This is a genomic window from Pseudomonas sp. JV414 (genome assembly GCF_032424305.1).
Taxonomy (GTDB): Bacteria; Pseudomonadota; Gammaproteobacteria; order Pseudomonadales; family Pseudomonadaceae; genus Aquipseudomonas; species Aquipseudomonas lini.
This window is the reverse complement of record NZ_VYKC01000009.1, coordinates 344445-457312: the sequence shown is the minus strand read 5'-3', so window position 1 is coordinate 457312 and position 112868 is coordinate 344445. Positions and strand designations below refer to the sequence as shown.

Annotated in this window: 109 protein-coding genes, 2 tRNA genes and 2 pseudogenes (1 of these 113 only partly in view); 59 read left to right on the top strand and 54 right to left on the bottom strand. The window is 58.9% G+C overall.

Features of this window, described 5'->3' with window-relative positions:
* The 9 genes from aguA to F6R97_RS12965 form a co-directional block, all read left to right on the top strand.
* A protein-coding gene (gene aguA, locus F6R97_RS13005; protein WP_315866642.1) for an agmatine deiminase crosses the window boundary here: on the top strand, positions 1 to 676 show its 3' portion. 431 nt of this gene lie to the left of the window's left edge; the window shows 676 of its 1107 coding nt (coding positions 432-1107); its start codon lies off the left edge, out of view; it ends in the stop codon at positions 674 to 676.
* A gap of 245 nt (positions 677 to 921) precedes the next feature.
* Positions 922 to 1134, top strand: coding sequence for a hypothetical protein (locus F6R97_RS13000; RefSeq protein ID WP_007895252.1), 213 nt, complete (start codon positions 922 to 924; stop codon positions 1132 to 1134).
* Positions 1135 to 1447: 313 nt separating this feature from the next.
* The gene (locus F6R97_RS12995; RefSeq protein ID WP_038978523.1) at positions 1448 to 2119 is read left to right on the top strand and encodes a DsbA family protein; all 672 of its coding nucleotides are present in this window, start codon (positions 1448 to 1450) and stop codon (positions 2117 to 2119) included.
* A gap of 17 nt (positions 2120 to 2136) precedes the next feature.
* A complete protein-coding gene (locus tag F6R97_RS12990; protein ID WP_038978524.1) occupies positions 2137 to 2532 on the top strand; it encodes a nuclear transport factor 2 family protein in 396 nt (131 codons plus the stop codon).
* 236 nt (positions 2533 to 2768) lie between these two features.
* Positions 2769 to 4055: an OprD family porin gene (locus tag F6R97_RS12985; protein ID WP_038978525.1), complete on the top strand. Its 1287-nt coding sequence runs from the start codon at positions 2769 to 2771 to the stop codon at positions 4053 to 4055.
* Between the two features lie 228 nt (positions 4056 to 4283).
* Complete coding sequence (locus F6R97_RS12980) at positions 4284 to 5030, top strand: 2OG-Fe dioxygenase family protein (protein ID WP_008005252.1); 747 nt, start codon at positions 4284 to 4286, stop codon at positions 5028 to 5030.
* A gap of 43 nt (positions 5031 to 5073) precedes the next feature.
* On the top strand, positions 5074 to 5487 hold the full coding sequence (locus F6R97_RS12975; protein WP_173667532.1) for a GNAT family N-acetyltransferase: 414 nt from the start codon (positions 5074 to 5076) through the stop codon (positions 5485 to 5487).
* Positions 5484 to 6200, top strand: coding sequence for an AzlC family ABC transporter permease (locus F6R97_RS12970; protein WP_008068738.1), 717 nt, complete (start codon positions 5484 to 5486; stop codon positions 6198 to 6200). The genes F6R97_RS12975 and F6R97_RS12970 overlap by 4 nt, the downstream gene beginning before the upstream one ends.
* On the top strand, positions 6179 to 6496 hold the full coding sequence (locus F6R97_RS12965) for an AzlD domain-containing protein (RefSeq protein WP_048396038.1): 318 nt from the start codon (positions 6179 to 6181) through the stop codon (positions 6494 to 6496). Before F6R97_RS12970 ends, F6R97_RS12965 begins: the two co-directional genes overlap by 22 nt.
* Here F6R97_RS12965 and F6R97_RS12960 read toward each other — a convergent pair.
* Positions 6413 to 7339: a LysR family transcriptional regulator gene (locus F6R97_RS12960; protein WP_315866641.1), complete on the bottom strand. Its 927-nt coding sequence runs from the start codon at positions 7337 to 7339 to the stop codon at positions 6413 to 6415. The two genes, F6R97_RS12965 and F6R97_RS12960, sit on opposite strands and share 84 nt — an antisense overlap.
* A gap of 613 nt (positions 7340 to 7952) precedes the next feature.
* On the opposite strand from F6R97_RS12960, the gene F6R97_RS12955 reads away from it, so the two are divergent.
* From F6R97_RS12955 to F6R97_RS12945, 3 genes are all read left to right on the top strand, one after another.
* The gene (locus F6R97_RS12955) at positions 7953 to 8363 is read left to right on the top strand and encodes an MbcA/ParS/Xre antitoxin family protein (RefSeq protein WP_038978528.1); all 411 of its coding nucleotides are present in this window, start codon (positions 7953 to 7955) and stop codon (positions 8361 to 8363) included.
* On the top strand, positions 8363 to 9040 hold the full coding sequence (locus tag F6R97_RS12950) for an RES family NAD+ phosphorylase (protein ID WP_048396039.1): 678 nt from the start codon (positions 8363 to 8365) through the stop codon (positions 9038 to 9040). The genes F6R97_RS12955 and F6R97_RS12950 overlap by 1 nt, the downstream gene beginning before the upstream one ends.
* Before the next feature lie 226 nt (positions 9041 to 9266).
* Complete coding sequence (locus F6R97_RS12945; RefSeq protein WP_038980193.1) at positions 9267 to 9614, top strand: type II toxin-antitoxin system RelE/ParE family toxin; 348 nt, start codon at positions 9267 to 9269, stop codon at positions 9612 to 9614.
* Here F6R97_RS12945 and F6R97_RS12940 read toward each other — a convergent pair.
* Entirely contained in the window at positions 9611 to 9934 is a 324-nt protein-coding gene (locus tag F6R97_RS12940) for a helix-turn-helix domain-containing protein (protein WP_038978530.1), read from the bottom strand. The two genes, F6R97_RS12945 and F6R97_RS12940, sit on opposite strands and share 4 nt — an antisense overlap.
* A 373-nt stretch (positions 9935 to 10307) precedes the next feature.
* On the opposite strand from F6R97_RS12940, the gene F6R97_RS12935 reads away from it, so the two are divergent.
* From F6R97_RS12935 to F6R97_RS12920, 4 genes are all read left to right on the top strand, one after another.
* A complete protein-coding gene (locus F6R97_RS12935; RefSeq protein ID WP_048396040.1) occupies positions 10308 to 10529 on the top strand; it encodes a tautomerase family protein in 222 nt (73 codons plus the stop codon).
* The gene (locus F6R97_RS12930; RefSeq protein ID WP_315866640.1) at positions 10526 to 11182 is read left to right on the top strand and encodes a DsbA family oxidoreductase; all 657 of its coding nucleotides are present in this window, start codon (positions 10526 to 10528) and stop codon (positions 11180 to 11182) included. Before F6R97_RS12935 ends, F6R97_RS12930 begins: the two co-directional genes overlap by 4 nt.
* A 42-nt stretch (positions 11183 to 11224) precedes the next feature.
* Positions 11225 to 11935, top strand: a complete 711-nt coding sequence (locus F6R97_RS12925) for an SDR family NAD(P)-dependent oxidoreductase (RefSeq protein ID WP_038978533.1) — start codon at positions 11225 to 11227, stop codon at positions 11933 to 11935.
* 205 nt (positions 11936 to 12140) lie between these two features.
* The gene (locus F6R97_RS12920) at positions 12141 to 12890 is read left to right on the top strand and encodes a hydroxypyruvate isomerase family protein (protein ID WP_315866639.1); all 750 of its coding nucleotides are present in this window, start codon (positions 12141 to 12143) and stop codon (positions 12888 to 12890) included.
* Between the two features lie 100 nt (positions 12891 to 12990).
* Here the strand turns inward: F6R97_RS12920 and F6R97_RS12915 are convergent, their stop codons facing one another.
* The 7 genes from F6R97_RS12915 to F6R97_RS12885 all read right to left on the bottom strand — a co-directional run bounded on the left by F6R97_RS12915 (position 12991) and on the right by F6R97_RS12885 (position 19040).
* Positions 12991 to 13980 carry an Abi family protein gene (locus F6R97_RS12915; RefSeq protein WP_315866638.1) on the bottom strand — a complete coding sequence of 330 codons (990 nt, stop codon included), beginning with the start codon at positions 13978 to 13980 and terminating at the stop codon, positions 12991 to 12993.
* 283 nt (positions 13981 to 14263) lie between these two features.
* Positions 14264 to 14339: transfer RNA gene (locus tag F6R97_RS12910), tRNA-Thr, on the bottom strand.
* Positions 14340 to 14836: 497 nt separating this feature from the next.
* The gene (locus F6R97_RS12905) at positions 14837 to 16066 is read right to left on the bottom strand and encodes a methyltransferase (protein WP_315866637.1); all 1230 of its coding nucleotides are present in this window, start codon (positions 16064 to 16066) and stop codon (positions 14837 to 14839) included.
* Positions 16047 to 16736, bottom strand: a complete 690-nt coding sequence (locus F6R97_RS12900; RefSeq protein WP_123498398.1) for an ABC transporter permease — start codon at positions 16734 to 16736, stop codon at positions 16047 to 16049. Before F6R97_RS12900 ends, F6R97_RS12905 begins: the two co-directional genes overlap by 20 nt.
* Entirely contained in the window at positions 16733 to 17428 is a 696-nt protein-coding gene (locus F6R97_RS12895) for an ABC transporter permease (protein WP_008068748.1), read from the bottom strand. The genes F6R97_RS12900 and F6R97_RS12895 overlap by 4 nt, the downstream gene beginning before the upstream one ends.
* Positions 17429 to 17506: 78 nt before the next feature.
* Positions 17507 to 18253, bottom strand: coding sequence for an ABC transporter substrate-binding protein (locus F6R97_RS12890; protein WP_038978539.1), 747 nt, complete (start codon positions 18251 to 18253; stop codon positions 17507 to 17509).
* A 13-nt stretch (positions 18254 to 18266) separates the two neighbouring features.
* Complete coding sequence (locus F6R97_RS12885) at positions 18267 to 19040, bottom strand: ABC transporter ATP-binding protein (RefSeq protein ID WP_315866636.1); 774 nt, start codon at positions 19038 to 19040, stop codon at positions 18267 to 18269.
* A 553-nt stretch (positions 19041 to 19593) separates the two neighbouring features.
* Between F6R97_RS12885 and gabP the strand changes: the two genes are divergently transcribed.
* Positions 19594 to 20988 carry a GABA permease gene (gene gabP / locus F6R97_RS12880; protein ID WP_048396044.1) on the top strand — a complete coding sequence of 465 codons (1395 nt, stop codon included), beginning with the start codon at positions 19594 to 19596 and terminating at the stop codon, positions 20986 to 20988.
* 76 nt (positions 20989 to 21064) lie between these two features.
* Here gabP and vapC read toward each other — a convergent pair whose 3' ends face one another.
* The 6 genes from vapC to F6R97_RS12850 form a co-directional block, all read right to left on the bottom strand.
* Positions 21065 to 21472 (bottom strand): type II toxin-antitoxin system tRNA(fMet)-specific endonuclease VapC, encoded by a 408-nt coding sequence (gene vapC / locus F6R97_RS12875; protein ID WP_030129300.1) that lies wholly within the window; start codon positions 21470 to 21472, stop codon positions 21065 to 21067.
* Positions 21472 to 21702 (bottom strand): type II toxin-antitoxin system VapB family antitoxin, encoded by a 231-nt coding sequence (gene vapB, locus F6R97_RS12870; RefSeq protein WP_038978541.1) that lies wholly within the window; start codon positions 21700 to 21702, stop codon positions 21472 to 21474. The genes vapC and vapB overlap by 1 nt, the downstream gene beginning before the upstream one ends.
* A gap of 180 nt (positions 21703 to 21882) precedes the next feature.
* Complete coding sequence (locus tag F6R97_RS12865; RefSeq protein WP_048396045.1) at positions 21883 to 22335, bottom strand: hypothetical protein; 453 nt, start codon at positions 22333 to 22335, stop codon at positions 21883 to 21885.
* 6 nt (positions 22336 to 22341) lie between these two features.
* Entirely contained in the window at positions 22342 to 22758 is a 417-nt protein-coding gene (locus F6R97_RS12860) for a hypothetical protein (protein WP_038978543.1), read from the bottom strand.
* Between the two features lie 37 nt (positions 22759 to 22795).
* On the bottom strand, positions 22796 to 23770 hold the full coding sequence (locus F6R97_RS12855) for an alpha/beta fold hydrolase (RefSeq protein ID WP_315866635.1): 975 nt from the start codon (positions 23768 to 23770) through the stop codon (positions 22796 to 22798).
* A gap of 69 nt (positions 23771 to 23839) precedes the next feature.
* The gene (locus tag F6R97_RS12850) at positions 23840 to 24898 is read right to left on the bottom strand and encodes a YhcG family protein (protein ID WP_038978545.1); all 1059 of its coding nucleotides are present in this window, start codon (positions 24896 to 24898) and stop codon (positions 23840 to 23842) included.
* A gap of 261 nt (positions 24899 to 25159) precedes the next feature.
* On the opposite strand from F6R97_RS12850, the gene F6R97_RS12845 reads away from it, so the two are divergent.
* A complete protein-coding gene (locus F6R97_RS12845) occupies positions 25160 to 25609 on the top strand; it encodes a hypothetical protein (RefSeq protein ID WP_038978546.1) in 450 nt (149 codons plus the stop codon).
* 84 nt (positions 25610 to 25693) lie between these two features.
* On the opposite strand, the gene F6R97_RS12840 is transcribed toward F6R97_RS12845, so the two are convergent.
* The 5 genes from F6R97_RS12840 to F6R97_RS12820 form a co-directional block, all read right to left on the bottom strand.
* A tRNA-Phe gene (locus tag F6R97_RS12840) sits at positions 25694 to 25769 on the bottom strand.
* 103 nt (positions 25770 to 25872) lie between these two features.
* Positions 25873 to 26145, bottom strand: coding sequence for an oxidative damage protection protein (locus F6R97_RS12835; RefSeq protein WP_007897448.1), 273 nt, complete (start codon positions 26143 to 26145; stop codon positions 25873 to 25875).
* Entirely contained in the window at positions 26142 to 27209 is a 1068-nt protein-coding gene (gene mutY, locus F6R97_RS12830; protein ID WP_038978547.1) for an A/G-specific adenine glycosylase, read from the bottom strand. Before mutY ends, F6R97_RS12835 begins: the two co-directional genes overlap by 4 nt.
* On the bottom strand, positions 27206 to 29440 hold the full coding sequence (locus tag F6R97_RS12825) for an AsmA family protein (RefSeq protein ID WP_038978548.1): 2235 nt from the start codon (positions 29438 to 29440) through the stop codon (positions 27206 to 27208). The genes mutY and F6R97_RS12825 overlap by 4 nt, the downstream gene beginning before the upstream one ends.
* A gap of 77 nt (positions 29441 to 29517) precedes the next feature.
* On the bottom strand, positions 29518 to 29922 hold the full coding sequence (locus F6R97_RS12820) for an acetyl-CoA sensor PanZ family protein (protein WP_038978549.1): 405 nt from the start codon (positions 29920 to 29922) through the stop codon (positions 29518 to 29520).
* A gap of 347 nt (positions 29923 to 30269) precedes the next feature.
* Between F6R97_RS12820 and F6R97_RS12815 the strand changes: the two genes are divergently transcribed.
* The 7 genes from F6R97_RS12815 to F6R97_RS12785 all read left to right on the top strand — a co-directional run bounded on the left by F6R97_RS12815 (position 30270) and on the right by F6R97_RS12785 (position 36094).
* The gene (locus F6R97_RS12815) at positions 30270 to 31931 is read left to right on the top strand and encodes an OFA family MFS transporter (protein ID WP_052962820.1); all 1662 of its coding nucleotides are present in this window, start codon (positions 30270 to 30272) and stop codon (positions 31929 to 31931) included.
* Positions 31932 to 32215: 284 nt separating this feature from the next.
* The gene (hisB, locus tag F6R97_RS12810; RefSeq protein ID WP_007897437.1) at positions 32216 to 32809 is read left to right on the top strand and encodes an imidazoleglycerol-phosphate dehydratase HisB; all 594 of its coding nucleotides are present in this window, start codon (positions 32216 to 32218) and stop codon (positions 32807 to 32809) included.
* Complete coding sequence (gene hisH, locus F6R97_RS12805; RefSeq protein ID WP_038978551.1) at positions 32809 to 33447, top strand: imidazole glycerol phosphate synthase subunit HisH; 639 nt, start codon at positions 32809 to 32811, stop codon at positions 33445 to 33447. The genes hisB and hisH overlap by 1 nt, the downstream gene beginning before the upstream one ends.
* Entirely contained in the window at positions 33448 to 33705 is a 258-nt protein-coding gene (locus tag F6R97_RS12800; protein WP_048396050.1) for a DUF2164 domain-containing protein, read from the top strand.
* 42 nt (positions 33706 to 33747) lie between these two features.
* The gene (hisA, locus tag F6R97_RS12795; RefSeq protein WP_007897434.1) at positions 33748 to 34485 is read left to right on the top strand and encodes a 1-(5-phosphoribosyl)-5-[(5-phosphoribosylamino)methylideneamino]imidazole-4-carboxamide isomerase; all 738 of its coding nucleotides are present in this window, start codon (positions 33748 to 33750) and stop codon (positions 34483 to 34485) included.
* A 9-nt stretch (positions 34486 to 34494) separates the two neighbouring features.
* Positions 34495 to 35265, top strand: coding sequence for an imidazole glycerol phosphate synthase subunit HisF (gene hisF, locus F6R97_RS12790; RefSeq protein ID WP_007897430.1), 771 nt, complete (start codon positions 34495 to 34497; stop codon positions 35263 to 35265).
* A 73-nt stretch (positions 35266 to 35338) separates the two neighbouring features.
* Complete coding sequence (locus F6R97_RS12785) at positions 35339 to 36094, top strand: substrate-binding periplasmic protein (RefSeq protein ID WP_038978552.1); 756 nt, start codon at positions 35339 to 35341, stop codon at positions 36092 to 36094.
* 3 nt (positions 36095 to 36097) lie between these two features.
* On the opposite strand, the gene F6R97_RS12780 is transcribed toward F6R97_RS12785, so the two are convergent.
* The 5 genes from F6R97_RS12780 to gpmI form a co-directional block, all read right to left on the bottom strand.
* Entirely contained in the window at positions 36098 to 37342 is a 1245-nt protein-coding gene (locus tag F6R97_RS12780) for a trypsin-like serine peptidase (RefSeq protein WP_315866634.1), read from the bottom strand.
* A gap of 98 nt (positions 37343 to 37440) precedes the next feature.
* Positions 37441 to 38238, bottom strand: a complete 798-nt coding sequence (locus tag F6R97_RS12775) for a divergent polysaccharide deacetylase family protein (RefSeq protein ID WP_315866633.1) — start codon at positions 38236 to 38238, stop codon at positions 37441 to 37443.
* Between the two features lies 1 nt (position 38239).
* Positions 38240 to 39559, bottom strand: a complete 1320-nt coding sequence (locus F6R97_RS12770; RefSeq protein ID WP_038978555.1) for a S41 family peptidase — start codon at positions 39557 to 39559, stop codon at positions 38240 to 38242.
* Positions 39560 to 39590: 31 nt separating this feature from the next.
* Positions 39591 to 40883, bottom strand: coding sequence for a murein hydrolase activator EnvC (locus F6R97_RS12765; protein ID WP_315866632.1), 1293 nt, complete (start codon positions 40881 to 40883; stop codon positions 39591 to 39593).
* A gap of 240 nt (positions 40884 to 41123) precedes the next feature.
* Positions 41124 to 42653: a 2,3-bisphosphoglycerate-independent phosphoglycerate mutase gene (gene gpmI / locus F6R97_RS12760; RefSeq protein WP_315866631.1), complete on the bottom strand. Its 1530-nt coding sequence runs from the start codon at positions 42651 to 42653 to the stop codon at positions 41124 to 41126.
* 417 nt (positions 42654 to 43070) lie between these two features.
* On the opposite strand from gpmI, the gene F6R97_RS12755 reads away from it, so the two are divergent.
* The 3 genes from F6R97_RS12755 to secB are packed head-to-tail and all read left to right on the top strand — an operon-like array spanning position 43071 to position 44281.
* The gene (locus F6R97_RS12755; protein WP_038978558.1) at positions 43071 to 43484 is read left to right on the top strand and encodes a rhodanese-like domain-containing protein; all 414 of its coding nucleotides are present in this window, start codon (positions 43071 to 43073) and stop codon (positions 43482 to 43484) included.
* A gap of 1 nt (position 43485) precedes the next feature.
* Positions 43486 to 43740, top strand: coding sequence for a glutaredoxin 3 (gene grxC / locus F6R97_RS12750; RefSeq protein ID WP_018929204.1), 255 nt, complete (start codon positions 43486 to 43488; stop codon positions 43738 to 43740).
* 55 nt (positions 43741 to 43795) lie between these two features.
* Positions 43796 to 44281, top strand: coding sequence for a protein-export chaperone SecB (gene secB, locus F6R97_RS12745; protein ID WP_007897410.1), 486 nt, complete (start codon positions 43796 to 43798; stop codon positions 44279 to 44281).
* A 164-nt stretch (positions 44282 to 44445) separates the two neighbouring features.
* Here the strand turns inward: secB and F6R97_RS12740 are convergent, their stop codons facing one another.
* A complete protein-coding gene (locus F6R97_RS12740) occupies positions 44446 to 44901 on the bottom strand; it encodes a tRNA (cytidine(34)-2'-O)-methyltransferase (RefSeq protein ID WP_007949025.1) in 456 nt (151 codons plus the stop codon).
* Here F6R97_RS12740 and F6R97_RS12735 point away from each other — a divergent pair.
* Positions 44900 to 45340: a hypothetical protein gene (locus F6R97_RS12735; protein WP_038978559.1), complete on the top strand. Its 441-nt coding sequence runs from the start codon at positions 44900 to 44902 to the stop codon at positions 45338 to 45340. The genes F6R97_RS12740 and F6R97_RS12735 overlap by 2 nt on opposite strands.
* Before the next feature lie 630 nt (positions 45341 to 45970).
* On the opposite strand, the gene ntrC is transcribed toward F6R97_RS12735, so the two are convergent.
* From ntrC to glnA, 6 genes are all read right to left on the bottom strand, one after another.
* Positions 45971 to 47407 (bottom strand): nitrogen regulation protein NR(I), encoded by a 1437-nt coding sequence (gene ntrC / locus F6R97_RS12730; RefSeq protein WP_038978560.1) that lies wholly within the window; start codon positions 47405 to 47407, stop codon positions 45971 to 45973.
* The gene (gene glnL, locus F6R97_RS12725) at positions 47404 to 48489 is read right to left on the bottom strand and encodes a nitrogen regulation protein NR(II) (RefSeq protein ID WP_038978561.1); all 1086 of its coding nucleotides are present in this window, start codon (positions 48487 to 48489) and stop codon (positions 47404 to 47406) included. The genes ntrC and glnL overlap by 4 nt, the downstream gene beginning before the upstream one ends.
* 423 nt (positions 48490 to 48912) lie before the next feature.
* Positions 48913 to 49521 (bottom strand): DUF4124 domain-containing protein, encoded by a 609-nt coding sequence (locus F6R97_RS12720; RefSeq protein ID WP_315866630.1) that lies wholly within the window; start codon positions 49519 to 49521, stop codon positions 48913 to 48915.
* Complete coding sequence (locus F6R97_RS12715; RefSeq protein WP_048396055.1) at positions 49518 to 50033, bottom strand: DUF4124 domain-containing protein; 516 nt, start codon at positions 50031 to 50033, stop codon at positions 49518 to 49520. Before F6R97_RS12715 ends, F6R97_RS12720 begins: the two co-directional genes overlap by 4 nt.
* Before the next feature lie 101 nt (positions 50034 to 50134).
* Positions 50135 to 50683: a chorismate mutase gene (locus tag F6R97_RS12710; protein ID WP_048396056.1), complete on the bottom strand. Its 549-nt coding sequence runs from the start codon at positions 50681 to 50683 to the stop codon at positions 50135 to 50137.
* Positions 50684 to 50817: 134 nt separating this feature from the next.
* Positions 50818 to 52224, bottom strand: a complete 1407-nt coding sequence (gene glnA / locus F6R97_RS12705; protein WP_007907861.1) for a glutamate--ammonia ligase — start codon at positions 52222 to 52224, stop codon at positions 50818 to 50820.
* 330 nt (positions 52225 to 52554) lie between these two features.
* Between glnA and thiI the strand changes: the two genes are divergently transcribed.
* Both thiI and typA read left to right on the top strand, forming a co-directional pair.
* Positions 52555 to 54009: a tRNA uracil 4-sulfurtransferase ThiI gene (thiI, locus tag F6R97_RS12700; protein ID WP_008005335.1), complete on the top strand. Its 1455-nt coding sequence runs from the start codon at positions 52555 to 52557 to the stop codon at positions 54007 to 54009.
* 139 nt (positions 54010 to 54148) lie between these two features.
* Entirely contained in the window at positions 54149 to 55969 is a 1821-nt protein-coding gene (gene typA / locus F6R97_RS12695; protein WP_038978565.1) for a translational GTPase TypA, read from the top strand.
* 217 nt (positions 55970 to 56186) lie between these two features.
* On the opposite strand, the gene F6R97_RS12690 is transcribed toward typA, so the two are convergent.
* Positions 56187 to 56624 carry a YkgJ family cysteine cluster protein gene (locus F6R97_RS12690; RefSeq protein WP_030129267.1) on the bottom strand — a complete coding sequence of 146 codons (438 nt, stop codon included), beginning with the start codon at positions 56622 to 56624 and terminating at the stop codon, positions 56187 to 56189.
* A 256-nt stretch (positions 56625 to 56880) separates the two neighbouring features.
* On the opposite strand from F6R97_RS12690, the gene F6R97_RS12685 reads away from it, so the two are divergent.
* From F6R97_RS12685 to F6R97_RS12665, 5 genes are all read left to right on the top strand, one after another.
* Positions 56881 to 59331 (top strand): glycogen/starch/alpha-glucan phosphorylase, encoded by a 2451-nt coding sequence (locus F6R97_RS12685; RefSeq protein WP_038978566.1) that lies wholly within the window; start codon positions 56881 to 56883, stop codon positions 59329 to 59331.
* 186 nt (positions 59332 to 59517) lie between these two features.
* The gene (locus F6R97_RS12680; RefSeq protein ID WP_315866629.1) at positions 59518 to 63090 is read left to right on the top strand and encodes a DUF2339 domain-containing protein; all 3573 of its coding nucleotides are present in this window, start codon (positions 59518 to 59520) and stop codon (positions 63088 to 63090) included.
* Positions 63087 to 64454 (top strand): DUF3999 domain-containing protein, encoded by a 1368-nt coding sequence (locus F6R97_RS12675; RefSeq protein ID WP_315866628.1) that lies wholly within the window; start codon positions 63087 to 63089, stop codon positions 64452 to 64454. Before F6R97_RS12680 ends, F6R97_RS12675 begins: the two co-directional genes overlap by 4 nt.
* A 302-nt stretch (positions 64455 to 64756) precedes the next feature.
* Entirely contained in the window at positions 64757 to 65767 is a 1011-nt protein-coding gene (locus tag F6R97_RS12670) for a class 1 fructose-bisphosphatase (protein ID WP_038978569.1), read from the top strand.
* Positions 65768 to 65770: 3 nt separating this feature from the next.
* Entirely contained in the window at positions 65771 to 66373 is a 603-nt protein-coding gene (locus tag F6R97_RS12665; protein ID WP_315866627.1) for a DUF924 family protein, read from the top strand.
* 133 nt (positions 66374 to 66506) lie between these two features.
* Here the strand turns inward: F6R97_RS12665 and F6R97_RS29630 are convergent, their stop codons facing one another.
* Both F6R97_RS29630 and F6R97_RS29625 read right to left on the bottom strand, forming a co-directional pair.
* The gene (locus F6R97_RS29630; RefSeq protein WP_370694726.1) at positions 66507 to 67271 is read right to left on the bottom strand and encodes a methyl-accepting chemotaxis protein; all 765 of its coding nucleotides are present in this window, start codon (positions 67269 to 67271) and stop codon (positions 66507 to 66509) included.
* A gap of 93 nt (positions 67272 to 67364) precedes the next feature.
* A pseudogene (locus F6R97_RS29625) lies at positions 67365 to 68387 on the bottom strand (cache and HAMP domain-containing protein); the annotation flags it as partial.
* 294 nt (positions 68388 to 68681) lie between these two features.
* Between F6R97_RS29625 and F6R97_RS12655 the strand changes: the two are divergent.
* Together F6R97_RS12655 and F6R97_RS12650 are read left to right on the top strand one after the other, a co-directional pair.
* On the top strand, positions 68682 to 68936 hold the full coding sequence (locus tag F6R97_RS12655; RefSeq protein ID WP_008068804.1) for a hypothetical protein: 255 nt from the start codon (positions 68682 to 68684) through the stop codon (positions 68934 to 68936).
* A 33-nt stretch (positions 68937 to 68969) separates the two neighbouring features.
* Entirely contained in the window at positions 68970 to 69539 is a 570-nt protein-coding gene (locus F6R97_RS12650) for a lipocalin family protein (protein WP_038978572.1), read from the top strand.
* Positions 69540 to 69662: 123 nt separating this feature from the next.
* On the opposite strand, the gene F6R97_RS12645 is transcribed toward F6R97_RS12650, so the two are convergent.
* A complete protein-coding gene (locus F6R97_RS12645; RefSeq protein ID WP_315866625.1) occupies positions 69663 to 71027 on the bottom strand; it encodes a formimidoylglutamate deiminase in 1365 nt (454 codons plus the stop codon).
* 200 nt (positions 71028 to 71227) lie between these two features.
* On the opposite strand from F6R97_RS12645, the gene hutC reads away from it, so the two are divergent.
* The 18 genes from hutC (at position 71228) to mdoH (ending at position 94475) form a co-directional block, all read left to right on the top strand.
* Complete coding sequence (hutC, locus tag F6R97_RS12640; protein WP_231669701.1) at positions 71228 to 71896, top strand: histidine utilization repressor; 669 nt, start codon at positions 71228 to 71230, stop codon at positions 71894 to 71896.
* A gap of 13 nt (positions 71897 to 71909) precedes the next feature.
* Positions 71910 to 72479, top strand: coding sequence for a HutD family protein (locus F6R97_RS12635; protein ID WP_315866624.1), 570 nt, complete (start codon positions 71910 to 71912; stop codon positions 72477 to 72479).
* 469 nt (positions 72480 to 72948) lie between these two features.
* The gene (gene hutU, locus F6R97_RS12630) at positions 72949 to 74637 is read left to right on the top strand and encodes a urocanate hydratase (protein WP_038978575.1); all 1689 of its coding nucleotides are present in this window, start codon (positions 72949 to 72951) and stop codon (positions 74635 to 74637) included.
* A 128-nt stretch (positions 74638 to 74765) separates the two neighbouring features.
* The gene (locus F6R97_RS12625) at positions 74766 to 76238 is read left to right on the top strand and encodes a purine-cytosine permease family protein (protein ID WP_050681950.1); all 1473 of its coding nucleotides are present in this window, start codon (positions 74766 to 74768) and stop codon (positions 76236 to 76238) included.
* A 68-nt stretch (positions 76239 to 76306) separates the two neighbouring features.
* Positions 76307 to 77275 carry an ABC transporter substrate-binding protein gene (locus F6R97_RS12620; RefSeq protein ID WP_038978577.1) on the top strand — a complete coding sequence of 323 codons (969 nt, stop codon included), beginning with the start codon at positions 76307 to 76309 and terminating at the stop codon, positions 77273 to 77275.
* Between the two features lie 71 nt (positions 77276 to 77346).
* Entirely contained in the window at positions 77347 to 78198 is an 852-nt protein-coding gene (locus tag F6R97_RS12615; protein WP_030129253.1) for an ABC transporter permease, read from the top strand.
* Positions 78195 to 79025, top strand: a complete 831-nt coding sequence (locus F6R97_RS12610; protein ID WP_050681951.1) for a glycine betaine/L-proline ABC transporter ATP-binding protein — start codon at positions 78195 to 78197, stop codon at positions 79023 to 79025. Before F6R97_RS12615 ends, F6R97_RS12610 begins: the two co-directional genes overlap by 4 nt.
* 169 nt (positions 79026 to 79194) lie before the next feature.
* The gene (hutH, locus tag F6R97_RS12605) at positions 79195 to 80718 is read left to right on the top strand and encodes a histidine ammonia-lyase (protein WP_038978578.1); all 1524 of its coding nucleotides are present in this window, start codon (positions 79195 to 79197) and stop codon (positions 80716 to 80718) included.
* Positions 80719 to 80833: 115 nt separating this feature from the next.
* The gene (gene hutH / locus F6R97_RS12600; RefSeq protein WP_038978579.1) at positions 80834 to 82366 is read left to right on the top strand and encodes a histidine ammonia-lyase; all 1533 of its coding nucleotides are present in this window, start codon (positions 80834 to 80836) and stop codon (positions 82364 to 82366) included.
* Between the two features lie 149 nt (positions 82367 to 82515).
* Positions 82516 to 83925: an amino acid permease gene (locus F6R97_RS12595; protein WP_038978580.1), complete on the top strand. Its 1410-nt coding sequence runs from the start codon at positions 82516 to 82518 to the stop codon at positions 83923 to 83925.
* Positions 83926 to 83942: 17 nt separating this feature from the next.
* Positions 83943 to 85148, top strand: a complete 1206-nt coding sequence (gene hutI, locus F6R97_RS12590) for an imidazolonepropionase (RefSeq protein WP_038978581.1) — start codon at positions 83943 to 83945, stop codon at positions 85146 to 85148.
* A 10-nt stretch (positions 85149 to 85158) separates the two neighbouring features.
* Positions 85159 to 85959 (top strand): N-formylglutamate deformylase, encoded by an 801-nt coding sequence (hutG, locus tag F6R97_RS12585; protein WP_038978582.1) that lies wholly within the window; start codon positions 85159 to 85161, stop codon positions 85957 to 85959.
* A 251-nt stretch (positions 85960 to 86210) separates the two neighbouring features.
* Positions 86211 to 87158 (top strand): choline ABC transporter substrate-binding protein, encoded by a 948-nt coding sequence (locus F6R97_RS12580; RefSeq protein WP_038978583.1) that lies wholly within the window; start codon positions 86211 to 86213, stop codon positions 87156 to 87158.
* Between the two features lie 185 nt (positions 87159 to 87343).
* Positions 87344 to 88264: an alpha/beta hydrolase gene (locus F6R97_RS12575; RefSeq protein WP_315866623.1), complete on the top strand. Its 921-nt coding sequence runs from the start codon at positions 87344 to 87346 to the stop codon at positions 88262 to 88264.
* 115 nt (positions 88265 to 88379) lie between these two features.
* Positions 88380 to 89351: a prolyl aminopeptidase gene (pip, locus tag F6R97_RS12570; protein ID WP_048396065.1), complete on the top strand. Its 972-nt coding sequence runs from the start codon at positions 88380 to 88382 to the stop codon at positions 89349 to 89351.
* Entirely contained in the window at positions 89348 to 89785 is a 438-nt protein-coding gene (dtd, locus tag F6R97_RS12565; protein WP_038978586.1) for a D-aminoacyl-tRNA deacylase, read from the top strand. Before pip ends, dtd begins: the two co-directional genes overlap by 4 nt.
* Before the next feature lie 321 nt (positions 89786 to 90106).
* A complete protein-coding gene (locus F6R97_RS12560; protein ID WP_038978587.1) occupies positions 90107 to 91912 on the top strand; it encodes a glucan biosynthesis protein G in 1806 nt (601 codons plus the stop codon).
* Complete coding sequence (gene mdoH, locus F6R97_RS12555; RefSeq protein WP_038978588.1) at positions 91905 to 94475, top strand: glucans biosynthesis glucosyltransferase MdoH; 2571 nt, start codon at positions 91905 to 91907, stop codon at positions 94473 to 94475. Before F6R97_RS12560 ends, mdoH begins: the two co-directional genes overlap by 8 nt.
* A 144-nt stretch (positions 94476 to 94619) precedes the next feature.
* Here mdoH and F6R97_RS29620 read toward each other — a convergent pair whose 3' ends face one another.
* From F6R97_RS29620 to ubiE, 11 genes and pseudogenes are all read right to left on the bottom strand, one after another.
* On the bottom strand, positions 94620 to 95333 hold the full coding sequence (locus F6R97_RS29620; protein WP_409999800.1) for a methyl-accepting chemotaxis protein: 714 nt from the start codon (positions 95331 to 95333) through the stop codon (positions 94620 to 94622).
* A gap of 144 nt (positions 95334 to 95477) precedes the next feature.
* Positions 95478 to 96536, bottom strand: a pseudogene (locus F6R97_RS29615) (methyl-accepting chemotaxis protein); the annotation flags it as partial.
* Positions 96537 to 96788: 252 nt separating this feature from the next.
* On the bottom strand, positions 96789 to 97496 hold the full coding sequence (locus F6R97_RS12545) for a 16S rRNA (uracil(1498)-N(3))-methyltransferase (protein ID WP_050683115.1): 708 nt from the start codon (positions 97494 to 97496) through the stop codon (positions 96789 to 96791).
* Positions 97493 to 98287, bottom strand: a complete 795-nt coding sequence (tatC, locus tag F6R97_RS12540; protein ID WP_038978591.1) for a twin-arginine translocase subunit TatC — start codon at positions 98285 to 98287, stop codon at positions 97493 to 97495. The genes F6R97_RS12545 and tatC overlap by 4 nt, the downstream gene beginning before the upstream one ends.
* Positions 98284 to 98709 carry a Sec-independent protein translocase protein TatB gene (gene tatB, locus F6R97_RS12535; protein WP_038978592.1) on the bottom strand — a complete coding sequence of 142 codons (426 nt, stop codon included), beginning with the start codon at positions 98707 to 98709 and terminating at the stop codon, positions 98284 to 98286. The genes tatC and tatB overlap by 4 nt, the downstream gene beginning before the upstream one ends.
* A gap of 10 nt (positions 98710 to 98719) precedes the next feature.
* Positions 98720 to 98998 carry a twin-arginine translocase TatA/TatE family subunit gene (locus F6R97_RS12530; protein WP_038978593.1) on the bottom strand — a complete coding sequence of 93 codons (279 nt, stop codon included), beginning with the start codon at positions 98996 to 98998 and terminating at the stop codon, positions 98720 to 98722.
* 24 nt (positions 98999 to 99022) lie between these two features.
* Positions 99023 to 99355, bottom strand: a complete 333-nt coding sequence (locus F6R97_RS12525) for a phosphoribosyl-ATP diphosphatase (RefSeq protein WP_007899279.1) — start codon at positions 99353 to 99355, stop codon at positions 99023 to 99025.
* On the bottom strand, positions 99348 to 99749 hold the full coding sequence (gene hisI, locus F6R97_RS12520; RefSeq protein ID WP_007899278.1) for a phosphoribosyl-AMP cyclohydrolase: 402 nt from the start codon (positions 99747 to 99749) through the stop codon (positions 99348 to 99350). The genes F6R97_RS12525 and hisI overlap by 8 nt, the downstream gene beginning before the upstream one ends.
* A 91-nt stretch (positions 99750 to 99840) precedes the next feature.
* The gene (ubiB, locus tag F6R97_RS12515) at positions 99841 to 101445 is read right to left on the bottom strand and encodes a ubiquinone biosynthesis regulatory protein kinase UbiB (protein ID WP_315866622.1); all 1605 of its coding nucleotides are present in this window, start codon (positions 101443 to 101445) and stop codon (positions 99841 to 99843) included.
* On the bottom strand, positions 101442 to 102065 hold the full coding sequence (locus F6R97_RS12510; RefSeq protein ID WP_038978595.1) for an SCP2 domain-containing protein: 624 nt from the start codon (positions 102063 to 102065) through the stop codon (positions 101442 to 101444). Before F6R97_RS12510 ends, ubiB begins: the two co-directional genes overlap by 4 nt.
* The gene (gene ubiE, locus F6R97_RS12505; protein WP_008005057.1) at positions 102065 to 102835 is read right to left on the bottom strand and encodes a bifunctional demethylmenaquinone methyltransferase/2-methoxy-6-polyprenyl-1,4-benzoquinol methylase UbiE; all 771 of its coding nucleotides are present in this window, start codon (positions 102833 to 102835) and stop codon (positions 102065 to 102067) included. Before ubiE ends, F6R97_RS12510 begins: the two co-directional genes overlap by 1 nt.
* A gap of 153 nt (positions 102836 to 102988) precedes the next feature.
* Here ubiE and F6R97_RS12500 point away from each other — a divergent pair, with 153 nt between their 5' ends.
* The 3 genes from F6R97_RS12500 to F6R97_RS12485 all read left to right on the top strand — a co-directional run bounded on the left by F6R97_RS12500 (position 102989) and on the right by F6R97_RS12485 (position 104750).
* Positions 102989 to 103264, top strand: a complete 276-nt coding sequence (locus tag F6R97_RS12500) for a polyhydroxyalkanoic acid system family protein (RefSeq protein WP_007899268.1) — start codon at positions 102989 to 102991, stop codon at positions 103262 to 103264.
* A gap of 243 nt (positions 103265 to 103507) precedes the next feature.
* Positions 103508 to 103930 carry a phasin family protein gene (locus tag F6R97_RS12490; protein ID WP_007899266.1) on the top strand — a complete coding sequence of 141 codons (423 nt, stop codon included), beginning with the start codon at positions 103508 to 103510 and terminating at the stop codon, positions 103928 to 103930.
* Positions 103931 to 103940: 10 nt separating this feature from the next.
* The gene (locus tag F6R97_RS12485) at positions 103941 to 104750 is read left to right on the top strand and encodes a phasin family protein (RefSeq protein WP_315866621.1); all 810 of its coding nucleotides are present in this window, start codon (positions 103941 to 103943) and stop codon (positions 104748 to 104750) included.
* Between the two features lie 256 nt (positions 104751 to 105006).
* Here the strand turns inward: F6R97_RS12485 and F6R97_RS12480 are convergent, their stop codons facing one another.
* The 7 genes from F6R97_RS12480 to hslV all read right to left on the bottom strand — a co-directional run bounded on the left by F6R97_RS12480 (position 105007) and on the right by hslV (position 112863).
* Positions 105007 to 105624: a TetR/AcrR family transcriptional regulator gene (locus tag F6R97_RS12480; protein ID WP_048396070.1), complete on the bottom strand. Its 618-nt coding sequence runs from the start codon at positions 105622 to 105624 to the stop codon at positions 105007 to 105009.
* Between the two features lie 59 nt (positions 105625 to 105683).
* Positions 105684 to 107366 carry a class II poly(R)-hydroxyalkanoic acid synthase gene (gene phaC, locus F6R97_RS12475; protein ID WP_038978598.1) on the bottom strand — a complete coding sequence of 561 codons (1683 nt, stop codon included), beginning with the start codon at positions 107364 to 107366 and terminating at the stop codon, positions 105684 to 105686.
* 129 nt (positions 107367 to 107495) lie between these two features.
* Positions 107496 to 108350: a poly(3-hydroxyalkanoate) depolymerase gene (phaZ, locus tag F6R97_RS12470; RefSeq protein WP_030129227.1), complete on the bottom strand. Its 855-nt coding sequence runs from the start codon at positions 108348 to 108350 to the stop codon at positions 107496 to 107498.
* Between the two features lie 134 nt (positions 108351 to 108484).
* Positions 108485 to 110164 (bottom strand): class II poly(R)-hydroxyalkanoic acid synthase, encoded by a 1680-nt coding sequence (phaC, locus tag F6R97_RS12465; RefSeq protein WP_038978599.1) that lies wholly within the window; start codon positions 110162 to 110164, stop codon positions 108485 to 108487.
* 256 nt (positions 110165 to 110420) lie between these two features.
* Positions 110421 to 110798: a gamma-butyrobetaine hydroxylase-like domain-containing protein gene (locus F6R97_RS12460; RefSeq protein WP_038978600.1), complete on the bottom strand. Its 378-nt coding sequence runs from the start codon at positions 110796 to 110798 to the stop codon at positions 110421 to 110423.
* A 139-nt stretch (positions 110799 to 110937) separates the two neighbouring features.
* Positions 110938 to 112278 (bottom strand): ATP-dependent protease ATPase subunit HslU, encoded by a 1341-nt coding sequence (gene hslU / locus F6R97_RS12455; RefSeq protein ID WP_038978601.1) that lies wholly within the window; start codon positions 112276 to 112278, stop codon positions 110938 to 110940.
* A 54-nt stretch (positions 112279 to 112332) separates the two neighbouring features.
* Positions 112333 to 112863, bottom strand: a complete 531-nt coding sequence (hslV, locus tag F6R97_RS12450) for an ATP-dependent protease subunit HslV (protein ID WP_007899242.1) — start codon at positions 112861 to 112863, stop codon at positions 112333 to 112335.
* Between the last annotated feature and the right edge of the window lie 5 nt (positions 112864 to 112868).

Below are 112868 nucleotides of genomic sequence, written 5' to 3'. Positions count from 1 at the left end.
CAGCCCGCGCTACCGCGCCGAAGGTTTTGTGCTCGAAGGCGGCTCGATCCATGTCGATGGCGAAGGCACCCTGATCACCACCGAAGAGTGCCTGCTCAACCGCAATCGCAATCCACACATGGACCGTGCACAAATCGAAGCGGTGCTCAGCGCCAATCTGGCTGTGGATAAGATCATTTGGCTGCCGGACGGTTTGTTCAACGACGAAACCGACGGCCATGTGGATAACTTCTGCTGCTACGTGCGTCCGGGCGAAGTACTGCTGGCCTGGACCGACGACCCGCAGGACCCGAACTACCCGCGCTGTCAGGCGGCAATGAACGTGCTGCAAAACAGCACCGATGCCAAGGGGCGCCCATTCACGGTGCACAAGATGCCGATTCCGGGGCCGCTGTATGCCACCGAAGACGAGTGCGCAGGTGTCGATCCGGTGGATGGCACTCAGGAACGCAATCCAACCGTTCGTCTGGCCGGCTCTTATGTGAACTTCCTGATCGTCAACGGCGGCATCATCGCGCCGAGCTTCGACGACCCGTTGGACGGTCCGGCCAAAGAGATTTTGCAGGCTTTGTTTCCGCAGCACGAAGTGGTCATGGTGCCGGGTCGCGAACTGTTACTGGGGGGCGGTAACATCCACTGCCTTACCCAACAACAGCCCGCGCCGCACAAGGAGTGAGTGAGGTCGTAACAGCCTGAGTTGATTGAAGAATCGATTGAGCAACGATTTAACCTCGTTATTTCACGGAAAGCCCGCAGCCCATCAGGACCGCGGGCTTTTTTGTATCCACTTGTCGACACTTCGAAAACATTGGCACAGCTCTTGTATCTTCGATGGGGTAACACGGGGAGGGAGAGAACTTCGATGTTCTGTCATAAACCTTGGATAAGTTAGCCGCTCACAAACCAGGAGAGAGCGCTGAGATGAACGCCGAAATGAACGTCGTGAGCGAGCACGCAATGCATCCCCTGGCAGTTAACAGCGAATCGCTCCAGGTCTTGGCGCAGTGGTTGAAGTCCAATGGAACGCGTCAGATCAGGGAACCTGATCCGCGCCGGATGATGATCGAGCGCTACCCCGCTGGTTTATTCAGCGAGGCGGAACTGGAAGCACTGTGGGATGTGATGGAAGGATAAGAAGAAAAACAACGGATTGATAAAAGCGCTGCCGGGAAGGCGGCGCTTTTTTTTGTCTGTTGGAAATGTTGGCGCTTGTTATGACGCCAGGATCAAAAGATCGCAGCCTGCGGCAGCTCCTACATAGATCGGCGTAGGAGCTGCCGCAGGCTGCGATCTCTTGATCTTGCTAACGGCCATAACCCGGCGGAAAACGAAAAGCATTCGACCGATTCATGAAACAGACTGAAAGCCATTCCAGCGTTTTTCCGAAACTGTCTGGGGATTAATCTGCCGGCATTGAGTTTTCCTACTTTGTTGCCGGAGTCTTCCCATGATCCTTCACTACATTTACGACCCATTGTGCGGCTGGTGTTACGGCGCCAAACCGCTGGTGCAGGCCGCCCAAAGCGTGTTGCCGGTGATCGCCCATGGTGGTGGCATGATGACCGGCGCCAACCGCCAGACCGTTTCGCCACAACTGCGCAATTACGTCATGCCCCATGACCGACGCATCGCCGAGTACACCGGCCAGCCGTTTGGCGAGGCGTATTTTGAGGGTCTGCTGCGCGATGAGACGGCAGTGTTCGATTCCGCGCCGCCGATTGCCGCTGTGCTGGCAGCCGAGCAGATCGCTGGCCGCGGGCTAGCGTTGCTGGGGCGTTTGCAGACGGCTCATTACGTGGAAGGTCAACGCATCGCTGACGAAGCGGTTCTGCTGGAACTCGCCACACAGACCGGCCTTGAACCTGAGGCGTTCCAACAAGCATTTGATGAAGCCGACATCGAGCACCATATCAAGGACAGTCGCGCACTTTTGGCCAAGGTCGGTGGACAGGGTTTCCCGACTTTTGCGCTGGAACAGGATGGCCAGTTCACCCTGGTCGACATCGGCCCGTGGCTCGGCAAGCCGCAAGCTTTCGCCCAATGGCTGGGTCAGTCGTTTGCGGCGAAAGAGTCTTCATCCGCGTTTCAAACCTGTGGCCTCGACGGCTGCGCCCATTGAATTCAGCTGGAGTCACCATGGATAACCTTAGCCTGATCAAAAGCACGTACGAAGGCGCCAACTCCCAGGAGAACGCTCGCAATACCGCCGCGGCGCTGGCCGATGACGCCCGCTGGACAGAAGCGGCGGGTTTCCCCTACGCCGGGACCTACGTCGGTTTCGACGCTATCGTCGAAAATGTCTTCAAGCGCCTGGCCACCGAGTGGGAAGATTTTCAGTTCAAGGTCGAGAACTACGTCGCACAGGGCGACAAGGTGTTTGCCTACGGCAATTACAGCGGAATCTACAAAACCACCGGTCGCCCGATGAATGCTCGAGTCGCTCACTTGTGGACCCTGGCCGATGGCAAAGTCACGCATTTCGAACAATTCGTCGACAGCCACACCGTGCAATTGGCTATCGCTGACAAGTGATTTCTTAGACGATTTTCGCCTATTCACAGACGATTCCTGAAATTGACACCTTATTAAGGGCGCGGATAGGATGCGCCCCACGCCTGTGGCTAACCGCCATGACTCACAAAACAATAAAAGGCCCGCCCGCGAATTTTCGTGGGCGGGCCTTTTTGTTTTTGAGTGAAAAAAGAGCGCGATAGCGCCATTTCAGTTGTTCGACACAGCGCGTATCAACCCGTAATAAGGAAAATAACATGTTGAACAAGCGAATCAGCCTGATCGCATTGGGGATGTTGAGCGCCACTCAGGCCATGGCTAACGACCAGGCCGAGTCCAAGGGTTTTGTTGAAGACAGCAGCCTCAAAGTGCTGCTGCGCAACGCCTATATCAATCGTGACTATAAAGACGGCAACCAGGACAAAGCCGAATGGGGCCAAGCGGCCATCGGTACTTTCTCGTCCGGTTTCACCCAAGGCACCGTCGGTGTGGGTGTGGACGCCTTCGGTCTGTACGCACTGCGTCTAGATGGTGGCAAGGGGCGCAGCGGCGCCGGTGGTATCGACTTCTTCAAGCAGGGCGATAGCGGCAACGCAGCTGACGACCTGTCGAAGGGTGGCGCGGCAGTCAAGTTCCGCCTCTCCAGCACCACGCTGACCTATGGCGACCAGATGCCGGCCCTGCCGGTGCTGAACTATGACAACTCGCGCCTGCTGCCAGAAAGCTACACCGGCACCCTGATCACCTCCAGGGAGATCAAAGGCCTGGAGCTGAACGCAGGTCGCTTCACCGCCGAATCGCGCAAAAGTGCTGAAGGCCGTGACAGCGGTGGCTTGAAGTCGATCAACGTGTTGGGCGGTAGCTACCAGTTCACCGAACAGTTCAAGGCTGCGCTGTACGCGTCCGACGTCGAAGACGTGCTGAAGAAACAGTACGTGAACGCCAACTACGTGTTCCCGATCGACAAGGATCAGTCCCTGACCCTGGACTTCAATGGCTACCGCACCAAGCTGGACGATTCCTACGTCCGCGAAAGCGGTGCTACCGGCGACGACAACAAGATCTGGAGCCTGGCAGCGACCTTCGCCACCGGCCCGCACTCGTTCACTCTCGCTCACCAACGCAGCACCGGCGACAGCAACCTGGGTTACGCCTACGGCGGCTACCAGAAGGATCAAGGTCGCGTCGGCGACGGCGGCAACACTATCTACCTGGCGAACTCCTACTGGTCCGACTTCAACGCCGAAGACGAACGCAGCTGGCAGTTGGGCTACGGTCTGGACTTCAGCGCCTTCGGTGTTCCTGGCCTGAGCTACAACTTTGCCTACGTGCGCGGTGACAACATCACCACCTCCACCAGCGAAGGCGGCACCGAGCGTGAGATCTTCAACCAGTTCAAGTACGTCGTGCAAAGTGGCCCGGCCAAAGACCTGAGCGTGAAGGTACGCAGCTCGATCCTGCGCGTGTCGCAGAAATCCAGCGAGTACAACGTCAGCGGCAACGAACTGCGCGTATTTGTGGATTACCCGATCAACATCTTCTGATGATCGGCTGAGTTCGAACTCGATAAAGACCCCGACTGGCTCGGGGTTTTTTTCGCCTCATGACCGTAAGAAAATACGAAAAATGGCTGTTTTCGATCGTAAAAAGTCGAATTGAAGCAACTTCATACCGCGTTTCAATCAACGCTTGATATGCCTGAAATTCTTTCTCATGGGCTGCAAATCCCGCACCTACTAGATTAAGCCGCTAAATGCAGTGGAGACCTAGTAATGATCGTTTTGAACAGAGAAGTTGGCGAATCGCTACGGCGCGACAAATATGTCAACGTCCAGGGAGCCGACTTCAATCTCTTCGGTCATTTTTCCGACTTCGTCAGATTGACCAAAAGTTGGGAAAGCATGGAGCCGGACAGTTATTACGGCCAGGCCGATGCGGGCATGCGTTTCCGTCGTTACAGCGACTTTGAATACAACCCGGTCACCCGTGACTTGACGCAGCTGGAACACCGCGCCTACGTGCAATCGAAGGCCAACAATAGCTACGTCGGCGGACTGGAGCGGCACTTCCAGGACTTCTCCAATGAAGTCATCAATTCGCCGGTGATGCGTAGCCTCATCGATGCGGATTTCGAGGTGTACAAAAACGTATTGCCGCCAGAGTTGCACGACGAAATCTGGCAATGCCAGATCCATCAGATCCGCATCGAAATCAAGCCAGGCAAGCAACTGGAAATTACCCCTGAAGGTATTCACTGCGACGGTTATCCGTTCAGCGGTGTGCATTTCTGGGGCCGCAACAACGTGGATGGGGCGGAGAGTCGTTTGTATTCGGCCCAAGAGGAACAACTGGCGGCGACGACCTATCTGGAAATCCTCGACACCACCTACTTCCTCGATCGCGATATGCGTCACTACGTGACACCGGCACGCAACACCCACGCTCACGAAATGGCCTATCGGCAGATTCTTGCCATTTCCTTCTCGCGGCCCGGGACCGCTTTCGACATTGTTCGCTGAACAGCTAGACCCCATGCACATCGCCGAGTGCCCTGCACCGGTGATGCTGCAGCGCGCGACGGCCAAGGATGCCCAGCGCCTGGAGCGCTTCTTTCGGCAATTCGAAGAAGTGTCGTTCTGTGAATGGCAGGACGCCAAATGCCTGCGCGGTGTGTTGGTGCAGAAAACCACCACCGCGTTCCTCGCGCTCGATGTCTGTGGCGAAGTGGTCGGCGCGGTATTGGGCGGCATGCTCGGCAGCCGTGGCACCATCAATCACCTGGCGGTGAGCCCGGTTTATCGCAGCCAGGGTGTTGGTCAACGTCTGGTTGAAGCGGCGTCGGCAGACATGAAACGGGTCGGTGTGCTGCGGATGTTCCTGTTCGTTGACGATGCTAACCTTGCCGGCAAACGTTTTTGGAGTGCCCAGGGCTTTTGCGAGCCATGCGGCGAAACTACCTTTGAGAGGGACCTATGAATGAGACGTCCAGCAGCCAGCCGCTGATGGTCGAGCCCCAGCCCTCGCGCACGTTCGCTGAAGCCAGCCCGGTGATTGCGGGCTACTTCACAGTGTCGTTTGTGTTCGGGTTGATGGCCGTCAATGCCGGATTGCCCGTATGGCTGCCGGTTGCGATGTGCCTGTTCGTCTACGCCGGTGCCTCGCAGTTCGCCGCCCTGGCGCTGATCTCCAGCGGCGCGTCGCTGACCACCATCATCCTCACCACGTTTTTGATCAATGCACGGCACATGCTGATGTCGGTCTACATGGCCAAGGCCTTGCAGGCGATGGGGCTCAGTCGTCTCGAGCGCTGGTGTTATGCCGGCGGGCTGACCGATGAATCGTTTGCCTTCCACAGCGTCAAGCTGGGCAAGGGCACGCCGGTCAATGTGCGTTACCTGATCGGCTTCAATCTGTATTGCCACACGTCGTGGGTGCTGGGCGGTTTGCTGGGCGCGATCTGCGCGCAGTACGCGGCGCACCTGATCAAATATCAGCTCGACTATGCGCTGACCGCGATGATGCTCTACGTGCTGGTATCGCTGTGCAACACTCGCAACAAACTGATCGCCGCATTGGCCGCGGTCGCCTGCATGGGTGTCCTGAGCCTGATCGGCAGCTCACCCTTCAACGTGTTCATCGCCACATTTGTGGGCTGCGGGGTGGGTGTATGCCTGACCAAACGTTCCTGATCCTGGTCGTCGTGCTGATGATGGTCGTGACGTTCCTGCCGCGCGCGTTGCCGCTGCAGGTGAGCACTGACCATTGGCCACCCCTGGTCGCCCGGGCGCTGGAATACCTGCCGGTGGCGATCGTCGCTGCAATCAGCCTTACGCCGCTGTTGATCAAGGATCAACAGGTGCAGCTCGATCGCCCGGAATTCTATGCAGCGATTCCGACGTTGTTATGTGCGTATTTCAGCAAAAACCTCTTTCTCAGTGTGGCGGTTGGGACGGCTGCGTACATTGCGCTCGGATCGTTCATGTAGCGACAGAGCGACCACGTCGTTCAGGGCCTGGCCCGACAACTCGGGGTTATTGACCGCCAGCCGTACTTCGAGAGAATCTTCGAAACCCGGGAAAATGGTCAGGCCGTTACGCAGGGCCGCCTCACGGGAAACCATGCCGAGGCCGTCCATTTGCGTGATTAACGACAGGGTCAGGGTCTCGCTGCAGGAATAGATCATCCGCTTGCCTGACTCGTAATTACCAAGGCCGGCGTCGAGAAAACGCAAGAAGCTGTGGGAATACGGACAATCGTCGGCAGGCCGAACCTGAAACTTATTGCTGAGCAGCATCAGCGGATCGTTTTCCTGACCGCAATGGGCACCGACCACCTGCACCTGTACATGGGGCAGGGCAATACTGGGTAACCCCGGCTGCTGCGGCCCGATCAGCACGGCCAGGTCGAAGTCCTCATTCTTCAGCTTGCTGAGGTTTTCCATCGACTCGGCGTAGCTGAATTCCAGCTGATAATCAGGAAACACCTCAATAAGGCGTCCGATCATGCGCCGGTTGAAGTCGGCCGAGAGCGTGGTATTAAGCGCAACCTTGAGCGTGCGCTGCCCAGGCACCTTGAGCGCGGCGACTTTCTCTTCCAGTTGCCGCGTAGCGACCAACACTTTGTCCATGTAGGGCGTGAGCTCCGTGCCCTGCGTTGTCAGAGTCAGCCCCTTGTTGGAGCGACGAAACAACCGAAAACCGAACTGCTCTTCGACCTTGTTCAACTGCGCGGCCAATGCCTGCACGGTCAAACAGGAATGCTCTGCCGCCGCCGACAATGAGCCGGTCTGCACAATGCGCATGAGGTTACGTAAGGTTCTGCTATCCATTTGGGTAATGCCCTCTAAAGTGGGCTGGCTATTGTTGTGTACCTGATCGCCCCGGTGGGCGTCGGTCGCGTGCTGGCTATGATCCTGCACCTGAGCATGCTTGTCCCGAGTTTAGTAGCGAAATGATTCTGCGTCCGATGGTTGGAGGCTTACACAGGATCGGGTTTTTTGGTGGGGGGTAGGTGATCGGGGTCAAAAATTGGCCTGAATGGGGATGTGTGGACATTTTCTGGATATCAGCGAAACCTTTTTCCAACGCAAAAAAAAGCAGCCTGATCAGGCTGCTTTCATGAATAGGTGCTTGATATTGTGCTCCCTCAAGCAGGGGAGGAGAGGTTTACCCGAGCGCTGATTTTCAGGTCATCAACGGGGCTCCTACATCGACTATCGCCACCTGATGGCAGTCGGTTTCGCGCTCTCGATTAAATTGTCTGCCCGTAATAGGCGGGTGTCAACGGGTGTATTGGGACCGTGTGTCGGCGTCTTCAGGGGGCGGAAAATCTGCGAGAAGTCTCTTTTCGAGATTAATACGTTTGCGAATTAAAATTTTATATTTGTTCGCATATGTACTAACCTGAAATCAACACATCGCATATCCAAGGAGGCCTCCACCATGCCCGCCTCAACCATCGTCCTCAGCCCACAGCAACAACTCGAGACTCCCGAAGCCGGTCGAGTCGCGCTCAAATTTTTCTTCAATCTAATGGAACGCTGGGGCTGCACCGCCGAGCAACAACGCACCCTTTTGGGTAAAGTCGGCAACACCACTTTCTACAAGTACAAACACCTGCCGCCCAACGTGCGCCTGCCCCACGACACCCTGGAACGCATCTCGTATTTGATGGGTATCCACAAAGCGTTGAGCATTATCTTCAGCAACAGCCGCGAGCGAGCCTACACCTGGGTCAGCAGCCCCAACACCGCCGCGCCGTTCAATGGCCAGTCGGCGCTGTCCTACATGCTGGCCGGCCGCGTAGTCGACATCGCTGACGTGCGCCGCTACCTCGACGGAGTGCGCGGTTGATGGCGCCGGAGCTGGCCGACCCGCAGTGGCCGCGGGCCTATCGGATCGTCAACAGCTGCTTCCCGCCGATCTCATTGTTCGAAGACGTGCTCGACCCCGAAGACCTGACCACCGCCTACGCGCTGGAAGCCCTGACCAACGATCGGCTGATGGAAGAAGCCGGCGTGCTCTCCCGCGTGCGCCCCGAAGACCGCATCTCCGGCCCCGGCTCCACGCCCGTCATGGCCGCGTTCACCCACATCGGCAAAACCAGCCGCTTCACCGACGGCACCTTCGGCGTCTACTACGCCGCCAGCAGCCAGGCCGCTGCCATCGCCGAGACGAGCTATCACCAGGAACGCTTCCTCGCCGCGACCAACGAACCGGACCTCGAGTTGACCATGCGCACCTACGTCAACCGGGTCGTCAAACCGCTGCATGACATCCGGCAAAACTATCCTCACCTTCATGACCCGGACCCAACCGCGTACGGCCCAGCCCAGGCCTTCGCCCGCCAATTGCGCGAAACCCTGTCCTGGGGATTGCTTTACAACAGCGTTCGTTTGCCGGGCCATGAATGTGTAGCGGCGTTTCGACCGCCCGCTGTGTCCATTCCGAAGCAAGGGAAGCACATTCGGTATGTTTGGAGTGCGAGCAGTCGGAAGATCTCGTTTGTGTTTGAAGTCAGCGAGATGTGAAGCCCAACGAAGCGCAAAAAGCCCCGATGCGTTCGGGGTCTTCTGTGTCGCTGGACGAATACGCGTCGCATAAATGGAAAAACTGCGCACGTATCTAAATGGACTACATCAAAAGTGGCTAAGTCCTACTGCGGAAATAGCCTGCGATGACTACTAAACAGCACCCTTTAAATCGTCTACTGAGATGTTCGGAGGGCATCCACTGTTCCAGGTAGGAATCCATCATTTGAAGAGATTTGCATTTGTAAGTGAGGCGGCAACACGTGAGTACAAGGATTTGCCGGAGTGGGTACAGGATGAGTTCGGGAAAGATCTGATGCGTGTGCAGTACAGCGGTGATCCAGAGCTGGCAATAAAGCAACTGAGTTCAGTAGGTGCGGGGGCTGTTGAGTTGATTATCAATGGCAGCCCGGCATACCGATGCATCTACATTGCGAAGTATGCGGACACCATTTTCGTCCTTCATTCATTCGTGAAGACGACGAATGGAACCGATCGTCACGCAATGGCTGTTGCGCAAGACCGGTTGAAGGAACTGAAAAGGGAGCTTCGAAAGATGGGTTACAACGTCTAGCAGGCGTGAGATTGTGAAATGACGATCTGAGGTAAGGCCCCGGCATCGTTGGACGGCAACGTAAAAGTAGTGCGAAATCCGAGTCTATCCAGCATGTCCATCATTGCATCGATCGTAAATTTCTCGATCTTGCCAGTGGTTAGCTCGGAAACGCGTGATTGGGTCACATTTAACCTGGATGCAGCCTCACTCTGTTTGAGGCCCAGTTTTTTGATGCAATCAGTGATGAATATCGATAGCTCCATTTTCAACGCCATTTTGCTGGCGACTTCCTCGTCATGCGTGACATGGAACGGGCTATCAAAGAATTGAAGTGCCATGAGCATTTATCCCATTTTTAGGCGGTATCTAAAATTTACGATAAATGGAGATTAGCCGATTGATCATTTTTGATGCAAACGTTTTTTGTGTTTGTCGATCACCGGCAAAATTAGCGGCCACTTGCTGCGGTGCATTTTTCTTCGAAAATACGATGAGGTTTATCAGCATGGATTGAAGCCCGTTTTGACCGCTGGCGAGCCTTACGGTTAGGCCATATTTTCCGTTGGCGTCTCCAATCGATATCGATGTAGTCATTACACCAAGTAACTAATGAAGTTCCCGCCCCCACCTTTATCCCCCTGACCCAACCTCATACATTCCTCTCCAACGCCTCCTCATCATTCCGATGAGAAGACCACTGGAGATTTCCCCATGCCTTTCGTAAGCGTACGCATCACCCGCGATGGCGTTACCCCAGAGCAGAAAGCTCAGGTGATCGCTGAAATCACTGAAACCCTGGAGCGCGTCCTCAACAAACGCCCGGACCTGACCCACATCGTGATCGAAGAGGTCGACACCGATAACTGGGGCTATGCCGGGATCACCACTACCCAGTACCGCAAGCAACTGGCTGAGGCGCAAGGGCAGTCATGACCGCGTCCGTCACCATCGATTTCGTCTCCGATGTGGTGTGCCCCTGGTGCGCCTTGGGCGCCACTGCGCTGGAGCAAGCGATCGAGAACGTCGCCGGTGAAGTCTCCGTCGAGCTGACCTTCAAGCCCTTTGAGTTAAACCCGGACATGCCAGCGGAAGGCAAGAACGCGGTCGAGCATTTGATGCGCAAGTACCGGCGCACCGCCGATGAAGTCACCGCCGGCAAAGCGATGCAGATCGCTCGCGGTGAGGCCATCGGGTTCAAGTTCGATCTGGAGAAGCGCAGCCATTTCTACAACACCTTTGATGCTCACCGTTTGTTGTTCTGGGCGTCGCAGGAAGGGCGGCAGATCGCACTCAAGCGAGCGTTGCTACGCGCTTACTTCGCCGACGGCCAGAACCCGAGCGATCACCAGACGCTGGTGCGTTTGGCTGCTGAAGCGGGGCTGGATGCGGAGCGTGCAGGCGAGGTGTTGGCCTCCGGAGCATTCGCCAAAGAGGTGCGTGAACTTCAAGCGTTTTACCACGAGCGCGGCATCAATTCGGTACCGGCCATGGTGCTTAACGGTCGTCACCTGGTTTCCGGTTCGCAATCGGTCGAGTACTACGAACAGATGCTGAGGAAAATGGCGAAATCCCCTGCCGAAGCCTGATTGATCACTTTTCAAACCATCATTTATTAGTAGAGGTTCATCATGAGCAATTCTAAAAAAGTCATCGTTATCACTGGCGCCTCCCAAGGTCTCGGCGCAGGCATGGTCAAGGCCTTCCGTGATCTCGATTACCAAGTAGTCGCCACTTCGCGTTCAATCCAGCCATCCACCGACCCGGACATCTACACCGTTGCCGGCGACATCGGCGACCCGGCGATCGCCCAGCGAGTCATCCGTGAAACGATTGAACGTTTTGGCCGCATCGACACCCTGGTCAACAACGCCGGGATCTTCGTCGCCAAGCCGTTCACCGCCTACACCCACGAAGACTACGCAGCGGTGCTGTCGGTGAACCTGAATGGTTTCTTCTACATCACCCAACTCGCGATCACCGAGATGGAAAAACAGGGCCGCGGCCACGTCGTCAACATCACCACTAGCCTGGTGGACCATGCGATTGACGGTGTGCCGTCGGTATTGGCTTCGTTGACCAAGGGTGGCTTGAATGCGGCGACCAAATCCTTGGCCATTGAGTACGCCAAACGCGGGATTCGGGTGAATGCGGTTTCCCCGGGCATCATCAAGACGCCGATGCATGGTGAGGAAACCCACGAAGCCCTGGGGAATTTGCACCCGGTTGGGCACATGGGGGAGATCAGCGATATTGCTCAGGCTGTGGTGTATCTGGACAGCGCAAACTTTGTCACCGGCGAGATTTTGCATGTCGATGGTGGGCAGAGTGCGGGTCACTAAGACCAGATTTTCCAAACCCCAGAAACAACAAAGCCCTCGCATTTCTGCGAGGGCTTTGTTTTGTATGGTGCGGCACCAGGAGTCGATGGCTCCCGATGGAATCGGGAACACACCATTCGGGATCAGATAGGCGCTTTGAATGTGGGGTTCATGAAGCAGTTACAATGTATATAAAAGTCATAAATCACTACATGGATGTTTGCCAATGCTCAAGTTCAATGCTCATCTCGGTTTCCAATTCAATGAGTTGCCTTTTCTACAACGCATCGAAGCTGCCGCAGCAGCTGGTTTTCGGGCGGTGGAGTTCCCGTCACCCTATGAATTCGACGCAAGTCTTCTGGCCGACCACCTGGCTCAATACAGTCTGCCGCTGATTCAGTTCGCTGCACCGGCTGGCGTTACCAAAGGCATCGCTGCCTTGCAGGGCAAGGAAGAAGAGTTTCGCAACGGGTTGCTCCAGGCCGCCAGCTATGCAAAGGCGCTGGGGTGTTCGGATGTCCACATCATGTCTGGCGTTACGACGCAGGATGAGGCAGCGCTTATCTTCGAGGGCAACCTGGAATATGCAGTCAAGTATTTCGAAGATCAGGGGCTGCGGCCGCTCATCGAAGTGATCAGTTCGCAAGCGATGCCGGGCTATTACATGTCTGACTTCAGCAAGGCGCAACAGGTGCTGGAGACCTTCCCGAGTGTTGGGCTGATTCTCGATCTTTATCATGCCCAGCTTCTGACCGCAGATGCAGCAGATGTTCTGGCCCGTTTTTATGACAGAACAGTCCATGTGCAAATTGCCGACTGCCCGGGCCGTCACGAACCGGGAACGGGGAGCATCGACTTTGCTGCCTTGTTCGCGGCGCTGGAGCAGCGCGGCTACACAGGATGGATCGGCTGTGAATACCGTCCTTCCGGTTCTACCGTTGCGAGCCTTGACTGGATAAAGCAGCTAAGTGCGTAGTGCTTGCGATGCACGAACGGGTTCGATGGGAACAGACCACGATTTCTGGCTTGAGTGATCAAGCAGGAGATAAATTAATCGCAGTCTGTTTCTGGCGTACTTACTCCAGACACCATTGCTGCTGGCGTTTCCAATCATTTGGAAATCCCATGAGTCTCAAATAGCCCAGTTCCTGCTGATCCATGATTTCGGCCAAGCGAAACTTCCAATGGCTGTCTGGACTGATCAAGTCGGTTAGATAGGCCAGCATCGTCAATACGATGTATAGCCGCTGCTTGGGTTGAGGCCGGTCGGTAGGTGCATTTGGGATGACCCATTCTTTGGGTAAGGATGGTCGAATCGAGAGCTCTCGGTTCCATAGTCGTGAGTGGTGGGCGCAACAGTTTCGGATGAAGGTCAGGGTGTGGAGCCAGGAGGCCAATACTTCAAAGGGCAGATTTAATCTGCTAGCGATCGCTTTCTTGTCGGCGCTTTTGCCTATGGCATTGAAGAGGGTGGATACCGTTCCAAGGCTGAGCTCTTCCAGAACAGCCCAAGCGGGCGGCAACTCAGGATGGGCATAAGTCGACCCATAGAATCGGAAATAGTTATCGCGCATGCGATTTTCAATCCGTTGTTGCTGGACTCCATCAGCCTGACGGCTCTTTTTTATGCGATCAATCTCACGTCCAAGTTTTTTTCGTTCCTTGTCCAGCTGATTTTGCAGGGGGCGCAGTAGATCAGAATGCGAGTATGACGAGGAGAAGACTGAAACGTCAGCTATCCAGTCAGGCCCATACTTAGGGCACATGTGATTGCTGATAGCCGCTCGTATGGCAACTTCGACACGTTCGATTGCATCCATGGTTATGCGTCGCAACGAACCATCGAAGCGGTAGATATCGACGACAACCTTCAGTGTACTACCGGGCTTGAAGGTGTGTTCGGGACCCGCCTCCTGGAAGGGGCGCATGTAGGGGCTCAGGCGAAACAGCGTGACCACTTCGAGAAAGCGCATGGCCCGATCGTCGTTGGCGACGTGCAGGCCTCGTTGCTTTAGCAGTTCCAATTGCTGTTCTACGCTGAGGGCCGGTTTGTCGAAGGGCCTCATGTAGTTTTCTCCAGGCAAAAAAAACCCGCACGATTTGAGCTTGCTGACTGGGTCAACCTAGGCTTGGCGGGTGTGTTGGGGTGCATTATAGGTAGGTGTAAGAGCCCGTCAACGTTGCGCTGACGTGAAATTGTAACGGGTAGAGGCGCGCGGGCAATGTTTGGGCTGTCGATGGAGATAAGGCTTTGTTGGTCTTATCGCAGCAATTTGGCAGCTTCCGGGGGAGTTTCCAAACCCCAGAAACAACAAAGCCCTCGCATTTCTGCGAGGGCTTCGTTTTGTATGGTGCCGGCACCAGGAGTCGAACCCGGGACCTACTGATTACAAGTCAGTTGCTCTACCAACTGAGCTATACCGGCGTGTTAGGGCGACGATTATAGCGATTGGGTTGGTTCTGTAAACCCCTGAATTCAGACTATTTTTATGCAGGCGTTTGATCTGGCGCGAACCAGCACTTTTTTGAGTTTCTGAGGGGGCACCAGGCTCGGCTGTTTTGCATGGCTCGCAGTTGTGCTTCAGCTTGTTCGGCGCGTTGCGGGGCAGTGGCGAGGTGGTTTTCGAGGTGCCCTTGTATGCGTGTATAACAATGCCGTTGCAAGGCGCAATTTCCCGCTATGGGTGTCCGGTATTCGGCGGTTATGTCGTTTTGATGAAATGCTTATGCACAATGGACCAGGGGCGACTACCTGTTCATTACGATTTTGTAGACTCGTTCTCATTTGTCCGCAAATGCCTGTTTTGCGGGTTTTTTATTTGTGTGAACAAAAAATGACCAGCAGTGTTTTAGGCGTAAAACAGCGTGGATATTGGATCCACGATAATTCCATCAACAGAGTTATCCACAGGCTGTGGCTGTTTAAGGACGTTCTGCAAGGAGTAGGAAATTGCGCGGCGTGAGTGGCGTTTCACAGAAGGTGCCGAGACGAACGGTGTAACCCTGCTGAATGAGGAAAAGTGCCCGATCAAGTACCAGCCACAGTTCCAGCGGCCGTCGGAAAAGGCCTCGCAGCAGCTCCAGATTGCGGACTTCAGCCAATCGCTGCCAACCGGCGGCTTCCAGTCTAGTCCAATCTGGCGCACCGACTGTGGATAAGTCTTTGAGCGCGGCCAGATCGCGGCAGTAATCGGCGAAAGGTTTGTCCAGCCAGGCGCTGGGCAGAGAAGGGGTCGGCAGGTATTCGTCGACGCCGCGCAGTTGTCGTTGCAGCAGGTCGAACGCCAGGCGCCGGGCCATGGAGGTGTCGCGCTGGCGTCGGACGCGAGCGCCGGCGGTGACGGTTTCGCTCATCGGCAGCGCAAGATCATCGAGGGAAAGGTGTAGGTCGGAGCGCTCAGCCGCAGAGGAAAGCGGCTGATAGGTGTTCAGACTGATCCGGTTGTAGCAGCAGGGTGCGATGGCCAGTTGTTTGCAACCGGCGGCGCTGGCGAGCTGGATCAGTCGCACGTGCAGATCACCGCAAGCGTGCAGCGCGACCGGCGTGTGATCGGCGCTCAATAAAGGGGCTGCGCCAGGCGCGAGTACATCCTGCTCGATATGCAGCGCATGCAATTGATGACGTTGGCTGAGTGCCTGACCGCTGGCAACCAGCGTTGGGTCGTATTCCAGGCAGGTCAGTTGTTGCCCGGTTTGCAGCAGGCGTCGCCCTAAATGGCCCTTGCCGGAACACCAGTCCAGCCAATGCGTCGGTGCATGAGCAAACTGCAAACAACTGGTGAACGCTTCGATCTGCTGCCACTTGCGTCCAGGCACATCCACATTCAAGCGATGACCCGCTGCTTCAAGCGCACGACTCGGCAATTCATCCACCGTGCTCAGTTCAGCAGACATCGCCGCCAATGAAGCAAACGGCTCCGGCGCATCAAGCAAACAAGGTTGGTTATGACTGCTTTCCGCATCCTCCAGCGACCGCCCGCGTAGCCAAAACGCCAACTCCGGGTAGGACGCTTCCCAAGGCAGTTGCAAATGGGTAAACGGTCGAGGTTTCCACAGCGCCTGATGCTCGATCAGAAAAGCATCCAGCGCGGTGAAACGGGCGAGCAGGGCCTCGCCCGTCAGCGCGCAGGAATCAACGCCCTTGGCAGGCATCGACGCGCAACCAGCGCTCCAGCAGCTTGAAGCCACGAACCAGCACGTAAGCCATCAGCAGATAGAACATGCCTGCTGCGAAGAAGATCTCCACCGGCAGGTAGGTGCGGGCAATGATGGTGCGGGCCATGCCGGTCAGTTCCAGCAAGGTCACGGTGCTGGCCAGGGCGCTGGCTTTGAGCATCAGGATCACTTCGTTGCTGTAGGCCGGCAGGCCGATGCGCGCAGCACGCGGTAGCATAATGTAGAACAGCGCTTTGGCCCGGGACATGCCCAGCGCCCGCGCCGCTTCAATCTCGCCCGGCGGAATCGCCTGGATCGCGCCACGCAGGATCTCGGCGATATAGGCCGCGGTGTGTAGGGTCATGGTCGCGGTAGCGCACCAGAATGGACTGCGCAGATAGGGCCACATCGAACTGTTACGCACCGCGTCGAACTGCGCCAAGCCGTAATAGACCAGAAACAGCTGAACCAGCAACGGCGTACCACGGAAAAAGAAGATGTAGCCGTAGGGGAATGCCCGCACGTACCAGAGTCGCGACGAGCGAGCGATGCCCAGCGGAATCGCCAGCAGCAACCCGGCAATCACGGCGATAGCCACCAGTTCCAGAGTCAGTGTCGCGCCCTGAGCCAGTTTCGGCAGCCACTTGATGATGACTTCCCAGTTCATTGGGTGCTCCTCGCGAAGCCGCGAGCGGCGCGTCGTTCCATAAAGTGCATGCCGGTCATGGCCAGAATTGTCAGGCCCAGATACATGAAGGCGGCCACCATATAGAAGGTGAACGGTTGCTTGGATATGGTCACGCCGATTTGTGTGTGACGCATGATTTCTTCCAGGCCGATGACGGAGACCAGTGCGGTGTCTTTCATCAGGATCATGAACAGGTTGCCCAGGCCGGGAAGTGCGATGCGCCACATCTGCGGCATGATCAGCCGGGTAAAGATGCGGAATTTCGACAGGCCCAGGGCCACGCCGGCTTCACGGTGACCCTTTGGGATCGCCAGAATCGCACCGCGAAACACTTCCGTGGCGTAGGCGCCAAAGCACAGCCCCAGCGCAATCACGCCGGCGGCGAAGGCGTTGAGTTCGAGGTCGGGGTTGCCGAAGAACTCGCCCAGGGCACGCATCAGGTTGACCGTGCCGAAGTAGATCAACAGCACCCAAAGCAATTCCGGGATACCGCGAACCAGCGTCGAATAAGTGCCGCCAAGCCATTGCAGCGGCTTGTACGGGGAAGTCTTGGCCAAGGCGCCGAGCAGACCGAGCACCAGCCCCAGGCACAAGGCCGAGAGTGCCAGCTTCACAGTCATCAGCGCACCAGCGGCGAGCGCCGGGCCGAATCCGTAGAGGTCGATAATCATGGATTTCTTTTCAAATCGCGGCAGGCATTGCGAAGGACCGGCACCGTCAGAGAACGGCGCCGGTCATGCAGCTCAGAATCAATAGATGCTGAACGGGAAGTACTTGTCGTTGATCTTCTTGTAAGTGCCGTCTTCGACGATTTCTTTCAGGGCAAGGTTCAGCCTCGCGCGCAGGGTGTCGTCTTTACGCACGGCGATACCAATCTTGTCACTTTCTTCCACTGGGTCACCCTTGAATTCATACGAACGGCCGGCGTCGCTTTTCAGCCACTCGTAGTTGACGTACTTGTCCGCAAGGATGCCGTCCAGCCGACCCGAGGTCAGGTCCAGGTAAGCGTTTTCCTGGGTGTCGTAGAGTTTGACTTCAACGCCGGGCATGTTGTCTTCCAGCCAGGTGCCGGCCAGAGTCGCGCGTTGGGCGCCAATCACCTTGCTTTGCAACGAAGCCTTGTCGGTTTTGAAGTCGACGTTTTTCGGCGCGATGAACTGCAGTTTGTTGGAGTAGTACGGTTCGGTGAAGTCCACCGCTTGCTTGCGCTCGTCGGTGATCGACATCGAGGAGATCAGGAAGTCGAACTTCTTGGCGTTCAGGGCCGGGATGATGCCGTCCCAGTCGGAGGTAACCACGGTGCACTCGACTTTCATCTTGGCGCACAGGGCATCGCCGATGTCTTTATCGAAGCCGACGACATTGCCACTGGCATCTTTGTTGTTGAACGGCGGGTAGGCCGCTTCGATGCCCATCTTCAAGGTCTCGGCGGCGGCACCGGCGCTGAAGGCCAGGGTGACAGCAGCGGCCAGAAAGATTCTTTTGTAGTTCTGCATGCGGGTAGCTCCGTTAGCGGTTGCTGGACATGAATTGTTTGCAGCGTGCCGAAAGCGGGTTTTCGAACACCTGCTGCGGCGATCCTTGTTCTTCTACCAAGCCTTGGTGGAGGAACACCACTTCGCTGGAAACCTGACGGGCAAAGCCCATTTCATGGGTCACGAGCAGCATGGTGCGGCCTTCTTCGGCCAATGCGCGGATGACATTAAGTACTTCCTGGACCATTTCCGGGTCAAGGGCGGAGGTGGGTTCGTCAAACAGAATGACCTTGGGCTGCATCGCCAGGGTGCGGGCGATGGCCGCGCGTTGCTGCTGGCCGCCGGAGAGTTGCGCCGGGTAGGCGTGACGCTTGTCAGCGATGCCGACCTTGGCCAGCAAGGCTTCGGCGACGTCGATAGCCTCGGCTTTGCTTTGGCCGAGCACGCGGCGCGGGGCTTCGATGATGTTGTCGAGCACGCTCATGTGCGGCCAGAGATTAAAGTTTTGAAATACAAAACCAATCTCGCTGCGCAGGCGATTGATCTGCTTGCCGTCGGCAGCAACAAGTTCGCCGTTCTTGGCGGCTTTGAGCTTGAGTTCTTCACCGGCTACCAGGATCTGGCCCTGGTGCGGGTTTTCCAGCAGGTTGATGCAACGCAGGAACGTGGACTTGCCGGAACCGGAGGAACCCAGGATCGAGATCACGTCGCCGTCGCGGGCGGTCAGCGAGATGCCTTTGAGCACCTCAAGCTGTCCGTAGCGTTTGTGCAAGTTGCGGATTTCAAGCGCGGGCGTGGCCTCAGCCATGTGCGTTCCTCATAGTGTTTTGCGCTCCTGCTGTTGGTGGCCTTCCTGGCGAGGCGGCCAAGCTAGCATAGCGTTCGAATGGCAGCCAACAGCGCTACGGACGGTAAACGGGTGGCATGTGGCAGGTTGTCGCATCGGCACAGCAGACTGTCGCCCCATCAACAACCGAACAGCCGTTTGAACACGCTTGGGCGTGGCTATCGCGTAAAAAAAGGCGCGATGTTGCCAGCTTTGGCGGGGTGTTGGAAGCGCTAACCGGACAAACGTTCCTGATCTGAACTTTTATTGTGCGTGCCCGAATTTTTTGATGTGTTTCTGGTGCGCTGATTCGTTCCTTGAAGTGGGTGGCAGGGTAACGCTCTGGCGAAATGCCATTAATCTCAATGACTTGCGATGACTGCTCGATTCGCGTGAAGGCCCCGTGTCGCGGGCGTATGAAATATTTTGGCGCAATTATTGCGTGCAGAATAAGAAACGCCCTGTTGGATTCTTTTTACGAGAAGGAATGTCAGACCGGGCCGATGTCATCGCTTTACTTGCAAAGGTAGTCTTAATGAGTAGTAGCCAAAGCTCCTCCAATGGCCTCGAACAGGGGCTCAAACCGCGTCATGTGACCATGCTGTCGATCGCCGGGGTGATCGGTGCCGGGCTGTTTGTCGGCTCCGGTCATGCCATCGCAGCTGCCGGTCCAGCCGTACTGCTGGCCTATGCCGCCGCCGGTATGCTGGTGGTGCTGGTGATGCGCATGCTTGGCGAAATGGCCGTCGCCTCGCCGGACACTGGCTCCTTCTCCACATACGCCGACCGCGCAATCGGTCACTGGGCCGGTTTCACCATCGGCTGGCTCTACTGGTGGTTCTGGGTGCTTGTCATTCCGTTGGAGGCCAACGCCGCCGCGACCATCCTGCATGCCTGGTTCCCTGACGTGGCAATCTGGGCGTTCACGCTGGTCATCACCTTGCTGCTGACGGTGACCAACCTGTTCAGTGTGAAGAACTACGGAGAGTTCGAGTTCTGGTTCGCCCTGGTCAAAGTCGTAGCGATCATCGGCTTTATCGGTCTTGGCATTCTGGCGATCTTCGGCTTCCTGCCTACCAGCCAGGTCAGCGGCGTGTCGCACCTGTTTGACACTCAAGGCTTCCTGCCAAACGGCATGGGCGCGGTGCTGGGGGCCATTCTGACCACCATGTTTTCCTTCATGGGTACCGAGATCGTGACCATCGCGGCCGCGGAATCGAAGAACCCTGGCCAGCAAATTTCCAAGGCCACCAACTCGGTCATCTGGCGGATTGGTTTGTTCTATCTCGTGTCGATCTTCATCGTTGTGGCCTTGGTGCCATGGAACGACCCGATTCTGGCCAGCGTCGGTTCCTACCAGACCGTGCTGGAACGCATGGGTATCCCGAATGCCAAGCTGATCGTCGATATTGTGGTTCTGGTTGCGGTAACCAGCTGCCTGAACTCGGCGCTCTACACTGCTTCGCGCATGATGTTCTCGTTGGGCAAACGCGGCGATGCGCCGGCCGTTTCCCAGCGCACCAACAAGAGCGGCACGCCGTACTGGGCCGTCATGTTGTCCACCGGTGCAGCGTTCCTTACAGTGTTCGCCAACTACGTGGCCCCGGCCGCCGTGTTCGAATTCCTGCTGGCAAGCTCCGGCGCTATCGCGCTGCTGGTGTACCTGGTGATCGCGTTTTCACAACTGCGCATGCGTAAACAGCGTATGGCTCGCGGTGAAAAAATCGCCTTCAGCATGTGGCTGTTCCCGGGCCTGACCTACGCGGTGATCATATTCATCGTTGCGGCCCTGACCATCATGCTGTTCCAGGACGCCCATCGCGTGGAGATCCTCGCGACTGGTTTGCTGAGTGTGTCGGTGGTGGCTGCCGGGTTGTTCGTGGCTCGTCGTCGCAAGCTGCAGAAAGTGGGCGCGGTGGTGCTGAGCTGATTCGTACCGCGTAACGCAAAACGGCCGCTGTCAGTGATGACAAGCGGCCGTTTTTGTTTTGTCTGTTGTGCTCGATTCAAGCGGGGTGCACCCAGTCTTCAACTCGTAAACCGGATACACGCTCAAATTCCCGTAGATTATTCGTCACGATGGTGAACCCTCGTGAGCGTGCGTGGCCGGCAATCATGTGGTCATAAGGGCCTATTGGTGTCCCTGCTTTAGCCAATTCCGAGCGAATCATTCCGGTGTGTGCTGCTGCTTCATAGTCAAAAGGCAAGATCTCAAGACGGGCAACAAAGCCCTCGATGACAGCGAGGTTTTTTTCCGGTGCGGCAGATTTTTCTGCACCGTAAATCAACTCCATCAAGGTGACAGCGCTTATGCATAGCTGGCCGTGATGACGATTGAAGGCTTCGCGTACAACCTGTGGCTTGTTCTTGATGGTGAAGATGCAGATGTTGGTATCGAGCATGAATTTGATCATTAAAACGACTCACGCTCCTGATCGGTTGGTTGCTCACGGTCAGCCATAAAGTCTGCGCTCACGCCTTCGCCGTCGAACCAGCTATCCCAGGCTTCTCCTGCCGGGGTGATGAGGCGAGTCCTGCCGATAGCGATAACATCGACACGCTTCACATCACTGGGCATTGCGACAGCTTTGGGCAGGCGGACGGCCTGGCTTCGATTGCTCATAAAAAGGGTGGTTTGTTCCATGGCAGGCCTCCTGCGCTTTGCTAACGCTTGAAGTCAGAAGGATAGAATTTTGTTGGGATATGTCAATGGGATATACGCGATGACTGATGAAAGGTTGTGGTAGTCACGACAGTTTCAATGGTTACAAAAAACGGCTGCTGTCAGAGATGACAAGCAGCCGTTTTTACTTCCAGAGTGGCCTTACTCAGCCTTTTCCACCGGCAAGTCCAGCGACTGACGATAACTGTCCAGCGCATCGCCAAAGTCAGTGATGAATTGCGGATCGGTCAGCCAGGCCTGGGCGGCGTCGCGGTCCATGCCATCGGCCCACATGCGGTAGTCGATCAGCATGTCGGCGGCCAGGTGCGTGGCGGCCATGGCTTCGTTGTCGGCGTTTTCCATGTCCAGCAGTTCTGGATGGTCGCTGATGATTTCGGCGAGGTTCGACAGTAGGGTCAGCAGCATGTCGTTGCGGCTGGTGGCCTCGACGTCACGCATTTTGCTGAACATCGCCAAGGTGTATTCCGGGATCGGCTCGCCGAGTTCGCCCAGGTCATCATCCAGTTCGGCGGGTTTTCTGCCGTGAATATTGATTTGCTTGGCTTTGGCCTTTGCGCGCTTGGCGCGTTTCTGTTGCTTGTTCAGGGATGCCATGGGAACTCAGTTTGGTTTCTGTTGGGTTTGGGCCGCGATGACTTCGGACGCTGCCACGTAGTCAGCCTGGAAGGCCGGGGATTCGATCCACGCCAAGGCGCTGGCTTCGTCAGCTTCGGTGGACCATTGGCGATACTCGATCAGCGCAGCGATGATGAAGTCTGTCGCGGTTTCTTCGCCTTCCTGTTCCAGCACCAGCGCGAGCAGTGGGTGTTCAAGAAAGGCCGCGCACATCGCCTGTTGACTGATCTTTGCCGCATCGATCATTTCTTTGAACAGTTCGGTCAGGTCCACCGATTCGAAGTCGATGCGATCGTCGTTCGGGTCCAGCTCGACCGGCGCGGCAGCCCGCTGGGTGCGGTTCTGCTTGGCCTTGGCTTTGGCGCGGGAGGCGCGTTTGTTCTGCTTGTTGGCGGAGGCCATGGGCGTCGTTCCGTAATTCGTTGAGAGGGCGCATGCATCAACTGCGTGGCACTCGCCGCCCGGGTGTATCGGGGGCCAGCTCGCCGGTCTGCAGCCAGGACAATGCAATGGGCCATAGTGTGGCTTGGTATGCGCTGCGAAAAAAGGCGAAATGTCCGACTTCTTCTTCGCCGATATCTTCGGGGGCGATTCGCAGGTGGGTATTTGTGCTGCCAGTGAAGTAGCCGAGCAAGCGTTCGATCGCCGGAATCGTACCGTAGGGATCGTCGCTGAGGCTGATCGCCAGGGTCTGGGCTGTGACGTTGGCGAAGGGAAGCTGGCCGTTTTTGGCGTGGATGACACGACCGCTGGGGCGTTTCTCGTATCGGGCGGTGGGCTTGCTCCAGTCGCGAACTACACCGGCCGGGGTGTCTTCGAGCCAGCCGAGGCGTTTGCCGGGAAAGTAGCCGTACAGCATGGTCATCAATGGCATCACCACATGCCACTTGCCAAACATTCGCCAGCGATGAGCGGGAGCATAGTCGCGCCAGTAAGCGAACTGCGCACCTACCGTCACCAGGCGTCGGATCATATGCCCGGAGGTTCCCAGCCCGGCCGCACAACCACCGAAGCTGTGGCCGACGACATTGATGGGTTGTTGCGCAAACTCGCGTTGCGCCCTTTGCAGCATCGCCTCGAAATCCAGCGCGCCCCAATCAGACCATGAGGCCTCAAACCCTTTCAGCGACACGGGGCGCGACTCGCCGATGCCGCGGTAGTCATAGGTGATCACGTCGAAGCCGTTGGCGAACAGGTAATCGGCGAAGCGCGAGTAGTGTCGGCAACGGACTGAAGTAGCGGCGTTGATGATCACCACCGGACGGGTTGGGTCTTGATTCGCATGCCGCCAGGTGAAGCCGCCAAGGATGAAGCCGTCGGTGGCGGGTTCGTTGAAAGATTCACCGGGTGTGCCGGTGGGTAACGGCAATTCAAGTTGCGTCGGGGCCAGTGAAGGCATGTCCTGCAAATTCATCGGCGTTGAACCTTTGCGGTGAGCCAACCACCATAGTCTTCACGCCGTTTATGAACAATCCACCCGTGCTTATCGGGGCCTCTGCTTGAGTAACCGCTCCTCAAGCACCGCCCATTCCCGATCCAGTTCTTTGCGAAGTTCCTCCTCACTCGGCAGTACCAGTCTGTAGGTACTGGCGAACAGCTGTTCGTTGCCTTGCAGCACTGAATAGCGCACCACCGATTCATCTTTTTGCGCGCAGAGAATGAGACCGACGGTGGGGCTATCCTCCGGTCCGCGCTTGAGGTCGTCGTACATGCGCACGTACATGTCCATCTGGCCGACATCCTGGTGGGTCAGTACGCCGCGCTTGAGGTCGAAGATGACGAAGCACTTGAGCAGGTAGTTGTAGAACACCAGGTCGATATAGAAGTCTTTGCTCTCGGTACTGATGCGTTGCTGGCGAGCGATGAAGGCGAAGCCTTTGCCCAGTTCGAGCAGGAAGCCCTGGAGTTGATTGATCAATGCTTGTTCAAGTTCGCTTTCCTGGATCAAACCCGCATTGGGCAGGCCGAGAAACTCCAGTAGCACTGGGTCCCGGATGAAATCCCGAGGGCTGGCGTTCATTTGCTGGATATTGGTGGCGGCTTCCTGTTTGACGGCGGCCCGGTCGCGGCTCGCCAGCAGGCGTTCGTAATAGAGGGTATTGATCTGGCGCTCGAGGGCGCGACTTGACCAGTTCTGCAGAGCAGATTCGTTCATGTACCAGTGGCGAGCGTTGTCGTTGTCGACTCGTAGCAGTCTGCGGTAGTGGGTCCAGCTCAATTCGTGACGCAGTGCGTCACGAATTGGGAATGCTTGATAGAACAGGCGCATGTAGCGAAGGTTGGAAGCGTCGAAACCTTTCCCAAACTGCTCCGTCAGTACTTTCGCCAGCGTCGATAGCAACTGCTTGCCATACACCGCCCGTCGAGCACCTTCCTGCTCGAACTCCACAATATGCCGTCCGATCTGCCAACAGGTTTGCACCTGAACGGTATCGACCGCTCGCAGCACCTTCTGACGCGCTTCACGGATCAACTCGCCAAGATTGCCGAGCAGTGAAGTGATCTGTGGATCTTGAGTGTTACCGGGTTTTAGGGAGCTCATGACATTTTCCGCGGCTAAGGAAACAAGCGGAAGAGGATGGCAAGAGAGTGATAGTCCGCGATGCCGGGCGTTGCTGGTAAATCGGAAGGAAAGGCGAATTTGCTTTGCAGGACCGGGCCGACGGCAGCCCATGCATGAGGAGCACATCACGTAGTCCGATTCGCAGTGAGCCCAAGTGCTAATCGATCTAAAACTTGAACATTCGGTAACAAATCTAAAAAGAGTAACGATTGGGTTCTGCGTAACCCGGGAGTCGCCATCATGAAGAACGTCCATTCATTCATGCTGCCCATCGCCGCTGTCGGCGTACTGATGTTTCCAGTCGTGCTTAACGCAGCCAGTCTTGAACCGATCGACAGCACAGGCGTGCAAGTCCAGCAGCAACAGCAAAACGGGATTACTTACCTGTCCGGGGGGATCGGAGAGGATGAGGCTCGAGCCATTGAACAAGCGCAGGGCTACAACCTGCACATGACTTTCTCCATCGGGGCGGAGGGCAAATATGTTCCGGATGTAAATCTGGTCATTCAGAAAGACCCGGGGCAACCCGTGCTGACGCTGAGCGAAGCCGGCCCGTTGGTTTATGTTCAGCTGCCACCTGGCAAGTACACCGTCGTCGCGACTCGCAATGGTGAGGAGCGGCGTGATACGGCGGATGTAGGAAGTGGTGCCGCTCGCAATCTTGTCTTCCACTGGAATACTGAAAACTAGCCCAAGAGAGACGCTTGCTCGATGCCTGATCAAATCGCGGGCATAAAAAAACCCTGAATCTTGCGATTCAGGGTTTTCGGTATTTGGTGCCCAGAGACGGAATCGAACCGCCGACACGGGGATTTTCAATCCCCTGCTCTACCGACTGAGCTATCTGGGCAACGGGGCGCATTAAACTGGTTTTTCAGGGGGTCGTCAAGAAAGTTTTCAAAAAAATTTTAATTATTACCGTCGCTTACGATCCGACCCCCGAAAAAACGGGATTATTCAGCGGGCGGAACGTAGCCTTCGGCCTTGGCGTATTCCTCGCCGGAAAAGAACTTGTCCATCTCGCCTTGAAGATATTTGCGGTCTTCGGCGTTCATCATGTTCAGGCGTTTTTCGTTGATCAGCAGGGTCTGGTGTTTTTGCCAGTCGGCCCAGGCCTTGGCCGAGACGTGGTCAAAAATGTCCTGACCTTTTGCACCCGGAAATGGAGCGCGCTCCAGGGCGGGTAATTCTTCTTTGTACTTGCGGCACATGATGGTGCGGGTCATGACGACTCTCCTGCGTTCAATACGGCGGCCGCGCGTTCGAGCAAGGTTTTGACCGGGGCGGCAAGGCCCAGGCGCGGCGGGGTGGCGAGGTTATACCAGAGCCAGTCGGCCTCGGCCACGTGATGACCGGCCTCCTGAACCTGAACCAGCCAGGGTTCGATGGATAACTGAAAGTGGCTGAAGGTGTGTACCAGGCTCGGCAGTGCCTGTTGGTTGCCCAGTTCCAGCGAATGCTGTGAAGCCAGATGTTGCAGGTCATCGAGGTCGTCGAGTTCCGGCAGGCTCCAGAGACCGCCCCACAGGCCCATGGAAGGGCGACGGTAAAGCAGAATCGCCCCTTCGCCATTGGCGAGCATCGGCATCAGCGTGCGCTTCTGTGGCACGGCTTTGCGTGGCTTGGGGATCGGGTAGCGGGTTTCCAGGCCAAGCATGTGCGCCTCGCAGCCCTTTTCCAGCGGACAAAGCAGACAGCTCGGTTTGCTGCGGGTGCAGAGCGTGGCGCCCAGATCCATCATCGCCTGGGTGTAGGCGTTGACCCGATCATGTGGCGTGAAGCGCTCAGCGTTGGCCCACAGCTGTTTGGCAACCTTGGGCTCGCCCGGATAACCCTCTTGCGCGGTAAAGCGCGCCAGCACCCGTTTGACGTTGCCATCGAGGATCGGCGCCCGCAGGCCCATGCTCAGGCTGGCAATCGCGCCAGCGGTGGACAGGCCGATACCCGGCAGATCGGTGAGTTTTTCCACATCACGGGGAAACTCGCCGCCATATTCGGCAACGACAATCTTCGCGGTCTTCTGCAAGTTGCGCGCGCGGGTGTAGTAACCGAGGCCGGTCCACAGGTGCAGCACTTCGTCTTCCGGCGCGGCGGCCAGGGCTTCGACCGTTGGCAGCGAAGCCATGAAACGGTCGAAGTAATTCAGCACGGTGCTGACCTGGGTCTGCTGCAGCATGATTTCCGAGACCCACACCCGGTAAGGGGTGATGCCCTGCTGCCAAGGCAAATCGTGGCGGCCGTGGCGGTCGTACCAGTCCAGCACCGCCGTTGAAAACTGCTCGGCTCTCATCGCTTGAACAGCCCCTTGAGCGCGTTTTTCAGTTCCGGGCTGACTTTATCGCCAAGCTTCTCGTCGATTTTTTCGCTGATCCGCTCACCGGCCAGTTTGCTCGCGACTTGTCCCATGCGTTCATTGTCGACGCGGCAAGCCTTGGCACCCAGCTCCAGCGGGCCACGGCAGCGCAGTGGCCACTCGATGCCGATGAAGCGCTCGCTGACCTGACAGGCCGGGTCCGGCATGTCGCTCTTGTCGCCTTCGACGATCACGCCGACGCGGTAATCCATGCCCAGCACCCGCAGGTCGATGTCGCCGTTACCGTTGACGGTCATGCCCGGAATGCGCACTTTCAGGTCGGGGTTACTGGCCACGCCGTTGTGGAAGGTCAGGTTGCCCTTGAGCTCTTCGAACGGTGTGTCCTTGCCCCGTGGCTCGCCCGTGAGGGTTTTGCGATTCAGGGTGGCGATGCCTTTGCACAGTTGCTGCTCAAGGTTGGCATTGAGCAGAACGCCATTGTTGATGACGAAACTGGCATTGCCGTTGAGGTTGTCGATCAGCACGCTCTGGCTATTGCCGCTGCTGGTCAGCGCGCTATCGAGGGTAACCAGGCCTTGGACCGGTGGATTTTTCCCTTGGCTTTCGAGGATTTTTTCTACAGGCACTTTGCTGATGCGCGTCTGCATGTTCAGCGCCGGCACTTGCTGGCGCACGTCCAGGGTACCTTTGGCTTCGAAGTTGCCGTCGTACAGGTCGCCGCGCAGGTTCTCCAGCGTCAGCAGGCCGCCTTGGCCTGTGGCCTTGAGTGCCGCATTCTGAATCGGCAGTTTGTCGAGGGTCAGCTGGCCGAAAGTCAGGTCGGCGTTCACGTCGAGTTTGCTCAGGCGTTCCACCGGCAACAGACGCTCGGTGCTCCACGGGCCTTTGGTCGGTGAGGGCGGCAGCGGTGAACTGCCTGCACCAGCCATCGCCTCGCTCTCGGTGCTGGCCACTTCGGCCTGACGCACCTGCTTCGCGCTGTTGGCTTCGGCGGATTTTGGCGGCAAGTAACGATCGACGCTGAAAGTGTCACCCTTGAGGTTCACGCGCAGCGATTGCTTGGCGAAGTCCTCGACAGCGATGCGGCCGCTGAAAGTGCTGTCGTCGAGTTTCAGGTTGAGGTTGTCGAGGGACAGGCTGGTCGGCGTGGCGGCAACCTGGCTGGCCAGTTCGACTTTGCTCAGGCTGCCTTCGGCCATCGCCGGGAGTTTCTGGCCGATGCTGTCGACGAATTTCGCCAGATCGAACTGGGCAATCGACAGGCCACCGCTGATTTGCGGGGTCTTGTCGAGGTCGTTGGCCTTCAGTTCACCCAAGGCGCGCAGCTGGTTGGCGGAGATCTTGATGCCGGTCCATTCGGCGACGTTGGCAGCCCTGTCCAGCAGCAACTGACCTTGAGCGGCGAAGGTCATGGTCTTGCCTTGCAGTGGATCGCCAGCGACTTCACCGGAGAGTTTCATGTCTTCGAATTTGTAGCGCTGCAGTGCACGCTCGAAACGCAACTCGCCGGCCAGCTCGGTTCGTACTCGCAGAACCGGTTGGTTGGTGCCGAGAAATGCGGTGAGTTTGACCGGGATGTTGGTCGAGTCATGTACCGGGCCAGTACTGAGCTGGATGCTTTCGGCGCTGAACTGCTTGCCGGTTCTCTCGTCGCTGTACTCAACGCGGGCGTTGTTGACGGTCAGGCTGTCGATGTCCAGGCGGATCGGCTGAGCCGGTTTTTCTGCCTGAGCGGTAGTGGTTGGTGCAGGTTCGCCGGTGGCGGCGGGCGGCGTGGCCGGAGTACTCGGGGTGGCTGGCGCCGGGGCCTTGCCGATGTCTTCCCAGTTGCCGTGGCCGTTCTTGTCGCGATTCAGGCGCAGATTCAGGCCTTCGACGCGCACATCGCTCATCTGCACTTCGCGGCGCAGCAGCGGAATCACGCGGACCGACAGGCCGAGCATCTGCAAGTCTGCGAACGGTTCGGCAGGCTTGGCCAGGGTTGCAACACTGGCTTCATGCAATTCCAGGCCCAGCCAGGGAAACAGGCTCCAGCCGATATCGCCATTGAGCGTCAGCTCGATGTGGGCCTTGTCGCGGGCAATCTGGCGAATCTCGTCTTTATAGTCGTTGGGATCGAAGAGGTGGGTCAGGGCAAAGCCCAGCGCCACAATGATCAGCAACAGCCCGAGAAGTACCAGACCCAGGATTTTGCCGAACGCTTTCATGGGCGAGTCCTTGTATTAGTCGAATTCGAAATTTAGCCGGGGAGTATAGCGCTCCGAAGTGGCTGACCGGTCAGCGATCACATCGGGAGCTCATCCAGCGGCACCTTCAGCTTAGCCGCCAGCGCTTGAGCTTCGAGGTGCCCGGCAGGCGCCAACAGCCGCAATGTCGCGCCTGATTGCGACGCCATTTTCTGCGCTTCGTTCACCATGCGCTCGGCAACCCCACGACGACGGGTGATTTTTCGTACGCATAAATGGGACAAATGCCAGACGTCGTGGTGCCGTTGCAGACGTGCCGCACCCAACAACCGATCGTTGAAGCGTCCGGCGATCAGCGAACCGTCCTGCAGGCAGTCTTCGATCAGATGCATCTCCCCTGTAAATGGCGCAAACAGCCAGTCCGGGGCGTCGCGGTAGATCTTCTGCAGATCTTGCTGATCCTGATAAGTGGCTTGGTTCAGCAGCTCGACAACGATCGGCATGGTGTCTCCCTTGAAAGCTAATCTGGTCCCATAGGAGCTGCCGCAGGCTGCGATCTTTTGATCTTCTGTTCACGTTGCAAAAGATCAAAAGATCGCAGACTTCGGCAGCTCCTACGTATGAATACATGTTCTTACGGTTGTACGAGAACAGATGACATACAAAAGGTGATATCAGTTTGGTTTTTCTGTCACGTGCAAATGGTAACCTCTGCCCGTTCGTCCGTCCCTTCTGCGGCGTGATGTCGCACCAAAATGGAGCTTCACCTAAAAAACAGTCATGCCTGCGTGCATTAAGGCTGGGGGTGAAGTACGGCTGGCGAACAATACTAATAATTGGGGGAAACACCATGACTACGAGCATCACGGCGGACGGCTTTGCCGATCAGCCCGCGTTCCTGTCCAAGGAACGCATCATCGCCAAGCCCGGTTTTAACCGTTGGCTGGTACCACCGGCCGCTCTGGCCATCCACCTGTGCATCGGCATGGCCTACGGCTTTTCTGTGTTCTGGTTGCCATTGTCCAAAGCCCTGGGCGTCACCAAGGCCGTGACTTGTGCGCCGGACATGAGCTTCATCGCTCAGGTCTTTTCGTCTCAATGCGACTGGCCAATCTCGATGCTCGGCTGGATCTACACCCTGTTCTTCATCTTCCTGGGCTGCTCGGCAGCGATCTGGGGCGGCTGGCTGGAACACGCAGGTCCGCGCAAGGCCGGTGTTGTGTCGGCACTGTGCTGGTGTGGTGGTCTGCTGATTTCGGCGCTGGGGGTCTATACCCACCAGATCTGGCTGATGTGGATCGGCTCCGGGGTCATTGGTGGTATCGGCTTGGGGCTGGGTTACATCTCGCCGGTCTCGACCCTGATCAAGTGGTTCCCGGACAAGCGCGGCATGGCCACAGGCATGGCGATCATGGGCTTCGGCGGTGGCGCGATGGTAGGTGCTCCACTGGCTGCAGCGCTGATGGGTCACTTCGCTTCGCCAACCAGCGTGGGCGTATGGCAGAGCTTCCTGGTAATGGCTGCGATCTATTTCGTGTTCATGATCGGTGGCGCACTGTCCTACCGCGTTCCGCCAACCGGCTGGAAGCCCGAAGGCTGGACTGCTCCGGCGAAAAAAGCGTCGAACTCGATGATCACTCACCGTCACGTCCACGTGAATGTGGCGTGGAAGACCCCGCAATTCCGTCTGGTGTGGCTGGTGCTGTGCCTGAACGTTTCGGCGGGCATCGGCATCCTCGGCATGGCTTCGCCGCTGCTGCAGGAAGTTTTCGCCGGTAAATTGCTGGGCACCGACCAGACGTTTGGTCAGCTGGATGCCGGGCAACTGGCCTCGATCGCAGCGATTGCGGCCGGTTTCACCGGTTTGCTGAGCCTGTTCAACATCGGTGGCCGGTTCTTCTGGGCTTCGTTCTCGGACTACCTGGGTCGCAAAAACACTTATTTCGTGTTCTTCGCCCTCGGTTTCGCGCTGTACGCGCTGATCCCGAACCTCGGTCACTTGGGCAGCGTTGCGCTGTTCGTGGCGGCGTTCTGCATCATTCTGTCGATGTACGGCGGTGGTTTTGCGACGGTGCCGGCTTACCTGGCTGACTTGTTCGGTACGCAAATGGTCGGCGCGATCCACGGTCGTCTGCTGACCGCGTGGGCGGCGGCGGGTGTGTTGGGGCCGGTGTTGGTGAACTACCTGCGTGAATATCAGCTGAGCATCGGCGTTGAACGTGCCGCGGCTTACGACATCACCCTGTACATCCTCGCGGGCCTGCTGGTGCTGGGTTTCCTGTGCAACCTGATGGTTCGCCCGGTGGCCGACAAGTACTTCATGACCGACGCTGAACTGGCCGCCGAGCAGGCGCTGGGCCACGACAAAGGTGCTGACGCCAGCACCGTGCTGGAGTGGAAAGCGGATGCGGGCACCAAGCCATTGGCGGTGGCTGCGTGGCTGGTGGTGGGCATTCCGTTGGCATGGGGTGTTTGGGTGACGCTGCAGAAAACCGCAGTGCTGTTCCACTAAGAGACGCTTTGTGCCTGGCATGTGTTGTATCAGGCACATTGGTTTTATGCCCGAAAAGATCGCAGCCTTCGGCAGCTCCTACGGTCAGCGTTCACATCACATTGTGTGGACGCGGTCGGTGTAGGAGCTGCCGGAGGCTGCGATCTTTTGCTTGTACTGACATGTCTATCCCCGACAGCAAGGGATTCACTCCGTCAGTGATATCACCTCTCGTGTTTCTGTTTAGCGCCCGCGACCCTATAATGGCTGCCTTTTTCGCCCCAATGATTTTTGCGGAGCTGGTGATGGCCGAACGTATGGCGTCTGTCGAGCGCGACACTCTGGAAACCCAGATCAAAGCCTCGATCAACCTGGATGGCACCGGAAAGGCCCGATTTGATATCGGTGTACCTTTTCTTGAGCACATGCTGGACCAGATCGCCCGTCACGGGCTGATCGACCTGGATATTGTCAGCAAGGGCGACCTGCATATCGACGACCACCACACGGTGGAAGACGTCGGTATCACTTTGGGTCAGGCCTTCGCCAAAGCCATCGGCGACAAGAAAGGCATCCGTCGCTACGGCCATGCCTACGTGCCGCTCGATGAAGCGCTGTCGCGCGTGGTGATCGACTTCTCCGGCCGCCCTGGCCTGCAGATGCATGTTCCTTATACCCGCGCTACCGTCGGCGGTTTCGATGTTGACCTGTTCCAGGAATTCTTCCAGGGCTTCGTCAACCACGCCCTTGTCAGCCTGCACATCGACAACCTGCGTGGCACCAACACCCACCACCAGATCGAAACCGTGTTCAAGGCTTTCGGCCGCGCCCTGCGCATGGCTGTGGAGCTGGATGACCGCATGGCCGGTCAGATGCCGTCGACCAAAGGCGTTCTGTAATGCAGACGGTCGCGGTTATCGATTACGGCATGGGCAACCTGCACTCGGTGGCCAAGGCCCTCGAGCACGTCGGTGCCGGCAAAGTGCTGATCACCAGCGATGCCGATGTGATTCGCGAAGCCGATCGCGTGGTATTTCCCGGCGTCGGTGCGATTCGCGATTGCATGGCGGAGATCCGTCGCCTGGGCTTCGACTCGCTGGTGCGTGAAGTCAGCCAGGACCGTCCGTTCCTTGGCATCTGCGTGGGCATGCAAGCTTTGCTCGACCACAGCGAAGAGAACGACGGCGTCGATTGCATTGGCCTGTTTCCGGGCGCGGTGAAGTTTTTCGGCAAAGACCTGCATGAAGACGGCGAACACCTGAAAGTCCCGCACATGGGCTGGAACGAAGTGAGGCAGACGGTGAGTCACCCGCTGTGGCACGACATTCCGGACTTGGCGCGTTTCTACTTCGTGCACAGCTACTACATTGCTGCCGGCAATGCGCGGCAGGTGGTGGGCAGCGGTCACTACGGTGTCGATTTCGCCGCAGCGCTGGCCGATGGCTCGCGTTTCGCCGTGCAGTTCCACCCGGAGAAGAGCCATACCCATGGCCTGCAATTGCTGCAGAACTTCGCTGCGTGGGATGGTCGCTGGTAAATGGCCGTCAAGAAGAAGCTGCCGATCCTGACCCTCACTCCCGAACAGGAGAACGAGGCCAATCACAAGATCAAACGCTTCATGGAGGATCGCTTCGAACTGGACCTGGGTTCGTTCGAAGCGGCTGAAATCCTTGAGCTGTTTACCCGCGAAATTGCTCCGCACTATTACAACAGGGCGATTTTCGATGTGCAGACGCACCTCAAAGAGAGGTTCGAAAGCATCGAAAGCGACCTGTGGGCGCTCGAGAAAAACTGATTTCCGAGCGAAGCTGAATACTCGAATTTGAAGGTTTGCCAGATGCTGATTATTCCCGCTATCGATCTCAAAGACGGTGCCTGTGTTCGTCTGCGCCAGGGCCGCATGGAAGATTCCACGGTGTTCTCCGATGACCCGGTGAGCATGGCTGCCAAGTGGGTGGAAGGCGGTTGCCGCCGTCTGCATCTGGTCGACCTGAACGGTGCTTTCGAAGGCCAGCCGGTCAACGGCGAAGTGGTCACCGCCATCGCCAAGCGCTACCCGAACCTGCCGATTCAGATCGGCGGCGGTATCCGCTCCCTGGAAACCATCGAACACTACGTGAAAGCGGGCGTGAGCTACGTGATCATCGGTACCAAAGCCGTGAAAGATCCGGCTTTCGTTGCTGAAGCCTGCCGTGCGTTCCCAGGCAAGGTGATCGTCGGTCTGGATGCCAAAGACGGTTTTGTCGCCACCGACGGCTGGGCTGAAATCAGCACCATTCAGGTGATTGACCTGGCCAAGCAATTCGAAGCCGACGGCGTGTCCGCGATCGTTTATACCGACATCGCCAAAGACGGCATGATGCAGGGCTGCAACGTTTCGTACACCGCCGCCCTGGCCGCGGCGACGAAGATTCCGGTGATCGCTTCCGGCGGTATCCACAATCTGGGTGACATCAAGTCGCTGCTCGACGCCAAGGCGCCAGGCATCATCGGCGCCATCACCGGCCGGGCGATTTACGAAGGCACCCTCGATGTCGCTGAAGCGCAAGCTTTCTGCGATTCGTACAAAGGCTGAGGACTCACCATGGCGCTGGCCAAACGCATCATCCCTTGCCTGGACGTGGATAACGGCCGGGTGGTCAAGGGCGTCAAGTTCGAGAATATTCGCGACGCCGGCGACCCGGTGGAAATCGCCCGTCGTTACGACGAGCAAGGTGCCGACGAGATTACCTTTCTCGACATCACCGCCAGCGTCGACGGTCGCGACACCACGCTGCACACCGTCGAACGCATGGCCAGCCAGGTGTTCATTCCGCTGACCGTGGGTGGCGGTGTGCGTACCGTGCAGGACATTCGCAACTTGCTCAATGCTGGCGCGGACAAGGTCTCGATCAACACCGCTGCGGTGTTCAATCCGGAATTCGTCGGCGAAGCGGCCCAGCATTTCGGGTCGCAATGCATCGTCGTCGCCATCGACGCGAAGAAGGTTTCCGGTCCGGGCGAAACCCCGCGCTGGGAAATCTTCACCCACGGTGGTCGCAAGCCAACCGGCCTCGACGCCGTTGAGTGGGCGAAGAAGATGGAAGGCCTGGGTGCCGGTGAAATCCTGTTGACCAGCATGGACCAGGACGGCATGAAAAACGGCTTCGACCTGGGCGTCACCCGCGCCATCAGCGATGCGCTGGGGATTCCGGTGATCGCGTCCGGCGGTGTTGGCAACTTGCAGCACTTGGCCGACGGCATCCTTGAAGGCCACGCCAGCGCGGTGCTGGCGGCGAGTATTTTCCACTTCGGCGAATACACCGTGCAGGAAGCCAAGGCCTACATGGCTCATCGCGGCATCGTGATGCGCTAAACAGTACAGGCCAGTGGACAGCATGGCGGGCTCAAGGCACTCTTGGGCACGCCATGGATTCCGGTAGCCCGACATGCTTAAACGTCTTCTTCTTGTCCTCGCCAGCGCTTCTCTGTTGCTCATCAGCGGAGCCCACGCCGAAGAAAATCCCGGCACCGGTCTGGTGTTGCTGACGGAAAACTTCCCGCCGTACAACATGGCGAAGAATGGCAAGAATTTCGCTCAGGACGAGAACATCAATGGCATTGCCGTGGACATCGTCCGTGAGATGTTCAAACGCGCCGACATCACTTACAGCCTGACGCTGCGTTTCCCTTGGGAGCGAATCTACAAGCTCGCCCTGGAAAAGCCTGGTTATGGCGTGTTCGTGATGGCGCGGTTACCGGACCGCGAGAAACTCTTCAAGTGGGTCGGCCCTATCGGCCCGGACGACTGGATCCTGCTGGCCAAGGCCGATAGCAAGATCACCCTCGAGTCACTGGAGCAGGCGCGCAAATACAAAATTGGCGCCTACAAGGGCGATGCAATTGCCGAGACACTGGCCAAGCAAGGTTTGAAACCGATTGTTGTGCTGCGCGATCAAGACAACGCAAAAAAACTGGTCAACGGCCAGATCGACCTGTGGGCCACTGGTGACCCGGCAGGCCGCTATCTGGCGCGCCAGGAAGGCGTGAGCGGGCTCAAGACCGTGCTGCGCTTCAACAGCGCCGAGTTGTACCTGGCGCTGAATAAAGACGTTCCGGATGACGTCGTGGCCAAGCTTCAGGCAGCGTTGGATCAGCTGCGCAAGGAAGGCGTGGTGGACGACATCATGGGGCGGTATTTGTAGCAATCATCTCGATGTGGTCTGAAGCGTAGTGTCCGGCGTCGCGCTCAAGTACACGGCACTTGTAAACACGTTATTCAACGTCGCCCTTGTCAGCTGCTGCTCCCTTGAGGCGACGCCGATAATGCACAGTGCATGTGCGCCGCTTTGTGGCCCGATTTCAGTATTGATGTAAGCATCTTCAGCGCTGGTGGCGGCGCTGTAATTGTCGGGGGCCTTGCAGTCCCTGGCGTTATGGACCGTTTTATAGCGATAGAAGGGCGCCTCAAGGGAAAACCTGAAATCCCAGGTAGGCAATACGATCTGCCCATCCGCATTTTGCGTTCTATGAACGTATGACTTGAGCTTCCAGGGCTCCGCGACAGTCAGCTCGACCGGCTCCAACGAACAGTCCGCCCCATCGCCGTTGAAGACCCCGTCAATAAAGCACTTGTGCAGAAAGTTGGCCGAGTAGCTGTAGTTAAAACGGGCGGCCTTGCAAGACATCGAGTGCTCACAGTCGGGCGGCGATGGGGTATTGCGGGAGGCCACGACTTTACTGACGATGCCGGTAATTTCGTTGGTGCGGCGATTCAGCATCGGGCTACCGGAGCTGCCAGCGTAAAGGTCGCAGCTGTTTTTCATGGCCAAAGGGAACACCCCGGGGTGATCGACGAATGTTCCGGCGGTTTGTTCGGCGCAGGCGCTCAATCGAAGCCCCTGTTCGGTAAAGCCGCCCGGCGCGCCAATGTTAAGCGCATCCTGACTCTCGTAGGTTTGATGGGACGCCAGCTTGAGCGGGTTGACCCCGGCCTGTATCAGCGACGCCAATGTCGCGTCGACTTCGAGTACTGCAAGATCGGTCCCGACCAGGCTGCTCCATCGGGCAGTTCGGATGGCGTATTGGCGTTTGCGCTGTGGCACGTCATGAAAGTAGTGGAAGGTGACGCTGGCTTTCAAAGGCAGATTGGTCCGCGCCGAACCGTACTCAAAGAACACGCAATGACCGCTGGTGAGCAGGTAAGCAGGACCAGTGGCTTGGCCTTGTCTGTTACGCGTGTCCAGTAGAACGGCGCTGCAGGTCTCGCCCGATTGGAGGCTGAGTCGTCCCACGCCGCTCCAGATCTCATAAAAATGTTCGCTGTTTTGCAGGGCTCTTGACGGTGAATCGTTGACGGCGTCTTCGCCCAGGTCGCGGGCCTGCACGGCGGAAATAGCCAGCAGGCCAATCACGCCGGCGAAGCAAAAGAAGCTGAGATATTTCATGTCCATTCCTTGGTGATGAAATTCGGGGTGAGCGCTATCGTGGCACGCGTCTGTGTGCCGACAGGTATAAATAGTTATCGCGAAATGGAGTGGGCTGCGAGGAATTACCGGGCAGTCGGGAGGTGGTACTGGCCATCCTTGCCGTGCGCTGCCGTTGCACGATTGCCGCGCACGCTGATCATCTGTTGGATATCGATCCAGTCAATGCCCTGAGCCTTGAGCTTGGGCAATTCACGTTCAAGCACCGCCAATGTCTGCGGATACGGATGCCCGATCATCACCGCAGAACCCTGTTTGTGCGCCAGGCTGATAGCCGTCTGTAGCTGAGTAAAAATTGCGGCTTCAGTGGGCTCGTCATCCAGGAACACATCCCGCGAAACGCTCGCCAAACCGATCTTCTGCGCCTCGGCGGCGGCCACGGTTTGCGCGCTGGTGCGGCTGTCGACGAAGAATTTGTGCCGACGCTGCAAGTCCGCCATCAGCCAGGCCATGGCCGGTTGCTGCGCGGTCATGCGGCTGCCCATGTGGTTGTTGATGCCAGCGGTATACGGCACAGCCTTGAACGCTGCGTTCAAGCGCTTCTCGAGTTCTTCGATAGGTAATTCGGGATGCCAGGCAAACGGCCCGGTGGCCGGGGCCATGGGCATGTGCAGGATGACGATCTTGCCGGCGCGATGGGCTTCGCGGGCGAACTCGGTGGCGTGGGGAGTGTCAGGCATGATTGCCGCGGTGACCGGGCCGGGCAGCGCCAGCACACGGCGATCCTGGAGCAGGTTCTGCCCCAGGTCATCGATGATCAGGCTCAGATAAGCCTTGTGAGGTGTGGCCGCTGTTGTGGCAGGCGCCGCGTGAGCGACACCCGCCAGACAGCACAGCAGACCAAGGAGCAACCGCAGGCGCATCTCAGCGGCCGGAGGTGATGCTCAGCCCTTTGAGCAGGCTCAGGGCCTGGGCCAACTGATAATCGTCATCCTGTGGCATGGCCTTGGCTTTGCCACTGGAACCGGTCGGTTTGTCGGCGCCGCCGTTGCCATTGCCCAGGTGACCTTGCAAGTCGGCTTCCTTGAAGTATTCGCCGTCCTGCTCGTTGGTGATCTTGGCTTTGCGCACTTCGATGTCCGGGACGATACCTTGCGCCTGAATCGAGCGGCCGTTCGGCGTGTAGTACAGCGCCGTGGTGATTTTCAGTGCGCGCTCGTTGTTCAGCGGCAACACGGTCTGGACCGAGCCTTTGCCGAAACTGGTGGTGCCCATGACGACCGCGCGTTTCTGATCCTGCAGGGCGCCGGCGACAATTTCCGAGGCCGAGGCGCTGCCGCCGTTGATCAGCACGACCAGCGGCACGGCTTCGCTTTCGTCCTTGCCGGTGGCGGAGAAGCGCAGTTCGGAGTTGGCGATGCGGCCCTTGGTGTACACGATCAGGCCCTTGGTGATGAAGTGGTCGACCACTTCCACCGCCGATTGCAGCACACCGCCCGGGTTATTACGCAGGTCGAGGACCATACCGCTGAGCTTCTTGCCGTTGTCTTTGCGCAACTTCGCCAGAGCCTTGGAGACCTCTTCGCCGGTCTTGACCTGGAACTGGGTGATGCGGATGTAGCCGTAGCCGGACTCCAGTAGCTGACTCTTCACGCTCTTCACTTGAATGATGGCGCGGACCAGGGTCACGTCGAACGGCGCGCCGCCGTCGCGTACCAGGGTCAGGGTGATCTTCTGGCCGATCTTGCCGCGCATCTTGTCCACGGCTTCGGTCATGCTTTGGCCGCGAGTCGGCTGGCCGTTGATCTTGACGATGAAGTCGCCGGCCTGAATGCCGGCCTTGGAGGCTGGGGTGTCATCGATGGGTGAAACTACCTTGATGAAACCGTCTTCGGCGCCGACTTCGATGCCCAGGCCGCCGAATTCGCCGCTGGTGCTTTCCTGCAATTCAGCGAAGTCTTCCGGGCCCAGGTACGCAGAGTGCGGGTCGAGGTTGCTGAGCATGCCTTTAATGGCGTTTTCCAGCAGGGTCTTGTCGTCCACCGGCTCTACATAGGCTGCCTTGATCCGGTCCATGACTTCGGCAAAGGTGCGCAACTCGTCCAGCGGCAATGGCGCCTTGGTGGTCGCAGCGGTGCCTGCAGGTGCGACCGCCGGGGCAGGCTCAGCGGCAAACGCCAACGGTGCGCCGATCACCAGGGCAATCGTCAGGGCCAGCGAGGTAAGGCGGGACAAATACAGCATGTCGAACGAACTCCTGAAGTAGATGGCGTACTTATCCTTGCGCACGACACCATTGCGCCGGATCACTCGGGTGACCCTGCTGACGAATAGCGAAATACAGTGCTGGTGTGTCCTGTCCGCCACTGTTACCGACAGTGGAGATGGACTCACCGGCTTTTACCACGTCACCCGCAGACTTGAGCAGCGTCTGGTTGTGACCGTAAAGACTCAAAAAACCGTTGCCGTGGTCGAGGATCACCAGCAACCCGGCGCCTCGCAACCAATCGGCAAACACCACGCGGCCGCCGTGAACGGCATGCACCTGGCTGCCGGCGGAGGCGCTGATCATCACGCCGTCCCATTTGGAGCGGGCATCGTCGCCACGGCTTTCACCGAAGCGCGCCAGCAGTCGACCATCAACCGGCCATGGAAGTTTGCCGCGGGAGGAAGCAAAGGGGCCGCCAAAGGTTTCGCCTGAACTTGAAACCAGTGCACCGGGTGTCGATTTAACGGTTTTGCGTGGGGCGTCAGTGGCATCTGCTTCAGCCTGAGCCTCACGTAAACGCTTTTTTTCGGCTTCCTGCTGGGCGATCAGCGCTTTTTGCCGCGCCTCTTCTGCCTCTCGGGCCTGGCGGGCCAGGGTTTCTTCAATGGTTTTAAGGACTTTAGACAGATCTGCCTGATCCTGCTCGCGCGCCGCCAGTTTCTGATCGCGGGCCTTCACGTCGTCGCTGAGTTTGGCCAGGACTTGCTGGCGCTCCTTGCGGACCTTGTCGAGTTCGTCGCGCTGGCTGTCGAGGCTGCTTTTCTGCACCAGCAATTGCGCCTGCTGCATGGTGATGTCTTTTTCGACATTGGCCAGTTGGCGCAGGGTTTCGTTGAAATTCTTCAGCTGCTCCAGGCGGGCCTGGCTCAGGTAGTCGTAATAGGTGAGGGTGCGGGCGAATTTTTCCGGGTTCTGCTGGTTGAGCAGCAGCTTGAGGTACTCCTGGCGGCCATTCTGATAGGCCGCGCGGGCCTGGATGGCGATCAGTCGTTGCTGTTCAATGCGCGCGCTCTGGAGTTTTTTTTTCTCAGCATCGAGTCGCTGTAGCTCGGATTCGCTTTTCTTCAGCTCTTTTTGCAGGGCTTCGACCTGCTTCTCGAGCTTGCCCATCTCGGTTTCGGTGCCCTTGAGGTCTTTCTGCACCCCGGATTTTTCTTCCTGGAGTTTACCCAGCAGTTTCTTCAGCTCGGCAATGTCCTGACGCGTGGCGTCCAACTGTTGTTGGGTTTGCGTGCGCTCGTCGGCAAAGGCCGGTTGAAGCAGGCAAGTCAGGGCAAGGGCTATCAGGACGCGAAGCATAGAGGCGGGCGGCACCAGGGAAAGGGACGGCCTAGTATGCCCGCCAAGCGCAGCAAAAAAAATGCCCAATTGGGGCTGTGTGATAACTGGAGCTGAATCGGTGTTGAAATCACCGGAAAACCAATGTGGGAGCGGGCTTGCTCGCGAAAGCGATGTGTCAGGCAACTTTGATGTCGACTGATACTCCGCATTCACGAGCAAGCCCGCTCCCACAGGGTTGACGGCGTTTGAGCGACCGGATTACACCAGAATCGAAGTCCCGGTCATCTCCGCCGGTTTCTCAAGCCCCAGCAACATCAGCATGGTCGGCGCGACATCCGCCAGCACGCCGCCATCACGCACCTTGAGATCACGCTTGCCGACATAGATGAACGGCACCGGCTCGGTGGTATGCGCAGTGTGCGCCTGGCCGGTGGTTTCGTCGGACATTTGCTCGACGTTGCCATGGTCGGCGGTAATCAGGGCTTCGCCGCCGACTTTTTCCAGCGCATCGACGATGCGGCCGACGCACAGGTCCAGGCATTCAACTGCTTTGACCGCCGCGTCGAATACACCGCTATGGCCGACCATGTCGCCGTTGGCGTAGTTGACCACGATCACGTCGTAACGCTGGTTTTCAATAGCATCGACGATGCGATCGGTGACTTCCGGGGCACTCATCTCGGGCTGCAAGTCATAGGTGGCGACTTTCGGCGACGGGATCAGGATGCGTTCTTCGCCCGGGAACGGTTCTTCGCGACCGCCAGAGAAGAAGAAAGTCACGTGGGCGTACTTCTCTGTTTCGGCGATGCGCAGCTGCGTCTTGCCGTTTTTCGCCACGTAATCGCCCAGCACGTTGTCCAGGCTGCTTGCGGCGAAGGCCGACGGCGCGGGGATGCTGGCGGCGTATTGGGTCAGCATGACGAAACCGGCAAGCGCAGGTTGGCGAGCACGTTCGAATTCCTTGAAATCGTCTTCGACGAACACGCGGGTCAGTTCGCGGGCGCGGTCGGCGCGGAAGTTCATGAAGACTACGGCGTCGCCGTCTTCGACTTTCACTGGCTCACCGATGCTGGTGGCTTTGACGAATTCGTCGCTTTCGCCACGTTCGTAAGCGGCTTGCAGGCCTTCCTGTGCAGTGGCGGCATTGAATTCGCTGTTGCCATCGACAATCAGGTTGTAAGCCTGGGATACGCGGTCCCAACGGTTGTCGCGGTCCATGGCGTAGTAGCGGCCAATGATGCTGGCGATCCGGCCTTTGCCGAGGGCTTCGAAGGTCGCGTCCAGCAACTCGATCGACGACTGGGCGCTTTTCGGTGGCGTATCACGGCCATCAAGGAAGGCGTGCAGGTAGATTTTTTCGGCGCCGCGCTTGTAGGCCAGTTCAGCCATGGCGACCAGGTGGTCCTGGTGGCTGTGAACGCCGCCATCGGACAGCAGGCCCATGAAGTGCACGGCTTTGCCGGCAGCAACGGCTTTATCCACCGCGGCGCAGATGGTCGGGTTCTCGAAGAACTCGCCGTCGCGGATCGCTTTGGTCACGCGCGTGAAGTCCTGATACACCACGCGGCCGGCGCCAAGGTTCATGTGACCGACTTCGGAGTTGCCCATCTGGCCGTCCGGCAAGCCGACGTCCATGCCGCTGCCCGAGATCAGGCCGTTCGGCACGGTGGCCCACAGGCGGTCCAGTACGGGCTTCTTCGCCGCATAGATGGCGTTGGATTCAGGGCTCTCACTGTGACCGAAGCCGTCGAGAATAATCAGGACCAAAGGTTTAGGCGTGGTAGTCATGGATTCCACTCGTGGCTGAATTAAAAGAGGCGATGGAAAAGGGAGTGGCAAGTTTAGGACGTGTTGACCCTCAATTGCGAGTCGCGTTTGCCCTGTGAGCGTGCCAGGCAAGGCGCGGGACGTGGGTAAGGGTTGTTTCCTTGCCAAGTCCTGCAACGCAGCATGGCGCGCTCACAGGGCAAACCCGGAGGGCCACGCCCCGTAAAGCGCAACCCGTCGTTATTCGTCGTTCATTTGAAACGCCAAACCTCACTCCTCATGCCTAGTCTTGCGATTTACGGGGCGCGGCGCGACTCGCAATTGAGGGTCAACACGTCCTACAGCTAAGTTCCGGCGCCGTCACCGCCGGACGGGGTTTGGCCCACCATAGTGGCTGTGTATACTGGCCGACATTTTAACGCCCTGGAACCTCCTTCGATGGTTGCTCACCTGATTGAATTTGCCACTAACCACTATTTGCTCGTCGGTATCTTCGTCGTACTGCTGGCGTTGCTGATCGCTTATCAGATGCAAGGCGGCGGCCGCAGCCTGAGCACCGGTGAACTGACCGGGCTGGTCAACAAAGACGCAGGCGTGGTGATCGACATCCGTCCGATCAAGGATTTCACCGCCGGTCACATTGTTGGCGCGTTGAACATTCCTCACGACAAACTGACCGCTCGCGTCGGCGAACTGGAAAAGCACAAGGCCAAGACTATTATCCTGGTCGACGCCATGGGCCAGACTGCCGGCACTCATGCTCGCGAGCTGATGAAGTCCGGCTTCACCGCCGCCAAGCTGTCCGGCGGTATTTCCAGCTGGAAAGCCGACAATCTGCCGCTGGTGAAGTGATATGAACAACGTCGTCGTCTATTCCAGCGATTACTGCCCTTATTGCTCGCGAGCCAAGTACCTGCTCGAGAACAAAGGCGTAGCCTTCGAAGAGATCAAGGTCGATGGCAAGCCGCAGGTGCGTGCCGCGATGGCTCAGAAAGCCGGACGAACGTCCGTGCCACAGATCTGGATCGGCAACACCCACGTTGGCGGCTGTGATGATTTGTTTGCCCTGGAGCGCGCCGGCAAGCTCGACGCCATGCTCAAGGCCTGACTGCCCTACTTGAAATAGCCAACCCTACAAGACCCGAGATCAGAAAGGATCTGAGATGACTGACCAACAGAACACTGCAGCTAGCGAAGAAGAAACCGCACCGCAATTCTCCTTGCAGCGCATCTACGTACGTGACTTGTCCTTCGAAGCCCCGAAAAGCCCGGCGATCTTTCGCCAGCAGTGGGAGCCGAGCGTCGGTCTGGATCTGAACACTCGCCAGAAGGCTCTGGAAGGCGACTTCCATGAAGTTGTGCTGACTCTGTCGGTCACCGTGAAAAACGGTGAAGAAGTGGCGTTCATTGCTGAAGTGCAACAGGCCGGGATCTTCCTGATCAAGAACCTGGATGATGCTTCGATGAGCCACACCCTCGGCGCGTTCTGCCCGAACATCCTGTTCCCGTACGCTCGCGAAACCCTGGACAGCCTGGTGACCCGCGGTTCGTTCCCGGCCCTGATGCTGGCCCCGGTGAACTTCGACGCGCTGTACGCACAAGAGCTGCAACGCATGCAGGCGGCTGGCGAGACTCCAACCGTTCAGTAAAAAGAAGCTTCGTTTGCTCCATGAAAAAAGCGCCGTTGAAGGCGCTTTTTTCATGGAGCAAACGAAACCTTCGAGTAGGAGCTGCCGAAGGCTGCGATCTTTTGATCTTAAAAATCAAAATCAAAAGATCGCAGCCTTCGGCAGCTCCTACGGGGGCGTGTCCCTTACTTGAACCCGAGCTGGCGCCAGCCTTCATACACGGCGACGGCCACGGTGTTGGACAGGTTCAGGCTGCGACAGCCTTCGCGCATCGGCAACCGCAGGCGTTGTTCGCCGGGCAGGGCGTCGAGCACTTCGGCCGGCAAGCCACGGCTTTCCGGGCCGAACAGGAAGGCATCGCCCTCGGCGAAGCTGGCGTCGTGAAATGGCCGCGAGCCCTTGGTGGTAAAGGCGAACAACCGTGGATGACCGAGGCTTTCCAGGCAGCTGGCGAGGTCCGCATGTCGTTGCAGGGTGGCATACTCATGGTAATCGAGGCCGGCCCGACGCAGACGCTTGTCGTCCATCTCGAAGCCCAGCGGTTCGATCAAATGCAGGTGGCAGCCACTGTTGGCGCACAGCCTGATAACGTTGCCGGTATTCGGCGGAATTTCTGGTTGGAAAAGGATGACGTGAAACATGCACGGCTCCGAAGGTAAAGATGACGGGCATTCTACGCCGCCAAAGGACCCTCGTTCGAAACTATTCCCGCGAGTGATGGCTTCGCTGGCGATTGTCGGGGTGATGGTGGGCCTGATGATCGGTCGCCTGACCGCGCCTGAGCCCAGCGTTTTAGAGCAAGTCGAGGTGACGAACGATGGGCTGGTGGTGTGGTTCAACAACGAACCCAAAACCCACGGTGAGCTGGTTGACGGCAGCGTGGCGCTGTTGTTCGAGGCTGAAGGCAAGGCGCAAAAAGGTCAGCTTAAGCTCAACGGCAAGGACGTGAACTGGCGAACGCGGTTGAGTGATGGGGGGTTGTTGCTGACGGTGGTGGCGGCCCGTCCGCTGCAGGGCGAATGGGCCGGTAGCGAGGTCGATGACCGCTGGCGGCTGGAGATCCATCTCCGAGAGCAATAAAAGAGGGAATCCCCGGCCTGCCTGTACCAAGGTCCCCAAAACGGGAGGGCTCGCGCATTGCGTCGTGAGCCCGGTGTAAAGAGGGAATCCCCGGCCTGCCTGTACCAAGGTCCCCAAAACGGGAGGGCTCGCGCATTGCGTCGTGAGCCCGGTGTAAAGAGGGAATCCCCGGCCTGCCTGTACCAAGGACCCCAAAACGGGATGGGCTCGTCGCAATTGCGGTATGAGCCCGGTGTAAAGAGGGGAATCCCCGGCCTGCCTGTACCAAGGTCCCCGAAACTGGGTAGTGAACTGAATCACTGAATGGACTGTTGCAGGGGGCGTGCCAGTTTTTGACAAGTTGCAACAGAAAGCCGTATAGCAGCGCTGAAAGCCCCGTCATTCGGGGCTTTTGTGTTTTTTCGATATGGATTTTTCTGCAGATGACGGCGGGGTTTTGGATAGGGCGTTATGCGCGATTGCGGTTCATGGTGCCTTACTGCGGTGCATTGAGCCCCTAAAAGCATCGCGGGCAAGCCCGCTCCCACATGGATTTGATGTCAGCCACAAAAAGACGGGCTTGGCACAAATCCTGTGGGAGCGGGCTTGCCCGCGATTGGATCTTGCGGTCAACGAAGAGCTAAAGGGTGTTTAACCCTCATCCCCCTCATCATCATCCCCGCCATCAACCTTCATCCCCAATTCCTTTATCTTGCGCGTCAGGGTATTACGTCCCCAACCCAGCAAAACGGCAGCGTCGCGGCGGCGGCCGGCGGTGTGTTTGAGGGCGGTCTCGATCATGATTCGCTCGAAGGTCGGCACGGCACTGTCCAGAAGACTCGACTGACCGCGAGCCAGCGCCTGATCAGCCCACTGACGCAACGCTTGCTCCCAGTTGGTCACCGGCGCCGAGTCCTGCGGCAGGCTCAGCAGCTCCGGCGGCAGATCGCTGATGTGCACTTCGCGACCCGAAGCCATCACAGTGATCCAGCGGCAGGTATTCTCCAGCTGACGCACGTTGCCTGGCCACGGCAGGTTCTTCAGGTATTCCTCGGTTTCGCTTTTCAGCAGCTTCGGTTCCACCGCCAGTTCTTGCGCGGCGCGGCTGAGGAAGTGCTTGGCCAGGGTCGGGATGTCTTCGCGACGGTCCGACAGCCGTGGAATGTGGATGCGGATCACGTTGAGGCGGTGGAACAAGTCCTCACGGAATTTTCCGGCATGCACCAGGGTTTCCAGATTCTGGTGAGTCGCGGCGATGATTCGCACATCGACCTTCACCGGCACATGACCGCCGACACGGTAGAACTCACCATCCGCCAATACCCGCAGCAAGCGAGTCTGGGTATCCGCCGGCATGTCGCCGATTTCATCGAGGAACAGCGTGCCGCCATCAGCCTGCTCGAAACGTCCGCGACGCAGGTTGGCCGCGCCAGTGAAGGCACCTTTTTCATGGCCGAACAGTTCGGACTCCATCAGATCCTTGGGGATCGCCGCCATGTTCAACGCAATGAACGGCGAGGCAGCCCGTGGGCTGTGACGGTGCAACGCGTGGGCCACCAGTTCTTTACCGGTACCGGATTCGCCATTGATCAGTACGGTGATGTTGGAGTGGCTCAAGCGCCCGATGGCGCGAAACACTTCCTGCATCGCCGGCGCTTCACCGATGATTTCCGGGGTGCGGGTCAGGGCGACCGGGACTTCCAGGCCTTGCTGTTCCTGAGCGTGCTGGTTGGCGCGCTTGACCAGTGAAACCGCTTCGTCGACATCGAACGGCTTGGGCAGGTATTCGAAAGCACCGCCCTGATAGGACGCGACAGCGCTGTCCAGGTCGGAGTGCGCGGTCATGATGATCACCGGCAACCGCGGGTGTTGTTCGCGAATCCGTGCCAGAAGGTCCAGACCGCTGGCACCCGGCATGCGGATGTCGGAGATGATCACGTCCGGCTGCTGGCGCGCCAGGCGGCTCATCACGCCATCGGCGCTGTCGAAGCTTTGCGTGGTCATGCCTTCCTGCTGCAAGGCTTTTTCCAGGACCCAACGGATAGAACGGTCGTCATCGACGATCCACACGGTTTCACTACGGCTCATGTCGATGTGGCTCCTTGTTCCAGTGGCAGAAAGATCGAGAACGTGGTGTGGCCTGGATGGCTGTCACATTCGATCAGGCCCTGGTGCTGGCTGATGATGTTCTGGGTAATGGCCAGGCCGAGCCCGGTACCGTCCGGGCGGCCGCTGACCATGGGGAAGAAGATGGTTTCTTGTAGCTCGGCGGGGATCCCCGGGCCGTTGTCGATGATTTCGATCTTGGTCACCAGGCGATGGCGCACGTGGCCGATGGTGAACTGGCGCATGGCGCGGGTACGCAAGCTGATGCGGCCAAGGCGCAGCTCATTCTGGCTGCTGATGGCCTGCATCGCGTTGCGCACGATGTTCAGGACGGCCTGAATCATCTGTTCGCGATCAATCAACACATCCGGAATGCTTGGGTCGTAGTCGCGCACCAAAGTGATGCAGCCCTGACTTTCGGCCTCCACCAACTGACCCACGCGCTCCAGCACTTCATGGACGTTGCACATGGCTAATGACGGCAATTTGTTGGAGCCGAGCATGCGATCCACCAGATTGCGCAGGCGATCGGCTTCTTCAATGATGACGTTGGTGTAATCGCGCAGGCTTTCTTCCGGCAATTCACGGGCGAGCAACTGCGCCGCGCCGCGAATCCCGCCGAGAGGGTTTTTGATCTCATGGGCGAGGCCGCGTACCAGCATCTTGCTGGTCTCCTGCTTCGACAGCTGCGCCTCTTCCTTGGTGATCCGCAACAAGCGGTCACGCGGGTGAACCTCCAGCAACAGCAGCGTAGCGCCATTGCTCAGGATCGGCGTTACCGCATAGTCGACGGTCAGGGTCTGGCCGGTGAGGGCGGTGAGCATCGCTTCGCGCTTGGTGAACGGGTGCGCCTGCTCGACTGCCTGGCGCAGGGAGTTCAGCGCTTCGGTGGACTCGGTGAACAACTCGCTGATGAACTGCCCATGGCTACGCTGGCCGCTGATGGCCAGCAGCATCTCCGCCGCCGGGTTCATGTACTCAAGGCGCAGTTCGGCGTCGAGCAGAATGGTGGCGGTGGTCAGGTTGTCGAGTAGCAAGCGGTGTAGTGCGTCGCTAATGGTCATCAGGACCTCTTTTGGAGCAGGGCATGCGCATGAATAACGCGCCGATACGGGGAAAATGCAAAAACCAAACCAAGGCTCCGAAAAGAAGCGTTTAGAGCCTGAAACAGGCGTTTGACGCTCATTTGCGTGGCGTTCTGCCAGCTTTCGCGGGTACTTTCGAACCAAAATGGGTTGTGATGTGAGTACTGTGCACTCTATTGCACCAATATAGTGCGCAAACCTGAACGAAGTTAGAAGAAGGGCAGGACGGTGGAAAGGCCAGTTCAAGTGCAGAGCCGGTGGCGAAGAAATTTGAGCGACGGGAATCCTGTGGGAGCGTGGCTTGCCCGCGAAGAATGCACCGCGGTTTTTCAGGTATTGCGCGTCATCGTTCTTCGCGGGCAAGCCACGCTCCCACAGGTTCTGCGCCTTAACAGACTGGCATCAGCGCCAGAAGGAGCTTTCTTCTTCGGGTTTGTCTTTGAGGGGGCATTCCGGCCGTTGGCCGTAGTCGGTAAGGATGCAGGGTTTGACCTGACGTTTCTGCGCGAGGGAAATGCGCTGCATGTGGAAGGGTTGATTGGCCGTGCGTTCGACGGTGCGGCCCTGTTCGTCGAGGATTTCCACCGACAGGTGATGGCTGCCGCGGTCGATGTTGCTCAGGGCGAACACCGGGCTCGGGCCGGGCTCGGCGGTGGGTTGGCCATCCAGCAGCAAACGGTAGCGATGACCCTGTTGCAGGCCGGGTTCGCTGGTAACGCTGACGATCAATTCACCGGCTGTGCTACGGATCGTGGCATCCGGGTCCGGCACCAGCACACGAAGCATGTCGTAATGAAACAGGGGTTTGGCCTGGTTTTTCGCGGCCGTCATTGGCCCGGCGCCGCTCGGGTTGGCCGACATTCGATTGCTGGTCGCCAGTGGTACACGCTTGGCATTACGGGTGCCCGGCTGATCGGTGAAGACCCGATTGCCCTGGGCGTCGATGTAGGTAAAAACCTCGGCCATGGCCGGCAGGCTGATCAGGCAGGCGACCAATAGCCAGAACCTCAAGGCTTATGCACCCGTTGTACGGTGAAGGTCACGGTGGGGCTCTGCTGCACGACGTTTTGCCCGTCGATCACCTGAACCGCGAGGCGGTGTTCGCCACGGTCGATGTTCACCAGTTGCAGAATCGGTACGTTGCTCGGCTGGCCGTAGGGTTGATCGTCCAGTAACAGCCTCAATCGATGAGGGTCTTGCAGGCGCGGTTGGATCAATACGCTGACGGTGAACGTGCCGTTGTTGGCGCGCAAGGCTTCTTCGGTGGGCAAACCGCTCAGCTCAAGGACCTGATAGGCGCTGCCGGGCTGTTCACGGCTACTGGCTTGCGCAGGTGCTACAGGTTCGCCCGATGGCTGGCGCTCGATACTGTTGAGCGGTGGCAACTCCACGGGTTGAGCCTTTACGCCATCGGGCGGTTGATTGCTGTAGGCGGTGTTGCCGTTGGCGTCGGTGTACTTGTAGATCTGCGCGGCGGCGGGCAGGGCGATCAGCACAAGCAGGCATAACAACAATGAGCGCATTGCAGGCTTCCATTGGCCGTTGGGCAAGTGTCCGGCCCTGTTCCGTTCATGACGACTAAGCGCTGAGCATAGAGCACTTCAGCGCACGTCGGCAGTCAGGCTCAGCGGCTGGCGCTGCACAACTCAGCGGTGGCGCGTACTTGGGCGAGTTCGCGCAATGGCGCGTGGGCGCCGGTTTTATTGGCCTTGGCCAGCCAGGCCGGGCACTGCGGGTCGTTGCGATAAGGGCTGAAATCGGCCAGTTGTTGCAGCAGGCGTTTTTGTAACTGATCAAGTTGTGGGCGGATCTGCCCGACGAGATCGGGGCGAGGGTCGTTGGGCGCCTTGCCTTGCGCGTGCCAGTCAGACAGGTGCGCGTATTGCACCAGTTTGTTGGCCTCGATCTGCGCCGAGAAGAACTGTTCGACGGCTTCGTTGCTCAATTTATAGGCAGGTGCCAGGGCGACAGCGCCGGCAATGACTTCGCGCTCGCGCTGCCGGTCTTCGACCGGTTTGCCGCTGTCCCATTTGCTCAGCGCGACCTGATCGGCAATTGCCAGGCGTTCGTCGATGGTGCCAAGCAGCGGGGCGAGGGCGGCAGGTGCCGGGCTGGCAAAAGCGCTGTTGGCCAGCAGGGCGGTGAGCAGGGCAAGGCATGGGCGTAGGTGCATGGGGCATCTCGGCTTTATCGGATGAAGGCCATGATGCACGCAACCGGGCATCCGATGACAGACGGTCGCCCATAAAAAAGGCCTCCCGAAGGAGGCCTCTCTTTTGTCACGCCGCGTAGCGCGGCGCTACCGGATCAGCAGCTGTAGTACAGCTCATATTCCAGTGGGTGTACGAAGGTACGAACCTTGATTTCTTCTTCGCTTTTCAGGGCGATGTAAGCGTCGATGAAGTCGTCGCTGAAAACGCCGCCTTTGGTCAGGAACGCACGACCTTTGTCCAGCTCTTCCAAGGCTTCTTTCAGGCTGCCGCAAACTTGTGGGATCTCTTTCGCCTCTTCAGGCGGCAGGTCGTACAGGTTTTTGTCAGCTGCGTCGCCAGGGTGGATTTTGTTCTGGATGCCGTCCAGGCCAGCCATCAACAGTGCAGCGAAGCCCAGGTACGGGTTAGCTGCTGGATCCGGGAAGCGAGCTTCGATACGGCGAGCGCGAGGGCTGGACACGTAAGGAATACGGATCGAAGCCGAACGGTTGCGAGCCGAGTAAGCCAGCATCACTGGCGCTTCGAAACCTGGGACCAGACGCTTGTAGGAGTTGGTCGACGGGTTGGTGAAGCCGTTCAGAGCCTTACCGTGCTTGATGATGCCGCCGATGAAGTACAGAGCGGTGTCGGACAGGCCGGCATAGCCTTCGCCAGCGAAGGTGTTCTTGCCATCTTTGGCGATGGACAGGTGAACGTGCATGCCCGAACCGTTGTCGCCGTACAGAGGCTTAGGCATGAAGGTCGCGGTGCGGCCGTATGCGTCAGCAACGTTGTGTACGCAGTACTTCAGGGTTTGAACTTCGTCAGCCTTGGCAACCAGGGTGTTGAACTTCACGCCGATTTCGTTCTGACCGGCAGTCGCCACTTCGTGGTGGTGAACTTCGATGACCAGGCCCATTTCTTCCATGGCGTTGCACATGGAGGTACGGATTTCGTGGTCGTGGTCGAACGGCGGAACAGGGAAGTAGCCGCCTTTGACGCCCGGACGGTGGCCTTTGTTGCCGCCTTCCACGTCCTGGTCGGACATCCACGAACCTTGTTCGGAGAAGATTTTGAACATCGAACCGGAGATGTCGGACTTGAACTTCACTTCGTCGAAGATGAAGAACTCAGGCTCTGGACCCACGAATACGGTGTCGCCGATACCGGTCGACTTCAGGTATTCCTCGGCACGCTTGGCGATCGCACGTGGGTCACGGTCGTAGCCTTGCATGGTCGAAGGCTCGATCACGTCGCAAACCAGGATCAGGGTCGGCTCTTCGGTGAACGGGTCGAGAACGGCAGTGCTGTCGTCCGGCATCAGGATCATGTCGGAAGCTTCGATGCCTTTCCAGCCAGCGATGGAGGAACCGTCGAACATTTTGCCTTCTTCGAAGAAAGCTTCATCCAGCCCATCGCGAGCCGGCATGGTCACGTGGTGCTGAGTGCCTTTGGTGTCCGTGAAGCGCAGATCAATCCACTTGACGTCATGATCTTTGATGAGTTGAACCGACTTCGACATAGTGTCCTCCGGGTGGCTTCGGGCTTAGTAGTGGATGCCCTTAGAATGTGGGTGATGCCGGCGCGAATACTCTGCCAAGGCAACCTGCCTCACAAGGGAGCAAATTGCATGCCAGTGCCCCACCATGGGTTTTTTGCCCCAATATCACGCTTATAAAGGTGCAAAGCCTCGAAAAGCGCCAAACCTCGCCCTGTAATGTAGCGTTGAATTCCATAAATGACCTGTTTTGGTGCGCGCAAAACCTTCTGCACATTAACTGGTTAAACCTTGAGCAATTTCCGCTATAATCCGCGCCCCCCTTTTTCGGCTGGCCCAGCGCGCGCTGTTTTCATGAAACTAATCGTAAAAGTCTTCCCCGAGATCACCATCAAGAGCCGCCCGGTACGGATGCGTTTCATCCGCCAGTTGGCCAAAAACATCCGTACCGTGCTCCGCGATCTGGACCCGGCTGTGGTGGTGAACGGTGTGTGGGACAATCTCGAGCTGGAAACCCGCGTCAGCGAGCCGAAAGCCCTGAAGGAGATGACCGAGCGCCTGAGCTGCATGCCGGGCATCGCGCATTTCCTGCAGGTCGATGAATACCCGTTGGGCGACTTCGACGACATCGTCGCCAAGTGCAAGCAGCATTTCGGTGACGCCCTGGCCGGGAAGATCTTTTCGGTGCGCTGCAAGCGTGCCGGCAAGCACGAATTCAGCTCCATGGACGTCGAGAAATACGTCGGCAGCCAACTGCGTCGTCAGTGCGGTGCCGCCGGAATCTCGCTCAAAGAGCCGGAAATCGAAGTTCGCATCGAAATTCGCGACAAACGGTTGTTCGTGATCCACAGCCAGCACAACAGCATCGGCGGTTATCCGCTGGGTGCCCTGGAACAGACGCTTGTACTGATGTCCGGTGGCTTCGATTCCACCGTCGCCGCCTACCAGATCATGCGCCGCGGGCTGATGAGCCATTTCTGCTTCTTCAATCTGGGCGGACGTGCCCACGAACTGGGCGTCATGGAAGTCGCGCACTTCATCTGGAAGAAGTACGGCAGCTCCCAACGCGTGTTATTTGTCAGTGTGCCGTTCGAGGAAGTACTGGGAGAAATTCTCGGGAAAGTCGATAACAGTCATATGGGCGTAGTTTTGAAGCGTATGATGTTGCGCGCTGCTTCCCGTATTGCCGATCGGCTGGAGATCGAAGCGCTGGTTACCGGCGAAGCGATTTCCCAGGTGTCGAGCCAGACGTTGCCAAACCTGTCCGTGATCGACTGCGTGACTGACAAGCTGGTCTTGCGACCGCTGATCGCCAGTCACAAGCAGGACATCATCGACCTGGCCAACGAAATCGGTACTGCCGATTTCGCCAAGCACATGCCGGAATACTGCGGGGTCATCTCGGTGAACCCAAAGACCCACGCCAAGCGTCCGCGCGTGGAGCATGAAGAGAAAGAATTCGACATGGCAGTACTCGAGCGTGCGCTCGAGAACGCCAAGCTGGTGCCGATCGATCGCGTGATCGACGAATTGGGCCAGGATTTGCAGATCGAAGAAGTCAGCGAAGCACTGGCGGGCCAGATCATCATCGACATCCGTCACCCGGATGCCGCTGAAGACGAGCCGCTGGAACTCGCTGGCATTGAGGTGCAGACGATGCCGTTTTATGCATTGAACGCTCGTTTCAAGGAACTGGACCCTACTCGCCAGTACCTGTTGTATTGCGACAAAGGCGTGATGAGTCGCCTGCATGCCCACCATTTGCTCAGTGAGGGGCATGCCAATGTGCGCGTTTATCGACCGAGCTAAGTGCCCGGGGCTGTTTGCCTGTGGCCTGCGTCACCGGCCCCCCGACGCCGCCGTCAAGCTGTAACGGCTTTGCCGGACTCTACTGTAAATCGCTGCCAAGACTTGTCAGCACACCGAATCCTCTGATCGAGATACACAAGTGATCGAAAATCTACGCAACATCGCCATCATTGCTCACGTTGACCATGGTAAAACCACCCTGGTAGACAAACTCTTGCGTCAATCCGGCACACTGGAGCGCAACGAGCTCAACGACGAGCGCGTGATGGACTCCAACGACCAGGAGAAAGAGCGCGGTATTACCATTCTGGCGAAAAACACCGCCATCAACTGGAACGGCTTCCACATCAACATCGTGGACACCCCGGGCCACGCCGACTTCGGCGGCGAAGTTGAACGCGTAATGTCGATGGTTGACTCCGTTCTGCTGCTGGTTGACGCTCAAGACGGCCCTATGCCGCAAACCCGTTTCGTGACCAAGAAGGCTTTCGAAGCCGGCCTGCGTCCAATCGTGGTTATCAACAAGGTTGACCGTCCAGGCGCGCGTCCGGACTGGGTTCTGGACCAGATCTTCGACCTGTTCGACAACCTCGGTGCTACCGAAGAACAGCTGGACTTCAAAGTCGTCTACGCCTCGGCCCTGAACGGCATTGCCGGTCTGGAACACACCGACATGGCTGAAGACATGACTCCGCTGTACCAGTCGATCGTCGACAACGTACCTGCGCCGAAAGTCGACCGTGACGGTCCGTTCCAGATGCAAATCTCCGCTCTGGACTACAACAGCTTCCTGGGTGTTATCGGCGTTGGCCGTATCGCTCGTGGTCGCATCAAGCCGAACACTCCGGTTGTCGCTATCGACGCCGACGGCAAGAAGCGTAACGGTCGTATCCTGAAGCTGATGGGTCACCACGGCCTGCACCGCATCGACGTTGAAGAAGCAGCTGCCGGCGACATCGTCTGCATCAGCGGCTTCGACCAGCTGTTCATCTCCGACACTCTGTGCGACCCACTGAACGTCGAAGCGATGAAGCCGCTGACCGTTGACGAACCAACCGTTTCCATGACCTTCCAGGTAAACGACTCGCCTTTCTGCGGTAAAGAAGGCAAGTTCGTCACCAGCCGTAACATCAAGGAACGTCTGGACAAAGAACTGCTCTACAACGTTGCTCTGCGCGTTGAAGAAGGCGACACCGCCGACAAGTTCAAAGTCTCCGGCCGTGGTGAGCTGCACCTCTCGGTACTGATCGAAACCATGCGTCGCGAAGGCTTCGAAATGGGTGTTGGTCGTCCGGAAGTAATCATCCGCATGGTTGACGGCGTCAAGCACGAACCGTACGAAAACGTGACCATCGACCTGCCAGAAGAATCGCAAGGTTCGATCATGGAACAGATCGGTATCCGTAAAGGTGACCTGACCAACATGGTTCCGGATGGCAAGGGCCGTGTGCGCCTTGAGTACAACATCCCGGCTCGTGGCTTGATCGGTTTCCGTAACGAGTTCCTGACCCTGACCTCCGGTGCAGGCATCCTGACCTCGATCTTCGACCGTTACGACGTGATGAAGTCCGGCGACATGTCCGGCCGTCAGAACGGCGTGCTGGTTTCGGTGGCTACCGGTAAGGCGCTGACTTACTCGCTGGAAACCCTGCAAGCTCGCGGCAAACTGTTCCTGGGTCACGGTGAAGACGTGTACGAAGGTCAAATCGTCGGCATCAACAGCCGCGACAACGACCTGGGCGTCAACCCAACCAAAGGCAAGAAGCTGGACAACATGCGTGCTTCGGGTAAAGACGAAACCATCGCTCTGGTTCCGCCTATCCGCTTCACCCTGGAGCAGGCTCTGGAATTCGTTCAAGAAGACGAATTGTGCGAAGTCACTCCTAAGTCCATTCGTCTTCGTAAGAAGATCCTGGGCGAAAGCGAGCGTACCCGCGCTGCCAAGAAAGCTGGTAACTGAGTTTCGACTTAGTTAGCGCTTAAAAAAAACGCCCCCGACCGCAAGGTCGGGGGCGTTTTTGTTTGTCTGGGGCTTGTGCGGTGTCAGTTCGGGCCCCATCGCGGGCAAGCCCGCTCCCACAGTAATTTGTGGTGTTTACATAATCTATGTTCGGCGCTGAACCCTGTGGGAGCGGGCTTGCCCGCGATGAGGCCCTGTCAGACAGCGGGATTCTGGATCAGAACTTATCCAGCGTCCGAGGATTGCTCTCGCGCACCACTTCTTTGGGCTTGTACGCGCAATACCCCGGCCGCGGTCCGATCTTCGGATGGTTGCGGCAGGTGTCCGGGCGCTTATCATAAATAGTGCACAGACGGCTCTTACGATCCAGGTACAGGCAATCGTTGTTGCTCATGCGCTGAAGGGTGAAGATCTCGGACTTCTGGTTATAGCGTTCGACGATCCCTTCCTTCTGCAAACGCTTGGCGATGTTCTTCGGCGGATCGCCACGCTCGAACTCATCGACGATGCCGATACGGATCAGATCCTTGATCTTGACCTCGACCGGCAAGGTGCAGCAGCTGGACACGCAGGAACCGCACATCGGGGCAGAGTACTTGGCCCAGGTATCGAGGCGATCGATCTCCGCGGCGGCGATCAGGTTGGGCTTCATCATCGGTTGTTACCAGCGTGTGCATCAGGGCGCGCGATCATACCGGGACTGGTGGATTTTTGAACAACCTTTCGCCCGATTTTTTCACTTGGCGCAAAATAATCCCTGTGTCCGGCACGGCCCCTGCATTGTTTCTGGCACGCGACAACGTAATGTCGATCTATCTCGCACTAACAGGGAAAACTGCCGAACCAGAGTCTCAATGGTCTGTCAGACCGACTAGGCTCAGACAACTTCACGCTCGCTCGAGGTCTTATCGATGACTCAAGAACCACTTGTTCGCGAAGCAGAGGTGGCCGCATTCCGCGACGCCGTCTTGACCAAGCTTACCTACGCGGTGGGCAAAGACCCTGATCACGCCTTCGACCACGACTGGTTCGAAGCCATCGCCTTGGCGGCGCGCGATCACATGGTCGAGCACTGGATGGACCACACCCGGCAGATCTACCGTAAAGGCCAGAAACGGGTCTATTACCTCTCCCTTGAATTCCTTATCGGCCGCTTGCTCTACGACAGCTTGAGCAACCTCGGTCTGCTCGATGTGGCTCGCGAGGCCATGACCGAACTTGGCGTCGACATCGAGCGCATCCGTCTGCTGGAACCCGATGCGGCTCTGGGCAACGGAGGCCTCGGGCGCCTGGCGGCGTGCTTCATGGAAAGCATGTCGACCCTCGGCATCGCTGGCCATGGTTACGGCATTCGTTACGAACACGGTTTGTTCCGCCAGGCCATCGTCGACGGTTGGCAGCAGGAGCAGACCGAACACTGGCTGGATTTCGGCAACCCGTGGGAGTTCGAGCGGCCGGAGGTCGCCTACCCGATCGGCTTCGGCGGCAGTGTCGAAACCGTGACCGATGAAAACGGCAAATCCAGGCAAGTCTGGTCCCCGGCGGAAACCGTGCGGGCCATTGCCTATGACACCCCGGTGGTCGGTTGGCGCGGCGCGAGTGTCAACACGCTGCGACTGTGGCGTGCCCGGGCCATGGAAGATTTACACCTGGAGCGCTTTAACGCTGGCGACCACTTGGGCGCGGTAGCCGAAGTGGCCCGGGCCGAAAGTATCTCCCGCGTGCTCTACCCGGCGGATAGCACCGATGCCGGTCAGGAACTGCGCCTGCGTCAGGAATACTTCTTCGTTGCCGCATCCCTGCAGGATTTGCTGCGCCGCCATCGCAACATGCACACCTCGGTGCTGACCCTGGGCGATCACGCGGCCATTCAACTCAACGACACTCACCCCTCGATCGCCGTCGCCGAGTTGATGCGTCAGTTGGTCGACGTTTATGACGTGGCGTGGGATGCGGCGTGGCAGGTCACCGTCGACACGCTGTCGTACACCAACCACACGCTGTTGCCGGAAGCGCTGGAAACCTGGCCGGTCGGTTTGATGGAGCGGATGCTGCCACGGCACATGCAGATCATTTATTTGATCAACGCCCAGCACATCGACTCATTGCGGGCCAAGGGCGTTCACGATTTCGACGTGTTGCGTGCGGTGTCGTTGATCGAGGAAGACAACGGTCGACGCGTGCGCATGGGTAACCTGGCATTCCTTGGTTCTCACAGCGTCAACGGCGTTTCCGGCCTGCACACGCAGCTGATGCGCAGCACGGTGTTCTCCGAACTGCATAAACTCTATCCAGAACGGATCAACAACAAGACCAACGGTATTACCTTCCGCCGCTGGCTCTATCAAGCCAACCCGGAGTTGACCTCGATGATGGTCGACGCCCTCGGCCCGGATATGCTGGATAACCCCGAAGAAAGCCTGATAGGGCTGGAACCGTTTGCCGAAAAGACTGCATTCCGTAAACAGTTCGCCGAGCAGCGGCTGCACAGTAAAAAAGCCCTGGCGTACCTGATTCATGAGCGGCTGGGGATCGCGATCAACCCGGCGGCGATGTTCGACGTGCAGGTCAAGCGGATCCACGAATACAAGCGTCAGTTGCTCAACCTGCTGCACACCGTCGCGCTGTATCAGGCGATTCGTGCCGAACCGGAAATCGACTGGGTGCCGCGGGTGAAAATCTTCGCCGGCAAGGCGGCGGCCAGTTATCACCAGGCCAAGTTGATCATCAAGCTGACCAACGACATCGCCCGGGTGGTCAACAATGACCCGACCGTGCGTGGTTTGCTCAAAGTGGTGTTCTTGCCTAACTACAACGTCAGCCTGGCCGAAAGCATCATTCCGGCGGCGGACTTGTCGGAGCAGATTTCTACCGCAGGCTTCGAAGCCTCAGGCACCAGCAACATGAAGTTCGGCCTCAACGGCGCGCTGACCATCGGTACCCTGGACGGGGCCAACGTGGAGATGTGCGAGCGCATCGGTGCCGAACATATGTTCATCTTCGGCCTGAGCGCCGAGCAAGTGGAGGCGCGCAAGTTCAACCATGAGTTCAACGCGGCACCGGACATTGCCGCCTCCCATCGACTCAACGACGTGCTGCAAGCGATTCGCGGCGGGGTGTTCTCACCGGACGATCCGTCCCGCTACACCACACTGATCGATTCGCTGGTGGACTATGACCGCTTCCTGGTCTGCGCCGATTTCGACTCCTACTGGCACGCTCAGATGCGCGTCGAGGCTCATTGGCACGACTCGAAAGAATGGTGGCGCTCGGCGGTATTGAGCAGCGCGCGGATGGGTTGGTTCTCGTCCGACCGGACCATTCGCGAGTACGCCACGGATATCTGGAAAGCGTTGGAGTAAGTCTTCGACCGGCTCGATATACTGGCGCGCCGGAAAAGATCGCAGCCTTCGGCAGCTCCTACGGTCAGCGTTCACCTAACATTGTGGTGAACGCGGTCGTTGTAGGAGCTGCCGAAGGCTGCGATCTTTGCTGTACGGGCTGCGCTAATCTTTCTGGATTGGCCAATGCGCTTAGGGATATCGACCATGCAATGGATGTTCATGCTGATTGGGCTGCTACTGGGCTGGCTACTCGATGAGTCGTTCAGCGATGCGCTGTTGGGCGCTTTGCTCGGGCTGGGTATCGGCCAGGCAATCCGCATCAGCGGCTTGAGTACTCAAACCACCGAGCAGAGGCGCTTGCTCGATCAAGCGCAGGTTGCGCTGAATGCGGTCGAGCAGCGACTGGCGTTGCTGGAAGTGTCGGGCGTCAAAACACCTGAAGCCAGCGAACCGGTTCCATCCCCTGAAATCATTCTCGAGCAAGCCCCTGCCGCAGCCCCGGAGCTGATCTGGGAGCTACCGCCCGAACTCGAACCCATCACGGCGGCCGCCGCCAAAACGAGTCGTCCGCTGCCCGATGATCTCTGGAAACCCGAACCGGTCGCCCGCGAACCACAACAACCGGCAGCACCTCGCGGCCCGAACTTCATCGAACGCGCCATCAGCGGCGCACGCAACTGGTTGTTCGGCGGTAATACCGTGCTGCGGGTCGGCGTGGTGCTGTTGTTCCTCGGTCTGGCCTTCCTGTTGCGCTACGCCACTGAAGGCATGGTGGTGCCGGTCGAGTTGCGTTACGCCGGTGTCGCGGCGTCGGCCTTGGGCCTGCTCGCGCTGGGCTGGTGGTTACGCCTGCGCAACAGCAATTATGCGTTGATGCTGCAAGGCACCGGGATCGCGGTGTTGTACCTGACAGTATTTGCCGCGATGCGTCTGCATCCATTGCTCGACCCCACGGCTGCACTGGGACTGCTGGTGGTGGTAACAGTGTTCTCGGCGATTCTCGCCATTACCCAAAACGCCTTGGGCTTGGCCGCCGCTGCCGCACTGGGCGGTTTCGCCGCGCCGATCCTGACCTCCACCGGCGCTGGCAACCATGTCGCGTTGTTCAGCTACTTCGCCTTGCTCAACACCGGCATCCTCGCCATCGCGTGGTTCAAGGCCTGGCGGCTGCTTAACCTGATCGGCTTTGTCGGCACCTTCGGCATCGGGTTGGCCTGGGGGCTGCGTTCCTATACGCCGGAATTGCTGTGGAGCACCGAGCCGTTCCTGATTCTGTTTTTCCTGATGTACCTGGCCATCGGCCTGTTGTTCGCCCGGCGCAAGCTGCTGGAAATGAGCGACGCGCCCGAGGACGATAGCCGCGATGGACTGCTGCACTGGTCGGCGCGCAAGGGTGATTATGTCGACGGCACGATGTTGTTCGCACCGCCGCTGGTGGGCTTCGGTTTGCAGTTCGCGCTGGTGGAACATCTGGAATTTGCCGCCGCTTTCAGCGCCTTGGCACTGGGCATGATTTACATGGGCCTGGCCCGGTTGCTGATGGGTGGTCGAGCGCTGTTGTTGGCGGAAACCTGTTTGGCACTTGGCGTGATCTTCGCCAGCCTGGCAATTCCGCTGGGGCTCGATGCACGTTGGACCGCAGCCGCCTGGGCGGTGGAAGGCGCGGGGATTTTCTGGCTCGGCCTGCGCCAACAACGACCGCTGGCGCGAGCCTTTGCCTTGCTGCTGCAACTGGGCTCGGCACTGGCCTTTCTCAGTGAGCTGCGGATCGGCGAGAGCAGCCTGGTCGATGGCGCTCCGCTGGGGGCGTTGATGCTCGGCGTGGCGCTGCTGTTCAGCTTCTATCAATTACGCAAAGCGTTGCCTGAACAGGCGTCGCAGTGGGAGCGCCAAGCACTGCCGGTGCTGGCCTGCCTGGGGCTGACATTCCTTTATCTGCTGGCGCCACTGTTCTTCTTCACCCATGGCACGGCGATCAGTTGGGCGCTGGCCGGGTTGGCGACGCTGTTCGTCGGCCTGCGCCTGCAATCGAGGACGTTCCTGTTCACCGCGTTCGCCGTGCAACTGCTCGGCGGTGCGTTGTTCCTGTTGCGGCTGCAAGGGGCGGGTGGTGAGTCGGTTGCGGTGTTCAGTGCCGGTTGGAGCGGTTTGCTCAGTGCGTCACTGATCGGGCTGGCATTGATCGCCGGGATGTTGCTGGCGGCCCGCGACGACATGGTGCGCAGCGACGTGCGTTTGCTGCGCGGCTTGTCAGTGGTGTTGCTGGCCGGTCTGGTGCTGATCAACCTCGCCGTGTTGTTTGTGTTGCCATGGCAAACCGCGAGTGCGGTGTGGGCCGCCAGTGGTTTGTTCATCATCTGGCTGAGCCTGTACCTGAAGCAGCGCGTGAGTTTTGTCTTTGGTCTGCTGTTGCAGGTGATCGGTGGCGCTGCGTTCCTGTTCGCCGGGCCGGATCTGCTTGGCCCGCTGCTCAGCGAAGGGTTGCGACCGCTGGCGCATAGCGGTTTCTGGACGCCGCTGGTGCTGGGGTTGGCCGCATTCGTCGGGGCTTGGCGTTTGCAGGTCGGCAACCATGCTTCGGCCTTCGATGGGCTGAGTCTGCAACGCTTGTCCGAAGTGTTGCTGGTGTGGGGCGCGGGTTGGTGGGCGCTGGCGTGGGTCAGCGAAGTGCTGCGGTTCGCACCGTTGAATCTGCAAGCCACTTTGTTGCTGGCCGTCGCCGCCGTGAGTGTCGCGCTGTGGACGGTATTGGCACTGCGCCTGAAGTGGTCGTCGCTGGGCTTGCTCTGCACCTTGCTGATTCCCGCGGCCGGTTTGGTGTTGCTCGCTGCCTGGCATTCGCGTTATCACCCGGCCGCCAACTTCGGCTGGCTGGTTTGGGCTGCGGTGTTTGTCGTGCATTTCATCTCCCTGCGGCGCCTGGCGCCGACGCTGCCTGCAAGCGCCCTGAGCACCGCTCATGTGCTCGGCTGCTGGCTGTTGATCGGCGTGCTGGCCCTGGAGCTGCGTTACGGCTTGCTGCTGTTGTCGGAGCAGTACAACGCCTGGCGCTGGTTGGGCTGGGCGATTCTGCCGAGTCTGTATCTGGTGCTGATGGCCGCGCCGCGTGCGTGGCCATGGCCGGTGTCGGAGTATTCCCGCGAGTACCGGGTCTATGCCGCTGCGCCGTTGGCGTTGTTGATGCTCGGCTGGTTCTGGCTGGCGAACATCGCCAGTGACGGCACCGCCGAGCCGTTGCCATATGTGCCGCTGATCAACCCGCTGGAACTGGGCCTGCTGTTTGCCCTGTTCGGCGTTTACGTCTGGTCTCGCAGCGCCGTGACGCAACTGGCGATTCGCAAGGATTACGCCGATAACGCCACGCAAGTGATTGCCGGGGTTTCGCTGTTCGTCTTCTTCACCGCACTGGTGATGCGCACGGCTCACCATTGGGGTGGTGTGCCGTACGCGCTGGATCTGCTGCTTGGGTCGATGTTGGTGCAGGCTGGCCTTTCCATTGTCTGGACCCTGATGGCCCTGAGTCTGATGATCGGTGGGCATCTGCGCCATCGCCGCGAAGTCTGGCTGATTGGCGCGGCGCTGATCGCGTTGGTGGTCGCCAAGTTGTTCTTCGTTGAATTGAGTAACCGCGGCGGGCTGGCGCGGATCGTGTCGTTTATCGGCGTTGGCGTGTTGCTGTTGGTGGTGGGCTATTTCGCTCCGTTGCCGCCCAAACGTGCCGAAGCTGTGCCGGATGTTGAAAAACCGGCCCCTGAAACCGAAGGAGTGTCGTCTTGAGTCAGAATCTGAACCTGGGCTGGTGGGGGGCTGTGGTGTTGGGTGTGACACTGTCGGCCGGCGCGCAGGAAAAACCGGCGGACTTTGCCACGCAGGTGCCGTTGTCGGTGAGTGGCGAAGGCCCGTGGTATCGCCTGGAATTACCCTTGGGCGTGCAGTTGAAAGCGCGGCAAACCGATCTCAGCGATCTACGCGTGTTCAACGCCGCCGGTGAGCCTCAGGCTTATGCTCTGGCCCGAGAGCCCGCGCAGACCCGCGAAAACCGCACACTGAACGACGTGAAGTGGTTCCCGTTGTACAACTCGGCGGATGCCACCGAACGCGCGCCGAGTGTGCGCGTGCAATCGAACACCAACGGCACGTTGATCGAAGTGCAGCCGTCCAGCCAGTTGGAGGCGGGCGAAGAGGAGCTGCGCGGCTGGTTACTCGATGCCAGTCGAATCAAGGCGCCGTTACAGCAATTGATCCTTGACTGGACCAGCGATCGCGACGGTTTCCAGCGTTTCAGCATCGAAGCCAGCGACGATTTGCAACATTGGCAGTCATGGGGTGAAGGGCAAGTGGCGCGTCTGACGTTTGCCGACGAGCGGGTCGAGCAACATGAAGTCGGCCTGCCGGGGCAATCGGCGCGTTACCTGCGCTTGCTCTGGAGTTCACCGCAATCGGCGCCAGTGCTGACGTCGGCGCAACTGGAAAGCACCAACCCTCGCACCTTGCCGCTGCCATTGGTCTGGTCGCAACCGTTGGCTGGCACCAGCGTGAAGGCTGGTGAGTACATCTGGCAATTGCCGATGGGGTTGAACGTCCAGCGCTTGCAGATCGAGCTGAATCAACCCAACAGCCTGGCACCGGTGACATTGTCGGGACGCCGGGAAACCAGCCTGCCGTGGCAAACGCTGACCAGCGGTTTGCTCTACCGCTTGACCCAGAATGGTCAGGACGTGGTGCAGAACGAATTGCAGCTGCCGGGCCAGACCGTGCAGCAATTGAAGCTGACGGTGGATGAGCGCGGCGGTGGCCTGGGCGCCGAAGCGCCGACCGTCCGATTTGCCGTGCGCTCCACGCAACTGGTGTTCCTGGCGCGCGGGGGCGGGCCTTATACGTTGGCGCTGGGGAGTGCGACGGTGAAGGCGGCGAGCTTGCCGTTGTCGACGCTGATTCCGGATTACAGCGCTGCGAAGCTGGCGGCGTTGGGCAAGGCGACCGTGGAGGGTGGGGGCGTGGTGACGCCGGCGGCGACCGTGCCAACGGCGGCGGACACGAACTGGAAGAAATTCGGGTTGTGGGCGGTGCTGTTGCTCAGCGTGCTGTTTTTGGGGGCCATGGCGTTCAGCTTGCTGCGCAAGCCGGTTGTTAAGTCCTGAGGATGGCTGGCGCTACACGCCATTCGCGAGCAAGCCCGCTCCCACACTGGATCTCGGTCGTACACAAATGTTGTGTACGCTGAAGATCTACTGTGGGAGCGGGCTTGCTCGCGAAAGCGGTCTATCCGCCACAAAAAAACTCAATCTGCCACTGATCCACAAGCCACATCGGCCCCATTTCGAACTACGCTCAACCCCGCACATGAACTCTATTGGGTGTATCACGTCTGATAGGAGGAAATGCGCCCCGACTCGCGTTAAACTGCGCGGGTTTTTAGCCCCCCATTCCACCGGAGCCTTCCATGTCCCGCGTTACCTTGAGTCGCTATTTGATTGAGCAGACCCGCAGCAACAACACTCCTGCCGATCTGCGCTTCCTGATCGAAGTGGTGGCGCGTGCCTGCAAGGAGATCAACCACGCCGTGTCCAAAGGCGCCCTGGGTGGCGTTCTGGGCAGCATGGGCACTGAAAACGTCCAGGGCGAAGTGCAGAAGAAGCTCGACGTAATCTCCAACGAGATCCTGCTCGAAGCCAACGAATGGGGCGGTCACTTGGCCGGCATGGCGTCCGAAGAAATGGACAATGCCTACCAGATCCCGGGCAAATACCCGAAAGGCGCCTACCTGCTGGTATTCGACCCGCTGGACGGTTCGTCGAACATCGACATCAACGCGCCGGTCGGCACGATCTTCTCGGTACTGCGTTGCCCGAACGAATACCTGACCCAGAATGAGCCCTTGAATGAAAAGGCCTTCCTGCAGCCAGGTACCCAGCAAGTGGCCGCCGGCTACGCGATCTACGGTCCGCAGACCATGCTGATCCTGACCCTGGGCGATGGCGTGAAAGGCTTCACCCTGGACCGTGAAATGGGCAGTTTCGTATTGACCCACGAAAACATCACCATTCCTGAAACCACCCAGGAGTTTGCCATCAACGCGTCCAACCAGCGTCACTGGGAAGCTCCGGTACAGCGTTACGTCGGCGAATTGCTGGCAGGCGACGAAGGCCCGCTGAAAAAGAACTACAACATGCGCTGGGTTGCCGCGATGGTCGCCGACGTGCACCGCATCCTGAACCGTGGTGGCCTGTTCATGTACCCACGCGACAGCCGCGAGCCGTCGAAACCGGGCAAACTGCGCCTGATGTACGAAGCCAACCCGATGTCGTTCCTGGTGGAGCAAGCGGGCGGAGCGTCCACCGACGGCCACCAGCGCATCCTCGACATCCAGCCGGAAGGCCTGCACCAGCGTGTTGCGGTGTTCCTCGGTTCGAAAGAAGAAGTTGCCCGCGTCACGGCTTACCACAAGGAATAAACCATGACCGCGCCCTGGCAGCCGTTGCTCGAATGGTGGTTCGGATCTTGCGAATCACCCAACGAAATATCGGCTGACAAGGGCAAGTTATGGTTCGGCAAGCGCGACAGCCAGGACCTCGAAGCGCGCGAGCGTTTCGGGGACCAGGTCGAGCGGGCACTGGCCGGCGGATTGACCGAATGGGTGCAATGCCCTGAAGGTTGGCTGGCCCTGGTGCTACTGCTCGATCAACTTCCGCGAATGATCTTTCGCGACACCCCCAAATCCTTTTCAGGCGACCTCAGGGCTCAGGCACTGGTAGCACAAGGCATTGCTGCGGATTTCGATCGGCAACTGCAACCGATCCAGCGGGTGTTTATCTATCTGGTGTTCGAGCACTGCGAAAACCTGGCCGTGCAGAACGAAGCGGTTTCGCGGTTTCTTGATCTGGTTGAACAGCAACCGGAGGCGGATCGGGCGGTGTTTGCCGACAACCTGGATTATGCCGAGCGGCATCAGAAGATCATTGCGCGGTTTGGACGGTTTCCCCATCGCAATGCGGTGTTGGGGCGCGAATCTACGGCTGAGGAGCTGGAGTTTCTTTCAGGTCCCGGGTCCCGGTTTTAGATTTTCATTGCGGCAGAAGCCGCCTTCGCGAGCAAGCCCGCTCCCACATTGGATCTCGGTCGGGCACAAAATCTGCGTCCGCTGAAGATCATATGTGGGAGCGGGCTTGCTCGCGAAGGGGCCCGCAAAAGCACTAGATCCGGAAACTACCCACCAACTGCTTCAACCGCGCCGCCTGCTGTTCAAGATCAGCACATGCACGCAACGTCGACTGCAAGTTCTCCACACCTTCCTGGTTCAGCGTGTTGATCTCGGTGATGTCGACGTTGATCGACTCCACCACAGCGGTTTGCTCCTCGGTCGCGGTCGCCACGGACTGATTCATTCCGTCGATTTCACCGATGCGCTGCGTCACGCTACCCAGGCGTTCGCCGGCCTGGTTGGCGATGCCGACGCTGCTTTCGCTCTGGCGCTGGCTGTCGGTCATGGTGCTCACCGCTTCCCGGGCGCCGACTTGCAGTTCTTCGATCATCTTCTGCACTTGCTGCGCCGAATCCTGAGTGCGGTGGGCGAGGTTGCGCACCTCATCCGCGACCACGGCAAAACCACGGCCGGCTTCACCGGCACGGGCTGCTTCGATGGCGGCGTTGAGCGCCAGCAGGTTGGTTTGCTGCGAGATGCTGGTGATCACTTCCAGAATCTGGCCGATGTTCACCGTGTTGCTGTTCAGGGTTTCGATGTTGCCGCACGAATCGCTGATCTTCGCCGACAGCTGCTGCATTGCGGCGATGGTTTTATCCACCACCTGCTGACCGTCTTCGGCCAAGGCACGGGCGTCGCTCGAGTGTTGCGAGGCGAGGGCGGCGTTCTGGGCGATTTCCTGGGCGGCGGCGCCCAGTTCGTTGATCGCTGCCGCCACGCTGCTGGTGCGTGAGGCTTGCTGATCGGAGTTGAACATCGACGAGTTGGAGGCCGCGACGACCCGCAAGGCGACTTCGTTGACTTGGCCAGTGGCCGAGGACACTTCGCGGATTGAGGTATGAATACGTTCCACAAAACGGTTGAACGAGGTGCCCAACGCACCGAATTCGTCCTGGCCATGAATGGTCAGGCGCTTGGTCAGGTCGCCTTCGCCCTCGGCGATGTCATGCATGGCGCGGCCCATGGTCAGCAGCGGTTGCATCAGCACGCGGATCAACATGCTCAGTAGCGCGATGATAATCACCACGGCGATGACCATGGCGATGAACGCCGAGGTGCGGAATTCGCTGAGCATCGAGAACGCGGTGTCTTTATCCAGCACCAGCGCCACATACCAGTCGGCAGACGGTACACCGTTGACGTGAGTGAAGGAGATGAACTGGGTTTTGCCGTCCAGTTCGACTTCCTTCAGGCCCGGGCTGATTTTCGGCGCGCCGTTGGGGTAGGCATCGGCCAGGTTCTTGAGCACCAGTTTGCTGTCCGGGTGGATCAGGATCTTGCCGTCGGCGCTGACGATAAATGCATGTCCATGACCGCCGAAATTCAGCAAGTTGATGATCGCGCTGACGCTGGACAGATCAATGTCTGCGCCGGCGACGCCAATCATTTGATTCTGGTGCTTCACCGGGGTGGCAACGGTAATCACCAGTTTGCCCGACGATGCCGCAATGTAGGGTTCAGTGACGATGGTCTGTTGCGTGTTGTTGGCCGCCTTGTACCAGCCACGAGCGCGCGGGTCGTAGTCCGCCGCACGATTGCCGGCCGGGACCGAGAACATCACGCCATCGGTGCCGCCGAAGTAGCTCAGCTGGAAGTTGCTGGTGTAGGCCGGCAGGTCGATGGCGCGCTTGAGGTTGGCCTGGGCGCTGCCGTCCACGGCGATCTGCTGGGATAGCGATTGCAGCAACTGGATGCGACTTTCCAGCCAGGTCTGGATGTTGCTGGTGGTCAGGCTGCCGAGTTCCTGCATTGAGGACTCGGTGCTGCTGAGCAAAGTCTGCCGCTGGCGGTAATCGTTGAACAGGATGAAACAGGCGAATGCAACGGCCACCACGAGAGCGGCTGCCAACAGGATTTTGTGGCTGAATTTCATGTTTCTGGTCATTAAATGAGCTACCGCGAAGGGGCTGGTCAGCAAGGGGTGTCAATTTGCCACAGTGGAAGGCTTTGCGCTGCTTTCTTATGTCGACTGGCCAGCGCCAAAGATTAGGTGGCTTGCGGGAAAACCGACGAAATACTCAACGGCGCGAAAAAGTGGCTGATTTATCGTAAAAGGCAGATGGGTGGCTGAACAAATAGCCGAATGCTCAGGGAACCAGACAGGGGTTTTCTCTTCTAAGCTTCAGCTTGGCAGCCATGCCATTCCCTACGCCCCAGGAGTTACACCATGTCGCTGCGTTCTATCGCCTTGCTCTCGTTCTGCGTGTTGTTGGCCGCGTGCGGCAAGATCAATCAGGAAAATTACTCGAAGCTGTCGACCGGCATGCCCAAGGCCGAGGTTGAAACCTTGCTGGGCAAACCTGCCGATTGCTCGGGCGCGCTCGGCATGTCCAGTTGCACCTGGGGCGACAAAAACAGCTTTATCAGCGTGCAGTATGCCGGTGACAAAGTGCTGATGTTTTCCGGCCAAGGCCTGAAGTAAACCGGGGCTATTCGCCCACGGGAGAAAAAAATAATGAAGCGGTTACTGATCGTTCTTTTTGCCGGCCTGGTACTGGCCGGCTGCGCCACTTCTGGCGTAGATCCGTTGGCACCCAAGACCGTCAATTCGGTCAACCTCAAGCGCTACCAGGGAACCTGGTACGAACTGGCGCGTCTGCCGGTGTATTTCCAGCGCAACTGCGCGCAATCCGAAGCCCATTACAGCCTCAAGCCTGAAGGTGACATGGCGGTGCTGAACCGCTGTCTGACGTCGGACTGGCAATGGGAAGAGGCCAAAGGCACGGCTTATCCACAGGTGCCCGGCAAGGCCGACAAGCTGTGGGTCGAGTTCGATACCTGGTTCTCGCGACTGATACCCGGTGTGGCGAAGGGAGAGTACTGGGTGTTGTACGTCAGCGATGATTACAAGACCGCGATTGTCGGCGATCCGAGCCGCCGTCACCTCTGGCTGCTGTCACGCACCCCGACAGTCAATGGTGTAGTGCGCGAAGAACTGCTGAGCAAGGCGCGTCAGCAGGGTTATGACACGACGCGACTGATCTGGCGCACGTCGGATACCAAGATGGCCAAGACTTCGAACTAGCGGCGCGGCCGAAAAAGATCGCAGCCTGCGGCAGCTCCTACAGAGTCCGTGTTGATCCGCATTATTGCGGCCAACCGGACCAAGGTAGGAGCTGCCGAAGGCTGCGATCTTTTGCTTTTTCGGTTAACCGAGCAGTTCGCGCAGAACCTGGGTGAAGGCGCGGTTGCTTTCTTCTTCCCCGGCGTGCCGCCCATCACGCACGACCCACTGGCCGTTGACCAGCACATCCCGCACCTGACGATCACCACCGGCAAACAGCCAACGATTCAGAATCCCGTCGCCACTGGCCGTCGCCAGATACGGATCGTTGCCATCGAGCACCAACCAATCCGCGCGCTTGCCGACTTCCAGGGCGCCAATTGGCTGGCCCAGCGCCTGGGCACCGCCATCCAGCGCGGCGTCGTACAGTGTGCGGCCGACCATCGGCTGATCCGCGCCATACAAACGATTACGCCGCTGATCGCGCAGACGTTGGCCGTATTCCAGCCAGCGCAATTCTTCCACCACGCTTAACGACACGTGACTATCGGAACCGATGCCCATGCGCCCGCCCTGCGCCAGGAAGTCCACCGCCGGAAAAATCCCGTCGCCGAGGTTGGCTTCGGTGGTCAGGCACAGGCCGGCGATGGCGCGGCTCTTGGCCATGAGCGTGACTTCTTCCGGGTTGGCGTGGGTTGCGTGGACCAGGCACCAGCGCTGATCGACTTCAGTGTTTTCGTACAGCCATTGCAGCGGACGGCGACCGCTCCAGCTCAGGCAGTCATCGACTTCCTTCTGCTGTTCGGCAATGTGGATGTGCACCGGGCACTGCTTGTCGCTGGCCGCCAGCACTTCACTGATCTGCTGCGGGGTGACCGCGCGCAATGAGTGGAAACACAAACCCAGGGCCTGGGCCGGTTGCTGTGCCAGGATCGGCTGCAAGCGCGACTGAAGTTTCAGGTAGTTTTCGGTGCTGTTGATAAAGCGGCGCTGACCTTCGTTCGGGGTCTGGCCGCCGAAACCGGAGTGGCTATAGAGCACCGGCAGCAGGGTCAAACCAATACCGGCGGAACTGGCAGCCTGGCTGATGCGCAGTGCCAGTTCGGCCGGGTCTGCGTACGGCTGGCCGTTCGTATCGTGGTGTACGTAATGAAATTCCGCGACCGAGGTGTAACCGGCTTTGAGCATTTCGATGTACAGCTGACGGGCGATGACGCCGAGTTGGTCCGGGCTGATTTTTCCGACGAGCCGGTACATCAAATCGCGCCAAGTCCAGAAACTGTCATTCGGATTACCCGCCACTTCCGCCAACCCGGCCATGGCCCGTTGGAAGGCGTGGGAGTGTAAATTCGGCATACCCGGCAGCAGCGGACCGCTCAGCCGTTCGGCGCCATCTGCGTTGGAATCGGCCTGGATATGGGTCAACACGCCATCGGCGCTGACCTCAAGACGTACATTGTTGGCCCATCCACTAGGCAGCAGTGCGCGTTCGGCAAAGAAGGCGGACATGGTTCAGCACCCCATCGTGTGTTATTTGTATATACATATACAGACGTTTGCCTGCTCGGTAAACTCCGGCAAGCTAGTAGCCCTCAACAAATGAACAAGGATTAACCGTGCCAACTCCGTCTGCCACATTGCCGCCGAATGCCAATCTGAGCGCCAATCTGGGCGACAGTCCGGCGCCCTTGTACGCCCGCGTAAAACAGATGATCACCCAGCAAATCGACAGCGGGAACTGGCCACCGCACTACCGCGTTCCGTCGGAAAGCGAGCTGGTCAACCAGCTGGGTTTCAGCCGCATGACCATCAACCGCGCCTTGCGTGAGATGACCGCCGACGGTTTACTGGTGCGCATGCAGGGTGTCGGTACGTTCGTCGCCGAGCCGAAAAGTCAGTCTGCCTTGTTTGAAGTGCACAACATCGCCGACGAGATCGCCTCCCGTGGCCATCGCCACACCTGCAAGGTGATCACCCTCGAAGAAGAGGCCGCCGGTTCCGAGCGGGCCGTGGCCCTGGACATGCGCGAAGGCCAGAAAGTTTTCCACTCGCTGATCGTGCATTTCGAAAACGATATTCCGGTGCAAATCGAAGACCGTTTCGTCAACGCGCTGGTGGCGCCGGACTACCTCAAGCAAGATTTCACCTTGCAAACGCCTTACGCCTATCTCAATCAGGTCGCGCCGTTGACCGAAGGCGAGCATGTGGTCGAAGCGATTCTCGCCGAGCCGTCCGAATGCAAGTTGCTGCAGATTGAAAAGGGCGAGCCCTGCCTGCTGATTCGTCGCCGCACCTGGTCCGGCCGTCAGCCCGTGACCGCCGCCCGTTTGATCCACCCCGGTTCCCGTCATCGTCTGGAAGGACGGTTTCATAAATAAGAAAGAGACATAAATGAGTCAGTTGAAGGTTTTACGCGCGGCCGGTTACCCGCGCATGCCGTGGAAAAACGGCGGCGGCAGCACCGAAGAAATCACCCGTGATACCGGTGTGGGCCTTGATGGTTTTGGCTGGCGCCTGTCGATTGCCGACATCGGCGAGTCGGGCGGGTTTTCCACCTTTGCCGGCTATGAGCGAGTGATCACCGTGCTGCAAGGCGAGGGCATGACCTTGCGGGTCGACGGTCAGGACACGCGGTCGTTGTTACCGCTGGACCCGTTTGCTTTCAATGGCGAGAGTCATGTGTCCTGCACATTGCTCGGTGGGCCGATTCGTGATTTCAACCTGATTTATGCACCGGACCGTTACAGCGCGCGGTTGCAGTGGCTGGAGGGCGAGCCGCGGTTTTTCAGTTCGGCTGGCACCGTGTTGGTGTTCAGCGTCGCTGAACAGCTTGAAGTGACGGTGGGTAACAACGCCTCTCAGCTAGGACGCCATGATTGTCTGCAGCTGGACGGTAACGTTGGCCTGCTGGATATCTCCATCAAGGGGCAGTGCTGTGTGATCGAGCTGATCGCACGCTGATCCAAAATCCTCAAAAGATCGCAGCCTTCGGCAGCTCCTACATTGATCATGTTCGCCGCAATATTGTGGATGGACATTGAATCTGTAGGAGCTGCCGAAGGCTGCGATCTTTTGCTTTTAAGCGTTCCCCATCGCGCACCAACTTGTTACCGAACGCCCCAGCGTGACGCAAAACCACGCTCAAGTAACAGCCATCTTCCTCACACCAAATCCCCCCGAAAAATTTCATCTCCGTTAAAACCCTTGATCTACAGCCTTTCCAGACCTTTCAAAACTTTTCTTGAACACTCATCCAGTAAGTTGGCCGCTTGATTGCATATGCTTGTATGTACAAGTAAAGACGTATGCGTATGAGTCGATTCGAGACTCCTCGCAGCGTCCACTGATTCGCTTGGGGCGCTGTGACGCGCACAGGCTGGCTCGCCCACTGCCAGGGCTGGTTTGAATTGATCGCTGAGGAGTCTTTTTCGTGACTGACAATACCCAGAAACCTACTAAATACCGCAATGTCGAAATCCGCGCTGCCCGCGGTAACAAGCTGACCGCCAAAAGCTGGCTGACTGAAGCGCCGCTGCGCATGCTGATGAACAACCTCGACCCGGAAGTCGCCGAGAACCCTAAAGAACTGGTGGTTTACGGTGGTATCGGTCGTGCGGCACGTAACTGGGAATGCTACGACAAGATCGTCGAAAGTCTGACCAACCTGAACGACGACGAGACCCTGCTGGTGCAATCCGGCAAGCCGGTCGGCGTGTTCAAGACCCATAGCAACGCCCCGCGCGTACTGATCGCCAACTCCAACCTGGTGCCACACTGGGCGAGCTGGGAACACTTCAACGAACTCGACGCCAAAGGCTTGGCCATGTATGGCCAGATGACCGCTGGTAGCTGGATCTACATCGGCAGCCAGGGCATCGTCCAGGGCACCTACGAAACCTTCGTCGAAGCCGGTCGCCAACACTATAACGATGACCTGAAAGGTCGTTGGGTCCTGACCGCAGGCCTCGGTGGCATGGGCGGCGCTCAACCACTGGCCGCAACCCTGGCCGGCGCTTGCTCGCTGAACATCGAATGCCAGCAGGTCAGCATCGATTTCCGCCTGAACAGCCGTTATGTCGATGAGCAAGCTACTGACCTCGACGACGCTCTGGCGCGTATCGCCAAATACACCAAGGAAGGCAAAGCGATTTCCATCGCCCTCCTTGGCAACGCGGCCGAAATCCTGCCGGAACTGGTCAAGCGCGGCGTGCGCCCGGACATGGTCACCGACCAGACCAGCGCCCACGACCCACTCAACGGTTACCTGCCAGCCGGCTGGACCTGGGAAGAGTACCGCGCTCGCGCCAAGACCGAGCCAGCCGCTGTCGTCAAAGCCGCCAAGCAATCGATGGCCGTGCACGTTAAAGCGATGCTCGAATTCCAGAAAATGGGCATTCCGACCTTCGACTATGGCAACAACATCCGTCAGATGGCCCAAGAAGAAGGCGTCGAGAACGCGTTCGACTTCCCAGGCTTCGTACCGGCTTACATCCGTCCGCTGTTCTGCCGTGGCATCGGCCCGTTCCGTTGGGCTGCGCTGTCGGGCGATCCGCAGGACATCTACAAGACTGACGCCAAAGTAAAAGAACTGATTCCGGACGACGCCCACCTGCACAACTGGCTGGACATGGCCCGTGAGCGCATCAGCTTCCAGGGGCTGCCGGCACGTATCTGCTGGGTTGGCCTGGGCCTGCGCGCCAAGCTCGGTCTGGCGTTCAACGAAATGGTTCGCAGCGGTGAATTGTCCGCGCCAATCGTGATCGGTCGCGACCACCTGGACTCCGGTTCGGTAGCCAGCCCGAACCGCGAAACCGAATCGATGCAGGATGGTTCCGATGCCGTGTCCGACTGGCCACTGCTCAACGCTCTGCTCAATACCGCGAGCGGCGCGACCTGGGTTTCCCTGCACCACGGCGGCGGCGTCGGCATGGGCTTCTCCCAGCACTCGGGCATGGTGATTGTCTGCGACGGTACTGACGAAGCGGCCGAGCGTATCGCTCGCGTCCTGCACAACGACCCGGCGACCGGTGTCATGCGTCACGCCGATGCGGGCTACCAGATCGCAATCGACTGCGCCAAGGAGCAGGGCCTGAACCTGCCGATGATTACCGGCAAGTAATGCTTGCCCCTGTAGGAGCGAGGCTTGCCCGCGAAGGCGTCTTTTCTGACACACCGCGGTTCGCGGGCAAGCCTCGCTCCTACAGGGGATCACACCAACACCGAATAACAATCCACAGAGGTTGAATCATGGCTGTTAACAGCGATCGTGCAGGCAGTAAACCGTTGATCGAGAAACGTTCGATCGACTACATCCCGGAAGCGGAGAGACACGGTCGTCTGTTGAGCCAGTTCACCCTGTGGATGGGGGCCAACCTGCAAATCACCGCGATTGTCACCGGGGCCCTGGCCGTGGTGTTGGGCGGTGACGTGTTCTGGTCGTTGATCGGTCTGTTGATCGGTCAACTGCTCGGCGGTGGCGTAATGGCGCTGCATGCGGCGCAAGGGCCCAAGCTTGGCCTGCCGCAGATGATCTCCAGCCGGGTACAGTTCGGCGTGTATGGCGCGGCCATCCCGATTGTGCTGGTGTGCCTGATGTACTTGGGCTTCACCGCAACGGGCACCGTGCTTTCCGGCCAGGCGCTGGGCCAGTTGTTTGGCGTCAGCGACAGCGTCGGTATCCTCATCTTCGCCAGTGTCATCGTGCTGGTCACGGTGCTCGGTTATCGGGTAATTCATTTCATCGGCCGTGTCGCCAGCGTCATTGGCGTGATTGCCTTCGTTTACCTGTTCAGTCGCCTGATGAGCCAGACTGACGTTGGCGCACTCCTGCAAATCCGCCACTTCAGCTGGAGCAGCTTCCTGCTCGCGGTTTCGCTCGCAGCGTCCTGGCAGATCGCCTTCGGCCCCTACGTGGCTGACTACTCCCGTTACCTGCCAAGCAGTACGTCCTCGGTGAAAACCTTTTTCGCCGCCGGCGCCGGTTCGGTTATCGGCGCACAGGTGGCGATGATCCTCGGCGTGTTTGCCGCCGCCATGGCCAACGGGCAATTCGCCGGCCACGAAGTAGCCTACATCGTTGGTTTGAGCGGCAGCGGTGCCACCGCTGCGCTGCTGTACTTCAGCATCGCGTTCGGCAAGGTCACCATCTCAACACTGAACTCCTACGGCAGCTTCATGTGCATTGCGACGGTCATCAGCGGTTTCCGTGGTGACCTGAAAGTAACGCGTTTGCAGCGTCTGGTCTTCGTGCTGGTCATCGTCGGCACTGCGACCCTGATCGCGTTGCTCGGTCAGCACTCGTTCCTCGGTGCGTTCAAGTCCTTCATCCTGTTTTTGCTGGCTTTTTTCACGCCATGGAGCGCGATCAACCTGGTGGACTACTACTGCATCACTCGCGAGCGCTATGACGTGCCGGCGCTGGCCGATCCGAACGGTCGCTACGGCCGTTGGAACCCCCTCGGTATCAGCGTCTATGTCTTCGGTGTGCTGGTGCAACTGCCGTTCATCTCTACCAAGTTCTACACCGGTCCGCTGGTGCACGCTCTGGGTGGTGTGGATATTTCCTGGATCATCGGTCTGGTGCTTCCCGCAGGCCTGTATTACGTGTGCGCAAAAAAATGGCACAGCGCAGTACCCGATCACCTGATTCTGCCAGTCGAGCAGGACAGCAATGCAGCACCTATAACAAGCGGGGCCGGTCGCGCTGCGGCGCAGGCCTGATTGGACGTGGACAGGGCTGGATGCCTCTTGACTGCCGTAAGCCAACTCATGATTAGGAGCGTCAAACAATGAAATCGAACAAGACCCTGCTGACCACATTGCTTTCCATGGGCCTGTTGGCCAGTGCTGGCGCCACTCAGGCGGCTGGCTGGTGCGAATCGGGCAAACCGGTGAAATTCGCCGGCCTGAATTGGGAAAGCGGCATGCTGCTGACCGACGTGATGCAAATCGTCTTGGAGAAAGGCTACGACTGCAAGACCGACAGCCTGCCAGGCAACTCCATCACTATGGAAAACGCCCTGAGCAGCAACGACATTCAAGTGTTTGCCGAAGAATGGGTCGGTCGCAGCGAGGTCTGGAACAAGGCCGAGAAGGCCGGCAAGGTTGTCGGTGTCGGCGCTCCGGTGGTTGGCGCCATCGAAGGCTGGTACGTCCCGCGTTACGTGATCGAAGGCGACCCCAAGCGCAAGCTGGAGCCTAAAGCTCCGGACCTGAAAGCGATTGCCGATCTGGGTAAATACGCTGCCGTGTTCAAGGATCAGGAAGAGCCATCCAAGGGCCGTTTTTACAACTGCCCGGCGGGCTGGACCTGTGAGCTGGATAACAGCGAAATGCTGAAAAGCTACGGCCTGGAAAGCACCTACACCAACTTCCGTCCGGGCACCGGCCCGGCGCTGGATGCCGCGGTGCTGTCGAGCTACAAACGTGGCGAGCCGATCCTGTTCTACTACTGGTCGCCAACCCCGCTGATGGGCCAGGTTGACCTGGTCAAACTCGAAGAGAAGCCTGGCGTGGACAAGAGCGTGACCATCAAGGTCGGCCTGTCCAAGACTTTCCACGAGCAAGCCCCGGAACTGGTGGCCGTGCTGGAAAAGGTCAACCTGCCGATCGACCTGCTGAATCAGAACCTCGGGCGCATGGCCAAAGAGCGGATCGAATCGCCAAAACTGGCCAAGATCTTCTTGAAGGAACATCCTGAAGTCTGGCACGCATGGGTGAGCGAAGACGCAGCCAAAAAGATCGACGCGGCCTTGTAGGTCGAGTGTCTCCGACTGTTGGCAACGGCAGTCGGATGCTTGATCGCAACCCCTTGATTGAGAGTCTTTTTATGTTTCCCGAAAGCTTTACCTTTTCCATCGCCGACTGGGTCAACAGTTGGGTCGATTCGCTGGTCACCAACTACGGCGATGTGTTCCGCAGCATCTCCGACACCCTGTTGTGGGCCATCGTCAATCTTGAAGGGCTGCTGCGTGCGGCGCCCTGGTGGCTGATGCTGGCGATCGTGGCGGGCGTTGCCTGGCACGCGACCCGCAAAGTCGTGACCACGTCAGTCATCGTCGGTCTGCTGTTCCTCGTGGGTGCGGTCGGCCTCTGGGACAAGCTGATGCAGACCCTGGCATTGATGATGGTGGCGACGGTCATCTCGGTGCTGATCGGCATTCCACTGGGCATCCTTTCGGCACGCAGCAATCGCCTGCGTTCGGTGCTGATGCCGCTGCTGGACATCATGCAGACCATGCCGAGTTTCGTGTACCTGATCCCGGTGCTGATGCTGTTCGGCCTGGGCAAGGTCCCGGCGATTTTCGCCACGGTGATCTACGCCGCGCCGCCGCTGATCCGCCTGACCGATCTGGGTATTCGCCAGGTCGACGGTGAAGTGATGGAAGCGATCAACGCTTTCGGTGCCAATCGCTGGCAACAACTGTTTGGCGTGCAACTGCCGCTGGCCCTGCCGAGCATCATGGCCGGGATCAACCAGACCACCATGATGGCCCTGTCGATGGTGGTGATCGCCTCGATGATCGGTGCCCGTGGCTTGGGTGAAGATGTGTTGGTGGGGATTCAGACCCTCAACGTCGGACGTGGGCTTGAGGCCGGTCTGGCGATCGTGATTCTGGCAGTGGTCATCGACCGCATTACTCAGGCGTATGGTCGGCCACGGCATGAGGTGAGCAAATGAGCAGCGAAGCCATTAGCAAGATCGAAGTCAAAAACGTCTTCAAGATTTTCGGCAGCCGTTCCAAGGATGCGCTGGGCATGATTGGCCAGGGCAAGACCAAAGACCAGGTATTGGCCGAAACCGGCTGCGTGGTCGGTGTGAACGACCTGTCGCTGAGCATCGGCACCGGCGAGATCTTCGTGATCATGGGCCTGTCGGGTTCCGGCAAGTCGACCCTGGTGCGCCACTTCAATCGCCTGATCGACCCCACCAGCGGCGCGATCCTGGTGGATGGCGTGGACATCCTGCAATACGACATGGAAGCCCTGCGCGAATTTCGCCGGCACAAAATCAGCATGGTGTTCCAGAGCTTTGGCCTACTGCCGCACAAGACCGTGCTGGATAACGTCGCCTACGGCCTGAAAGTGCGTGGCGAGAGCAAGCAAATGTGCGCCGAGCGCGCGCTGCACTGGATCAACACCGTGGGCCTGAAGGGCTACGAAAACAAATACCCGCATCAGCTTTCCGGCGGTATGCGCCAGCGTGTGGGCCTGGCTCGCGCCTTGGCGGCTGACACCGACATCATCTTGATGGACGAAGCCTTCAGCGCCCTCGACCCGCTGATTCGCGCTGAAATGCAGGACCAGTTGCTGGAACTGCAAAAGACCCTGCACAAGACCATCGTCTTCATCACCCACGACCTCGACGAGGCCGTGCGCATCGGCAACCGCATTGCGATCCTCAAGGATGGCCGGCTGATTCAGGTCGGCACGCCACGAGAGATCCTGCATTCGCCGGCGGATGAGTATGTGGACCGGTTTGTACAGCGGCGGGCTGCGGTGGTTTGAGAAATTTGCGGTGATCGGGCGGGCCTCATCGCGGGCAAGCCCGCTCCCACAGGGATTGGTTGTGTTGCACAAATTTTCTTCACACAACAGAACACTGTGGGAGCGGGCTTGCCCGCGATGGCGCCGGTAAAGCTGCATCAATATTCAGGTTGTACGCACGAGGTTGAAGATGTCCCAGGCTGAAAAAATCGTTATCGCCGACGCTCCATTGCGCTGGCAGGATGTGGTTGCCGTAGCCCGTCACGGTGCGCAACTCGAGCTGTCGCCCCAGATCTGGGCCCGGATCGAGAACGCCCAGGCGATCGTCCAGCGCATCGTCGCCAGCGGCGAGCGTGCCTACGGCGTCAACACCGGCCTGGGCGCCTTGTGCAACGTCTCGCTCAAAGGCGAACAACTCAGCCAGTTGTCGCGCAACACCTTGCTCAGTCACGCCTGTGGCGTTGGCGCACCACTGGCCGACGAACAGACCCGCGCGATCATGTGTGCGGCAATCCGGAATTACAGCCATGGCAAATCCGGCATTCATCGCCGGGTGGTCGAAGCCCTGTTGGCACTGCTCAATCGCGGCATCACCCCGCAAGTGCCGTCCCAGGGTTCGGTGGGCTACCTGACCCACATGGCCCACATCGGAATCACGCTGCTGGGTGTCGGCAATGTCAGCTATCGCGGGCAGATTGTCTCGGCGCAGCAAGCCTTGGCCGAGGAAGGCCTGCAACCGGTTCAGCTCGGCGCCAAAGATGGCTTGTGCCTGGTCAACGGTACGCCGTGCATGACCGGTCTCAGCTGTCTGGCAATTGCCGATGCGACGCGTCTGGTGCAGTGGGCCGATGTGATCGGTGCCATGAGCTTCGAAGCTCAGCGCGGCCAGATCGCCGCGTTCGATGCCGAGATCATCGCGCTCAAGCCTCACCCGGGCATGCAGCAAGTCGGCATCAATCTGCGGGCGTTGCTCGACGGCAGTGAAGTGATTGCCAGCAGCAAAGGCATTCGTACTCAGGATGCATTGAGCATCCGTTCGATCCCGCAAGTCCACGGCGCCGCTCGCGATCAACTTGAGCACGCGAAAAAGCAGATCGAAACCGAACTCAACTCGGTCACCGACAACCCGATGCTGCTGGGCACGCCGGACGACTTCCGGGTGGTGTCCCAGGCCAACCCGCACGGCCAGTCAGTGGCATTGGCGGCGGATTTGCTGGCGATCGCCATGGCCGAAATCGGCTCCATCGCCGAGCGTCGACTGGACCGCTTGATCAACCCGCATGTCAGCGGTTTGCCGGCGTTTCTGGTGGCCAATCCGGGAGTGAACTCCGGGATGATGATCGTGCAATACGTTGCCGCTTCCCTGTGTGCGGAAAACCGCCAGTTGGCGCAACCGGCGGTGCTCGATAATTACGTCACTTCGGGCTTGCAGGAAGACCACTTGAGCATGGGCACCAATGCGGCGCTGAAGCTGCATCGTGCGTTGGAAAACTGTAGGCAGATTCTCGCGATTGAATATTTGCTGGCATCCCAGGCGTTTGAATTCCTCAAAGAGCAACGCTTTGGCGCTGGCACCGATGCCGCGTGGCGTCTGCTGCGTGAGCGGGTTCCGGCCTACGACCAGGATCGCTGGCTGGCACCGGACATTGCTGCCGCTGCCAGTGTTTTGAAAGATCCGATTTTGTTGCACAAAGTGTTACCGAACCTGAACTGATTTCCACCACACCAGCGTGCCAAGGCGCGGCTCCCCAGAAGGCGAGACGCGACGGACAACGGACATCTCCGGAGCGTCTGGTGAGTTAATGACAAACTCTCAAAAGGAGCACGAAATGACTGCGCTAAACTTGATTCCCGGCCAACTGAGCCTTGCCCAACTGCGTGATGTTTATCAGCAACCGGTCAAAATCACCCTAGATAACAGTGCCTCGAGCCAGATCGAAGCCAGCGTTGCCTGCGTGGAACAGATCCTCGCCGAGAACCGCACTGCTTATGGCATCAACACCGGTTTCGGCCTGCTGGCTTCGACCCGTATCGCCAGCGAAGACCTGGAAAACCTGCAGCGCTCGCTGGTGTTGTCCCACGCCGCCGGTGTCGGCGAGCCGATCAGCGACGCGCTGGTTCGCTTGGTCATGGTGCTCAAGGTCAACAGCCTGAGCCGTGGCTTCTCGGGTATCCGTCGCGTGGTGATCGATGCACTGATCGCCCTGATCAACGCCGAGGTTTACCCGCACATTCCATTGAAAGGTTCGGTCGGTGCCTCCGGCGACTTGGCGCCATTGGCCCACATGTCGCTGGTGCTGCTGGGCGAAGGTAAAGCTCGCTACAAAGGCGAGTGGATGGAAGCAACCGAAGCGCTGAAAGTCGCCGGTCTGACCCCGTTGACCCTGGCTGCCAAAGAAGGTCTGGCGCTGCTCAACGGCACTCAGGTTTCTACCGCTTATGCATTGCGCGGTTTGTTCGAAGGCGAAGACCTGTTTGCTGGCGCCCTGGCCATTGGTGGCATGACTGTTGAAGCGGTACTGGGCTCGCGCTCGCCGTTTGATGCACGCATTCATGCGGCTCGCGGCCAGAAAGGCCAGATCGACGCCGCTGCCGCTTACCGCGATCTGCTGGGTGAGCGCAGCGAAGTGTCCGACTCGCATCAGAACTGCGAAAAGGTCCAAGACCCGTACTCCCTGCGCTGCCAGCCGCAAGTCATGGGCGCCTGCCTGACCCAGTTCCGTCAGGCCGCCGAAGTGCTCGCCATCGAAGCCAACGCCGTTTCGGACAACCCGCTGGTGTTCGCCGCTGAAGGCGACGTGATCTCCGGCGGTAACTTCCACGCCGAACCGGTCGCCATGGCCGCCGACAACATGGCGTTGGCCATCGCTGAAATCGGCTCCCTGAGCGAGCGCCGCATCTCGCTGATGATGGACAAGCACATGTCGCAACTGCCGCCATTCCTGGTGGCCAATGGCGGCGTGAACTCCGGCTTCATGATCGCCCAGGTGACCGCGGCAGCATTGGCCAGCGAGAACAAGGCGCTGTCTCATCCGCACTCGGTGGACAGCCTGCCGACGTCGGCCAACCAGGAAGACCACGTGTCCATGGCCCCGGCGGCAGGTAAGCGTCTGTGGGAAATGGCGGAAAACACGCGTGGGGTTCTGGCAGTGGAATGGCTGGCGGCGGCTCAAGGCCTCGACCTGCGTGAAGGTCTGAAAACCTCGGCCAAACTGGAAAAGGCCCGGGCGATTTTGCGCGCTGAAGTGCCGTTCTATGAGAAGGATCGCTTCTTTGCGCCGGACATCAACGCGGCGAGTGAGTTGTTGGCCACGCGTTGCCTGAATGAATTGGTGTCGGTGAAGTTGCTGCCTAGCCTGTAATGGCTCCTTCTCTGATGATCGTTCCCACGCTCTGCGTGGGAATGCCTCTAGGGACGCTCTGCGTCCAGTGACGTGGAGCGTCACGGGCTGCATTCCTTTGCTGCGCGTGGGAACGATCAGTCGCCAATAAAAATAATTAAGGACGAGAAATGCAACAGCCAACAACAGGTTTGAAACGCGGGCTCTCGGCCCGACATATTCGCTTCATGGCGCTGGGGTCGGCTATCGGCACCGGGCTGTTCTACGGTTCTGCCTCGGCCATTCAAATGGCCGGTCCTGCGGTATTGCTCGCTTACCTGATCGGTGGCGCGGCGGTGTTCATGGTCATGCGCGCCCTCGGCGAGATGGCGGTGCACAACCCGGTGGCCGGCTCTTTCGGCCAGTACGCGAGCACCTACCTGGGGCCGATGGCGGGCTTCATTCTCGGTTGGACCTACGCGTTCGAAATGGTCATCGTCGGCATGGCAGACGTCACCGCGTTCGGTATTTACATGGGCTTCTGGTTTCCGGAAGTCGACCGCTGGATCTGGGTACTGGGCATCGTTTCGGTGGTCGGCGGCTTGAACCTGTGCAACGTCAAAGTCTTCGGTGAAATGGAGTTCTGGCTGTCGCTGCTCAAGGTCGCGGCCATCGTCGCGATGATCCTCGGTGGCTTCGGCATCATGCTCTTCGGTATCAGCACCGCGCCCGGCGCCCAGGCGACCGACATCAGCAACCTCTGGAGCCATGGCGGCTTCATGCCCAACGGCGCGGGTGGTCTGATCGCTTCATTTGCCGTGGTGATGTTTGCGTTCGGCGGCATTGAAATCATTGGCGTGACCGCTGGTGAAGCCAAAGACCCACAGCGCGTGCTGCCCAGGGCGATCAATGCCGTACCGTTGCGTATCCTGCTGTTCTACGTGCTGACGATGTTCGTACTGATGTCGATCTTTCCATGGCAGCAGATCGGCAGCCAGGGCAGTCCGTTTGTGCAGATCTTCGACAACCTGGGCATCAGCTCGGCCGCGACCATCCTCAATATCGTGGTGATTTCGGCGGCAGTCTCGGCCATCAACAGTGACATCTTTGGCGCCGGTCGCATGATGTACGGTTTGGCCCAGCAAGGGCACGCACCCAAGGGCTTTGCCCGCTTGTCGGGCAATGGCGTGCCATGGATGACCGTGGTGGTGATGAGCGCCGCGCTGTTGCTGGGCGTGCTGCTGAACTACCTGATTCCGGAAAACGTGTTTCTGTTGATCGCCTCTGTCGCGACCTTTGCCACGGTGTGGGTCTGGCTGATGATTCTGTGCACCCAGGTGGCCATGCGTCGTTCCATGAGCGCCGAACAGGTCGCACAACTGAAATTCCCCGTGCCGTTCTGGCCCTATGCGCCGATGGCGGCGATTGCCTTCATGCTGTTCATTTTTGGCGTGCTGGGCTATTTCCCGAACACCCAGGCGGCGCTGATCGTCGGCGTGGTCTGGATTGTATTGCTGGTGCTGGCCTACCTGACGTGGGTGAAACCGGCGGCAGGGAAGGCAGTGCCGGTGGAGCGGGAACCTTCTTTTTCTCATCGATAACCTAACGGAGGCCACGGATGAAAACTCTCTGGCAACACTGCCACGTCGCAACGATGGCGCAAGGCGTCTACTCGATCATCGAGGATGCGGCCATTGTGACGTCAGGTGCGCACATTGAGTGGATTGGTCCGCGCGGCGAACTGCCGTCAGGCGAGTACCCGGCAGTCAATGATCTTAAAGGGGCCTGGGTGACTCCGGGCCTGATCGACTGCCATACCCACACGGTGTTCGGCGGTAACCGCAGCGGTGAATTCGAGCAACGTCTGCAAGGCGTCAGCTACGCGGAAATCGCCGCGGCCGGCGGTGGCATCGCCAGCACCGTGCGCGCCACTCGCTTAGCCTCCGAAGACGAGCTGTTCGCCAGCGCTGCCAAGCGTCTGAAGAGCCTGATGCGCGACGGCGTGACCACGGTCGAGATGAAGTCCGGCTACGGCCTGGACCTGGCCAGCGAACGCAAGATCCTGCGGGTCATCCGTCGTCTTGGCGCCGAGCTGCCGGTCAGCGTGCGCAGCACCTGCCTGGCCGCCCACGCTCTGCCGCCGGAATACGCGGACCGCGCCGACGCTTACATCGATCACATCTGCAGCGAAATGCTTCCGGCGCTGGCGGCCGAAGGGTTGGTGGATGCGGTGGACGCTTTCTGCGAATACCTGGCGTTTTCGCCGGAACAGGTCGAACGGGTTTTCGTCGCCGCGCAGAACCTCGGCTTGCCGGTGAAGCTGCATGCCGAGCAATTGTCGTCGCTGCACGGTTCGAGCCTGGCGGCGCGTTACCACGCCCTGTCTGCCGATCACCTGGAATTCATGACCGAAGACGACGCCATTGCCATGGCCAAATCGGGCACTGTCGCGGTATTGCTGCCCGGCGCGTTCTACTTCCTGCGGGAAACCCAATTGCCGCCGATGGAAGCCCTGCGCAAACACGGCGTAAAAATCGCCATCGCCAGCGACCTCAATCCCGGCACTTCGCCGGCGTTGTCGTTGCGCTTGATGTTGAACATGGCCTGCACCTGCTTCCGCATGACCCCGGAAGAGGCCCTGGCTGGCGCAACGATTCATGCCGCCACCGCGCTGGGCATGGCCGAGACTCACGGTTCGCTGGAAGCCGGCAAAGTCGCAGACTTCGTCGCCTGGCAGATTGATCGACCGGCCGACCTGTCGTACTGGCTGGGCGGCGACCTGGAAAAACGCGTCGTGCGTCACGGCGTCGAAACGAGCGTTTAGGAGAGCAGTTGTGGATAAGGTTCTGAACTTCAAACAAGGCCGCGTGCCGCTGCTGATCAGCATGCCCCACGCCGGTCTGCGCCTGACCCCGGCGGTCGAAGCGGGATTGATTCCCGACGCGAAAAGCCTGCCGGACACCGATTGGCACATCCCAAGGCTTTACGAATTTGCCGCCGAGCTGGGTGCCAGCACCCTGACGGCCGAGTACTCGCGGTTTGTCATCGACCTGAACCGGCCTTCCGACGACAAGCCTTTGTATGTCGGCGCCACCACTGGTCTATACCCGGCGACGTTGTTCGACGGTATTCCATTGTTCCGTGAGGGCATGGAGCCGTCAGCGGCGGAACGAGCGACTTATCTGGAGCAAATCTGGACACCGTACCACCGCACCTTGCAGGAGGAACTGGCACGGCTGAATGCCGAATTCGGCTACGCACTGCTATTCGATGCGCACTCGATCCGCTCGATCATCCCGCACCTGTTCGACGGCAAGCTACCGGACTTCAACCTCGGCACCTTCAACGGCGCCAGTTGCGATCCACAGTTGGCTACTCAACTGGAAGCGATCTGCGCGAAGCACCTCGATTACAGCCATGTGCTGAACGGTCGCTTCAAGGGTGGGCACATCACCCGGCATTACGGCAACCCGGTCGAGAACATCCATGCCGTGCAACTGGAGTTGGGTCAGTGCACGTATATGGAAGAGTTTGAACCGTTCCGCTATCGCCCAGACTTGGCGGCACCGACGCAAGTGGTGCTCAGGGAATTGCTGCAAGGGCTGTTGGCGTGGGGCGCAAAGCACTACGGCTGACTGATCGCTGACTGATCGTTCCCACGCTCCGCGTGGGAATGCAGCCCGTGACGCTCCGCGTCACTGGACGCAGAGCGTCCCTTGAGGCATTCCCACGCGGAGCGTGGGAACGATCGACACTGGAACTGTCGCCACCGTGCAAAACACGGTCGCCACAGTTCACTTTTACCCTCTCGACGCTGCGTAATGTTCTGGGCACGGTGCACGAAGACACCGGCCCTGACAATAATCTGCCGCACGAGACTCTCCCGATGAAAAGACTGTTCACCCGCTGTCTCTCAACCCTCTGCGGCACTGCTCTTCTGAGCACCAGCGTTTTCGCCAACGACCCCGCTTCCTGCAAGACCGTACGCATGGGCGTGGTCAACTGGACCGACGTCATCGCCACCAGCGGCATGGCTGACGTGTTGCTCAACGGCCTCGGCTACGAAAGCAAACAAACCAGCGCTGTGCAGCAAATCATCTTCGCCGGCATCCGCGACAAACGCCTCGATATCTTCCTCGGTTACTGGAAACCGGCGATGGACAAAAACATCGCGCCGTTCGTGGCAGCCAACCAGGTGAAGGTCATGGACAAACCGAGCCTGGCCGACGCCCAGGCGACGCTCGCCGTGCCTGACTACGTGGCTGCCGCCGGCCTGAAAACCTTCGCCGACATCGCAAGATTCAAGGACCGGCTCGGCGGCAAGATCTACGGCATCGAGCCGGGCAGCGGCGCCAACACCACCATCAAAACCATGATCGAGACCAATCACTTTGGCTTGAAGGACTTCAAACTGATCGAGTCCGGTGAGGCCGGCATGCTTGCCGCCGTTCAGCGGGCGGTCAATCGCAAGGAGTTCGTGGTGTTCGTCGGCTGGACCCCGCATCCAATGAACATCAACATGAACATCGCCTACCTGACCGGCAGCGAAGACGTCTATGGTCCGAACGAAGGCGCGGCGACCGTTTCCACCGTGACCGCGCCGGACTATGCCGAACGCTGTCCGAACGTGAATCGCTTGCTGGAAAACCTGACTTTCACCGCCGCCCAGGAAAGTCAGTTGATGGTGCCGATCATGGAGCGCAAGACGCCGCAGGATGTCGCCAGACAATGGCTGCGTGATCATCCCGAAGATCTTCAGCGTTGGCTGGCAGGTGTCAGCAGTTTTGATGGCAAGGAGGGTGTGGCAACCGTTCAGGCCAGTTTGAAAAACTGAGTGGTCGAAAGAGATCACTGTGGCGAGGGGGGCGCAGAACCTGTGGGAGCGTGGCTTGCCCGCGAAGAACGATGACGCGTAATACCTGAAAAACCGCGGTGCATTCTTCGCGGGCAAGCCACGCTCCCACAGGATTTGCGTCGTTCAAATTTTTTGACTTCCTCTATTTGGCTGGCTGCAGGCTCATGGCTCCTTATCCACTCTCTGAACACATGGCGGCTTTCGTCGAGAAAACCCTCAGCTTCAACAGCACCGACAGCAGCCTCACCGGCCTGCGTCAGGCCTACAGCGAGATGTGCCGGGCATTTACCCCGCCGTCTCCCGCTATGCTTGAGGTGGTCGATTTCGAGTTGGCAGGCGTGGCCGTACGCTCCTGGCAACCGCCGATCACGCCGCCGACCAACGGTTGGCCGTGCATCATGTACCTGCACGGCGGCGGTTGGGTGGTGGGGGATCTGGATTCCCACGCCTTCATCTGCGCCGAACTGGCGTCGGTGCTCGGTGTGCTGGTGATCGCCGTCGATTATCGGCTGGCACCGGAGCATCCGTTTCCGGCGGCGTTCGATGACTGCCTGAGTATCTGGCGCGCGCTGCACGCGGGACCGTTTCAGCTCGACCCTGTGCGCACCCTGGTGGCGGGCGACAGCGCTGGCGGCAATCTCGCCGCTGCGTTGTGCCTCGCGTTGCGCGATGCCGGTGAGCCAATGCCATGCGCACAAGTTCTGATCTATCCGGGACTGGGCGGCGACCACCGATTGCCGTCGCGCAACGAATGCGCCGATGCGCCATTGCTCAGCAGCAGCGATCTGGATTGTTATCACGCGTTGTATTTAGGCGGACCCCGACAACCGGGTGCCTATGCGATGCCCTTGCTCGCCGACGATTTCAGCGGTCTGCCACCGGCATTGATCGCCGTGGCGCAGTTCGACCCGCTGCGCGATGACGGCGTGCTTTACGCTGAGCGACTCAACGCCGCAGGCGTAAGCGCAACGCTTTATTACGGGGAGGGGCTGGTTCATGGCTGTTTGCGGGCGCGGGGGCAGGTCGCCGAGGTCGACCGACTCTATGAAACCCTGCTCGGCTATTTGGCTGAGAAAACGGGCTGACAAACTCTGACGCGCCAAGGGGCATGCTCATTGAAGTAATTCGGGTTTATGATGCCGGACGGCAGAATAATAGAAGTCCCCCCAGGGATGACCTCGACCCCTTACGGAGCGCGCAATGCAGACTTTGTACCCGCAGATCAAACCCCACGCCCGGCACGATCTGGCTGTCGATAAAACCCACACGCTGTATGTCGACGAAAGCGGTTCGCCGGAAGGTTTACCGGTGGTGTTCATCCACGGCGGCCCTGGCGCCGGGTGTGATGCCCAGAGCCGTCGGTATTTCGATCCGAACCTGTATCGCATTGTCACCTTTGACCAGCGTGGTTGCGGTCGCTCCACGCCCCACGCCAGCCTGGAAAACAACACCACTTGGGATCTGGTCGCCGACCTCGAGCGGATTCGCAAGCACTTGGGCATCGACAAATGGGTGCTGTTCGGCGGCTCCTGGGGTTCGACCCTGGCCCTGGCCTACGCGCAAACCCATCCGGAGCGCGTGCACGGTTTGATTCTGCGCGGGATTTTTCTCTGCCGTCCTCAGGAAATCGAGTGGTTCTACCAGTGTGGCGCCAGTCGCCTGTTTCCCGATTACTGGCAGGACTACATCGCGCCGATCCCGCAGGATGAACGCCACGACTTGCTCTCGGCGTTCCACAAGCGGCTGGTCGGCAACGATCAGATCGCCCAGATGCACGCGGCCAAAGCCTGGTCCATGTGGGAAGGCCGCACCGCCACCCTGCGACCGAATCCGCTGGTGGTCGACCGCTTCTCCGAGCCTCAGCGTGCGTTGTCCATCGCCCGTATCGAGTGCCACTACTTCACCAACAATGCTTTCCTGGAGCCGAACCAACTGATTCGTGACATGGCCAAGATCGCCCACCTGCCAGGCGTCATCGTCCATGGTCGTTATGACGTGATCTGTCCGTTGGACAACGCCTGGGAACTGCATCAGGCCTGGCCGAACAGCGAATTGCAGGTGATTCGCGACGCCGGCCATGCGGCGTCCGAATCGGGCATCACCGATGCCTTGGTACGTGCCGCTGATCTGATGGCCCGTCGTATGCTCAACTTGTCGCCTGACGAAGCATGAAGGGCTTGCTGCAACGCGTGCGTGGCGCGCGAGTCGAGGTTGCGGGAGAGGTGGTTGGCGCGATAGATCAGGGGTTGCTGGTGCTGGTGGCGGTCGAGCCCGACGATACTCGGACCAGCGCCGACAAACTTCTGCATAAACTGCTTAACTATCGAGTATTCAGTGACGCCGAGGGCAAGATGAATTTGTCCTTGGCGGACGTAGGCGGCGGGTTGCTGCTGGTCTCGCAGTTCACCCTGGCCGCCGACACCAAAAACGGGTTGCGCCCCAGTTTTTCGACTGCGGCTCCTCCTGCTTTGGGCGAGGAGCTGTTCGACTATCTATTGGGCAAAGCGAAACAGGTGCATGGCACTGTGGCATCAGGTAGATTCGGCGCGGATATGCAGGTGCATCTGGTCAATGATGGCCCGGTAACCTTCCTGTTACAGACGTGAAAGCGCTTGAAACATCTTTTTAAGTGCATTTCGACTGAAAACGGGGGCTTTTCCCGATAAATACTTGGTTCCCCCTGATGCGTTGTAACGCGGCCTACTAGATAATCGCGCGCTACGGGGATCAGCGTTCGTTGGTCCGTTTTGACTTAGGTAGAGACTTGTCCGAGACCTGTTGGGGAATCATTTTGCCCCATAGGAGTCGGAACAATGCTCGCCAACTTGGCAAGAGTCGTTCGCAGGGTCGGTTTTTTTCCACCGCACACCGTGCTGGCACTTTAACTGGCCGTTGGTTTTTTGATCTGTTTTCGGCGAGGGTTGCTCGTGATTGTTAGTCCCTGTAATGCACCAAAATTGTCTGCCAAACGGTTTCGAAGCGCTCTGGTAGCAGGCTCTGCACTGCTCTGCCTGTTCAGCGCCGGCCAACTTTGGGCATTCAATCTGGATGACGTATCGGTCAAGGCAAAAGAGCTGGCCGGGCAAAAATACGAAGCCCCGCGCAGTAACCTGCCGAATGAATTTCGCGAGATGAAATTCGCGGACTATCAAAAAATTCGGTTCCTCACGGAAAAAGCCGAATGGGCGAACCAGAAAACCCCATTCAAACTGTCGTTCTATCACCAGGGTATGCATTTCGATACGCCGGTGAAAATCAACGAAATCACGGCCAACACCGTCGAAGAGATCAAATACGACCCAAGTCGTTTCGACTTCGGGGACGTGAAGTTCGATCCTAAAGCCACCGAACAACTGGGTTATGCCGGTTTCCGTGTGCTGTATCCGATCAACAAGGCCGACAAGCAAGACGAAATCATGACCATGCTCGGCGCGAGTTATTTCCGCGTCATCGGCAAGGGGCAGACCTACGGGCTGTCCGCTCGCGGCATGGCCATTGATACCGCGCTGCCATCCGGCGAAGAGTTCCCGCGCTTCACCGAGTTCTGGATTCAACAGCCCAAGCCGGGCGACAAGCACCTGGTGATCTTCGCCCTGCTGGATTCGCCACGTGCCACAGGTGCCTATCGCCTGACCGTGCGTCCGGGCAGCGACACGGTTGTCGACGTCAAGGCCAAGATGTTCCTGCGTGACAAAGTCACCAAGCTTGGCGTTGCGCCGCTGACCAGCATGTTCCTGTTCGGCGCCAACCAGCCGTCGAAAGTGCTGAACTACCGTCGCGAACTGCACGATTCCAGCGGCCTGTCGATCCATGCCGGCAACGGCGAATGGATCTGGCGCCCACTGAACAATCCGAAACACCTGTCCGTGAGCAACTTCTCGATCGAGAACCCGCGCGGTTTTGGCTTGCTGCAACGTGGCCGTGACTTCAGTCACTACGAAGACCTCGATGACCGCTACGACAAGCGCCCAAGTGCCTGGATCGAACCGAAAGGCGATTGGGGCAAAGGCTCCGTCGATCTGGTAGAGATTCCTACGGCCGACGAAACCAACGACAATATCGTCGCTTTCTGGAGCCCGGAAAAACTGCCTGAGCCTGGCCAGTCCCTGGACGTTGCCTACCGCATGCACTGGACCCTCGACGAAGCCTCCCTGCATTCGCCGGACAGCGCCTGGGTTCAACAGACCCTGCGTTCCACGGGTGACGTCAAGCAGTCGAACCTGATTCGTCAGCCGGACGGCAGCGTGGCCTATCTGGTGGATTTCGAAGGCCCGTCCCTGCAAGTCCTGCCGGAAGATGCCGAAGTGCGCAGCCAGGTGAGCGTTGGCGACAACGCGGAACTGGTCGAGAACAGCGTCCGTTACAACCCTGAAACCAAGGGCTGGCGCCTGACTTTGCGGATGAAGATCAAGGATCCGGGCAAGGCCACCGAAATGCGCGCAGCGCTGGTCAAGAACATCTCGCCTGCCGAGGCGCTCAAGACCGCGGCACCAGCGTCCACTTCTTCCGTTGCCAAGGCCGACAAGATCGCCGCCCGCCAGCAAGAGAAGAAGGATAAGGAAGCCAAGCAGACTGAAGCACAAGCCCAGCAAGTCAAGGATACCAAGGACAAGGACAACAAAGACGCCAAGCAGCCTGTCGCTGCCGAAGCGGCCCCAGCCACAACGGAATCGGCACCGACTGAACAAGTCCTGACCGAGACCTGGAGCTATCAGTTGCCCGCCGATGAGTAATTCACAAGTACAGCCACAAACGCTTGCCGAGTACCTGGCGCATTTGCCGATGAGCGACGAGCAGCGCGCGGAACTCGCGGGCTGCAAGTCTTTCAGTGAACTGCACGAACGTCTGTCGTCCTCGACGTTCGACGCGCCCACCGAGGCTGCTCAAGCCTCTGTCGGCCGGCGCCTGACCCTGAACTCCGCCGAAGAACTGGCGGACGCGGAAATGCTGGTGCTCGACGCCAGCGGTCGGGTTTGCCTGAAGGCAACCCCGCCGATCCGTCGGACCAAAGTCGTGCCCGAGCCGTGGCGCACCAACATTCTGGTGCGTGGCTGGCGTCGGCTGACCGGTCGCACCAATCCGCCGGCCCCGCCGAAGGATGAGAACGTGCTGCCGGCAGCTCGCTGGCGCACCGTCGGTTCGATCCGACGCTACATTCTGCTGGTGCTGATGCTCGGTCAGACGATCGTCGCCGGCTGGTACATGAAAGGCATCATGCCGTACCAGGGCTGGTCGTTCGTCGATCTTGAAGAAGTCCTGCATCAACCTCTGAGCCAAACCGCCACGCAAGTGCTGCCATATGCCTTGCAAACCAGCATTCTGATCATGTTCGGGATTCTGTTCTGCTGGGTGTCGGCTGGTTTCTGGACTGCGCTGATGGGCTTCCTCGAGTTGATCACCGGCCGTGACAAGTACCGCATTTCCGGTGCCAGCGCCGGTAACGAGCCGATCGCCAAGGACGCACGCACCGCACTGGTGATGCCGATCTGCAACGAAGACGTGCCTCGGGTGTTCGCCGGTTTGCGGGCGACCTTCGAATCGGTTGCGGCCTCGGGTAACCTGGATCGCTTCGACTTTTTCGTGCTCAGCGACAGTAACGACGCCGACATCTGCGTTGCCGAGCAACAGGCCTGGCTGGATGTCTGCCGTGAAGCCAAGGGCTTCGGCAAGATCTTCTATCGTCGCCGTCGCCGCCGCGTAAAACGTAAAAGCGGCAACCTCGACGACTTTTGCCGTCGTTGGGGCGGTGACTACAAGTACATGGTCGTGCTCGACGCCGATAGCGTCATGAGCGGCGAATGCCTGAGCAGTCTAGTGCGCCTGATGGAAGCCACGCCGGACGCCGGGATCATCCAGACCGCGCCGCGTGCGTCGGGCATGGACACCCTTTATGCGCGTATGCAGCAGTTCGCCACGCGTGTGTACGGTCCGCTGTTCACTGCCGGTCTGCACTTCTGGCAGTTGGGCGAATCCCACTACTGGGGCCACAACGCGATTATCCGCATGAAGCCGTTCATCGAGCACTGCGCCCTGGCGCCGTTGCCCGGTAAAGGCGCGTTTGCCGGTGCGATTCTGTCCCACGACTTCGTCGAAGCTGCGCTGATGCGCCGTGCCGGCTGGGGCGTATGGATTGCCTACGACTTGCCGGGCAGCTACGAAGAACTGCCGCCGAACCTGCTGGACGAACTCAAGCGTGACCGTCGCTGGTGCCACGGCAACCTGATGAACTTCCGGCTGTTCCTGGTCAAGGGCATGCACCCGGTGCACCGTGCGGTGTTCCTGACCGGCGTGATGTCCTACCTGTCTGCGCCGTTGTGGTTCTTGTTCCTGGTGTTGTCGACGGCCTTGCTGGCGGTCAACACGTTGATGGAGCCGCAATACTTCCTGGAACCGCGTCAGCTCTATCCACTGTGGCCACAATGGCAGCCGGACAAAGCAATTGCGTTGTTCTCGACGACCATCGTGCTGCTGTTCCTGCCGAAGTTGCTGAGCATCATCTTGATCTGGACCAAGGGCGCGAAAGAGTTCGGTGGCAAGTTCAAGGTGACACTGTCGATGCTGCTGGAGATGTTGTTCTCCATGCTGCTGGCGCCAGTGCGAATGATTTTCCACACCCGTTTCGTACTCGCCGCGTTCCTCGGCTGGGCCGCGACCTGGAACTCGCCACAACGTGACGATGACTCCACGCCATGGAGCGAAGCGGTAAAACGCCACGGTCCGCAAACCTTGCTGGGCTTCTTCTGGGCGCTGTTGGTGATCTGGCTGAACCCGAGCTTTCTCTGGTGGCTGGTGCCGATTGTCGGTTCGCTGATGCTGTCGATCCCGGTATCGGTGATCTCCAGCCGTGTCGGCCTGGGCCTCAAGTCCCGTGATGAAAGCCTGTTCCTGATCCCTGAGGAATACAATCCGCCACAGGCGTTGCTGGCAACCGACCAGTACACCCACGAAAACCGTTGGCATGCGCTGAACGACGGCTTCGTCCGGGCAGTGGTCGATCCACAGCAGAACGCCTTGGCGTGTGCGCTGGCGACATCCCGTCACCGTCAGGCCGAGCCAATCGAATGGCTGCGTATCGAGCGGGTTCGCCATGCGATGAAGGTCGGGCCTGCCGGGCTGACCAACGACGAGCGCGTGGCCCTGCTGAGTGATCCGGTGGCACTGGGTCGCTTGCATGAGCAGGTCTGGAACGAAGGCCACGCCGAGTGGCTGCAAGCCTGGCGCACATCGGTGGATGCCGATCCCCATGCGCCGCTGTTGCCGCTCAAGCCTGTGAGCGTGCAGCCTCAGTTGGCCTAATGAAAAACCCCGCGAAAGCGGGGTTTTTTTTGGGCTGATGATCTGACTGAGCACAACTTTGTGTTCGGCGCGGATCCTGTGGGAGCGGGCTTGCCCGCGATTGCATCACCCCGGTTTCAAGCGAGCCGGGATACCCGCATCAGCTCAGACCTTGAACCGCCCCACCAGCATCTGCAAATGCGTCCCCAACCGCGCCAGCTCGACGCTGGAGGCCGCGGTCTCTTCACTGGCGGCCGAGGTCTGCTCGGAAACATCACGCACGTTCAGCACGCTACGGTTGATCTCTTCGGCCACTGCGCTTTGTTGCTCGGCGGCGGCGGCGATCTGCTGGTTCATCGACTGGATCGCCGACACGGTGCGGGTGATGCTTTCCAGCGAGCTGCCGGCGCGGCGGGTCAGTTCGACGCTGCTGTCGGTCAGGCTGCGGCTGTTGTCCATGATGGTCGCGACTTGCTGAGTGCCGGTTTGCAGGCCGACGATCAGCTCTTCGATTTCTTCGGTGGACTTCTGGGTGCGCTGGGCCAGGCTGCGAACTTCGTCAGCGACCACCGCAAAACCGCGACCGGCTTCACCGGCGCGGGCGGCTTCGATGGCGGCGTTGAGCGCCAGCAGGTTGGTTTGCTGGGCCACGGACTTGATCACGTCGAGCACGCTGCCGATCTTGTCGCTTTCGCGCTTCAGATGCCCCATGGCTTCGGTGGAGTTACCGACTTCGGTAGCCAAGCGCTCGATCTGGGCGATGGCTTCGCCAACCACCTTGTCACCCTCGCGGGCCTGCTGGTCGGCGGCAACGGCAGCTTCGGACGCTTCCTCGGCGTTGCGCGCGACTTCCTGAACGGTGGCAGTCATTTCGTGCATCGCGGTAGCCACCTGATCGGTCTCGACCTTCTGGCTGTTGACCCCGGCGCTGGTCTGCTCGGTGACGGCCGACAGCTCTTCAGCGGCGCTGGCGATTTGGGTCACGCCATCGCTGATGCCGCCGATCAATTCCCGCAGGCCCAGGGTCATGTTCTGCATGGCGCGTTGTAGCTGACCCAGTTCGTCCTGGCGTTCGGAAGTCAGGTTATGAGTCAGGTCGCCCGCGGCGACACGCTCGGCCACTTTGAGGGTCTGGCTCAGAGGAATGACAATCTGGCGAGTGATGGCCCAAGCCGCGAACAAGCCAAAGGCCGACGCCAGGACGGTGGCCATCAGCAGCAGGTTTTTGGCGTGTGCCGCATCGGTGTCACGCACGACGGTTTGCGAGACGGTGAGCTTTTTGCTGACGTCGAGCAGAATGTCGCCTTGCGCGCTCATACGCTTGAGGGCGGCAGCACTGGCAACCTGGGAGTCGCGGAACTGGCTGACGGCCGCGCGATAAGCTTTGAGTGAGTCGGTCGCCTGTTGCAGGTTGGCGATGTGTTGTTCCGGCAGTTGAGACGGCAGGCTCTCGAGGTTTTTCAGCGCGTTGCCGATGGCGTCCAGCGCCGGCTGCTCGGCCTCTGGTTTGCCGCTGTAGGTGTAACCGCGGACCTGGAAACGCGCTTGCTGGATCAGCTTGCTCAGGTCGATCACGCTGTTGAACTGAGCGACGCTGTCGCCTTGCAGCATGGATTTTTCGACTTCAGCGACCCGGGCCACGGCGTTATCGGCGGTGGCGCCCAGTTTGCTGCGAGCATCTTCGCGGGTGGCGGTGGCCTGAGTCATATCAGCGAAGGCGCGTTTGTACTCGCTGACCGCGGCCAATTGCTGGTCGATCATCGCCACGTCGGCAGGCTGTTCGATCAGCGTGCGGGCGGTTTTCAGGCCGGTATCGAGTTGGCCGATCAGCTCGTTGACAGCGCCAGGGCCTTGTTCGCCACGGCGCATGTCGTAATCCAGGCGGGCCAGTCGCAGGTCTTTGGTCAGCTCATTGAGGCTGGAAATAAAGCCAAGCGTATCGCCACGGCTGATCACACCGCCAAGGCCGGTCCAGCCGGTGAAGGTGATCAACAAGGTTAGAAGCAGCACCAGACCGAAGCCGACACCCAGTTTGCGATTGACGCTTACGTTTCCCAGTTTCTCGGCTAGCCAACGGTACATGCTGCAACTCCCTCGGACCATTAATCGGTTTTATGGGAACTGTATCGGCCGGCTGGCGGCGTTCTGTAGGCGTGGCGCAATGTTCGGGCGGCGAGGCTTTTGTGGCGAGGGGGCTTGTCGGAACGCCGCATCGCCCCGTTCGGCGGCGAAGCCGTCGTGAAATCAATGGATGCGTTGTTTCTGAAAAAAAGCGGTGGCCGCTTCGCGCCCAAACGGGGGCAAGCCCCCTCACCACAGATAGGATGATTGACGTTAAAACAGTCGCGAAAGCAGCGCAGTGACGGCGGTTTCGACCCGCAGGATGCGCTCGCCGAGTTGCACCGGTTGCAGGCCGGCCTTGCCCAGCAAATCGATTTCGTAGGGAATCCAGCCGCCTTCGGGGCCGATGGCCAGGGTCACGGGTTCATTCAGGCCACGAGGGCAGGGCGGGTAGTTACCGGGATGACCGACCAGGCCTAAGGTGCCTTCGGTAATGGCCGGCAGACGGTCTTCGACAAAGGGCTTGAAGCGCTTCTCGATGACGATTTCCGGCAGCACGCTGTCGCGGGCCTGTTCAAGACCCAGGATCAACTGCTCGCGAATCGCCTCGGGTTCCAGGAACGGGGTTTGCCAGAAGCTCTTCTCGACGCGATAGCTGTTCACCAGCACGATGCGCGGCACACCCATGGCGGCCACGGTCTGAAACACCCGACGGAGCATTTTCGGTCGCGGCAGGGCCAGCACCAGGGTCAGTGGCAGCTTGGCCGGTGGCGGCTGGTCGAGGGTGACGCGCAACTCGGCTTCATCGGCGTCCAGGCGCAGCACCTCGGCTGAACCCATCAAGCCGCCGATACGCCCGACGCGCATACTGTCGCCGACCACCGAGCGATGGACTTCCTGCATATGAGTCAACCGCCGATCGCGCAGGATCGCCCGGTCGGCCGCAATGAAGTCGGCCTCTTCGAGGAGCAGCAGGTTCACGCTTGGGTCGCTGGCGGCTGGTCGTTGTGATCGTCAGCCGGCTGATCGTCCGAATGCTCGCCACGCTTGCTGATCAGGCTACCGAACAGGATGCCGATCTCGAACAGCAGCCACATCGGTACGGCCAACAGTGTCTGCGAGAAGATGTCCGGCGGCGTCAGGATCATGCCGACCACGAAGCAGCCGATGATCACGTACGGACGAATCTTCTTCAGGTAGGCGACGTTGACCACGCCGATCCATACCAGCAGCACCACGGCTACCGGAATCTCGAACGCCACGCCGAAGGCGAAGAACAGCGTCATGACGAAATCGAGGTAGCTGCTGATGTCGGTCATCATCTCCACGCCGGCCGGGGTGGCGGCGGCGAAGAACTTGAAGATCAGCGGGAACACCAGGTAATAGGCGAACGCCATGCCGGCGTAGAACAGCATGATGCTCGATACCAGCAAGGGCACGGCGATGCGTTTTTCATGCTTGTACAGGCCCGGTGCGATGAAGCCCCAGATCTGATGCAGGATCACCGGGATCGCCAGGAACAGCGAGACCATCATGGTCAGCTTCAGTGGCGTCAGGAACGGCGACGACACGTCGGTGGCGATCATCGTCGCGCCCACCGGCAGGTACTGGCGCAACGGCGTGGAGACGAAGGTGTAGATCTGCTGGGTGAAGGCGAACAGCCCGGCAAAAATGATGAACACCGCCACGACACAACGCAGCAGGCGAGTGCGCAACTCGGTGAGGTGCGAAACCAGCGGCATGTGCTGGTCGTTTTCGGGGAGATCGCTCATGGGGCTCGCGGCGGCAATGTTGGGTCATGAGGGGCTGGCGCAACAGGCGTCGCCGCAGGAGGAACAGGTTCTACTGGAGTAGCAGGTTCAGCGGCTGCAATCACCGGCATAACCTCAACCGCCGGCGCATGAATCGTTTGCGTCGCTACAGGTTCCACCGGCGTCGGCTCCTGCTGAGTCGGCGTGAAGATCTTCCGCGCCTCCTGCTCCAGGGACAGAATGTGCTCGTTGTGCAGTTGCCGGCGGATCTCGTCGGCACCGATTTCACGTTCAACTTCCTGTTTGATCGCGTTGAAGCTGCGCTTCAGCCGCCCGACCCACAGGCCGGCGGTGCGCGCAGCGCCCGGCAGACGCTCGGGCCCCAGCACCAGCAGGGCAACGAGGCCGACGAGCAGCAGTTCAGAGAAGCTGATACCAAACATTAGTCAGTGCTCACGAGTCTTTGCGGGTCGGCTCTTCGACTTTTTGCGCCTGCACGTCGATGGTGTGCGGCGGGTTCACGGACTGTGTGGTCTGTGGCTGAACAGGTGGAACCGGTTGGGCCGGGGTAACAGTCGGGTCAACCGGCTTGTCTTCATCGTTCATGGCTTTACGAAAGCCCTTGATCGACTCGCCCACGTCCGTGCCGAGGTTTTTCAGCTTCTTGGTGCCGAACACCAGCACCACGACAACCAGGATGACGACCCAGTGTTTCCAGTCAAAAATGCCCATGTTGCGTTCCTCTCTAATAGTTGTTCAGGCGGACGGGCGAGAGGCTTTCTCGGCGTGTCCGGACAGACCGAAGCGACGGTCCAGTTCATCGAGCACAGCCTGTGGATGCTGCCCCAGTTGGGCGAGCATGACCATGCTGTGGAACCACAGATCGGCGGTCTCGTAGATCACATCGCTGCAGTCACCGCTGATGGCGGCATCCTTGGCGGCAATGATGGTTTCGACCGACTCTTCGCCGACTTTTTCCAGAATCTTGTTCAAGCCCTTGTGGTACAGACTGGCGACATACGAGCTGTCGGCAGCGGCGCCTTTGCGCTCTTCCAGCACTTGGGCCAGACGGGTCAGGGTGTCACTCATGTGTATGTCCTGCGGAGTAGATTGCGTGCGGGTCTTTCAGAACCGGGTCGACGGTTTTCCAGTCGCCGTTCTCGAAGACTCGGTAAAAGCAGCTCTGACGGCCGGTATGGCAGGCGATGTCGCCGATCTGCTCGACCATCAGGATGATCACGTCAGCGTCACAGTCCAGGCGCATCTCATGCAGGGTTTGCACGTGGCCGGACTCTTCGCCCTTGCGCCACAGCTTGCCACGGGAACGTGACCAGTAAATGGCACGGTTCTCGGCAGCGGTCAGTTCCAGCGCTTCGCGGTTCATCCAGGCCATCATCAGGACGCGTCCGGTCTTGTGATCCTGGGCAATCGCCGGCACCAGGCCATCGGCGTCCCACTTGATCTCGTCCAGCCAGTTTTTCATCTTCGACTCCGACAGCGGGCTCTACTTCAATAGTTGAGGCCAATGTTCAAATTCAGCGTTCAAACAGTGTGCCAGCCGATCATCCAACTGGCTATCGGCGAACGACCAGATACAAGCCGACCGCCACCATGATTCCGGCGGGCCAATGCCCCAGTTCGTTCAGCGGGCCACCGGCGGCGAGTATCGTGCCACCGGCCAAATGAGCGGTGCCGAGCAACCGCAGGAACCAGTCGTCCTTGCGCTTGTGCCAAGGACGCGGCGGGTCGTTGGCGTGGGGCTGAGACATGCGCTCAAGCAGGTCGCGGGCCATGTTGGCCAGATGCGGCAGTTGCTCAAACTGGCTCTGCAGGTTGCCGATCAAGGCTTTGGGGCTGACGCGCTCGCGCATCCAGCGTTCGAGGAACGGCTGGGCGGTGTTCCACAGATCGAGGTCCGGGTACAGCTGACGGCCCAGGCCTTCGATGTTCAACAGGGTTTTTTGCAGCAACACCAACTGCGGCTGCACTTCCATGTTGAAGCGTCGAGCGGTCTGGAACAGGCGCATCAGCACCTGGCCGAAGGAAATATCTTTTAACGGTTTTTCGAAGATCGGTTCGCACACTGTGCGGATAGCCGCTTCGAACTCGTTGAGTTTGGTTTCCGCTGGCACCCAGCCCGAATCGATGTGCAACTGCGCGACGCGGCGGTAATCACGCTTGAAGAACGCAAACAGGTTGCGCGCCAGATAGTCCTGGTCTTCCGGGGTCAGGCTGCCGACGATGCCGCAGTCGATCGCGATGTACTGCGGGCTCCACGGTTGCACGGTACTGACGAAGATGTTGCCGGGGTGCATGTCGGCGTGGAAGAAGCTGTCGCGGAACACCTGGGTGAAGAAAATCTCCACACCACGCTCGGCGAGCATTTTCATGTCGGTGCGCTGGTCGGCCAAGGTCGCGAGGTCGGTGACCTGAATCCCGTAGATGCGCTCCATCACCAGCACTTTCGGCCGGCACCAGTCCCAATAGACTTGCGGCACATAGAGCAGCGGCGAACCTTCGAAATTGCGCTTCAGCTGGCTGGCGTTAGCCGCCTCGCGCAGCAGGTCGAGTTCGTCGTAGATGGTTTTTTCGTAGTCGCTGACCACGTCCACCGGGTGTAGCAAGCGAGCGTCGGCCGAGAGTTTTTCCGCGGCGCGGGCAAGAATGAACAGCCACGCCAGGTCCTGGGCAATGATCGGTTTGAGGCCCGGGCGGATCACCTTGACCACTACTTCTTCACCGGTTTTCAGCTGCGCGGCATGCACTTGCGCCACCGAGGCCGAGGCCAGTGGCTCGACGTCGAAACGGCTGAAGACTTCACTGATTTTTTTGCCAAGCTGCTCTTCGATCAGCCGGACCGACACTTGCGAGTCGAATGGCGGCACGCGGTCCTGCAGTTTCATCAGTTCATCGGCGATGTCTTCGGGCAGCAGGTCGCGGCGCGTCGAAAGGATCTGGCCAAACTTGATGAAAATCGGCCCCAGGTCCTGCAACGCCAGGCGCAGTCGCGCACCACGGCTCAGGTCCAGCGTCTTGCGCGGAAACCAGCGCCACGGCAAGGCGTAGCGCAGCGCCAGCAGAAACCAGGGCAGTGGCAGGGCGAACAGCAAGTCATCGAGGCGGTAGCGAATCACAACGCGCTGGATGCGCAACAAACGGCGGACGGCAAGCAGCTTCATGCGTTATCGCTTGGGTCGAGGGATCGGAAAAGGCGCTCGAAACGCGCCTCGAGACGTTCCAGATCGAGCTTGATCTGGTCCAGTTCATTAAAACGGGCGTCAGCTTCGCGCTGACCGACGAGGGCACGCGATTCTTCGGCCAGGTATTCGCCCAGGTTCTGATTCAGGCTGGCGAACCCTTGCTGATACCAGCGTGCGCGACTGCGCAGGTGACCGCCGACCAGTTGCGTGGCCACCGGACCGAGCCAGCGTGAGAGTTCGTACTCCCAGTCCAGTTCGAGGTCCTGAAGGATTGCTGCCAGTTCCAGCAGCACGCCACTGTCGCCGTCGAGTTCGACTTCAGGGCTATGCAGGACCGAAGTCTTATCCTTGCTCGTCGCCAGTTTCAGCAGGCTGGAGGCCGGTGCGCGCAAGGTGCAGTCGGCACCGGTTTCCCACTGGGAAGCGAGCATCAGGCCTTCATCGCTGGGCAGGATGAACAGTTGCAGCGCCGGGCTGCGGCAGTCGACGGCAATCACCTTGCCACTCAAATGCGCCAGCCGCGGCAGCGCCGTGCTGTCGAGACGCAGCACCCGGTTCAGGCCGAGCTCAACGCTGGCAAGCAGGCCGGCCAGCAACATCAGGGCTTGATGCCGCGATGCAGGGCGACGATACCTGCGGTCATGTTGTGATAGGTCACGCGGTCAAAACCGGCCTCGACCATCATCGACTTCAGGGTTTCCTGATTCGGGTGCATGCGGATCGATTCGGCCAGGTAGCGATAGCTTTCCGAATCATTGGTGATCAGCTTGCCCATCAACGGCATGAAGGCGAACGAGTAGGCGTCGTAGGCTTTGGACATCAGCGCGTTGGTCGGTTTGGAGAATTCCAGTACCAGCAAACGGCCGCCCGGTTTCAGCACGCGCAGCATCGAGCGCAGGGCGTCTTCTTTATGCGTCACGTTGCGCAGGCCGAAGGCGATGGTCACGCAATCGAAGTGGTTGTCCGGGAACGGCAGCTTTTCAGCGTCGGCCTGGACGAATTCGACGTTGCCGGACACACCCAGGTCCAGCAGGCGGTCACGACCGACCTTGAGCATGGATTCGTTGATGTCGGCCAACACAACCTGACCCGTCGGTCCCACAAGATGCGAGAACTTGCGGGTCAGGTCGCCAGTGCCGCCGGCGATGTCCAGCACGCGGTTACCGGTGCGCACGCCCGACAGTTCGATCGCGAAACGCTTCCACAGACGGTGCATGCCGCCCGACAGGAGGTCGTTCATCAGGTCATACTTGGCGGCTACCGAGTGGAAAACCTCAGCGACTTTTTCCGCTTTCTGGCTTTCCGGAACGTTTTTGAAGCCGAAGTGAGTGGTGGGTTCGGCATCGCTGCCTTTGCGCTGATCAGTCATATCGCTGTCACCAAAAGAGAATGCGGGACATTCTAATCCCGGTGGCCTGCTTTGTCTTGGCAAGGCTGAAGGTAAGATAGGCAACCACCGGGACGTTTTGACGCAGCAATGGTCAAGATCTTCAGGAAGTATTCATAAAGCAGGAGTCATTCGATGGCCCGTATTAGTGTTGAGCGTGCCCACGGCCTGGGTAAGGAAGCGGCCCGCGAGAAGGCCGACAAGTTGGCGCAGAAACTGTCCGAACAATATGGCCTGGAACCGCAGTGGTCAGGTGACACCCTGAATCTCAGACGCTCGGGTGTAAAAGGGGCGGTGTATGTGGGCGAGGACTCGATCAAGGTTGATGTTGAACTGGGCCTGTTGATGTCCGCCATGAGCGGCACCATCAAATCGGAAATCGAAAGGGCGCTCGATAAGGCATTGGCATAATCCGGTCGTTATGTGGAATGCGATTGATGTGGGAGCGGGCTTGCTCGCGAAAGCGGTGTGTCAGTCGACATCAATGCTGAATGACTCACCGCATTCGCGAGCAAGCCCGCTCCCACATTTGTTCTGCATCTACAGGTTTTGTGTCACTTGTTAGGGTGCCGTTTCTAATTATTCTCACTACTTTGTGCCTGAGCCCGACTCTCTGCGGGCAGTTCCTCGACCCTTCTGCGCGTGAGGTGCACCATGGCCAAAGTTATTTTGAAGAAAAAAGTCGACGTTGAAACTAACGCCTTGGGCGACGTCAAATCGTATGCCCGCAAGATCTGGCTCGCTGGTCTGGGTGCTTACACCAAGGTCGGCCAAGAAGGTAGCGAGTACGTTCAAGAGCTGATCAAGGCTGGTCAAGCTGTTGAAAAGAAAGGCAAAAAAGTAGTCACTGAAAAACTTGAAGCGGCCAATGCCGAGATCGATGAAGCCAAGAGTGAAGTAAGCACTTTCAAAGGCAAAGTCGAACTTCAACTCGACAAAGTCGAAAGGGCTTTCGATACACGTATCGCAAGTGCCTTGAATCGTATCGGCATTCCGTCTAAACATGACGTTGAGACACTCTCTGCTAAGCTCGATGAGCTGACGGCATTGCTCGAACGTGTCGCGCGTAAATCTTAAGGAGAACGGGATGGCTGGTAAAAAGAATACTGAAAAAGAAGGCAGCTCGTGGATCGGGAAGGTCGAAGACTACTCCCGCAAGATCTGGCTGGCTGGTTTAGGCGTGTACTCGAAGATTGACACTGACGGCAGCAAGCTCTTCGATACATTGGTTAAGGACGGCGAGAAAGCCGAGAAGCTCACAAAGAGCGCTGTCGGCAAAAAAGTCGATGCTGCCAAGGACTCCGCTTCGTCGGCCAAGTCGCGCATCAGCGGCGTGAAAGATCGCGCACTGGGCAAATGGGATGAGCTGGAAGGGGCTTTCGACAAGCGTCTGAACAGCGCCATTTCGCGCCTCGGTGTACCGAGCCGCAATGAGGTCAAGGCACTGCACAGCAAGGTCGATACCCTGACCAAGCAAATCGAAAAACTCACCGGTGCCAAGGTTGCGCCTGTTGCGGCGAAAACCGCAGCGGCCAAACCAGCGGCCAAAAGCGTAGCCAAGCCATTGGCCAAGGCTGCCGCTAAACCGGCAACCAAAACTGCCGCAGCGAAACCTGCAGCCAAAGCGGCTGCAAAACCTGCCGCAAAACCTGCCGCCAAACCAGCTGCTAAACCGGCGGCCAAACCTGCAGCTAAAACCGCAGCAGCCAAACCTGCCGCAGCGAAGAAGCCAGCAGTGAAAAAACCAGCCGCCCCGAAAGCGGCTGCACCGAAACCAGCAGCGGCTGCTGCCAAGCCGGTAACCCCGGTCACCACGGCGAACTCCGCCACTGCACCGACCCCTGCTGTAACCCCGACTGCCGCGCCGGCTCCATCGACGCCAACCAGTCAGTCCTGATGATCGTTCCCACGCTCCGCGTGGGAATGCCTCACCGGACGCTCCGCGTCCATTGCGGCAGTGACGCAGAGCGTCACCGGCTGCATTCCCACGCGGAGCATGGGAACGATCACGCCCGGCCTGCAAAGGTCGGGCGTTTTTGTTTTGAAGATTCGAGGTTTGGGTCGCTTGTCGAAAAAAGATCGCAGCCTTCGGCAGCTCCTACAGGGGATTGCGTACACCTGTAGGAGCTGCCGAAGGCTGCGATCTTTTGATCTTAATGCTCCTCGAGGTACTGCAATGCCAACCGCTCGGTCGCCACCTTGATCGGCGGCAGCAAGTGCGGCGCCACCAGCATCATGATCTGATACACCACCAGCCTCACTTCACCTTCACGGTCGAGAATCCGCTGATAGTCCAGCGAGAACAGCAACGTCATGGTGATTTGTTCCACCAACTGCCCCAGCGCCTGGGTGTCACTGACCAACTGACCTTGAGCTTTCAACTGTGCCAGCAATGACGCCAGTGTGCGCTTCAACGCATTGAGCAGGTTGCGTATCCCCTTGGCCAGTTTCGGCAGGCGGCCAGCAAGGTTCGACAGGTCCTGGAACAGAAACCGGTAATGGGCCAGGCGTTCGATGATCAAGTGCAGGAACAGCCAGTAATCGTCGGGCGCCAATTCCACATCGGACGGTGGGTCGAGCAAGGGCGTCAATTCGGCCTGGAAACGCTCGAACAGCCCGAGGATCAGCGGTTCCTTGCCGTGGAAGTGGTAGTAGAGGTTGCCCGGGCTGATGCCCATTTCGTTGGCCACTTCCATGGTGGACACATTCGGTTCGCCCTTCTGATTGAACAACTGCAGGGCACATTCGAGAATCCGGTCGCGGGTTTTCATCCAGTCTTCTTAATGGTCGAGTCATGCCACGGCCATTGGCGGCCGTGGTTCGTTGAACGTCAGCGCACGCGCACGTAAGTACCGGGTGCCGCCTCCATCGGTGGATAGTTCTGGTTGCCGAGAGCCATTTGGGTTTCACGTTGTGCGCCGGAGCGTTCCTGAATCCAGCCCAGCCATTGCGTCCACCAACTGCCGTCGACGCGCTTGGCGTCGTAATACCAGGCCCGCGGGTCGCTGCTCAGTTTCGGATTCTCGACGTAGTTGGCTTTCGGATTGTTCGGCGGGTTAAGAATGCTCTGCACATGACCGCTGTTGGACAGCACAAAGCGCCGCTCGCCACCCAGCAGCAATGCCGAGCGATACACCGCATCCCATGGGGTGATGTGATCATTCATGCCTGCCACGCTGAAACTGTCGACGGTGACTTTCTGCAGGTCGATCGGCGTGCCGCACACTTCCAGCCCGCCCGGATGGTTCAGCGGGTTGTGCTTGAAGAAATCCAGCAGGTCGCCATGAAACGCCGCCGGCAGGCGCGTGTTGTCATTGTTCCAGTAGAGGATGTCGAACGCCGGCGGTTCTTTGCCGAGCAGGTAGTTATTGACGAAGTAATTCCAGATCAAATCGTTGGGCCGCATCCAGGCAAACACCTTGGCCATGTCGCGACCTTCCAGAACGCCCTTCTGATACGAGCGGCGCTTGGCCGCTTCCAGCGTTTGTTCGTCGGCGAAGAGGGTGGCCGGGCTGTCTATCTGGCTGTCGAGCATGCTGACCAGGTAGGTCGCGCTGGACACCCGTCGTAGCTGCCGCTTGGCCTGCAAGTGCCCTTGTAGCGCGGCGATGGTCAGCCCACCGGCGCAGGCCCCCATCAGGTTGACCTCGCGAGCGCCGGTGATCGCCCGGCACACATTCATCGCTTCTTCGGCGGCTTCGACGTAAGACGACAACCCCCATTCGCGATGACGCACATCGGGATTGCGCCAGCTGATAATGAAGGTCTGCAAACCGTTTTTAAGGGCGTACTGGACGAAGCTGTTGCCGGGGCTCAAGTCGAAAATGTAGTACTTGTTGATCTGTGGCGGCACGATCAGCAACGGCTTTGAATACTGCTTTTCGCTCATCGGCTTGTACTGGATCAGCTCCAGAAGCTCATTGCGAAACACCACGGAGCCAGTGGTGGTGGCAACCGTTTTGCCCACCTCGAACGATTGCTTGGTGACCTGTCTGGGCAGGCCGTCGTTGTGCAGGAGGTCATCTAGCAGATGGCCGATACCTCGCACCAGACTGTTGCCGCCGGAGTTGAAAAACTCCTTGATCGCCAGCGGATTGAGCAGGGTGTTGGACGGCGCTACGGCGTCGTTGATCAAGGCAAAGGCGAAGTGGGCGCGGGCACGATCGTCCGGGCTCATGTTGCTCTCGTCAATCCAGCTTTTGACTTCTTTCTGCCAGCTCAGATAGGCCTGCAGGCTGCGGCGATAAAAAGGATTGAGGCTCCATGTCGGGTCGGCAAAGCGACTGTCCTGCGGGTTGGTCGGGTGCAGGGTTTCACCCAGCAGAACACGGCCCAACTGGCCGCCCAGTTTCAAGGCATGCCGGGCCGTATGCACCGGATTGCGCAGGCCGTGGGTGGCCAGGCTGCGCAAGGTCGAAAGCAGGTCCCGGCCGCGCAGACCGGTAACCGCACTTTGTGCATTGATGAATGCAGCGGGAGTGGGCAAAGAGCCCTTCGCTGGTTTATCGCGCATGAGTTAACACTCCTTCGTCATCAGGCCAAAAACAAACACACCCGAACAAAACACCATAGACGTTGTTGCGGGTTGTTGCGCGGCACGGCCTCCTGCCGACTCCTTTTCATAAACAAAAGTCGGGATCGGTTAACCGCCCGATGGCGCCGGATGTGGATGCATTACTGCGCGCTGACGTTCCTCCTCAAGAAACTTCATGATGATCGGTGCCACCGCTTCGGCCCGGGTAATCAAAAACAGATGGCCGTCGTCGATGATGTGCAATTGGGCATTGGGAATTCGCCAGGCCAGCATGCGCATGTTGATCAGCGGGATCAGTGGGTCATCGTCGCCGGCCAGCACCAGGGTCGGTTGGTTGATCTTGTGCAGCCAGTGAATGCTGGTCCAGCCGAGGCCGGCGAACAGCTGCCAGTAATAACCGAGTTTGCCTGCCGAGCGGACTCTGGCAGCGTGACTGGCAGCCAGGGTCGGATCGCGACGGAACGAGCCGCCATAGATCATCGGTGCGATGCGGATCACATGGGATGGCTGGATGTAGCGCCGTGGGCTGGCCATCATCCACAGCACTTTCGGCTTGCCCGGAACCATCACGGCGCCGGCTGCCGTGGCCGCCAGTACCAGTTTTTTGCAGCGTTCGGGATAGTCATGGGCGAACTGCTGCGCCAGAGCGCCACCCCACGAAACGCCAATCACGTTGACTTGCCCGTAATCGAGATAGTCGAGCATTCGTGCAGTGAGTTTCGCCAGGCCCGAAAAGCGATACGGGCGATTGGGAGTCGATGAACCGCCGACGCCGGGTACGTCGAAGGCGATGACTTCCAGGTCCGGATCCAGAGCCTGGACGAACGGGAATATCAGCTCCAGGTTGGCGCCGATGCCGTTGAAAATCAGCAAGGGCGTCAAGTGAGGCTTGCCGGGGCGTACCGCAGTGCGGAGGGTCTGGCCATCCAGGTTGACGGTACGAAAGACGAACGGTTGCGGCATGCACAGAGCCCTGTAGTTTTTAAACGCTGATCGAGCCGTCCCGGGCCGTCGCAGAATGTTCGAGGCTGGCCTCGAGAGTAATCAATAGAGATCGCGGCACCTCCCAGTGCCGCGGACTACGAGTTATTTGAAGCTCAACGTTCATGCACGTAAGTACCCGGCGAAGCTTCACCCGCGGGATAGGCCTTGTTGCCAAGGTTGGCGGGGGATTTCTTCAGTTTGCCCGAACGCTCGGCTTGCCACGCCTGCCAATGCAACCACCAGGAATCGGTGTGCTTGGTGGAATTTTCCATCCACTCTTCGGCTTTGACCGGCATTTCGGTGCTGGTCATGTAGCGCGCTTTCGGATTGCCCGGAGGGTTCAGAATGCTCTGGATATGCCCGCTGCTGGACAGCACGAACTCAACCTTGCCACCGAACAGCTGCGCGGATTTGTAGCAGGACTTCCACGGAGTGATGTGATCGTTGGTACCGGCCAGGGAAAAGATGTCGGCGGTCACCTGCTTGAGATCGATCGGCGTGCCGCACACTTCCAGGGCATCGGAGCGGATCAGTGGGTTGTTTTTGAACATCTCGATCAGGTCGCCGTGGAACGCCGCGGGCAACCGGGTGGTGTCGTTGTTCCAGAACAGGATGTCGAAAACCGGTGGCTCATTACCCAGCAGGTAGTTGTTGACCCAGTAGTTCCAGATCAGGTCGTTGGGGCGCATCCAGGCGAAGACTTTCGCCATGTCGCGACCTTCCAGCACACCGGCCTGGTAGGAATGGCGCTTGGCGGCTTCGAGGGTCTGCTCGTCGACGAACAGCGCCACATCGCTGTCCAGGGTGGTGTCCAGCACGCTGACCAGCAGGGTGAGGGCGTTGACCTTCTTCTCGCCGATCGCTGCGTAGTGACCCAGCAGGGCGGTGCAGGTGATGCCGCCGGAGCAGGCACCGAGCATGTTCACGTCTTTGCTGCCGGTAATCGCGGTGACGACATCGACCGCTTCCTTGAGCGCTTCGATGTAGGTCGACAGACCCCACTCGCGCTGCTCCTTGGTCGGGTTGCGCCAGCTGACGATGAATGTCTGCACGTTGTTGCGCAGGCAGAAGCGCGCCAGGCTCTTGTCCGGGCTCAGGTCGAAAACGTAGAACTTGTTGATCTGTGGCGGCACCACCAGCAGCGGGCGTTCATGCACCTGCTCGGTGATCGGTCGGTACTGGATCAACTCCAGCACATCGTTGCGAAACACCACCGCGCCTTCCGTCACGCCCAGGCTCTTGCCGACTTCGAACGCGCCCATGTTGACCTGGCTCGGCATGCCGCCGTTATGCACCAGATCCTTGGCCAGATGGGAGAGACCGTCGAGCAGGCTCTTGCCACCGGTTTCGAAGAAGCGTTTGACCGCCGCCGGGTTGGCCGCCGTGTTGGTCGGGGCCATGGCTTCGGTCATGAGGTTGATCACGAAATGACCGCGAGCGACGTCTTTGGGCGAGAGGTTGCTGTCATCGATCCACGCGTGAAGCTCCTTGCGCCACGCCAGATACGTTTGCAAATAACGTTTGTAGAGCGGGTTCTGACTCCACGCCGGGTCAAGGAAGCGACGGTCATCACTTTGCGGTTGAAGCTCGGATTTTCCCAACAGCACGTTCTTGAGTTCGATGCCGAAATGGGCGACATGCCTGACACTGTGGATGGGTTGTCTGATGGCCTGGCTCAGCACCATGCGGGCAGAGCCCAAGAGATCCTTTCTACGTAGTCCAACAACAGGATTCAGCCCCAAGGTGTTTTCCGAAGCCTGAAATTTCAAGTCATCGTTAAGCTTGTTACTCATCTACGACGCTCCATTGTCCTGAGACGAGTACCTGAGTCCAACTGTGTAGTCACACAGCATGCCAGGTACTACTGCTCGGGTGACTGTAAATTGCGCATCGCTGCTTTTTAGTTCAGAGAGCACTGCACGGAACTTGCCAGCTCCATTGGTTACCCGAGTTTAATTTTTTTCGCAAGCGGGCCAATCGTTGACACCGCAGCGGAGCATTCAAACAGATGGAATTAGAAAATGCCCTCTAAATACCCAGAGGCCTGAGCTAGAGCATCAGCTTGACGACCGACTCATTCGGATCACGGGTCTTTCCAGCCGCTTTGAGTTCCGCAAGATAATCGTTCCAGAGATCTTCCTGGCGCACTGCCAGCTGGTACAGATATTCCCAAGTGAACAGGCCGCTGTCGTGGCCGTCGTCGAAGGTCAATTTCAGTGCGTACTGACCGGCGGGTTCGACCTTGGTCAGTCCTACGCCGATCTTGCCAAATTGCAGGATAGGTTTGCCGTGGCCCTGGACCTCAGCGGAAGGAGAGTGCACGCGAAGAAACTCGGCGGGCAGGTGATATTCCTCGCCGGACGCGTATTTGAGCGTCAGGGTTTTTGAGGCTTTGTGGAGTTTGATGTCGGTGGGGAGTTGGGTCATGGCAGGTCGTCCGTCTATGTGGAACGTTGTGTAGGAGCTGCCGCAGGCTGCGATCTTTTGATCTTCGGCATCAGCCGGAAAAGATCGCAGCCTGCGGCAGCTCCTACAGGTGTTCCGTTCTCACAGGAGAGTAGGTGACCTACAGGATATAACGGGACAGGTCTTCGTTCTGCGCCAATTCGCCCAAGTGGCTGTTGACGTAGTCGGCATCGATCAGGATCGGCTTGTCCTCGTGGGTGCTGGCCAGATCACCGGCGCTGAACGATACCTCTTCAAGCAGGCGCTCGAGCAGGGTATGCAGGCGGCGGGCACCGATGTTTTCGGTTTTCTCGTTGACCTGCCAGGCGATCTCGGCGAGACGCTTGATGCCGTCCGGCAGGAATTCGATGAGCAGACCTTCGGTTTTCAGCAGTGCACAATACTGCTCGGTGAGCGATGCATGCGGCTCGCTGAGGATGCGCTCGAAATCTTCCGGGCTCAGGGCCTTGAGTTCGACCCGAATCGGCAGGCGACCTTGCAGCTCCGGAACCAGATCGCTCGGCTTGCTCAGGTGGAACGCACCGGAAGCGATGAACAGGATGTGGTCAGTCTTGACCATGCCCAGTTTGGTGTTGACGGTGCAGCCTTCGATCAGCGGCAGCAAGTCGCGCTGTACGCCTTCACGGGACACGTCGATGCCACCGGAGTTGCCGCGCTTGGCGACCTTGTCGATTTCGTCGATGAACACGATGCCGTGCTGCTCGACGGCTTCCAGGGCCTTGGCCTTCAATTCTTCTTCGTTGACCAGGCGACCGGCTTCTTCGTCGCGAACCAGTTTCAGCGCTTCCTTGACCTTGAGCTTGCGGTTTTTGCGCTTGCCCTTGCCCATGTTGGCGAACAGGCTCTGCAGCTGGTTGGTCATTTCTTCCATACCCGGTGGCGCGGAGATATCGACGCCGGACACTTCGGCCACTTCGATTTCAATCTCCTTGTCATCCAGCTGACCTTCACGCAGGCGCTTGCGGAACAGCTGACGGGTATTGGAATCCTGGGACGGTGCGGAATCCTCGTTGCTGAAGCCCATGCGTGCCGGCGGCAGCAAGGCGTCGAGGATGCGCTCTTCGGCGGCGTCTTCGGCGCGGTGACGAACCTTGGTCATTTCCTGTTCGCGCAGCAGCTTGATCGCGGCGTCGGCCAGATCACGAATGATCGATTCGACGTCACGGCCGACGTAGCCCACTTCGGTGAACTTGGTCGCTTCGACTTTGATGAACGGCGCGTTGGCGAGCTTGGCCAGGCGACGGGCGATCTCGGTTTTACCAACACCGGTCGGGCCGATCATCAGGATGTTCTTGGGGGTGACTTCGACGCGCAGCTCTTCGGGCAGCTGCATCCGGCGCCAGCGGTTGCGCAAGGCGATGGCGACGGCGCGTTTGGCATCGTCCTGGCCGATGATATGGCGATTGAGTTCGTGGACGATTTCACGGGGGGTCATGGGCATAATAATTGGCGGTCCTCAAGCAACAGTGAGCCGTGGCGCTAGGCCGAAACAGGCTTACTCAGCGAGGTCCTGCTCCTCAATGGTGAAGGTGTGGTTGGTGAACACGCAGATGTCGCCAGCGATGCCCAGGGCGGTTTCGACAATTTCCCGGGCCGACAAATCGGTTTTCTTCAGCAGGGCACTCGCGGCAGCCTGGGCGTAACCGCCGCCGGAACCCATGGCGATCAGGCCTTCTTCGGGCTCAACCACGTCACCGTTGCCGGTGATGATCAGCGAGGCATCTTTGTTGGCGACCGCGAGCATGGCTTCGAGGCGGCTCAGGGAGCGGTCGGTGCGCCATTCTTTGGCGAGTTCGACGGCGGCGCGAACCAGGTGGCCCTGATGTTTCTCAAGCTGGCCTTCGAAACGCTCGAAGAGGGTGAAGGCGTCAGCGGTGGCCCCGGCAAAACCGGCGATAACCTGGCCGTGGTAGAGGCGGCGAACTTTCTTCGCGTTGCCTTTCATCACGGTATTGCCGAGCGAAACCTGGCCGTCGCCGCCCATGACGACTTTGCCGTGGCGGCGAACTGAAACGATGGTGGTCAAGGGAG

Excerpts from the sequence above, each read along its gene's own strand:
- F6R97_RS12735 (WP_038978559.1), top strand. The coding sequence starts at position 44,900 with ATGCACGGCTCCGAAGGTAAAGATGACGGGCATTCTACGCCGCCAAAG.
- phaZ (WP_030129227.1), bottom strand. The coding sequence starts at position 108,350 with ATGCCGCAACCGTTCGTCTTTCGTACCGTCAACCTGGATGGCCAGACC.
- hutC (WP_231669701.1), top strand. The coding sequence starts at position 71,228 with ATGATCACCCAGCAAATCGACAGCGGGAACTGGCCACCGCACTACCGC.
- F6R97_RS12625 (WP_050681950.1), top strand. The coding sequence starts at position 74,766 with ATGGCTGTTAACAGCGATCGTGCAGGCAGTAAACCGTTGATCGAGAAA.
- F6R97_RS12645 (WP_315866625.1), bottom strand. The coding sequence starts at position 71,027 with ATGTCCGCCTTCTTTGCCGAACGCGCACTGCTGCCTAGTGGATGGGCC.
- F6R97_RS12485 (WP_315866621.1), top strand. The coding sequence starts at position 103,941 with ATGGCTGGTAAAAAGAATACTGAAAAAGAAGGCAGCTCGTGGATCGGG.
- F6R97_RS12980 (WP_008005252.1), top strand. The coding sequence starts at position 4,284 with ATGATCGTTTTGAACAGAGAAGTTGGCGAATCGCTACGGCGCGACAAA.
- mutY (WP_038978547.1), bottom strand. The coding sequence starts at position 27,209 with ATGAGAGCCGAGCAGTTTTCAACGGCGGTGCTGGACTGGTACGACCGC.
- F6R97_RS12835 (WP_007897448.1), bottom strand. The coding sequence starts at position 26,145 with ATGACCCGCACCATCATGTGCCGCAAGTACAAAGAAGAATTACCCGCC.
- F6R97_RS12925 (WP_038978533.1), top strand. The coding sequence starts at position 11,225 with ATGAGCAATTCTAAAAAAGTCATCGTTATCACTGGCGCCTCCCAAGGT.
- F6R97_RS12820 (WP_038978549.1), bottom strand. The coding sequence starts at position 29,922 with ATGCCGATCGTTGTCGAGCTGCTGAACCAAGCCACTTATCAGGATCAG.
- F6R97_RS12975 (WP_173667532.1), top strand. The coding sequence starts at position 5,074 with ATGCTGCAGCGCGCGACGGCCAAGGATGCCCAGCGCCTGGAGCGCTTC.
- F6R97_RS12655 (WP_008068804.1), top strand. The coding sequence starts at position 68,682 with ATGTCGCTGCGTTCTATCGCCTTGCTCTCGTTCTGCGTGTTGTTGGCC.
- F6R97_RS12970 (WP_008068738.1), top strand. The coding sequence starts at position 5,484 with ATGAATGAGACGTCCAGCAGCCAGCCGCTGATGGTCGAGCCCCAGCCC.
- F6R97_RS12785 (WP_038978552.1), top strand. The coding sequence starts at position 35,339 with ATGCTTAAACGTCTTCTTCTTGTCCTCGCCAGCGCTTCTCTGTTGCTC.
- gabP (WP_048396044.1), top strand. The coding sequence starts at position 19,594 with ATGAGTAGTAGCCAAAGCTCCTCCAATGGCCTCGAACAGGGGCTCAAA.
- F6R97_RS12865 (WP_048396045.1), bottom strand. The coding sequence starts at position 22,335 with ATGGCATCCCTGAACAAGCAACAGAAACGCGCCAAGCGCGCAAAGGCC.
- F6R97_RS29620 (WP_409999800.1), bottom strand. The coding sequence starts at position 95,333 with ATGCACGAAATGACTGCCACCGTTCAGGAAGTCGCGCGCAACGCCGAG.
- F6R97_RS12850 (WP_038978545.1), bottom strand. The coding sequence starts at position 24,898 with ATGAGCTCCCTAAAACCCGGTAACACTCAAGATCCACAGATCACTTCA.
- F6R97_RS12615 (WP_030129253.1), top strand. The coding sequence starts at position 77,347 with ATGTTTCCCGAAAGCTTTACCTTTTCCATCGCCGACTGGGTCAACAGT.
- ntrC (WP_038978560.1), bottom strand. The coding sequence starts at position 47,407 with ATGAGCCGTAGTGAAACCGTGTGGATCGTCGATGACGACCGTTCTATC.
- F6R97_RS12595 (WP_038978580.1), top strand. The coding sequence starts at position 82,516 with ATGCAACAGCCAACAACAGGTTTGAAACGCGGGCTCTCGGCCCGACAT.
- hslU (WP_038978601.1), bottom strand. The coding sequence starts at position 112,278 with ATGCCCATGACCCCCCGTGAAATCGTCCACGAACTCAATCGCCATATC.
- mdoH (WP_038978588.1), top strand. The coding sequence starts at position 91,905 with ATGAGTAATTCACAAGTACAGCCACAAACGCTTGCCGAGTACCTGGCG.
- F6R97_RS13000 (WP_007895252.1), top strand. The coding sequence starts at position 922 with ATGAACGCCGAAATGAACGTCGTGAGCGAGCACGCAATGCATCCCCTG.
- F6R97_RS12915 (WP_315866638.1), bottom strand. The coding sequence starts at position 13,980 with ATGAGGCCCTTCGACAAACCGGCCCTCAGCGTAGAACAGCAATTGGAA.
- F6R97_RS12480 (WP_048396070.1), bottom strand. The coding sequence starts at position 105,624 with ATGAAAACCCGCGACCGGATTCTCGAATGTGCCCTGCAGTTGTTCAAT.
- F6R97_RS12940 (WP_038978530.1), bottom strand. The coding sequence starts at position 9,934 with ATGGCACTTCAATTCTTTGATAGCCCGTTCCATGTCACGCATGACGAG.
- vapB (WP_038978541.1), bottom strand. The coding sequence starts at position 21,702 with ATGGAACAAACCACCCTTTTTATGAGCAATCGAAGCCAGGCCGTCCGC.
- phaC (WP_038978598.1), bottom strand. The coding sequence starts at position 107,366 with ATGCGCGATAAACCAGCGAAGGGCTCTTTGCCCACTCCCGCTGCATTC.
- secB (WP_007897410.1), top strand. The coding sequence starts at position 43,796 with ATGACTGACCAACAGAACACTGCAGCTAGCGAAGAAGAAACCGCACCG.
- tatC (WP_038978591.1), bottom strand. The coding sequence starts at position 98,287 with ATGAGCGATCTCCCCGAAAACGACCAGCACATGCCGCTGGTTTCGCAC.
- F6R97_RS12955 (WP_038978528.1), top strand. The coding sequence starts at position 7,953 with ATGCCCGCCTCAACCATCGTCCTCAGCCCACAGCAACAACTCGAGACT.
- tatB (WP_038978592.1), bottom strand. The coding sequence starts at position 98,709 with ATGTTTGGTATCAGCTTCTCTGAACTGCTGCTCGTCGGCCTCGTTGCC.
- F6R97_RS12500 (WP_007899268.1), top strand. The coding sequence starts at position 102,989 with ATGGCCCGTATTAGTGTTGAGCGTGCCCACGGCCTGGGTAAGGAAGCG.
- F6R97_RS12885 (WP_315866636.1), bottom strand. The coding sequence starts at position 19,040 with ATGGCTGAGGCCACGCCCGCGCTTGAAATCCGCAACTTGCACAAACGC.
- F6R97_RS12995 (WP_038978523.1), top strand. The coding sequence starts at position 1,448 with ATGATCCTTCACTACATTTACGACCCATTGTGCGGCTGGTGTTACGGC.
- F6R97_RS12900 (WP_123498398.1), bottom strand. The coding sequence starts at position 16,736 with ATGAACTGGGAAGTCATCATCAAGTGGCTGCCGAAACTGGCTCAGGGC.
- F6R97_RS12680 (WP_315866629.1), top strand. The coding sequence starts at position 59,518 with ATGCAATGGATGTTCATGCTGATTGGGCTGCTACTGGGCTGGCTACTC.
- hisF (WP_007897430.1), top strand. The coding sequence starts at position 34,495 with ATGGCGCTGGCCAAACGCATCATCCCTTGCCTGGACGTGGATAACGGC.
- dtd (WP_038978586.1), top strand. The coding sequence starts at position 89,348 with ATGAAGGGCTTGCTGCAACGCGTGCGTGGCGCGCGAGTCGAGGTTGCG.
- F6R97_RS12580 (WP_038978583.1), top strand. The coding sequence starts at position 86,211 with ATGAAAAGACTGTTCACCCGCTGTCTCTCAACCCTCTGCGGCACTGCT.
- F6R97_RS12895 (WP_008068748.1), bottom strand. The coding sequence starts at position 17,428 with ATGATTATCGACCTCTACGGATTCGGCCCGGCGCTCGCCGCTGGTGCG.
- F6R97_RS12960 (WP_315866641.1), bottom strand. The coding sequence starts at position 7,339 with ATGGATAGCAGAACCTTACGTAACCTCATGCGCATTGTGCAGACCGGC.
- hutH (WP_038978579.1), top strand. The coding sequence starts at position 80,834 with ATGACTGCGCTAAACTTGATTCCCGGCCAACTGAGCCTTGCCCAACTG.
- F6R97_RS12855 (WP_315866635.1), bottom strand. The coding sequence starts at position 23,770 with ATGAATTTGCAGGACATGCCTTCACTGGCCCCGACGCAACTTGAATTG.
- F6R97_RS12765 (WP_315866632.1), bottom strand. The coding sequence starts at position 40,883 with ATGCTTCGCGTCCTGATAGCCCTTGCCCTGACTTGCCTGCTTCAACCG.
- F6R97_RS12890 (WP_038978539.1), bottom strand. The coding sequence starts at position 18,253 with ATGCAGAACTACAAAAGAATCTTTCTGGCCGCTGCTGTCACCCTGGCC.
- pip (WP_048396065.1), top strand. The coding sequence starts at position 88,380 with ATGCAGACTTTGTACCCGCAGATCAAACCCCACGCCCGGCACGATCTG.
- F6R97_RS12685 (WP_038978566.1), top strand. The coding sequence starts at position 56,881 with ATGACTCAAGAACCACTTGTTCGCGAAGCAGAGGTGGCCGCATTCCGC.
- vapC (WP_030129300.1), bottom strand. The coding sequence starts at position 21,472 with ATGATCAAATTCATGCTCGATACCAACATCTGCATCTTCACCATCAAG.
- F6R97_RS12530 (WP_038978593.1), bottom strand. The coding sequence starts at position 98,998 with ATGGGCATTTTTGACTGGAAACACTGGGTCGTCATCCTGGTTGTCGTG.
- hisB (WP_007897437.1), top strand. The coding sequence starts at position 32,216 with ATGGCCGAACGTATGGCGTCTGTCGAGCGCGACACTCTGGAAACCCAG.
- F6R97_RS12755 (WP_038978558.1), top strand. The coding sequence starts at position 43,071 with ATGGTTGCTCACCTGATTGAATTTGCCACTAACCACTATTTGCTCGTC.
- grxC (WP_018929204.1), top strand. The coding sequence starts at position 43,486 with ATGAACAACGTCGTCGTCTATTCCAGCGATTACTGCCCTTATTGCTCG.
- F6R97_RS12845 (WP_038978546.1), top strand. The coding sequence starts at position 25,160 with ATGAAGAACGTCCATTCATTCATGCTGCCCATCGCCGCTGTCGGCGTA.
- F6R97_RS12860 (WP_038978543.1), bottom strand. The coding sequence starts at position 22,758 with ATGGCCTCCGCCAACAAGCAGAACAAACGCGCCTCCCGCGCCAAAGCC.
- F6R97_RS12780 (WP_315866634.1), bottom strand. The coding sequence starts at position 37,342 with ATGGACATGAAATATCTCAGCTTCTTTTGCTTCGCCGGCGTGATTGGC.
- F6R97_RS12460 (WP_038978600.1), bottom strand. The coding sequence starts at position 110,798 with ATGACCCAACTCCCCACCGACATCAAACTCCACAAAGCCTCAAAAACC.
- thiI (WP_008005335.1), top strand. The coding sequence starts at position 52,555 with ATGAAACTAATCGTAAAAGTCTTCCCCGAGATCACCATCAAGAGCCGC.
- hutI (WP_038978581.1), top strand. The coding sequence starts at position 83,943 with ATGAAAACTCTCTGGCAACACTGCCACGTCGCAACGATGGCGCAAGGC.
- F6R97_RS12825 (WP_038978548.1), bottom strand. The coding sequence starts at position 29,440 with ATGAAAGCGTTCGGCAAAATCCTGGGTCTGGTACTTCTCGGGCTGTTG.
- gpmI (WP_315866631.1), bottom strand. The coding sequence starts at position 42,653 with ATGACTACCACGCCTAAACCTTTGGTCCTGATTATTCTCGACGGCTTC.
- F6R97_RS12670 (WP_038978569.1), top strand. The coding sequence starts at position 64,757 with ATGTCCCGCGTTACCTTGAGTCGCTATTTGATTGAGCAGACCCGCAGC.
- F6R97_RS12815 (WP_052962820.1), top strand. The coding sequence starts at position 30,270 with ATGACTACGAGCATCACGGCGGACGGCTTTGCCGATCAGCCCGCGTTC.
- F6R97_RS12710 (WP_048396056.1), bottom strand. The coding sequence starts at position 50,683 with ATGCACCTACGCCCATGCCTTGCCCTGCTCACCGCCCTGCTGGCCAAC.
- F6R97_RS12690 (WP_030129267.1), bottom strand. The coding sequence starts at position 56,624 with ATGATGAAGCCCAACCTGATCGCCGCCGCGGAGATCGATCGCCTCGAT.
- F6R97_RS12740 (WP_007949025.1), bottom strand. The coding sequence starts at position 44,901 with ATGTTTCACGTCATCCTTTTCCAACCAGAAATTCCGCCGAATACCGGC.
- F6R97_RS12990 (WP_038978524.1), top strand. The coding sequence starts at position 2,137 with ATGGATAACCTTAGCCTGATCAAAAGCACGTACGAAGGCGCCAACTCC.
- F6R97_RS12965 (WP_048396038.1), top strand. The coding sequence starts at position 6,179 with ATGCCTGACCAAACGTTCCTGATCCTGGTCGTCGTGCTGATGATGGTC.
- F6R97_RS12525 (WP_007899279.1), bottom strand. The coding sequence starts at position 99,355 with ATGAGTGACACCCTGACCCGTCTGGCCCAAGTGCTGGAAGAGCGCAAA.
- F6R97_RS12930 (WP_315866640.1), top strand. The coding sequence starts at position 10,526 with ATGACCGCGTCCGTCACCATCGATTTCGTCTCCGATGTGGTGTGCCCC.
- ubiB (WP_315866622.1), bottom strand. The coding sequence starts at position 101,445 with ATGAAGCTGCTTGCCGTCCGCCGTTTGTTGCGCATCCAGCGCGTTGTG.
- F6R97_RS12920 (WP_315866639.1), top strand. The coding sequence starts at position 12,141 with ATGCTCAAGTTCAATGCTCATCTCGGTTTCCAATTCAATGAGTTGCCT.
- ubiE (WP_008005057.1), bottom strand. The coding sequence starts at position 102,835 with ATGACTGATCAGCGCAAAGGCAGCGATGCCGAACCCACCACTCACTTC.
- F6R97_RS12905 (WP_315866637.1), bottom strand. The coding sequence starts at position 16,066 with ATGCCTGCCAAGGGCGTTGATTCCTGCGCGCTGACGGGCGAGGCCCTG.
- phaC (WP_038978599.1), bottom strand. The coding sequence starts at position 110,164 with ATGAGTAACAAGCTTAACGATGACTTGAAATTTCAGGCTTCGGAAAAC.
- F6R97_RS12775 (WP_315866633.1), bottom strand. The coding sequence starts at position 38,238 with ATGCGCCTGCGGTTGCTCCTTGGTCTGCTGTGCTGTCTGGCGGGTGTC.
- F6R97_RS12620 (WP_038978577.1), top strand. The coding sequence starts at position 76,307 with ATGAAATCGAACAAGACCCTGCTGACCACATTGCTTTCCATGGGCCTG.
- F6R97_RS12635 (WP_315866624.1), top strand. The coding sequence starts at position 71,910 with ATGAGTCAGTTGAAGGTTTTACGCGCGGCCGGTTACCCGCGCATGCCG.
- F6R97_RS12935 (WP_048396040.1), top strand. The coding sequence starts at position 10,308 with ATGCCTTTCGTAAGCGTACGCATCACCCGCGATGGCGTTACCCCAGAG.
- glnA (WP_007907861.1), bottom strand. The coding sequence starts at position 52,224 with ATGTCGAAGTCGGTTCAACTCATCAAAGATCATGACGTCAAGTGGATT.
- hutH (WP_038978578.1), top strand. The coding sequence starts at position 79,195 with ATGTCCCAGGCTGAAAAAATCGTTATCGCCGACGCTCCATTGCGCTGG.
- hisA (WP_007897434.1), top strand. The coding sequence starts at position 33,748 with ATGCTGATTATTCCCGCTATCGATCTCAAAGACGGTGCCTGTGTTCGT.
- F6R97_RS12650 (WP_038978572.1), top strand. The coding sequence starts at position 68,970 with ATGAAGCGGTTACTGATCGTTCTTTTTGCCGGCCTGGTACTGGCCGGC.
- F6R97_RS29630 (WP_370694726.1), bottom strand. The coding sequence starts at position 67,271 with ATGTTCAACTCCGATCAGCAAGCCTCACGCACCAGCAGCGTGGCGGCA.
- F6R97_RS12950 (WP_048396039.1), top strand. The coding sequence starts at position 8,363 with ATGGCGCCGGAGCTGGCCGACCCGCAGTGGCCGCGGGCCTATCGGATC.
- F6R97_RS12665 (WP_315866627.1), top strand. The coding sequence starts at position 65,771 with ATGACCGCGCCCTGGCAGCCGTTGCTCGAATGGTGGTTCGGATCTTGC.
- F6R97_RS12770 (WP_038978555.1), bottom strand. The coding sequence starts at position 39,559 with ATGCTGTATTTGTCCCGCCTTACCTCGCTGGCCCTGACGATTGCCCTG.
- F6R97_RS12800 (WP_048396050.1), top strand. The coding sequence starts at position 33,448 with ATGGCCGTCAAGAAGAAGCTGCCGATCCTGACCCTCACTCCCGAACAG.
- F6R97_RS12985 (WP_038978525.1), top strand. The coding sequence starts at position 2,769 with ATGTTGAACAAGCGAATCAGCCTGATCGCATTGGGGATGTTGAGCGCC.
- glnL (WP_038978561.1), bottom strand. The coding sequence starts at position 48,489 with ATGACCATTAGCGACGCACTACACCGCTTGCTACTCGACAACCTGACC.
- F6R97_RS12510 (WP_038978595.1), bottom strand. The coding sequence starts at position 102,065 with ATGTTGCTGGCCGGCCTGCTTGCCAGCGTTGAGCTCGGCCTGAACCGG.
- hisH (WP_038978551.1), top strand. The coding sequence starts at position 32,809 with ATGCAGACGGTCGCGGTTATCGATTACGGCATGGGCAACCTGCACTCG.
- F6R97_RS12715 (WP_048396055.1), bottom strand. The coding sequence starts at position 50,033 with ATGCGCTCATTGTTGTTATGCCTGCTTGTGCTGATCGCCCTGCCCGCC.
- hisI (WP_007899278.1), bottom strand. The coding sequence starts at position 99,749 with ATGAAAAACTGGCTGGACGAGATCAAGTGGGACGCCGATGGCCTGGTG.
- F6R97_RS12610 (WP_050681951.1), top strand. The coding sequence starts at position 78,195 with ATGAGCAGCGAAGCCATTAGCAAGATCGAAGTCAAAAACGTCTTCAAG.
- F6R97_RS12490 (WP_007899266.1), top strand. The coding sequence starts at position 103,508 with ATGGCCAAAGTTATTTTGAAGAAAAAAGTCGACGTTGAAACTAACGCC.
- F6R97_RS12575 (WP_315866623.1), top strand. The coding sequence starts at position 87,344 with ATGGCTCCTTATCCACTCTCTGAACACATGGCGGCTTTCGTCGAGAAA.